Origin of the sequence: Psychromonas saccharinae, from assembly GCF_051201515.1 — a bacterium.
Classification (GTDB): domain Bacteria; phylum Pseudomonadota; class Gammaproteobacteria; order Enterobacterales; family Psychromonadaceae; genus Psychromonas.
On sequence record NZ_CP195153.1, the window covers coordinates 3402617 to 3517959 of the forward strand.

The following is a 115343-nucleotide window of genomic DNA, read 5'->3' on the forward strand; positions in this document are numbered from 1 at the left end:
CCTTGTAATACTTTGTCACCGGTAGTGTGACCATGGGTATCATTAATGGCTTTGAACGAGTCGATATCGGCTAACACCACGGCGTATTGCTGCGGTGCTTCTTCACTTCCAAAGCTTTTGTTAAAGCGTAGATATAATATTCGTCGATTATAACAATTAGTTAATGGATCTCTTGAGGCTAAATAATCCAGTTCGCGATTTCTTGCTCGGGTATTTCTATATTGATAGAGGATATAAAGCGCGAGTATCGAAAATACCGAGAGTACAGTGATGAGTAATAAATTAGCAAAACTATTTTTTTTAATTTCTAAATCAGAAATTTGTTGCAACTGCTTCATAATCGCCAGTTCATTTTGTTGCTTGTTTAATTTTAAGGCATTTAATTCTGCATTTTCGCGTAAGCCCTTCAGCTCACTTTCTAATTTATAAGAAGCTAAAATCACTTGGTTTTTAGTAAAGTCGATATTTTCTCGTTCTTTTTGAATAACCTGTGATAGTTGATATATTTTCTCTGAATATTCAAGCGACTTATCTAAGTTCCCTTTCATTTTTTCACTTTCTTTTAACCAATGATAAGTGTTCATTTCATCGGCTTTAGCATCAACTTCTGAAGAGAGCGTTAACGCACGTTCAAATAATACGATGGCCTGCTCAATATCTTTATCCAACGTGATTTGCCCTAAATAATTAAGGGATTGAATTTGAAACTCAATTTGCTCATATTCAATGGCTAATGCTAAGGACTGATCAAAATAACGAGTCGCCATTATCGGTTTTTCTTGATCTAAATAACTGCGCCCTAACAATAGGTATATTCGAGTCGTTTTTGAAAGCTTATTGATTGACTGATAAATATCCAATGCCGTCGTTAACATATCGATGGATTCTGGTAAATTATTTTGAAGCGAGTTAATCACCCCTAGTTCACGAAATGCCGCTGCACGGGTTTCTGACTTCACCTGTTCAATGGGTAAATCAATGGTTTGCGTATAAAATGATTTTGCATTATTTAATTGTTGCAAATTGGTGTAGATCAAACCAATCTGATTATCGACTTCAGCTAAATGACGCACATCATTTTGTTGCTCATAAATCATTTTTGCCTGTTGAATATAATCTAACGATTTCTCATAATGGCCTATATTTCGATAAATAATCCCCGTGGTTAGTAGTACCTGTGCATAGCGTAATGATGTGCTATCCGACGAGAGTATATCTAAACTTCTCTGTGCATGATCAAGTGCTCTAATATAGTTTTTCTGCTTATTCTCAGCCATCGCAATGTTTTTTAACGCAATAGCGATAGCTAAACTGTCTTTTCTTGTTTGCTGTATTAAGAGTGACTTTTGATAATAATTAATTGACTGGGGTAAATTTTCTAAGTGTTTGTAACATTGAGCTATCTCGTGATAAAGCGAGGCTAATAATTTTTGTGATTTATCATCATCCCCCTCAATAACTGAAATAGCTTTTTCGTATTGTGTAACGGCATCGTTATAATTTTTCTGTTTATAATTTAGCTTTCCAGCCATGGTATAAACATCGATAAGCATGGATGTATTTTGCAGGGCATTCATATCACTCAATAACGCATCCATAATGAGCTCAGCGGCGGCATAGTCTTTTTTCTTTACTAACGCACTTACCTTATCTAATTGAATTTTAATCTGTTTACTAGAAACCAAGGTACCTTCTGACGACAATGCTATTGTGTTATTTTGAGCACGAGTATTTGATGTCATAAAAATAAGTGCAAGCACTAAAAACAACAAACTTATTGTTAGTCGGGTAGAAGCTATACGCGTGTTTCTATCATACATATGAGATATGCCTAAAATAAATTTAATATGGAGCATTAATTATAGTGCCAATTGATACAGATGAAATCTGTAAATGCTTTTAATCTAAATGGCGATCATATTTAACCGTGAATATAAACGATCTTAGTTTAGAAAGAACACGTTATTTCACTGATTCATATAAGAAAGAGTTTATTGTTTACTCAACGCCCCACACAAAACAAACAACAAATTTCCAATAGGAAACTTAAACCCAATAAGCAATCCAGTAATTTATATTGAAAAAAACAGAATTAATTTATAAAATAACTCACAATCACCCGCTATCAAAGCAATCAAAAAAGCCATCTAAAATATAATTAACCACATTACTTACAAACACTTAAAATAAAAAACACAGACAGTGAAATGACAAAATTTAGCTATGAACAAATAAATAGCATTGCATATCTGATAAATTCTCACTGCCTATAACATTGATTTAAAATAAATAAAGTTTACTATAGGAAACATCGTAAAATAATGATTAAAGTCATCGATGCGTAATGTTTTTTTTGCATCGGCCCAATTGCATCAATAGTAAATAATGGAGTGATATATAGATGTCGGAACAACTACTAACTACCCCTTTACATGCGTTACATATCGAAATGGGCGGAAAAATGGTGCCATTCGCAGGTTATGATATGCCAGTACAGTACGCACTCGGTGTACGTAAAGAGCACTTACATTGTCGCGCATCTGCCGGATTATTTGATGTTTCCCATATGGGACAATTACGCCTTATTGGTGAAAATGCAGCACAAGCAATCGAGTCGCTTGTTCCCGTCGATATTATTGATTTACCTGCAGGCAAACAACGTTATGCTTTTTTTACCAATGACCAAGGTGGTATTAGTGATGATTTAATGATCACTAACTTTGGCGATCATCTTTTTGTTGTGGTAAATGCCGCCTGCAAAGCACAAGATATCGCTCACCTTCAAGCCAATTTACCTGCCGATGTAAAAATTGAAATTATTGAAGATCGCGCATTATTAGCACTTCAAGGCCCTAAAGCAGCACAGGTATTAGCGACAATGAATCCAATCGTCAATGATATGGTATTTATGGATGCAGCGATTATCGAGCTTGACGGTATTTCGTGTTATGTCAGCCGTTCTGGTTATACCGGCGAAGATGGTTTTGAAATTTCAGTCCCAGCGTCCGATGCCAGCGCATTTGCAAGTAAGTTACTTGCCTTTGCAGAAGTTGAATGGATTGGTTTAGGCGCACGAGATTCATTACGCCTTGAGTGTGGTTTATGTTTGTACGGACATGATTTAGATCCGACAACCACTCCCGTTGAAGCCAGTTTATTATGGGGGATCAGTAAAGCACGTCGCGCCGATGGACCTCGTCCTGGAGGATTCCCAGGTGCTGATATCATTCTTGAACAAATACAATCTAAAGCAGTTAGTCGTAAACGAATTGGGTTAGTCGGTCAATCTCGAGCCCCTGTTCGTGAAGAAACCAAACTATTTGATAAGAACGATAATGAAATAGGGATAGTTACCAGTGGCACCTTTGGTCCTTCAATCGGGATTCCCGTTGCGATGGCCTATGTTAATAGTGATTTTACTACGATTGGTATGGAAATATTTGCTGAGGTACGAGGTAAAAAGCTGCCTATGACAGTGACTAAAATGCCATTTGTTGCACAAAGTTACCATCGCGGTTAAATAACCACGGTATTCCTAAGTACAAATAAAATACGCCAGTATTACGCTGGCGTAATTAACACTAACAACGCGTGAGTTGCAAGAAATATTTGCTCTCACGCTGATTTTCATCATACTTTCGCATTATTTTACTAAGCTCAATAGCAAGCCTTCAAGATGATTCATCTACCCTACCGAATATATATACCCGTTACCAATCAAGATGCGTTTATCAGTCACTAGCTCGGATACCAAGGCAAGGCGTAACATGGTGACCTTTCGAGCGATTAACTGCGTTAATCCTCTATCGGTAGATGTAAAAACAAGACTTTACATCTTTAATGGCTAGTCCTTATCGAATGTTATAACGCAGTATTGCCATGGTTTATAAGAAACGAGCTAGTGACCCGCAGGGCAAGACGAGAGGCAAACATCTTCGTTGTTATAAAGTCTCGATTTAACCCGTTAGATCTTCACCTTTATGCCTAGAATCTGCTCACCTCTCGTCTTGCTGATTTCTGCATCTTGAATGGTAACGGGTATAAAAAGGTATTTAACTGTCGGCAAAATTCACTAATTGCTGACAAAACACATCGTTTTCAGTCATAAACGGGGCATGGGAGGATTGAGTAAAAATATATTGTTTACTATTCGGTAACGCCTGAGCCAAGTCTTTACTAACCTTAAGAGGCACAAGCCCATCTAACCGCCCATATAAACGCAACATCGGCACGGAGATCTGTGCGAGTTGCTCACGAAGATCAACATCCGACAGCATTTTCAATCCCGCTAATAGTGATTCAGGATTAGGGGTTGGACGTGATAAAACCGCTGCTTTTAATTGTTTTATATCCTCGCGAGCAGTCGGACTGCCCATGACTTGCAATCCCATAAAGCGATCAATTGTCCCCTGAAAATCCTCCATCAATTGCTCGGTAAACGCACCCAATACATGCGGTGCAATACCGCGCCACATTACCGGCTCTTTCACCGCTGAAAATTTAGGAGAACTAGCAACAGTCACCAGCTTATTAACATAACAGGGATAATGTAACGCCATAAAAGTAGCAACTAACCCACCCAGTGACCAACCAACCCAAATCGCATTTTTAGGCGCATCAATCATTAACTGTTCAGCAATTTCATCTAGGTTCGTCGCATTACAATGCGCACTGTGCCCATAACCCGGTAAATCAACGACATGGACACGAAAGTTATGTTCAAGTTGCGCAACCGTCTGTTGCCATACTGCACCGTTCATCCCCCAGCCGTGTATTAATACAAGGTCTTTGCCCTGCCCGCTGACTTGCCAATATAATCCGTGATTCATGGTGCTGTTTAATTTCCTAGGTGATTAACTGTCGCAATAAATGCTTCAACATAAAGTAAACAAAAAAGATAAGCAAGTCTGGTACTTAAACCAGCAATACCTTGATTTACCGATTAACATACACCTTACTCATTTGCTTCTCTCTGTCATTTTACAGCTCTTCCTCTTCCAAATAATTGAAATTAGCTTTATCTTCAATCAATTTCTAAAGTCCAAAAAATGCATTGTAATAGCGTGTTTATAACATCAGAATGGAAGGGATAAAACTAAAATAAAACAATACGTTATACAACTTAATGGAAAACTGCATAAATAGTATTATTGTACTATCGCTAGCCAAGCATAAGTCTTAGTTAGAACCTGAATTGGTATTCATTTACTCAATATAATGAACACTTAATTTTTGTTAGCTTTCAAACAATAATATCCTAAGCGACACAAATCCCCCTTCAATTGTCGTATTCCTTCCAATATCTCATCCAAAATGAACAAATAACAATCAAAATGAAGATAAGCCATTGGTATAAACATTGCTTAATTAAGATATTATAAGCGTGTATTGTATAGCCAACCTATTAATAATAAGAGATTTTATGAAGAAGCTAATCCAAATAGCTTTTAGCATTTCACTAACACTGAGTGCTTTGATTTCATTTCATGTCAGTGCTAAAACATTTACATTTACCGCCATTCCCGACGAGGATGAATCACAATTAAGAAGTCGTTTTGATAAAGTTGCTCTGTATTTGCAGGAGCAATTGGGGGTTGAAGTAAAATATATTCCCGTAAAATCCTATTCTGCTGCAATTACCGCCTTTAAAAATAATCAGGTGCAACTTGCTTGGTTTGGTGGTTTATCCGGTGTTCAAGCGAGAAAACTCGTTCCTGGATCGCAAGCCATTGCTCAGGGGTATGAAGATCAGTTTTTCGTTAGTTATTTTATTGCTCATCAAAGTACAGGCTTAACACTCAGTGAAGATTTTCCTGATATTACAGGAAAAACATTTACTTTCGGTTCAAAGGGATCAACTTCCGGTCGACTTATGCCGCAATTTTTCATTGAGCAACATTTAAACAAAAAAACCAAGGATATTTTTAAGCGAGTTGGTTTTTCTGGCGATCATAGCCGTACCATTGCGCAGGTTCAATCGGGCGCCTATCAGGTTGGCGTTTTGAATTATAAAGTTTGGGAAAATACCTTAGCAAAGGGAAAAATTGATACAAATAAGGTTAATGTAATATGGAAGAGTCCAACTTATCCCGATTATCAATGGACAATTCGAGCGGGTATAGAAAAAGATTTTGGGGATAATTTTGTTGAAAAAGTACGTAGGGCGTTACTTAATATGAATGATCCCGATCTGTTAAAGAGTTTTCCTCGTTCCTCATTTGTTAAAGCAACCAATGCCGATTATCAACCCGTTGAAAAAGTAGCAAAGCAAATCGGGCTTATTGATTAATGCTCACACTTAATAATCTAAATTTATATTATAACAAATCAGCGTCTTCACGAAGTGAACATTCAGAGAACGCAACTCAAGTCATTTATGACTTGAGTTTAACAATTAGTGAAGGTGAAAAAATTGCGATTATTGGCCCCTCCGGAGCGGGTAAATCTAGTTTATTACTGCATCTTTATAAACAGTTACAAACTAAGGCCGCGCTTTGCTCACAAAACCTTGGGCTTGTTGATAATCTCAGTGTTTATCACAATATTTTTATGGGCGCTTTGGCAAGGCATCATTGGCTAGTTAATTTAATTAACTTATTTAAACCTTTTAAACAAGATCTTAATAATATTAATCAGCTCTGCCGTAGTTTAGAGTTGGACGTGCCCTTAAACAAAAAAGTGGATAAATTATCTGGCGGACAACGCCAACGAATTGCATTAGCGCGTTCTCTTTATCAGCAAAAAGAGGTATTTATAGGGGATGAACCGTTTTCTGCATTAGATCCTCTAATGGCATCGAGATTGTTAAAATATATTATTGAGATGCATGGCAGCGTTATTATAGTTATTCATGATAAAGAGTTAGCCATGAGTGCATTTGATCGTGTTATTGCGCTTGAAAATGGTCAATTAGTATTGGACAGTAAAAAAGCCCCCATTCGAAAAGAACAGTTAGCTCAACTCTATCAATCTAGTTCAGTAGCGTAGTGTTATATGCAAAAAAATAATTATTCAAATTTCTCATTAGGTTATTGGCAGACTGTTACCTTTTCTATATTTTTATTATTTTTAATTGTTGTTCCCTTTTCTGATATTGAAATTGTCACGTTTGATCCTCTGATTGAGTTAACGCTTATGGCTAAAGGGTTAATTTCACCGGATTTTTTTGCTACTGAATACTTACTACAGGCAATTGTTCAAACGGTAAACTTCGCTATTATTGGTGTTTTTCTTGGCGTTGTTGTTGGGGCGCCATTCGCTTTAATCTATCAACATCCTGTCGTTTCAAGTTGCTGTTCTTTTTTACGCGCAATTCATGAAATCTTTTGGGCACTGCTATTTCTGCAGATCTTTGGCTTATCTGCGATTACTGGCATTCTCGCGATAGCTATTCCCTTTGCAGCTACTTTTGCACGCGTGTTTAATGATATTATCACGCAATCATCCGATGATGCGTTAATAAGCATGGATAGCCAAGTGGATAGGATTAGCCGGTTTAGCTATGGAAAAATTGCGCAGGTAATGCCGGAATTAATGAGTTATACCCGTTATCGCTTTGAATGCGCGCTGCGTAGTAGTGCTATTCTTGGATTTGTTGGTATGCCAACATTAGGGTTTTATTTGGAAACTGCCTTTAGGCAGGGAAATTATAGTGAGGGCGCGGCTTTATTAATTATTTTTATTACCATGATTGGTACGATTCGTTATTGGTGTCCTTCTAAATTGATTATTTTGTATCTTGCTATTGCCTGTTTTACCTTGCCCGAGATTCCCGCCATAAATGGCCAATTAATCGTAAACTTTATTAGCAAAGATATTTTACCTCCTGCCTTTGTAAATGTAGAACATCTAAGCTCAGTGCCGTGGTCTTCTTTCTATTCCTGGTTTATAGATATTATAACCGAGCAAGCGTTACCGGGTTTACTTAGCACCGTGACATTAGCCATTTTGGCACTAGCAGCAACTTTGCTAATGACTTTGATCGCACATACTTTTGCGAGTAGGCATTTATGGTGTCGACCGATTACTTGGCTTGGTCAATTTTCGCTGCTCATTGGCCGTTCAATGCCTGAATATATTTTAGCATTTATCTTTTTAATTCTTTTTGGACCGTCAATGTTACCGGCGATCATTGCATTAGCAATACATAATGGTTGTATTATTGCCTACTTATCGGTTAAACAAAGTGAGCAATTCAGCGCACAGCAGCTCCCGATGAGTAAATTTGATCAATTTAATTATCATATAATCCCTAATATTTATCCCAATATGATGGTATTGCTTTTCTATCATTTTGAAATTATTGTGCGGGAAACAGCGGTATTTGGTATGTTAGGGATTATGACATTAGGATTTTATATTGATAGTAATTTCAGTGAAATACGCTATAGCAATGCACTGGTCTTGATTGTATTTACCGCTTTGATTAATGTACTTATTGATAAAATATCAAGAGCAGTATTGCAACAACCCCAGACAACTTATGCAAGTTGCTAAATTAGATAATTAGGTATTAATTTTCACTTATGTTCTTTTCTACTTTCATCTTTGTTAATTATAAAAATTAAAAACCTCCCCCCTCTCATTTATGCCTGCATCTTACACGAGAGACACTTTATGACACAAACCGCGATTCCTTGTCCAATATTATAATCAAGCATTTCGGATTATATTTTAGGGATAATGCCCTTACTAACAATTGATCCAATACCTTGCTAATGGATTAGGAAAAATATTACCCATAACTATTTTTTCAAATTCCCCACCATTAGACTCAATGATTTTACGTGATGCCGTATTATTGTCATCGGCAGTGAGTAAAACTTTATAGAGTCCTAACTGTTTTGCTCTTGGAAGTGCTAATCGAAACATCAATTTTCCATAACCTTGGCTACGATGTGATGGCGCGATGTCATACCCTATATGCCCAGCTTCTAGCGATAGAAATTCAGTTTCGATATTATGACGAATGCGGATAGCTCCTAAGATAACGTTATCTGAATTTACGAGCCAGAAATGGCTGCATGGAACATAACCTTCAGGCAAGTTAATCCCATTTTCCTCATCGAGCAAATCCTTAATATATTTTGAAAAATTAGATTTACCTTCAAGGTAGTACTCTGAGTTTTCAACATCATTGAGAAGAAAATCGTTACAGAAATGGGCAAATGCAGATTCGAGCTCTAATGTAGGTGTAACTAATTCCATGCTAACTTCTCCGATAAGGTATAACGCCATTTTGAATTGAAAATTATGATTAATTTTAATCACAAAGCGATGACCAGTCATCGTTTTTCTATAGATACTTATTCCGCGACAAGACAAAAAACTAGATACGTTTTGCCAATTTTTTTACTTTTCTCAACCATTTAACTCTTTGTTCTTCGGTCGAATTTAACACGGGAGCAAAGTATGTTGATGATAAGTTTTTAATACCTGAGAAGCCTAACACTGCATTTTTTAATTGTTTATATATCAAATTTCCCTGTATATATTTATACCAAAATACGGGGGTATCTAAAGTAAAAATCAGATCCGAAGTACGCCCTATTAATAGTTTTTCTAAACCACCCTTTTCGTCTTTATACTTAAATGCGAAACCAGGTAGAAAAGTTCTATCGATAACACCTTTAAATTTTGCAGGTACATTGCCCCACCAAACAGGGCTTATAATAACGAGATGATCACACCATTTTATCTGTTCTTGAAACTTCAATAAATCAGGCTCTAAAGGAAGTACGTTATCGTATCCTTCGTTTAGGTTTAGTTCAAAGTTCATATTCGAAATTGCGATGCTTTGCACTTCATGCCTTACACCTGCAACTTGAACGTAACATTCAGCAATAGATTTGCACATGCTATGTGATTTTGGATTAGCATTGATAATAAGAATTTTTTTCATCATTTACACCATATTAAAAAACGAGAAATATAGTGTAAACTCTCACCTATAGGTTAGAGTCAAGCCCTTTCAAACATCTAATTATTGATTCCTGATATTTCTGTATATTAATCTTTTTATTTTCTAATTCCTGAATATCATGTTCTATCATGGCATATTTCTTATTGAGAAATTCATTCACTAACTCCCAATCAAATTCTTCTTTTGTATTCACTAAATCGACTATTTCAGAAAGATGAATGCCTAATTTTTGTGCTTCTTTAATTATCTTTATGAGTTCGATATTCGTTTTACTGTAAACCCGATACTTTCCTTTTCTTGAAATTTTTAACAAACCAAGTGATTCGTATAATCGTATCGCTCTTTGCGTAGCACCTGATAATTTAGAGGCTTCACCAATTAACATAAAAACTCACTTATTAGATTAAAATGGGCATATATATACCACACTACCTCAAGATGCTTTGTCAGACGAAAGCTGGGATGTCTGAGCAAGAAACATCATGAAGTAATGGTTATTCCCTTTACGATGGAATTAACAACTGCTGTATTTCGTTTAATTTTTTAACTTTGATGACGTCACATGGTAAACCATTATCGGCATGAGATCCCTGTAAATAGCTGTGATTGAAAAATGATGACTAACAATATTCTCAAAGCTGTAAATTAATTCGAAGCAGAAAATAAAAAGGCTATCAAGCAATTAAACTTGATAGCCTCAGATGACTTAACATAGTCAATATAACATGCTCACAATACTGACCATTGACACATAAAGGGACTTACAAATGCCTCTGTGGACTTTTTAAAATCCCTTAAAAATCAATAGTGAGTAATGATCTTAGCAATTACATTCCCATGCCGCCCATTCCACCCATTCCGCCCATATCAGGCATTGCAGCTGGTGCATCAACAGGTAGCTCAGTGATCATACACTCAGTTGTAATCATTAGACCTGCAACAGACGCTGCAAATTGTAATGCACTACGGGTTACTTTAGTTGGATCTAGAATCCCCATTTCAAGCATATCGCCGTATTCGCCGGTTGTCGCATTGTAACCGAAGTTGCCTTCACCCTGTTGAACATTATTTGCAACAACAGATGCTTCTTCACCACAGTTAGATACAATTTGACGAAGTGGAGATTCCATTGCACGTAATGCAACACGAACACCTACATTTTGGTCATCATTATCACCTTTAAGGTCTTTTAATAAACCAGCAACACGTACTAATGCAACACCACCGCCGGCAACAACACCTTCTTCAACCGCAGCACGAGTCGCATGTAATGCATCATCTACACGGTCTTTTTTCTCTTTCATTTCAACTTCAGTCGAAGCACCGACTTTAATCACTGCAACACCGCCAGCTAGTTTCGCAGAACGTTCTTGCAATTTTTCTTTATCGTAATCAGATGAAGACGCTTCAATTTGTTGTTTAATTTGATTTACACGAGCACTGATTGCTTCTTCTTCACCAATACCATCGATAATAGTCGTTTCATCTTTGTTGATAACAACACGTTTAGCTTGACCAAGATCTTCAAGTTGAATTTTTTCAAGGTCCAAACCAATCTCTTCAGAGATAACAGTACCTGCGGTTAAGATTGCGATATCTTGTAGCATTGCTTTACGACGGTCACCAAAACCAGGTGCTTTAACTGCTGCTACTTTCACGATACCACGCATATTATTAACAACTAATGTTGCTAATGCTTCACCTTCTACATCTTCTGCAATGATAAGTAGTGGTTTAGATGCTTTTGCTACAGCTTCTAATGTAGGTAATAATTCGCGAATGTTACCAATTTTCTTATCAACTAACAGAATAAATGGACTTTCAAGTTCAACGGTGCCCGCTTCTTGATTGGTCATAAAGTAAGGAGATAGGTAACCACGGTCAAACTGCATACCTTCTACTACGTCTAGTTCATTTTCTAGGCCTTGACCTTCTTCAACAGTAATAACGCCTTCATTACCTACTTTTTGCATTGCAGCAGCAATAATCTCGCCGATTTCAGTATCAGAGTTAGCAGAAATTGTACCTACTTGCGTAATTGCTTTTGAGTCAGCACAAGGCGTCGATAATTTTTTAAGTTCAGCGACTGCTTCTTTTACCGTTTTATCGATACCGCGTTTAAGGTCCATTGGGTTCATACCCGCAGCAACGGCTTTTAAACCTTCAGCAATAATAGCTTGTGCTAGTACTGTTGCGGTTGTTGTTCCGTCACCCGCTGCATCATTAGTTTGTGATGCAACTTCTTTAACCATTTGTGCGCCCATATTTTCAAACTTATCTTCAAGTTCGATTTCTTTCGCCACAGTTACACCATCTTTAGTGATGTGTGGAGCACCAAAACTTTTATCGATAACAACATTACGGCCTTTAGGACCTAGTGTAATTTTGACGGCATTAGCTAATACATTTACACCATCTAACATTTTAATGCGTGAATCGTTACCAAATTTAACTTCTTTTGCAGACATTTTTATTTTCCTTCAATTCTTTAATGAAAAGTTTTTACTTAGTTTATTAATTATAAACAACCCACTTTATCGAGGTTGTTTGCAATATTAATGGTCGGTTATTCAACAACCGCTAAAATATCGCTTTCACTTAAAATAAGAACTTCTTGGCCTTCTATTTTTTCTGTTTTTAAACCATAGCCTTCACTGAATATAACAATATCTCCCACTTTTACATCAAGTGGTTTAACTTCACCATTATCTAATAGACGACCTTTACCCACAGCAATAATTTCACCGCGTGTAGATTTCTCTGCAGCACTACCAGTTAATACGATACCACCAGCAGATTTAGTTTCTTGCTCTGTACGTTTTAGAATGACACGGTCATGTAATGGACGAATAGTCATGATTTCTCCTTAAAAAAAGTAATAGACATTTGGGTTAAAAACTAGATGGGGGTAAAGAATTAATTATCAAGTGGACAGAGAAATTTTTTTTAAAAACAAAAAAAAGCCTGTAACAAATACAGGCTAAATAATTCGGTTATGGGATGATTATATTGTTAACCTTTTCTGAGACATTTCATTGATGGTTTTATTTATTTCACTCACAACCATCATAATATTTTTTTCATTTTTCTGAAATTGGTAGGCAACAACTTTCCCATCAATAACTCTTAATCGGCCTAAACCAGCAATGAATATACGGCCATTAAAAAAACCTTTTACAAATTTTGCGATCTGACGAGGCTGATATTTCTTAAAACTTCTTAAGGTTATTGAATGCTTAATTTTCATGATCCCTCCTTTAATAGAATACAAATACTATCATTACATTTTTTTATGACAATATAATGACCACCAGACTTAATCACTTATAAATTATATGGATTAGAAACTCAGCTTATATAAAGATTAAATATATTTGTATGACTAACGATCTGTTCTGTGATTAATCTCCGTTATTTATTCTCTTATCGTCTTTTCGTTCAAATTCCCCTTCGATAATATCGCCATCATTAGCATGTCCACCAAAAGGTCCCCCTTTCTGAGAAAAACCTTGCTGACCAGACATAAAAACATTTGACTGAAATTTGGTGTTAGTTAAAAAGAAATGTGCAATCTTTTTTCTTAATGTCGGCTGCAGTAATAATAAGCCAGTAATATCGGTGACAAATCCCGGTGTAACAAGTAATACGCCCGTAATTAAAAGCATAATCCCTTCGATTAATTGCACTCCCGGCATTTCACCAACGGACAGGCGTTGTTGCAACTCATTAATAAGTTGAACACCTTGGCTGCGAACCAATATTGACCCAACCATGGCTGTTAAAATCACTAATAATATAGTTGGCCAGGCTCCTAAAAATCCACCAACCTTAACTAAGACAAATATCTCTAACAATGAAACGCTGGTAAAAATCAAAAATAATCGTGCGAACATTTATACTCCTACTAAATTAAAGTTTTTCCATTTGGAGGGTACTATGTTTACCTCCCTACAAACAAACTACCTGAAGTTATATCAAGCAACAAGTTAGAAAATATATTTATGCGTATATAATCAAACTTCAATGTAAATGAGTTATCAGCGCTCGGGGTTACGCACTTGTACTTTGGTTGATTGTGAATATTTGGCAGTACTTTCAGAAGTAAGTTCACTATTAATTTCAATCTTCACGCTTCGAAAAGTCGCATTAGCATTAGAAACAACGCTCTCGGTGAAACGTAATTCGGTTATCTTAATAAATTCTTTGTCTGACAGTGCCTTCCAATATCCAGAGTCGTAACAATTAGCCGCTAAGGGATCTAGCCCCGTACCAAATTGAATTTCGTGACTAGAAGGCTTTAACCGAATGCCCATTCGATTCGCACTAGTTATTGAGCTTGAATCGTCGTGATTATAATAATAAACAATACAATTCTGACTATCGGTATTAATCGTGTCGACGGTTTTATTCGCCCCGCTACCGACCATAAAAGCCCTGCCACCATAGCCGGCTCGCCTAATATCTGTTTCCATCATATACATGATCGATTGTATATCTGCCCGTAATCTAGAATATTTTAAATTTTTAGTCCCAGTAGCGACACTAATAACATATAAGTTGACCACCATCGCTAACAAAACACCGCCTAGCAATAACGAAATAAGCATTTCAACTAATGAAAAACCGGCATTTATTTTCAACATTTTTTGTACCCCAATTGATCTTTTTCAGGAGCACAAATCCGAAGCCGCATTGTTGACTGAATCACTTTTAATTTTAAGCCATTCGTTCCCGAAAGCGTGATACTACCGGTGTTTATACCAAAGCGCATTGGGCTATAGGATGCTTGTTCGCCACTAAAAGTAATATCAGCAGCAGAAGTCAGTAATGTTTTACCATCGGCGACATCCTCGATAACTTCAATACCATCAAGTTGACACGAGTTAAGAGTAAAACAATCACAACCGGAATTAGCACTCATGGCCATTTTCCAGTTATCTGTTGTGCTTAACTGGCAAAATTGTACATACACTTTATGATTAAATTTAACAGCTTGTGTGTTGGCTAAACGGAGAAAATGATAAATTCGTTCGGTACGATTGATTAACGCTTGTTGAGAAAATAGACCACTATAGGAAGCAATACCGATCGACATTAAAATAGCGAGAACAGCAAGGCTAATCATTAATTCAATTAACGTCAGCCCACCATGTTTACAATAATTACTTATCATCCTTGATCTCCAATGTTATGCATATTTATTACCAATCAAGATGCTTTTTGAATAATAACGCGTATCCCCTAGATCGTACTTTTTACTCTGAACTATGTTTAAATAGCTTTTAATTCTTTTTCAAAAACAGTGTATTTATCTTTAATATCATCATCTCGTGCATCACTTTCAATCACACGAATACACTGCTCTACCAATACCTTCTTAGTTGAAAAACTCTCGGTCGTTGGCCAGCCTTTTACCATTGATTGTGCGAGACAAAAAGATGTTTGAAAATGATTTGGTAGTATTTTATGCGCTTCTAAAAAGAGAGAAGTTGCGGCAGGATATAAACCATTACTATAAAGTTGAAGAGCATGCTCATTAAGTTTGCAAAGCTGAATAATTTTGCTTTTATGTTCACCGTAATCTTTTTTAAATAATAAAAACTCACTCATTTCATCGATATCATTACTTTGAATAGGTAATGGTATTGATGTGAATATTTTATTGTATTTTTCATAATCACCACAATCAAACCAAGCATTTGCAAGTGCAATTCCACTATTACGACCACAATCGATTATCATTTCATGATCGCAGCTATTCAATAATTTAATCGCTTCTTTTAATTCACCTCTAAAAGTAAATATACGTGCTGAAACAACTTTCTCTAACTCAGCACATTTTTTCTTATCAAAAACTTGTGCTGCACTTTTTACAATAGGCAATACTTGAGAAAATATTTTTGCTTGTTGAAGTTGATTTCCATCTTTCGCAGTATCAAGCAAACAATGGATATAAGTAAAATGATGATCGATATTTTCGTGCACAGAAAAACGCGTATTCTCAAGTAAACCTTTAAAACAACGCAGTGCCATTTCATGGTCATGTTCTAGTAAAGAGATATTGGCTAACGCGCGTTGCCTTGGTATATTTTTAGGGGATAACTTAACCGATTCGATTAGTATTTTTTGAGCTTGTGAAAAATTTTTATTTTGAGCATAAATACTCGCTAACCAATTTAGCGCTTCAATTCTAGTTTCCTTTAACTCACAAAGCTGAAGTAATAATACTGAGGACTTTTCATAATCACCAAGATGGTAATATGCAATTGCTTTACCTAATTTAGCCCAAGAAAAATCACGCTTTGCTAAAATAGATTCATATAGTTGGAGTGCTAATCGAGGCTCCTTCAAACGAAGTAGGATCTCTCCTTTAATACGCATAATAACTAATAGATATTGGCTATTATTCTGACTCACGTTCGTACATTCAACTAGCGCTTTTTGATAATTATGTTGTGCAAAAGCATCATAAATATTGCCTAATATCTTACGTTTACTTAATGCTTTCACTAGGCGGTTTTCTAATTTTTTATAAGAAAAGGGTTTTAATAAATAATCGTCAGGTTGTAATTCGACTAAACCATGTATGACTTGTAAAGTCGTTTCTGCGCTTAGCATAATAAAAACAGTATCACTTTTTAATAATCCCTTTAATTTTAATTCCTCAAATAATTGATACCCATCTTTGCCTTTTCCTAAATTAAAATCACAAAGAACAAAATCAAATTTAGTCTTCTGACATAGTTCTAATGCTCTATTACCGTTACCCGCAACTGCAATTTCTTTACAACCCAACATCTGCAACATGCCTTTTACAGCGCTTCGTATCGTATCAATGTCATCAACAACTAAAACAGATTGTGTAGAAAAAAAATTATTCGGCAACGTCATTATTTTTTAATACCTTCGTTCCAGATAAAAGGGTTAATACCAATAGTAATAATTAGTTGATCTATTTTGCTGGTTAAAATAGTTTATTTCTTTGTTGAAAGTTTCGTTAAGGGAACAACTATTTACATCAACTTTTGCCTCAAACTAAACCATTTTTCCAGCGCAAAATTTAGATCACATATTTAATCCAATTGGTATAACAAAGCAGTTCAATAAAAAAGCAGTTCAATAAAAAAGCAGTCTCATTAATTAAAGCACAACTTAACAATTACGCTACATTTCATGAACAAATGTTTATTTTTAATACAAATAAATAACTGGGGAGCGAATAATTATAGCGGGTTAGGGAGTTACGAGGAGCACATTAATATTGCAATTTAAGTAGGTAAATACATAAATTAGCATCACTAAGAATATTGAAATAATTTATTAACGACAAATAAAAACGCACCGATAAACGGTGCGCTTTCAAATCAGACTGATGTTAAATTAATAATTAACATTAGACATGAAATAATGACTCAATTGAAAGCCCTTGTTGCGATAAAACATCTTTTAATGTTTTCAGTGCTTCAACTTGAATTTGTCGTACACGTTCTCGCGTTAACCCTATTTCTTTACCAACATTTTCTAATGTAGCCGCTTCATATCCTAATAAACCAAAGCGCCTTGCAAGGACTTCTCGTTGCTTTGGATTAAGATCTTCTAGCCATCCAACAATACGTAATTTCATATTGTCGTCTTGAAGCTCATGCTCAGGTGAAGCTTCCTTTCGGTCAGGAATAATATCCAGCAATTCTTTATCCGAATTATTACCGATGGGAATATCAACAGAACTAATGCGCTCATTTAATTTTAAGATCTTAGAGACTTCTTTAGGTGAGACGTTTAATGCTGCTGCAATATCTTCTGCAGTTGGTTCGTGGGTTAGTTTATGTGCAATTTCACGTGCAGTTCGTAGATACACATTTAATTTTTTAACAATATGGATGGGTAAACGAATAGTGCGTGTTTGGTTCATGATTGCACGTTCGATTGTTTGTCGGATCCACCACGTTGCATAGGTAGAAAAACGAAACCCTTTCTCAGGATCAAACTTTTCAACGGCTCGAATAAGTCCTAAATTGCCTTCTTCGACGAGGTCGAGTAAAGATAGACCACGGTTATTATAACGTCGTGAAATTTTAACAACTAAACGTAAATTACTTTCAATCATACGCTTACGAGCTACTTCATCACCTCGTAAAGATCGCCGAGCATAATAAACCTCTTCAGGAGCTGTCAATAACGGTGAAAAACCAATCTCACCAAGATAAAGTTGAGTTGCATCCATTACTTTGAAATCATGGCCATCAGCTGCTATATTTTCATCTGATACCGTATGTGTATTCGTATCCTTTGCTACTCTTTCAGCTATTTTTTCCATAGCTCCCCCTATTAATAAGGCTTATACCACTTTTTGAAGTTAACCGTCATTTTATAACAATCTTTAAAATTTAAGAATTCGTTCTATAGTGTATTACTTTTACTTACGAGCTAAATATTTTAATGGATCAACTGACTTCCCTCGATAACGGATCTCAAAGTGTAAATGAACACTATCGGTACCACTATCCCCCATTAACGCTATTTTCTGTCCCTTTTTAATTTGCTCATTCTCGCTTACAAGCAAACTTTCATTATGGGCGTATGCACTCAAGTAATCGTTGCTATGTTTAATTATAATTAAATTTCCATAACCACGTAAGCCATTACCAGCATAAACGACTTGCCCATCACTTGCTGCGTATATAGGCGTGCCGCGTTGATTTTCAATGCCAATCCCCTTCATACCTGCCTGTGAAGCTGAAAAGCTTTCAGTCACTTTTCCCTTGGTAGGCCAAGACCAGTTATTCTTTTTACCTGTATCAGTTACCACTTTTTTAGGTGCTTGTTGCACGGTTTTAGCTGGAACAACTTTCTTAGCAGGTACTGTCTTAACGACTTTTTTCGGTACTACTTTTTTCTTTTCTGGGATTGGTTTTTTCTCAACTGTACTGGAAGAATATCCTTTAACTTTTTCTAACACAACCTCTTTTTTGACTTTTTTTTCACCAACACTGACTAACTGTGACTTTTTAGATATTTTTTGTGAGTTTGGTAGGTTTTTAATTGGTCTTTTTAAATTGAGAACTTGTCCAGTATAAATTGTATAAGGAGGCTTCAAGTTATTATAAGTCGCAAGGCTTTTAACATCGCTAGATGAGTTCCATGCAATAGAATAGAGTGTGTCACCTTTTTTAACTTTGTAAGTATTATAATTCCCATTAAAGTCGATCACTTTAGCGGGCTTGGTAACTGTATTAGATGATTTTTTTGCTGATTGAACTTTGCTATTAGGAACGGTTACATCTGAAACAGGCGCTCTATAACTCGATGATGAACACCCAGTAACGGTCAAACTTATTAATATAATTTGAAAAAAATACTTCACAGGCAATCAATACTTCACAATAATATAAACAACAACAGCAAGTAAAATGGTTATCCACCCTAAGATATCGATATATTTACTCAATTTCTCTTCCATTTTCTCACCACCAAGAACCATTAAGCCTGTTACTAAAAAGAAGCGCAAACCTCTTCCTATTAATGCAACACCAAGGAAAGGTAAAAAGGCCATACTCATTACACCTGCAGTAATGGTAAATACTTTAAATGGAATGGGAGTAAAACTGGCAATAAATATGACCATCATTCCCCATTCAGAAAACCACTCCAATGCTGTCTGCATTTTATGTTGGTACCCCATAAATTCAATAAAGGGCAATACAACAGGATCATACAAAACATGACCAATATAATAGCCAATTGCCCCACCTAATACGGAGAACACCGTTGCACCGATTGCATAACGCCAAGCCAAGTTGCGTTTAGCAAGTGCCATTGGTGCTAACATGATATCAACTGGAATAGGCCAAAAAATAGACTCAATAAACGCAGTCATATAAAGAAAAAAAGGAGCATGCTTATGTTGGGACCAAAGCATTACTTTTTTATATAGCGGAGAAAATATTTTCACTCGTTAATCTCTTCTTATTAATCAATATGAGTCATTTGGTTATTTTAAGCATGAATTAATTCACGCAATACACTCGTTGCATAACATCCAGACGGTAAGTAAAAATTAACTTTAACACTGTTATCGTCCAACCATTCTGTTGAAAATTGTTCTGGAATTAATAATAAAGGACGACGTTCTTGCTTTAATCCATTTTTAGCTAATCCAGCTTGGAGCTCAGAGTAGCATGATAATATTTCTGTTTCATATTTTTTGCTATCCAAATCCGAAGTCAATTCGCCAGCGCCCCACAAAGGAGCCGTTAAACAAACTTCTCTGTTCTCTAAACGTTGTAATGTTTCAGCATTCAAATCCATTAATGGAAAGAAAGAACGGTTACCAACGAATTGCACGCAATCCCCTAATATAGGTTTGTCATAGACTCCATCTTTAATACGCGTTGAAATGACTTGATTAAATAAGTAACTACGTGCAGCGCTTAGGTAAATACCACGTTTAAAACGGTCTTTGATTTTACGTCCTTGAAACATCGTTAATGCAGCATTAACATTATAACCACCAAAACCAAAACGCTGTTCTCCAAAGTAATTCGGCACACCTTGTTGAACTAACTGTAATGCCTTTTCTAAGGCTAATTTATCACTCACTTCACGCAATACAATTGAAAAGAAATTCCCTGCAAGTGCACCTGTTTTTATTTTCTTATGATGGCGAATCACCTTAAGAATAGTGACACCTGGGGATTCAAACAAAGAAAAATCAGGTGTAATTTTCCCTGGAATATGGAGAGAAAACCATTGTTTTGTATCACCTTGGCGATCTTTCAAGCCCGCGTAACTGACATTGCGCGCAGGAATATCTGCAAATTTAGCCAATTGACGTGCTAAATATTGTGTATTTTCACCTATTTTTTGAACCCAAAGACACACATGCTCGCCTTCGCCGGTTAATTCAAAACCAAGATCTTCTTCTACATTAAAATCTTCACAGGACTGTTTAAACAATGCCTTACAGATCGGTTTTCCATATAAATAATTAAAATTTAGGCTAAATGTATTCTCTTCAATAACTTGATTCATTACAGTTTCTTTATTATTTTTTCGTTAATAGAATAACAGCATGGCAGGCAATCCCTTCAGAACGCCCCATGCTTCCAAGTTTTTCAGTCGTGGTTGCCTTAACATTAACATTCTCTACGCTAGTTTCGACTAACGTGGCAATTTGCTCAACCATATCACCAATAAATGGTGACATTTTAGGGGCTTGAGCAATAATTGTTAAATCAATATTACCAATCATATAACCACGTTCATTAACGTTCTTAAATACATCTTTTAATAATTCTCGACTATCAACCCCTGCATACTGAGGATCGTTATCAGGAAAATGGCGGCCAATATCGCCCAACGCTAATGCACCGAGAATAGCATCACAAAGTGCATGCAACGCTACATCACCATCGGAATGTGCTAATAAACCTTGTGTATAAGGAATTTTTATTCCCCCAATAGTAATGGGTCCTTGCCCACCAAATTTATGTACATCAAAGCCATGGCCAATACGGATCATAATTTTTCCTTTGTCTGTGAGCGAGATAAATATAACGCTGCAATTTGCAAATCTTCTTCTCGAGTAACTTTTAAATTATCACTTCGCCCTTCAACTAAATGAACGGGCAAACCACACATTTCAATTGCAGAGGCCTCATCGGTAATTAAATGTGGTTTATTAACAGCTAAAATAGCTTTCTGCAACGTCTTGTTTTCAAACATTTGCGGTGTCAATGCATGCCATAAGTCGTTACGTTCAACGGTTTTTTTAATCTGTCCGTTTGGATAACTCCGTTTCATCGTATCAGTGACTTTTGACGCTAAAATAGCCCCGGCATTGTTAGCACAAACGTAATTGATTAGCTTATCAATATCAAAATGCGTAATACAAGGTCGAGCGGCATCATGAACAAGTACATAGTCATTATCATCAATGACTTTTAATGCAGCAAGTACTGAATCGACGCGCTCATTTCCGCCTTCAACTAATCTTATTTTTGGATTTTTTGCGATATTTAAGGATCTAAACCAACGATCATTTTTAGCTATTGAAACAACCACTTGAACGATATCGGGGTGCTCTACAAAGGGATTTATACTGTGTTCTATAATGGTCTTGTCTAGTAGCTTTAAGTACTGTTTAGGTATATCTGCACCAACACGTTTACCAATTCCTGCCGCAGCGATAACAGCGACTAATTTTCTTTGAGTCATCTTATTAATCTTCTTTCGGAACAATACGAAAAAAGGTTTCCCCTTCTTTAATTAACCCAAGTTCATTCCTCGCTCGCTCTTCTGCAGCTTCTAAACCATCTTTCAAATCATCAATCTCAGAAAACATCATTTGATTACGTTGAATTAACTCTGCATTACTCGCTTCAATAATTTCAACTTCTTTCGTTAAGGCATGTTTATCTTGAAGTCCATTTTTACCAAACCATAAATGATATTGCAAAATACCTAGCAATAAGACAAGCACCAACATGAATAAACGCATATAAGAAAAATCCTGCACGAAGAGGTTACTATTAAAAATTCTATTTTCACATATTGCGCACCAAATTAATATGCACAATAAAACTAAAAATTATCTGCCTTTAATTCTCTACTGAGATTTAAAAGCACTATCACATTGACCAATAAAGAATTCAATGAACTATTGCTTATGTAATCATCATCATTAGCTGATCTATTTTGCGGGTTAAAATAGATCAGCTAATTATTACGATTGGTATTAAATTACGCATGTTTAATAAAAAACAGCCAAAAAAAATCCCCACCGAAGTGAGGATTCATAAATCAAAGTAGTCTATTTATCCTAACCGAAGTTAAGATTAAATATTACTGACCTTTAACTTCTTTAAGACCATTGTAAGGTGCTTTTGAACCTAAAGCTTCTTCAATACGTAGAAGTTGGTTGTATTTAGCTACACGGTCAGAACGGCTTAATGAACCAGTTTTGATTTGGCCAGCAGCAGTACCAACAGCTAGATCAGCAATTGTTGAATCTTCAGTTTCACCAGAACGGTGAGAGATAACAGCAGTGAAACCAGCATCTTTAGCCATTTTAATTGCAGCTAAAGTTTCAGTTAAAGAACCGATTTGGTTGAATTTGATTAAGATTGAGTTAGCAATACCATTATCGATACCACGTTTAAGGATCTTAGTGTTTGTTACGAATAGATCGTCACCAACTAATTGGATTTTGTCACCAAGGAGTTTAGTTTGATGTGCGAAACCATCCCAATCAGACTCGTCAAGACCATCTTCGATAGACACGATTGGGTACTGTTCAGTCAAATCTTTAAGGAAGAAGTTGAATTCTTCAGAAGTGAATTTTTTACCTTCACCTTTAAGGTCGTAGATGTTTGCTTCTTTGTCGTAGAACTCAGATGCAGCACAGTCCATCGCTAATGTGATGTCTTTACCTAGTTCGTAACCAGCGTTTGCAACAGCAACTTTGATTGCAGCAAGCGCAGCTTCATTAGATGCTAGATTAGGTGCGAAACCACCTTCATCACCAACAGCTGTTGAGTGGCCGTCTGCTTTAAGTACTTTAGCAAGGCTATGGAATACTTCAGCACCCATACGTAGACCTTCACGGAAAGTCGCAGCGCCAACTGGTTGGATCATAAATTCTTGGATATCAACAGAGTTATCTGCATGCTCACCACCATTGATGATGTTCATCATTGGAAGAGGCATAGAGTAAACACCAGAAGTACCGTTTAGGTCAGCGATGTGAGCATATAGAGGTACTTTCTTAGAAACTGCAGCAGCTTTAGCAGCAGCAAGAGATACAGCTAGGATAGCGTTTGCGCCAAATTTAGCTTTGTTTTCAGTACCGTCTAAGTCGATCATGATTTGGTCAAGTTCAGCTTGTGCAAGTGCATCTTTACCTACTAGTGCTTCAGCGATAGGACCGTTTACTGCAGCAACTGCTTTAAGAACACCTTTACCTAAGTAACGTGCTTTATCACCGTCACGTAACTCTAATGCTTCACGTGAACCAGTAGAAGCACCTGAAGGCGCAGCAGCCATACCGATTGAACCATCAGCTAAATGAACTTCAGCTTCAACAGTTGGGTTACCACGTGAATCCATGATTTCACGACCAAGTACTTTTACGATGTTAGACATAATTGTTCCTTTATTGTATTTAAAATTAAAATTAAAATTTTAGGTGTAAATTGGTAAAACTTTATTTGCTGATTTTTTAACAAACTAAATCGTTTAGGTCAACTAAAACTATTTAAATTGACCTTGTTGATGATCTATCGCAGATTTTATAAACCCTTTGAATAGAGGATGGCCATCTCGCGGGGTCGAAGTGAACTCCGGATGGAACTGCGCAGCCACAAACCAAGGATGATTTGGATACTCAATTATCTCTACTAATTTTTTGTCTTCCGATAACCCAGTGACCACTAATCCTGCTTTTTCCAAAATAGGCAATAAATTATTATTAACTTCATAACGATGACGATGACGTTCATAAATCTCTGGTTTGCCATACATTGCAAGTACTTTAGAACCCGCTTTTAAATGACAAAGTTGAGCACCAACACGCATTGTACCACCTAGGTCTGAATTTTCTGTACGTTGTTCTACTTCACCGGATTTATCAATCCACTCGGTGATAAGGCCAACAACAGGTTGTTCACATTCTGGTTTAAATTCAGTTGAATGCGCATCTTTAAGTCCAGCAACGTGGCGAGCAAATTCAATTAAGGCTACTTGCATACCTAGGCAAATACCTAAATAAGGTATTTTATTTTCACGCGCATACTGAGCCGCTAAGATTTTACCTTCAATACCACGCTCACCAAATCCACCCGGTACTAAAATAGCATCAACCGTACCAAGCACTTCAGTGCCTTTAACTTCAAGATCCTGTGAATCGATATATTTGATTTTTATGCATGCGGAGTTTTTTAAACCACCGTGTTTTAATGCTTCATTAACAGACTTATATGCATCGGGTAATTCAATATATTTACCCACTAAACCAATAGTGACTTCATTTGATGTATTTGCTTCTTCAGAAACAACTTTTTCCCATTCACTTAAATCTGCTTCAGGGCATTCTAATCCAAAACGATTAACACAAATTTCATCAAGTCCTTGCGCTTTAAGTAACGCAGGAATTTTATAGATAGAATCAACATCTCGCATTGAAATAACCGCTTTTTCCTGAACATTACAGAAAAGTGCAATTTTTGCTTTTTCGTTCGAAGGAATATTATTATCTGAACGACAAATAAGAATATCAGGCTGAATACCAATACTGCGTAATTCTTTTACTGAATGTTGGGTTGGTTTGGTTTTTACTTCGCCAGCAGTCTTGATATAAGGTACCAGTGTTAAATGCATATACATAACATGGTCACGGCCGACTTCAATGCCGAGTTGACGAATTGCTTCAAGGAATGGTTGAGATTCAATATCACCAACTGTTCCACCTAACTCAACAATAGCAACTTGATGGTTTTTGCCACCATTAATAATACGATGTTTAATTTCATTCGTAATATGTGGAATGACCTGGATCGTTGCACCAAGGTAATCGCCGCGACGTTCTTTTGCTAACACATCTGAATAAATACGACCGGTAGTAAAGTTATTACGCTTAGTCATTTTGGTGCGAATAAAACGTTCGTAATGACCTAAATCGAGATCTGTTTCTGCGCCATCATCGGTCACAAAAACTTCACCATGTTGAATAGGACTCATCGTACCTGGGTCAACATTAATATACGGATCAAGTTTTAGGATTGTGACATCAAGGCCACGCGCTTCTAAAATAGCAGCTAGTGAACCTGCTGCAATCCCTTTACCTAGCGATGATACAACACCACCCGTTACGAAAATATATTTTGTTGTCATAGTAACCCTGAGCTTTTAGGACATAATAAATGGTTGTAAGATCATTTAAAAAAATATTACACAAAAAAAAACATCAGCTTATAAAAATAACTGATGATTTAGTAATTAACGATGGTTAATTATTGTATAAAAATTGAAATTTAAATGAATATTTTTGAATCTTTAGATGGGAATGCAGTATAGCAAGTCAGCCCATTTTGAACAATCTTTTCTCGCTATTTCGGTAGATTAATAACGTCCATCTGTTTATCTATAATTTTTTAATCATTTGCCAGATTGCTTCTAGCTCTTCAAGCGAACAATCTTTCATTTTTTTACCTTGCCTTAACACTTCAAGTTCAACTAAATGAAAACGGCGTTCAAATTTATCATTCGCTTGGCGTAACACTTTTTCAGGATTACTACTTAAATGGCGCACAAGATTTACATTCGCAAATAATAAATCCCCTAATTCATCTTCGATACGAGCTTGTTGTTCTGACTCACTCAAATCATTACGCTCAACTTCAACCAGCACTTCTTCTAGCTCTTCCTTAATTTTATCAACAACAGGGGAAAGTGTTTTCCAATCAAAACCAACATTTGCACAGCGATTTTGGATTTTATAAGCACGTGTTAATGCAGGTAACGCTAATGGAATATTATCTAAGACACTCTCGAGTTTATTCTCAGTCTGCGCCTTTAACGCCCGTTCTTTCTCTTTTTCAACTTCCCAATTCTCATTAACAGCTTGCGTATCCGCAAATTTCTTATCTGTAAACACATGAGGATGTCGACGTACTAATTTTTCACTTAAGGTCGCAACAACATCTTGAAATTCGAATAGGCCCTTCTCTTGTGCCAATTGCGCATAGAAAACGACTTGGAACAATAAATCTCCTAGCTCCCCTTTTAATTCATCAAAATCTTTTTTTCGAATCGCCTCTGCCACTTCATATGCTTCCTCAATAGTATGAGGCACAATCGAATCAAAAGTTTGTTTGCAATCCCAAGGACAACCGGTCTCTGGATCACGTAATTGACGCATAATGGTTAATAATTCTTCAATGTGGGATGCTTTCATCTATTTTTTCCTGATTCGGTAATAAAATATAACGGATATACCTAGTGCCATTTAGTATATCAAAATCAGCATACTGGATGGCAATAGGTATGATAACTGACAAAAATTTCAATTACTAAGTTGACCAAACTTCTTTTAAATATTAGAATTTTCTAAATTAGATTAAACAAAAACAACTATTCGCTCGTCAGTGCCTAAGGATTAATTATGTATCAGCAACTACTCAACCAAGCTCATCGCTTGCTCATCGGTTCATTATTATTGCTTTGTTATCCGACAATGGCTGCTGAGCTATTTACAGTTAAGAGCCAGAATGAACCACAATGGGTAAATATCGACGCCACGATTGAAGCGGTTGATCAGGCTACACTCTCGGCACAAACCTCTGGCCGCGTTGTTAAAGTGAACTTTGATACCAACGATTATGTTGAAAAAGGCAATGTATTACTCGAAATAACAAGCAATGAACAAGGTGCACAACTTGCTATTGCAGAAGCTGAAGTATTAAAAGCGCAAGCGCTGTATAACGAATCCTATTTAACCGCACAACGTTATAAAAAATTATTTCCAAAGGGCGCGATTTCACAGGGACAGCTAGATCAAGCAGAAGCAGCAGAAAGCACCAATAAACAATTTGTTCGTGCTGCACAAGCTAGCCTTAAAAAAGCGCAAGAGTCATTAGATTACACCATTATTAAAGCCCCCTATTCAGGGGTCGTCACACAACGCCTTGTTGAAGTGGGTGAAACAATTAATCCAGGACAACCACTATTTTCTGGTATGTCTTTAAATAAATTACGTGCAGTCGCCGAAATCCCGCAACGTTATTTACAAGCAATTAAGGATAACCCCGAAGTAGTGGTTACCCTTAATAACGGCAAACAAATCCTTTCTAAGGACATCACCTTATTCAATTACGCCGATCTACAAACACATGCATTTAAGGTGCGTATTAATTTACCACAAACGGAACAAGTTGTTTTACCCGGCATGTGGGTAAAAGCTAAATTTGTCAGCGGTCAACGAGAAATCATAACAATACCGACAACGGCGGTTTTAACCAATAATGAGTTAACCGCAGTTTATCGTAACGTGAATGAAAAACCAGTGCTAACACAAGTACGCTTAGGCAATGAAGATGATGGCTATATTGAAGTGTTAGCAGGTCTTCAAAATAACGACCAGATATACACGGATGCCTATCAGAAACTACAAATGCTGGAGTCAAAATAATGAACCAACAACTGAATATCTCTGGTCGAATTGCCCATTATTTTTTGCATTCAGCAATAACCCCTTTACTGGCCATTGTTGGATTATTATTAGGTATTTTTGCGATTATAGTTACTCCAAAAGAAGAAGAGCCTCAGATCGATGTGACTTTTGCGGATATTTACATTCCATTTCCAGGCGCATCACCTAAGGAAGTCGAGAATTTAGTAACTATTCCGATGGAGCAAGTTATTTCGGAAATAAATGGGATTGATACTACCTACTCCTATTCGAAACCTGATGGCGCGATGATCATTGTGGTTTTTAAAGTAGGCAAGCAACGCAACGATGCAATCGTTAATCTTTATAATCAAATTTACAGTAATATCGATAAACTTCCACAGTCAGCGGGGATCGGACAGCCATTAATCAAACCGCGTTCTATCGATGATCTTCCCATTTCTTCGATTACACTTTGGTCTAAAGATAAAAATGTCAGTGCACAGGAACTAACTCAAGTTGCCCATGGCCTAGAAAGTGAATTAAAACGTATTGATGGTACCCGTGATATTTTTACCCTTGGCGGGCATGAATTAACCGTTAATATTCGTATTGATCCCAATAAAATGAATAGTTTTGGGGTGAGTTATGATGCGATTAATCAAATACTAGCAAGCAATAATGCCAGCTCGTCTTCAGTATCATTGGTTCAAAATAACCAACAAATTAAAGTCCAAACGGGACAGTTTTTACAAAATATTTCTGAAATTAAGCAGTTAATTGTTTCTGTCAGCAATGGTTCTCCAGTCTATTTACAGGATGTCGCAGAAGTAACACTAGCAGCTGATATACCTCATCAAAATGTTTGGCATGGCAAAGATAATCAACTCTATCCTGCGGTTACGGTTGCGGTTGCCAAACAACCGGGTACAAATGCAGTGGAAGTTACCAAAGCGATAGAACAACGGTTAACAGAAATTCACAATGTCTTAATTCCCGATAATATTCAAACCAGTATTTCCCGTGATTACGGGGCGACAGCAAAGGACAAATCAAATACTCTTATCGGAAAGCTTATTTTTGCCACCAGCGCCGTCATTATTTTAGTCTTACTGACAATGGGATGGCGTGAAGCAATTGTCGTTGGTGTCGCCGTTTCAATCACCTTAACGATCACTTTATTTGCTTCTTGGGCATACGGTTTTACGCTAAATCGCGTCTCGTTATTTGCTTTGATATTTTCCATTGGGATTTTAGTCGATGATGCGATCGTGGTCGTTGAGAATATTCATCGCCATATAAAGATGGGAAAAGCTAAACTGACAGATCTTATTCCTGTCGCCGTAGATGAAGTCGGTGGCCCAACTATTTTAGCAACCTTTACGGTTATCGCAGCATTATTGCCAATGGCATTTGTCAGTGGATTAATGGGCCCCTATATGAGTCCAATCCCAATCAACGCCAGTATGGGAATGCTAATTTCCCTCGCGATTGCATTTATTTTATCGCCTTGGTTAAGTGCTAAATTACTAAAAGATCATCATAAAGGGGATATTACTGAAACAGAAGAAAAAACTAATAATGAGTTTATGGAGCGCGTATTTCATAAAATTATTGGTCCGTTTATTCTCGGTAATAAAGCCAAATTATCTCGTTGGTTGTTGCTTTTAGGTGTACTACTATTGATCGCCTTCTCGCTATTTTTACCACTCAAAGAATTTGTTGTGATGAAAATGCTGCCTTTTGATAATAAATCAGAATTTCAAGTTATTGTTGATTTGCCTGAAGGTGCTCCCGTCGAATTAACCCAACGTGTATTAGTCGACCTCAGTACCGTTATTAAAGAGATTCCGGAACTTAAAGACTTTCAAATATATGCGGGTACCGCAGCACCAATCAATTTTAACGGCCTAATTCGTCACTATGATCTCCGCAGTAGCGAAGAACTAGGTGATATTCAAGTTAATTTGATCGATAAAAAACACCGAGACCGTAGCAGCCATGAAATTGCAACCAGTGTCCGAGCTGAATTGCAAGCGATTGCTAAACCTTATGATGCCAATGTGAAGGTAGTTGAAGTGCCACCAGGTCCACCCGTTTGGTCTCCGATTGTTGCAGAAGTATACGGTCCGAAAAAGGTGTTACGAGAACAAACTGCAGAGCAATTGAAACAACTCTTTAGCCAAAGTGACAATGTGGTGGATATCGATATTATGTCGCCTCAGGATCAACGAAAATGGCAGGTTAATATTGACCGCAGTAAAGCCAGTTTATTAGGTGTGCCCTATCGCAATATTGTTGAAGCAATTACAACATCCGTTGGTGGTAAAGATATAAATATATTGCACAATGATCATCAGAAATATGCGATTCCAATTCGCTTACAATTAAAAGAAGGTGAAAAAGTTAATCTTGAACAGGTTTTAAACCTAAAACTGGCTAATCAATATGGTCAACTTATTTCACTTTCAGAATTAGTGAATATTGATAAAACCAATGTAGCTAAACCCATTATGCATAAAAATATGATTCCCATGATCATGGTGACAGCCGATATGAGTGGCGATTTAAATAGTCCCTTATATGGTATGTTTGATATTGCAGGTAAGTTAGCTGATAGCGATCTCAACATTGAGCAATATTATATTCACCAACCTAGCGGTACTAATCAGTTAGCCATATTATGGGATGGTGAATGGAAAATAACCTATGAAACATTCCGTGACATGGGGATTGCCTATGGTGTTGGGATGATCCTGATTTATCTGTTGGTTGTCGCCCAGTTCCGATCTTATATTGTCCCGTTAATTATTATGGCCCCCATTCCACTCACGATTATTGGAGTCATGCCTGGGCATGCTTTACTCGGTCAACAATTTACTGCGACATCGATGATTGGCATGATCGCATTAGCGGGCATTATTGTTCGTAATTCGATTTTACTTGTCGATTTTATTAACCATCAGACACTCAATGGGTTGCCCTTTAAAGAAGCGGTGATTCACGCAGGAGCAGTACGTGCAAAACCAATTATTTTAACAGGTTTAGCAGCCATGATAGGGGCATTCTTTATTTTGAGTGATCCCATATTCTCTGGTTTAGCGATCAGTTTAATATTTGGTATTCTGATTTCGACCGTACTAACTTTAGTCATTATTCCGGTTTTGTATTATGCCTTTATGCATAAAAAATTTGAAATAGAGGAAATGAATTAGCCAACAACAAATCTAAAAAGTGCAGTTGTAAACTAACAGCAACTGCACTTTGGTCTAAATAATATCAAACTTGGTAAAGTTCTTATCAATATTTTTAGATACATGCCCGCCTCTACAGAAAGGGACTTGCCTTGAGATTTACAAATCGGTACCCTCTTCAGAGATAATAACCATACAAAATACATTAATAAATAAAGAGATATTTTATGAAACGAGAACAATGGGGCTCTCGAGCAGGATTTATTCTTGCCGCAGTCGGATCCGCAATCGGTTTGGGTAATATTTGGCGATTTCCCTATATGGCTTATGAAAACGGTGGTGGTGCTTTTTTCATCCCTTACCTATTCGCGATGCTAACCGCTGGTATTCCATTTATGATTATGGAATTTGGTATGGGCCAAAAATACAAAGGGTCTGCACCGCGCGTATTTGCACGATTAAATAAAAAATACGAATGGCTAGGTTGGTTCCAAATCTCTATTGTTGCGATTATTGGGATCTATTACGTTGCCGTCATTGGATGGGCAATTTCTTACTTTAGTATGTCCTTTAGCCAAACTTGGGGGGCAGATACCAATGCGTATTTCTTTAGTGATTACCTACAACTCGGTGGAGATAACTCCCCAAGTAAACTAGGTTCAATCCAATGGCATATTGCAGTGCCAATCATTATTGCTTGGACAATTACATTTGTGGCTATTTTTACCGGTATTAAAGGCGGTATTGAGCGTGCTACAAAAATAATGATGCCATTGCTCTTCTTAATGGTTATTGCATTAATCGCGCGCATGGTATTCCTACCTGGCGCATTAGATGGATTAAATTACCTTTTCCAACCAGATTTCAGTAAAATTGCTGATCCGAAAGTATGGTCTGCCGCTTACGGACAAATATTCTTTACCTTAAGTGTTGGTTTTTCGATTATGCTGGCTTACTCAAGTTACTTACCGGATGATTCAGATATTAATAATAATGCCTTTATGACGGTGTTAATTAACTGTGGCTTCTCAATTGTTGCGGGTATATTAATTTTCTCAATTCTTGGTTATATGGCTCATGAGCAAGCTAAACCTTTAACGGATGTTGTCTCATCGGGTGTAGGACTTGCTTTTGTTACTATTCCAGCAGCAATTAACCTTTTACCAGCTCCTTATATCCTCGGCCCAATCTTTTTCTTTGCCTTGGTTATCGCCGGCCTAAGTTCTCATTTATCTATCGTTGAAGCAGCAACATCAGCCTTTATTGATAAATTAAACTGGTCACGTAAAAAAGCAGCGTTAATTGTCTGTGGAACAGGCTTAGTCGCATCAATGGCCTTCGCAACAAATGGTGGGTTATTATTACTCGACCTCGTTGATTACTTTATTAACAATATTGCGCTACTTTCAAGCTGTATTATCGAACTTGTTATAATGGGTTGGATTATCAAATTGTCAGATATCCATAAACATGTAAATAACCTTTCTGAATTTACCGTGGGAAACTGGTTTGAAGCTTGTATTCGTTACCTAAGCCCTGCATTCTTAATCGTTATTTTGGGTACAAATATCTACAATACAATTACAGAAGGTTACGGTGGTTATACACATAGTGATCTACTTACATTAGGCTGGGGTGTTATTGCTGCAATGTTAGTACTTGCAATTATTATCAATAAAACCAGTAACAGTGATAATCTAACTAAGGAAGCATAATCATGACAACAAGTGCAATTATAATGATGGTTTTCGGCCTAGGTATCACCTGGGGCGGTGCGGCGCTTTGTATTCGTAAAGCAGCAAAAAGTGAAGCTAAAAATAAATAATAAAAATAAGTGTTAAACTAAAAAGGATCAACTTAGTTGATCCTTTTTTTATGACCAAAATAAACGTTATACCAATTGTATTAAATATGTGATCTAAATTTTGCGCTGTAAAAATGGTTTAGTTTGAGGCGAAAGTTGCCACTACCGAGAGATTAACAAGTGAATCCTCTAACGTGAGAATTAATATAAAGACATTAATTCTTTAATGGTTGTTCCCTTAACGAAACTTTCAACAAAGAAATAAGCTATTTTAACCAGCAAAATAGATCAGCTAATTATTACGATTGGTATTACTGAAGTTGATTGGCTAAATCGGTCGTTAACTGATCTAACCCCGTTGATAACGCATTAATTAATGCATTATAACCTTCCTCTTTTAGCGCGACCTGTCGTTCAAAATGTTTATTGGCTAGCACCTTTCCTTGACCATCAATCAGCATCCATTCGCCCATTAACTCTGCATTTCCGGTATACACGCCATTGAACCGCTGTAGTGAGATTAATAACTGTTTTTGATTATTCAAATCGACCATTGTATGTGCTTCAATAGGCCAATAATGACGTTGTTTAGATTGTAAATCACTTACAATACGTTGAGTGATTTGATCCTGAAGACCTTCAGCCCAAAGACTATGTTTTGCCTCTAAAATTTGAGTATCAGAGGTGCGGTAAACAATGCCTTTATTATTTAAGTACTCAGATAAATCTGTTTTTATGATTAACATTGGCGCATCTAATACAGTGGCATTAGTCACGCCATTATCCGGTAATATATAATAATGATCTTGAATTGCCTGCTCGCTAGCACAACCTACTAATGCCAAAGACATTACACATAATAATTTTCTCATTATTTAGTTCCTTTTACGGGAATCGGATCAGCCACTTTATCTTCACCAAATACCAATGAATTTGGTTTTTCATTGATTTGTTGTAAAACGGGTTTTAACTCAATCATTGCCTGTTTAAATTCTGCTAACGCACCATTAAGATTTTTATAAGCGCTTGAATTAACTTTGAAACCATCCAATGTTTGCTGCATTTTGTCTAAACTTTGTTGGAGCTCAGCAGGAAGAGATTGCGTCTCTTTTTTTGCAACAAATTTATTGATATTGTCCACAGCACTCTGTGCTGAAATAAGTGTTTTTTGTAATCCCCCTAAAGACTTATTAACCGATTCAACGGTATCATTGAGTGGTAAATTCTTAAACTTATCAAGTAAATCCAGTACCTGTTTCTGAACTTGCGCAAAGCCGCCGGTTTTACTGGGAAACACATCATAGCCATTTAACGTCTGATATTTATACTCATCTCCAGATGCATCATAATCAACATCAATATACAGTGCTCCCGTTAAAAGATTTCCACTTTTCAAGGAGCCTTTTAATCCGTGTTTAAACTCGGTCATTAATTTTTGACTAAACTGTTCATTGCTAATTTCTTCCCCTTTTTCAAAAATTCGATTGGGGTCAATTCGAATTAGTACCGCTAATGAATTAGATTGAATCCCCTGATCAAGAGTGGGTTTAAATAACGGGATTTTTTCAACGGAGCCAATACGTAAACCACGGAATTCCACCGGAGCGCCCGGATAAAGCCCACGTAACGATTCATCAAATAATATTGCATAATTCACATGCTGACGATGAAGCCCTTCCTTTACATCAACCTGTGACTTGTATAAGTTAAATTCAGTTAAGGAATCACTAATCATATCCCCAGCTCTTTCTCCTTCGGGAACGCCAAAACTAACCCCACCACCCAATAGGCTTTCTAATGAGTCAAAACGTAGCTTAAACCCTTCTGTATTCAGTTGAAGATCAACCCCCGAATTAAGCCAAAAATAAGTCCCCGTTCGAATCAATTCATCGTAGGGTTCAAAAATAAATAATTGATAGTGTGCTTTTTGTTGTTGTGCATCAAAGGTAATATTTTCTACTCGTCCAGCCGTAAATCCATGGTAAATAACGGGGTCACCAACACTTAATTGTCCTGCCTGTGGATGAGTTAATACAACTCTCAGTCCCTTCGCATCGGGTGGTGCGACGGGAGGTACATCCAATATCGTAAAGTGAGACTGCTTAACCGCTGAATTACCCGGTTGAATTTTAATATACGCTCCCGATAAAATCGTATCTAAACCAGAAACGCCCTCGGTCCCTATACGTGGTTTAACCACCCAAAAAAGAGTATCCTCCTTTAACATATTGGCCGCATACTTATCCATTTGAGCGGTAACTAAAATATGATCATAACCTTCACTTAGTTTCACATCGGATACCACCCCCACTTTTACATTACGAGATTTTATTTCTGTTTTACCGACTTCGATACCCGAAGCGTCCGATATTATTAGCGTGATTTCAGGCCCCGTTTTACTTGCGTATTGATAAATCATCCAGATGCCGATAGCCAATGCAATAATAGGTACTAACCAGATTGCTGATGTTTGCTTCATTTTCGTCACTTGCCCTTGGGCTTCATTACTCATGATCATAGCTTCCATTAATGGGGTTATTTTTTATGTTTTGCCATAAAACTCGAGAATCAAATTTCATCGCAGATAACATGGTAAAGACCACCACGGCCGCAAAAGATGATGCTGCAGGGCCGGGGTAAATTGCCATTAGATTTTGTAATTGCACTAGCGCAACTAAAATGGCAACTACAAAAATATCAATCATCGACCACCTGCCGATAACCTCCGTTAAACGATATACTTTTTGCCATTGCATTGAAGCACCGTTAGGAAATGCTGATGCCCGTTTAGCTGAAATAAATAACCATGATAAGGCAAACATTTTAGCCAGTGGAATAAACACACTTGCAAAGAAAATAATCATGGCAATCGGATACGACCCATGGTGCCACAGTAATATAACACCTTCCATAATTGTCGAAGGACCACGACTCCCAAGACTCACCGTATACATAATGGGATATAAATTCGCTGGGATATAAAAAATTGCAGCACTTATTAATAATGCCCAACTAGTTTGTAAATTATGTTTAAAATTGTCGTGATGTAACTTACTTTTGCACCGCAAACAAACGCTATTCTGTTCACTTATTGGCGGATTTATCTGCTCACAAACATGACAAACACTGTGATTACCCGATAGACACGTATCGCCCGCTTTAACCCCTTCAATTGAGACAGATGGAATAAACTGATTCCATAACCAATTACGATCCACTAAAGACACACATTTTACGAGTAGTACCGTATAAATACAGAATGCCCAAAAAGAATACCCTAACCCGATATCAGCGAGTGCGGAAATCTTAACTAAACTAACCAGTACACCGACTAAAAACACATCAACCATTAGCCAAGGTTTTACGATAAATACGATTTTACATACTCGCCGTATTCGATCAATCTGACGAACTGACAGCTGTGCTACCCGTAAACTTTGAATATAGAGATAAAGCATAAAACAAAGATAAATAGCAGGTAATACAATAACCGTGCAGAGAAGTAATAAAGCTAACGCGGAATTTTGAAATTGATCTAGCATTTTTACTGAATGTAATAACCCTATTTCCTGAGATAACCCTTCGACACTAAATGACATAAAAGGAAAGCATAAACTCAGCATTAACATAATTAAACAAGCAATAATATAGGCTATTGGGCGTTGGTAAGGATGGTGGATAATTTGAGTGAGTGTATGTTTACAACGGGGGCACTGTACTTTTTCCCCTTCGTCAATCAATGGAATAGCGGCAATTAAACCGCATTCTTCACAGGGTATTAAAGACTTATCGGTAATATTAGGCATAGTATTATTAACGCTTATTTATTTTTTAAGCTTTTAAATGAACGAATTAATCGCTGCACTTTATCAACGCTATTGTCATTCAAAACAACACACGCACAATGCGAACTACCATTAATTGTACATTAAATATAATGAGAAACTAAATAAGCAGATCTTCCACATTAAAATATAAGGAAAAAAGTAACCCCCTCCAACTCAATAATACCTACAAACAAAAACAGACGAAATAACCTCGTTAGATCAGTTCACAGTAACGAAGCACAAACTTCGTCACCATAATAGAGTTATTTTTATTAAAGATTATTATTTCGACCTTCAATAATCAACCGCTTCATTTCACTAACAGCAGCAGCAAAACCATCAATAACGGCACGCGCAACAATCGCATGACCAATATTTAATTCAAAAATTTCAGGTAATGCGGCAATCGGTTTAACATTATGATAATTCAAACCGTGCCCTGCATTGACCTTGAGACCTGAATGAGCCGCATAGGTTGCCGCTTTAGCAATTCGAGCTAATTCCTGTTGTTGGGCCTCGTCGGTTAATGAATCGGCATATTTTCCCGTATGTAATTCAATAAAAGGCGCACCGGTTTTAAAAGCAGCATCAATTTGAGTGCTTTCAGGATCAATAAATAAAGAGACTTGAATACCCGCTGCGCTTAAGCGTTTTACAGCAGATTCGACTTTAGCAAATCCACCAACAACATCGAGCCCACCTTCAGTAGTAAGTTCTTCTCTTTTTTCAGGTACTAAACACACAAATGCCGGTTTAGTCTGAAGGGCAATATCAACCATTTCATCGGTCACAGCCATTTCTAAATTCATGCGAGTTTGTAATGTTTTAGCCAAAACCTCAATATCACGGTCATTAATATGACGACGATCTTCGCGTAAATGAGTGGTGATTCCATCTGCACCAGAACATTCTGCAATTGCCGCTAGATGTGCCGGCTCTGGGTAGCAAGTTCCACGTGCATTACGTATTGTTGCGATGTGATCAATATTTACACCCAATAAAATTTTACTCATTGCTAATTTGTCCTTCTATTTCGTCGTAAACAAAGTACGGCTATGTAATGGTTTATTGCCCAATAAATGAGCGAGTGCTTGACGGCAAAAACGTTTTGCCGCTTTTAAAATCTCTGGCGAAGTAAAATCTCTATTTGCTAAAGCAATAATATCTTCGCCGCGATACACGCTTTGTTGATGATGGATGGCCTGTTTGGCAAAAAAACCATCCTGTTGCTTATATTGGTACTCAAACCCAATTTCGATCTCTTCACCGCTATAAATATCATTTTCGAAATTAACGCCATAACCAAGGGTTTCAAGTAATGTTAATTCAAAATTTCGTAAGGCAACTTGAGGATCATCTTGAGCGGCAATAGTTAATAAAGTTTTTTGATAAGACTCAAATAACCCATCACAAGCCGTTTCAGCTTGTAATAAACGATAGAGTAATTCATTAATGTACATGGCAAGATAAAGGCGCTGTCCCGGTAATGGTACGACTTGAGTTTGTGCTTCAATAGACTTAACGGTTTTTAAATTACCTCGTCCAAAATAACTCACTTGTAATAACGTAAAGGGCTGTGCCATCCCTCGTTTCATGCGAGTACTACTTCGACCACCTTTAAAAATAAGGCTAACTTTTCCGACATCTTGACAAAATAAATCCAGTAATTGACTGGTTTCGCCATAGGGGCGGCGGTGTAAAATAAATGCGTTATGGCACTCTAGAGACATGAAATTTTTCCAAGTGACAAGCTACATGCTACGAAATTTGTAGTGTGTAGCTCGACATTTTTTATTTACTATAATCGTCACCATACCCAAGGCTATGCAAAGCCCGAAGATCGTCTGACCAACCGGTTTTCACTTTTACCCACACTTCAAGAAACACTTTCGAATCGAAGAGTTCTTCCATATCAATACGTGATTGCATCGATATTGATTTAAGTTTTTCACCTTTATTACCAATAACCATGCGCTTTTGACCATCTCGTTCCACCAAAATAAGTGCATTAATATGCAGCACACCATTGGCTTGTTGCTTAAATTGTTCAATTTCAACGGTCACTGAATAAGGCAATTCATCACCCAAAAAACGCATCAGTTTTTCACGTACGATTTCCGCCGCCATAAAACGAGATGAACGATCGGTAATATAATCATCGGGGAAATAGTGCTCGGATTCCGGTAAAATTTCCTGCGACCACTTGCGAATTTTTTCAACATTATCACCCGACTTAGCAGACATCGGAATAATATGTTTAAAATTATAACGGCTACCTAACTCCTGAAGATGTGGCAATAATAACTCTTTATCTTCTACGTTATCTATTTTATTAATAGCAAGAATAACCGGACACTTAAGGTGCTCGAATTTACTCAACACCATTTCATCGTCTTCGTTCCAATGGGTCCCTTCAACAACAAAAATAACCATTTCAACATCATTAATCGAACTTGATGCAGCACGATTCATTAAACGGTTAATCGCACGTTTTTCTTCAATATGGAGTCCTGGCGTATCAACAAAAATCGTTTGATAATCACCTTCGGTATCAATCCCTAAAATTCGATGACGAGTCGTCTGCGCTTTACGAGAAGTAATACTTACTTTCTGCCCTAATAACGCATTAATTAAGGTTGATTTACCAACATTTGGACGGCCAACAATAGCCACTAAACCACATTTCTGGGTCATTATTTGTTTCCCATTAATACATCTAACATTTTTTCCGCAGCCACTTGCTCGGCCTTACGACGACTTGTTCCCTGTCCTTGAACAGGTTTTAGTCCTTCAATCTCACAGCTCATGGTAAAACGTTGATTATGCGCTTCACCTTTAATTTCAATCACTTCATAAAGTGGTAAAGGCTGTTTTCGAGATTGTAACCTTTCTTGTAAACGTGTTTTTGGATCTTTCTGACTAATACCAGGCTCAATGCTATTTAAACGACTTTCAAACCATTTAAGTATTAAAGCTTTAACATTATCAATATCAGAATCTAAAAAAACAGCACCAATAATCGCTTCTACGCCATCTGCGATAATAGAATCACGACGAAAACCACCACTTTTTAACTCCCCAGGCCCAAGAATCAAACAATCCCCAAGTTGAAACTCACGTCCTACTTCAGCTAACATTTTGCCACAAACTAATGTTGCACGCATTCGGCTTAAATCACCTTCATCAACCTTAGGAAAGCGAAGATAAAGATCCGTTGAAATAGCAAAACTAAGGATTGAATCCCCAAGAAACTCTAAGCGTTCATTATGTTCACCTAATGCACTTCGGTGTGTTAATGCTTGTTTTAATAAAGCGAAGTTAGTAAATGTATAACCAATACGTTTTTCTAAACGTTTCAATTCAGCATTTTTCATTATTTAATCCCACCAATACGATTAAAACGCACACCACTTGGTACCCAACTTGGTAGGAAATCATCAGCAGTACGATAAAATTCAAAACTAATCCAGATTGCCACCGCCTTGCCGACTAAATTTTGTTCAGGCACAAATCCCCAATAGCGACTATCTAAACTATTATCTCGATTGTCTCCCATCATGAAATAGTGTCCCTCTGGTACAACCCACTCATAACCATAGGTCCCTTCCTGTTGATAATATGAGGAAACTTGCTCCGGTCGATTAGGATTAATTAACACTTTATGTGCGACTTCACCAAGGATCTCAGTATAAACCTGCATGGTAGAACGTTCATCGGCAAAATCTTCGGTACCCAAATAGTTCATATCAAGTGCTTTATATTTTCCACAGGAATCCGTTTCACACTTTGGAATCAAATAGATCTTTTTATCTTTATAAACAATGCGATCTCCAGGTAATCCAACCACACGTTTAATGTAATCGATACGCGGATCTTCGGGATATTTAAATACGGCAACATCCCCTCGTTTCGGCTCTCCGAGCGGAATTAATTTATTTTGCCAAACCGGCTCTTTTACACCATAGGAAAACTTCTCAACTAAAATAAAATCCCCAACTAATAACGTTGGCATCATTGAGCCAGATGGTATTTGGAAAGGTTCATAAATAAACGAACGAAGCACAAATACAATCGCAATAACCGGAAATAATGAACGGGCATTTTCAATAACTACATTTTCAGGATGGATTTTTTCTAACGTCTTTTCATCGAGTGTTGTCTCTGAATGAGCTTGCGCTTCATCACGTGCTGCTTTTCGAGCAGGTCCCCATTTTAATTTATCGATCACCCAAACAATACCGGTTACGATAGTTAAACAAACTAAAATAAGTGCAAACGTATTTGCCATTTTGAATCCTTAAATTTTATCAAATCACATTATTTAAACTGACAGTAATCCAAGTCGCGTATTTATTTGAACGCCTTGGTTGGAAACACCTTTAAATATCCATTTAACTAATATGACTAACGTTTAAAAACAAAATGCGCTGAAGTAAAATCAGCGCATCATTACTGACCTAAAACAAAGTGGTCTCTGCTTCAGCCATGCAGGTTAAGAACCTCAATCCCGTATAAATTTACTTACCCAAGATTGAAATTATTTATCTTTACCTATGTGTAAAACGGCAAGGAATGCTTCCTGTGGGATATCAACATTACCCACTGACTTCATTCGTTTCTTACCTTCTTTCTGTTTCTTCAATAGCTTTTTCTTACGACTAATATCGCCGCCGTAACATTTTGCTAATACATTTTTAGTTAACTGCTTAACCGTTGAACGAGCGATAATTTTACCGCCAATTGCAGCTTGTATTGCGATATTAAACATTTGTCGAGGAATCAAATCTTTCATTTTTTCGACTAAATCGCGCCCGTAACTTTCAGAGTTTGCACGATGTGTAATCAGTGCGAGTGCATCAACCCTGTCACCATTAATTAACACATCAACACGCACCATATCTGCTGCTTGGAATTTATCAAAATTATATTCCAAAGAGGCGTAACCACGGCTAGTCGATTTTAACCGATCGAAGAAATCCATCACCACTTCTCCCATCGGAATAAGATAGGTTAACGCAACCTGCTTGCCGTGATAATCCATCTTAGTTTGTACACCACGCTTATCAATACATAATGTAATCACATTACCGAGATATTCCTGTGGAACTAAAATATTACACTCCGCAATCGGCTCGCGAATTTCAGCAATATCGTTTACTGCGGGTAATTTAGCAGGACTGTCAACATATTGAACCTCACCATTGGTAAGTTCAACTTCATACACAACCGTTGGCGCAGTCGTAATTAAATCAATATCATATTCACGCTCTAAACGTTCCTGAATAATCTCCATGTGGAGTAAACCAAGGAAACCACAACGGAAACCAAACCCAAGAGCCGATGAATTTTCAGGTTCATAGAACAACGAAGCATCATTGATACTTAATTTAGCCAATGCATCACGGAAACTTTCATAGTCATCGGAGCTAACTGGGAAAAGCCCTGCATAAACTTGAGGCTGAACACGTTTAAATCCACCTAAAGCTTCGACGGCTTCATTACCATTAAGTGTTAAAGTATCGCCCACTGGCGCACCTAAAATATCTTTAATACCAGCAATAACATATCCCACTTCACCGGCTCTTAAAATGCCCGTTTCTTTTTGCTTAGGTGTGAAATACCCGACTTTACCGACAAGATGAACCTGCTCCGTCGACATGACTCGCATTTTGTCACCCACTTTAATCTGGCCATGCATAATTCTGACTAATGACACAACCCCTTGATAGTTATCAAACCAAGAATCAATAATTAACGCTTGTAAAGGCGCATCAGGATCACCGACTGGTGGCGGAATACAACGCACAATTTCTTCTAAAACGAGGTCAATCCCCACTCCCGTTTTAGCCGAACATCGAACCGCTTCAGTTGCATCAATCCCAACAATATCTTCAATCTCTTCTGATACACGATCTGGCTCTGCAGCTGGGAGATCGATTTTATTTAAAATCGGCACCACCTCAAGGTCCATCTCCATTGCGGTATAACAGTTAGCAAGTGTTTGTGCTTCAACACCTTGCCCTGCATCCACAACTAATAACGCACCTTCACAGGCTGCTAAAGAACGAGAGACTTCATAGGAGAAATCAACATGCCCAGGCGTATCGATAAAATTTAACTGATACGTTTCGCCGTCTTGTGCTTTATAATCAAGCGTTACACTCTGTGCTTTGATCGTAATACCGCGCTCACGTTCAATATCCATTGAGTCAAGTACTTGAGCTTCCATCTCACGGTCACTTAAACCGCCACATGTACTAATCAAACGATCAGAAAGTGTCGATTTACCGTGGTCGATATGGGCAATAATAGAAAAGTTACGAATATGTTTCATGAAGACTTTAAATACCTGTGTTAATGCATGGTTTATGCAGTGCCATTATGATTTATACAAAACAATGCATTCTAGCGAATTTATCCTTTAATCGCTATCTTTATACTGAGGATACTAATAACAAGTTAGTAACACCGCTCCATCAAAGTACAATCACGTCCTTAAAACAAAAATAATTCGATTTAATTTCTTCAAAAATAATAAATGGCATATAGAAAACAACCACCCATGATAACAACTGAAGATAAAACAAACCATTTTTGCTCAGAAATAAAGCACATTTATTATACAAATTTGATAAAATAACCGACGCATTTAACAATATTTGTTTAATATTGTTAACTTACTCAATTAATTTAGATTACAATATAAGAGCTTTTTTTAGGGAACATTATTGGCAAGGAAGATCCACAGTTTTATTTTCATAAAACTAATTACATCGCCAAACCGCAAAAAAAGAGATGATACCAGTTCGGTTAATCTTACTCGTATTGATTTAATTATCTTTCTACTTAATTATTTTTGAGGTTATTTTATTATGAAATCAAACACATCAGTGTTGCTTTCGATCGCTATTGCGATTTTAGGTTATATTATTATTAGTTCTGCAGACATTACTCTATCAGGCGCTTTATTGTTTGCATTTGGTGCATTAGCAAGTGGCATCGTGAACTTATTCGTTAACAACAAATCTACACCATCTATGACAACAGAAAACCAAGAAAGTGCAGTTGATTTTACAACAACAACACTTTATGTCGGTAATCTACCTTACCGCGCTAACGAAATGGCAATTCGTACGCTTTTTTCTGAACATGGACGAGTACTTTCTGTGCGACTTATGAAAGATAAACATACAGGTAAACGTCGTGGTTTTGGATTTGTTGAAATGCCAGAAAAAGATGCTCAAAACGCAATACAAGCATTAAATGAACAAGAATTTCAGGACCGTTCATTAAAAGTACGAGAAGCAAATGAACGCACCCCACGTACCGCATCGCCTGATAATGCAGACAGGTCTTAAAAGTAGTTTTTAGATAAAACATAAAAAAACGCCTGCGGGCGTTTTTTTATACCCGCTAAAAATCAACTTAATAAGTACATAACAAACTGATTAATAAAAAGTTAAACCGAAATCCAATAATTATTTGTTAGTGTCTTTAATGACAAAATAAATACCCACAAAGTAATAAAACTACCGCTTTAAAAGAAGATAATAGTGATCTATTTATTTTTTACATTACAATGTAATATTTATAATAATAAATATTCAATAAATTGCTGAATATGTTCTACAATAATCAATTATTTATATCTTTTTTTTATAGACTATTTTAGAGAACTTTTTTATGTACGACGATGATCTACTTTTCATAGATAACGAAGTTCCCGATTTCGATGATGAGCAATCCTTACACCTATCCCCATGGAAAGTACTGATTGTTGATGATGATATCGAAGTACATACGGTTACTAAATTAGTCCTTTCGAAATTTGAATGGGATGATACACCTTTACTTTTTCTTAGTGCTTATTCAGGCTATGAAGCCGAGCAGCTATTTTTAGAACACGATGATATTGCTGTTGCCCTAATCGATGTTGTTATGGAAACCGATAGTGCTGGCTTACAATTGATAAAAAATGTCCGTGAGAAGATAAAAAATAAAACCACGCGAATTGTATTAAGAACAGGTCAACCAGGACAAGCGCCAGAAAGAGATATTATTCGGGAATATGATATTTCTGATTATAAAAATAAGACTGAATTAAGTGGGTTAAAGCTAGACACATTAATGTGTAGCGCATTAAGATCCTATCAAAACATTGTCGAACTAAGAAAAAACACCAAAGGCCTTGAACTGGTAATTGAATCGTCTGCAAATCTTTCCTATGCGATTACCTATGAAATGCTTATTTATGAAACGACTAATTATTTATTAAAACTCATTGAACAATGTACATTGACTCGCGCACGTTCATTATCTTCATTGGGCATGTATTGCAACTCAAAAGTCTTCCATTTAATTGAATCTCGCGGGGATTTCTCTGACTTTGATAGCATCGACGATATCGAAAAAATACCCGATAATGTATCAATGATGATTACCAAGAGTATTGTTGAAAAACGTAATATATACACCTCAAACGCACTAGTATTAAATATGCAAAGCAGTTCAGACGGTTGCATTATGTTTTATGTTGAAGGATTTTCAACCATCACTGAACACGATATTGTGTTATTAAACTTATTTGCAAGTAATACAACCACTGTTTTTGACAATGAAGAATTACGCCAAGAAATAGAAGAAGGCCAACGTGAAATTGTTTACCTATTAGGTGAAGCGATTGAGCGAAAATCAAAAGAAACCGGCAACCATATTCGACGTGTTGCTGAAATCACACGCATTCTTGCACTTGAGCTAGGTTTTAGCCTAAAAGAATCTGAAAAAATAAAATCAGCATCACCACTCCATGATCTTGGTAAAATAGGTATCCCTGATAATATCCTGCATAAACCAGGTAAACTGGATCCCGATGAATGGAAAATAATGCAGACGCATGTTGAAATCGGTTATGAATTAGTACGTTATTCATCACAGGATATTTTAAAATATGCAGCAATAATTAGTTATCAACACCATGAGAAATGGGATGGTACGGGTTATCCAAATGGATTAAAAGGCGAAGAAATCAGCTTGGTTGGCCGTATTGCCGCATTAGCTGATGTATTTGATGCGTTATCACATGACCGTTGTTATAAAAAAGCTTGGCCAATTGAAGAAGTACTGCAATTTATTAATGATCAAAACGGATTACATTTTGATCCACGTGTAGTAGCAGCTTTTCATAAACATCAAAAACAGATTATTGCGGTTAATAATCGCTATAAAGATGTTTTCAGCGAGTACTCTCACTAAATATTCCCTAAGGCAGTTAAATCATTAACTGCTCTTTCCCCTTATTTTCCTATTAACTATTCTTATCACAATTGCCATCTTTCGTTTATAATACTTCTTTTATTTATTGTTATTTGGAAATATGCATGACTTTTGAAGCGCTTGAGCTCGACCAACATTTATTAAACGCCGTTGCTAAAATGGGACATAAACGCCCAACAAGTATTCAAACGTTAGCCATTCCTCCTGCAATGGATGAGCAAGATATTATGGCGAGTGCACCTACCGGCACGGGTAAAACATTAGCTTTTCTTTTACCTGCAGTTCAACGTCTGATTGATTTTCCTCGCCGTAAAGGTGGGTCTGCACGCATATTAGTATTAACACCGACGCGTGAACTAGCCGTGCAAATTAGCGAAGTAGCACAGCAATTAGTAGAAGGTACAGATCTTGTTGTTGGCAACATTATCGGTGGCGTTTCTTACCAAGCACAAGAAGATGTGATCATGGATACCGTTGATATCGTTATCGCAACACCAGGCCGATTAATGGAATACATCGATTCAGAAGCCTTCGATTGCCGTGAAATTGAAACACTTGTACTTGATGAAGCAGACCGTATGCTCGATATGGGATTTATTAATGAAATGGATCGCATTGCAGGCGAAGCTCGTTGGCGCAAACATACCTCATTATTTTCTGCAACGCTTGAAGGTAAAGGCTTACGTGAATTTTCTCGTGACGTATTAAATAACCCAGTGCAACTCACCGCAGAAGTAACTCGTAGAGAAAGTGGAAAAATTATCCAATGGGTTCACCTTGCCGATGATCCAGAACACAAACTAAAATTACTGGCTTATATTTTACAACAAGATAAAGAGCAATCTTCAGAGGAATCAACACAAAAAGTTATTGTGTTTGTTAAAACGCGTGACCGGTTAGCGGAACTTGTTGGCCAATTGGCAGAATTACACATCCCATGTACTTATCTAAGGGGGGAAATGGATCAAGAAAAACGCAACCTCGCATTAACCCAATTTAAAGCTGGCCAAATAAATATCCTTATCGCAACAGATGTCGCTGCTCGTGGTATTGATGTACCCGATATTACTCATGTCATTAACTATGATATGCCACGCAGTGCAGATATTTATGTACACCGTATTGGGCGTACTGCACGTGGGGGCAAAAAAGGCATCGCGATTTCATTAATAGAAGCCCATGATATTGATATTTTAGCAAAAGTAGAACGCTACACGGATCAAATATTAAAACGTAGAGTGATTAAATCCTTACGCCCAAAACATAAAGAAGCAAAAATCAGCCAGAAGAAATCCAAAAAACCAATTAATAAAAAAGGTAAAGCGCGAGCTGATGAGTTAAAACAACAGCAACAGGCTCGTCGTCAGAAGAAAAAAGAAGATATGGGCAAACAACGTTTGCGCACTAAAAAAGCGAAGGGAAAACCAAGCTGGGCAGGAAAAGGACCGAAATCAAGCGATCAGTCTTAAGCCGTCAGCGATTAGCAAACCTTCAATTCTAATTAATATCACGAGCTACGATTTCCGTAGCTCGTAGTTAAAGTCTAGTGACTAAACAAACTGATAGCTGAAAGCTAATAACTAACAACAGCCCTTCATCGTTCATCTCGATAAAAAACTAAATCTGTCTCAGTCGATTCTTTTTCAACAAAGTAATAACCTTCCTCTGTAAATGCTTTTAACTGTACCGTTGAGGTTAATTGTTTTTCCATAATATAACGCGCCATCACACCACGTGCTTTTTTCGCATAAAAACTAATTACTTTATATTGACCATTTTTTTGATCTTTAAAAATAGGCGTAACAATGGTGCCTTTTAATTCTTTTTTCTTAACCGATTTAAAGTATTCATTAGAAGCTAAATTAATTAAAACTGGTTCATCTTGTTCTTCTAATGTTTTATTTAATGTATCGGTAATAATACTTCCCCAAAATTGATAAAGATTTGTACCACGTTCATTATCTAAACGTATTCCCATCTCTAATCGATAAGGCTGCATTAAATCAAGTGGTTTCAAAACACCGTATAGACCAGAAAGCATACGCAAATGTTGTTGTGCATAATTTAAAGTTTCAGTACTTAATGTATCAGCTTGTAAACCAGTATAAACGTCACCCTGGAAGGCAAATAAAGCTTGCTTGGCATTATCTAAAGAGAATGGTGTTTTCCACTCGGTAAAACGCGCCACATTTAATCCAGCTATTTTATCGCTTACTTTCATTAACGATGCAATATCTTGCAGTGATAACTTCTGACAGCGCTTTATTAGTATTTGACTTTGTTCAAGTAAATCCGATTGGGAAAATGTTGAAACGGGGGCGGGTGTTTGAAAATCCAATGTTTTAGCAGGGGAAAGTACAACTAGCATAACAGCTCCTGTGGTAATGATATCAAGCAAATATAGCTGCTTATTAATAATAAAAAGGCCAGTGAATAAAACATCACTGGCGTTAACTTGTTAACCTATAGTAATGCCTTCAAGTGCACCTTCATTCGATTCATGATTGACTTCATTTGAATGTAGCTTAATTTTTAGACGGACATCATTCGCTGAATCGGCATTAGCCAGCGCTTCCGTATAGCCAATGATACCCTCGTTATACAATTTAAGTAACGATTGGTCAAAGGTTTGCATACCATATTCAGTCGAATTTTCCATAATCTCTTTAAGGTGATGCATATCGCCACGACGAATCGCATCAGACATAGTTGGTGTATTATATAAGATTTCAAAAACAGCGCGACGCCCATTACCATCAATGGTCGGAATAAGTTGCTGTGCAACAATAGCCCGTAAATTAACAGATAAATCAAATAAAAATTGGCGATGGCTATCCAAGGGCATAAAGTGGAGAATACGATCTAGTGCTTGGTTAGCATTATTTGCATGCAGTGTTGCCATACATAAATGCCCAGTTTCAGCAAAAGTTAACGTAAATTCCATAGTTTCCTTGGTTCGCACCTCTCCAATTAAAATAACATCAGGTGTTTGACGTAATGAATTTTTAAGAGCTTCTTCAAAGGAATCCGTATCAATTCCCACTTCACGTTGAGTGATCATCGAACTGCCATGATCATGGATAAACTCAATCGGATCTTCAATGGTTAGAATATGACCAGATGCGTTTTGATTGCGATATCCAACCATGGCTGCTTGAGTCGTTGATTTACCTGCCCCTGTCGCCCCAACAAATAGAATTAATCCACGTTGAGCCATGCAATAATCTTTCAATTGAACGGGTAAATTAAGCTCTTCAAAGCTAGGTATCTTTGATTCTATTCGACGCAAAACAATGCCTGGCTGCTCTTTTTGCATAAAAGCACTTACCCTAAAACGCCCTGCTACTTTATTACTTAATGCAAAATTAGATTCTTTAGTAAAATGAAACTGTGCTAAACGCTCTTTTCCCAATAAATCCGCCAGTAATAAATCAACACTCTCTCGTGTCAATATTTCTTGATTAATAGACTCTAATCGTCCATTTACCTTAACCGTAGGAGGTAAACCAACGGAGATAAAAAGATCCGACGCTTTTAATTCACCTGTTATTTTCAATAAATTATCTAACATATCCATGTCCATTTTAAAAAGTTTTAGGGTCTGATGCTTTCTGTGCAGCATCAGGATGTGAAACAATACCTTGGCTCACTAAATTACGTAAACACTGATCCAGTGTCTGCATGCCATGCACCATCCCAGTTTGAATAACAGAGTACATTTGTGCGACTTTATCTTCACGAATAAGGTTCCTAATAGCAGGAATACCCATCATGATTTCATGCGCAGCAACACGTCCACCGCCATTCTTTTTCAATAGAGTTTGCGAAATAACTGCGCGTAATGATTCCGATAACATGGAACGGACCATGTCTTTTTCTGCAGCAGGAAATACGTCAATAACACGGTCAATGGTTTTCGCCGCAGAAGTGGTATGCAGAGTACCAAAAACTAAGTGACCTGTTTCCGCAGCGGTTAATGCTAATCGAATAGTTTCAAGGTCACGCATCTCCCCCACCAAAATAACATCTGGATCTTCACGTAATGCACTTCGTAAAGCATTATCAAAACTCAGTGTATCTTTAAAGACCTCACGCTGATTAATAAGGGCCTTTTGTGATTCGTGTACAAACTCGATAGGATCTTCAATGGTAAGAATATGTTCATTTCGAGTACTATTAATGTAATCAATCATCGCAGCAAGGGTCGTTGATTTACCTGAACCAGTTGGCCCTGTAACCAGCACTAATCCACGAGGAAACTCTGAGATTTTTTTGAAAATAGCAGGTGCATTTAATTCATCTAAGGTTAATACTTTACTTGGGATAGTACGGAATACCGCACCAGCGCCTCGTTTTTGATTAAAAGCATTAACACGAAAACGCGCTAAATCAGGAATTTCAAATGAAAAATCGGTCTCTAATTGTTCTTCAAAGTCTTTACGTTGCTTATCATTCATGATGTCATAGATTAAACTATGTACTTCTTTGTGCTCTAACGCGGGAACATTAACCTTGCGAACTTCACCATCTACCCTAATCATTGGAGGAACTCCAGCAGAAAGGTGTAGATCTGAGGCATTATGCTTTACACTAAAGGCCAATAATTCTGTAATATCCATAACTTAAAATCCTATTTATGATGGCTAATTATAATGACTGATATATCTAAACAAATAACAATGGTTCAACAAAAAATAGCGCAAGCTGCTCTACGAGTAAAACGTGATGAACAAGAGATTCAGTTACTCGCCGTAAGTAAAACAAAACCTGTTTCTTTAATTAAACAAGCTTATCAATTTGGTTTACGCCATTTCGGTGAAAACTATGTACAAGAGAGTATCGAAAAAATCCAACAAATTAAAGAAGATAACGACTTTCAAGACCCCATTTTCTGGTATTTTATCGGCCCATTACAGTCGAATAAAACTCGTCCTGTTGCAGAACACTTCGATTGGGTACAGAGTGTTGACCGATTAAAAATCGCCCAGCGCCTCAATGATCAACGTCCAACGGTTCTTTCTCCATTAAATATTTGTCTACAGGTCAATATTAGCGGAGAAGAGAGTAAATCAGGTACTACTTTATCACAGGTTATTGAACTCGCATCACAAGTTAGCAAACTACCTCGTTTAAAACTACGTGGTATTATGGCGATTCCTGAAAAAACGAATGATCTACAGCAACTTGAAAAACAGTTTCAAGCACTCCATAACATTTACAGAGAGCTACAAAATAAATACCCACAGGTTGATACGTTATCAATGGGGATGAGTGGAGACTTAGAAAGTGCTATTGCTTGCGGTAGTACGATGGTCAGAATAGGCACAGATATTTTTGGCGCAAGAAACTAATTTTAAAAGGGATAAAAATGCAACATAAACACATAACGTTCATCGGTGCCGGCAATATGGCTGGCAGTATTATCAGTGGATTAGTAAAAGATGGCTACCCAGCTGATTATATTTGCGCGAGCGCGCCTTCTACCGCAAATACTGAAAAACTCGCTCAACAATTTGCAATCAAAACAAGTCAGAATAATGCGCAAGCAGTAAATACTAGTGATGTTGTTGTACTTGGTGTCAAACCTCAAATGATGGCAGACGTTTGCCAAGCCCTTGCTGATCAAGGTTGTGACTTCAGTAATAAGCTTGTTATATCAATTGCAGCCGGTATATCAGTACAACGGTTACAATCGTTGCTAGGCGAAAATACTGCAATTATTCGCACTATGCCCAATACCCCTTCTCTTTTACAAAAAGGCATGACGGGTTTATTTGCATCACAACAAGTCAATGAAGAAGATAAAAAATTTGCTGGTGAACTCATGACTGCCGTCGGAGAAACCGTGTGGGTAGAAGATGAAGCCATGATCAATGCGGTAATTGCAGCATCGGGATCTGCACCTGCTTACTTCTTTTTGTTTATGGAATCAATGCAAAATAAAGCCATTGAAATGGGGTTTTCTGCAGAACAAGCTCGTTTACTGGTTTTACAATCTGCACTCGGAAGCGCAGAAATGGTTAAGCAAAATCCTGATATTGAACTATCCACGTTACGTAAAAATGTTACATCAAAGGGGGGAACGACAGCAGAAGCAATTAATACATTCCAACAATTAGGATTACCAGCGACCGTTGAAAAAGCGATGCAAGCTGCAGCTGATCGCGGTGCCGACATGGAAAAATTATTTTAATCCCACTATTTTATAGAGAGAAAACGTTATGAATGCCATGAATTTTTTAGTCAATACCGTCTTTGACCTTTACCTGATGGTGGTGTTACTGCGCGTCTGGCTTCAGGTTGCTCGCGCTGATTTTTATAATCCGTTTAGCCAATTTATCGTCAAAGCAACACAGCCTGTTGTTAAACCACTTCGACGCTTTATTCCCAGTTTAGGTGGATGGGATACGGCAACGATTCTTTTTGCATTTTTTGTCGCTTGTTTAAAAATTGTTGTTTTAAGTTTACTGGTCGGCGCTTCATTTAACCCCGTTGTTATCCTTATTTCTGCCGTTATTATTTTAATCAAAGCTGTCTTTAAATTATTATTCTGGGTATTAATTTTACGCGCTATTCTTAGCTGGATTAGCCGAGGACAAAACCCGATTGAAGCAGTCATGATTCAATTAACAGAACCCTTGATGGCACCAGTACGTCGCTTTATTCCACCAATGGGTGGACTAGACCTTTCTATGATTGTCGTCTTAGTTGGATTACAATTTTTAGAACTACTAGTGAATGATTTTTTAAGTAAACTATTTTAATGTCAGTTCCTTATTTAAAAAAAGATGGCGCAGATTTACTGCTGCGCCTAGTACTACAACCCAAAGCCAGTCGCGATAAATTTATCGGGTTACTTGGCGACGAATTGAAAATAAGCATTACAGCCCCACCGGTAGATGGTAAAGCCAACGCACATTTAATTAAGTTTCTCAGTAAACAATTTAAAGTGCCGAAAGGCGCTATTAGCGTTGAAAAAGGCCAGTTGAATCGTCATAAATTAGTCCGTATTCAAAATCCCAAACAACTACCTAAATTTTTTAACGAAAACACAGAAGCGAACAAAATATGAGACAAAAATGGGTATTAGCAACCGGTAACCAAGGTAAAGTCAAAGAGATGAGCGAGCTGTTAAATAGCTTCTCAATTGATGTTTTACCACAAAGTCATTTTGATGTGCAGGATGTCCCAGAAACAGGCACTACATTTGTAGAAAATGCCATTATTAAAGCCCGCCATGCAGCAAAAATTACGGGGCTTCCCGCCATTGCAGACGATTCGGGGTTAGAGGTTGATTTTTTAAATGGCCAACCAGGGATTTACTCGGCACGTTTTGCCGGTGAAGGGGCCACGGATCGCGATAATATCGACCTATTATTAAGCAAGCTTGAAGGTGTCGGTAAAGCTCATCGTACCGCGCGTTTTCAATGTGTATTAGTGTATATGCGTCATGCCCTTGATCCGACACCTATTATTTGCCAAGGCACGTGGGAAGGAGAAATTATTGAAACAATGCAAGGTGAAAATGGTTTTGGTTATGATCCTACATTTTGGGTAGAGAGTGAGCAATGCACCTCTGCACAGTTAAGTAAACAACGTAAAAGTGAATTGAGCCATCGAGGACGTGCGTTAGCAATGCTCGTGGCACAATTACAAGAACAACTCGGTTAAACTGACCTTCTCCCATATTTATATGGGAGCCCTCTTTCAAATAGGTATTATGAATGCTTTCGCTTCCTCCCCTAAGCTTGTATATCCATATCCCTTGGTGTGTTGAAAAATGCCCCTATTGTGATTTTAATTCTCATAAACTACGCGGGGAAATTCCCGAACAAGCTTACCTTCAAGCATTAATAGATGATCTCGATAATGACCTTGTTTATGTGCAAGGACGCCCACTCACCAGTATATTTATTGGTGGTGGAACACCCAGTTTAATTTCTGCACAGGGCATAAACTGGTTACTCACAGAAGTCGAGAAAAAGCTAATATTTAGCGATAATATCGAAATCACACTAGAAGCCAATCCTGGCACCATTGAAAATCAAAAAATAGCCGACTTTAAAACAGCCGGTATTAATCGATTCTCCTTCGGTGTACAAAGCTTTCAGCCACAGAAATTAGAAAAACTCGGCAGAATACATGGTTCAGAAGAAGCAAAAAATGCAGCTCGACAAGCAACCGCAGCCAAAGTAAAAACCTTTAATCTTGATTTAATGCACGGCTTGCCTGAACAAACAATTAATGATGCACTGAGTGATTTACAAACGGCCATAGATTTAAACCCGACTCATTTATCATGGTATCAACTAACAATTGAGCCTAATACCCAGTATTTTTCTCATCCGCCAACCTTACCAGATGAAGATCTGCTCTGGGAAATTCAAGAAGCAGGGTTAAAACTGCTTGCGAAAAATGGGTATCAACAATATGAAATTTCAGGCTACAGTAAAACAGGATTTGAATGTCAGCATAACCTTAACTACTGGTCATTTGGAGACTATATCGGCATCGGTTGTGGTGCCCATGGTAAATTTACCCAACCACTTGAAAACCGTATTATTCGTACAACAAAAATTAAACATCCAAAGGGATATCTGGATCCAAATCGTCCATTTTTAGATCAATTAAATCAAGTGGCACGAGAAGATCTTGCCTTTGAATACATGATGAATAGATTGCGCTTATTTCAAACTATTCCATTTACTGAATTTGAGTCCTATACTGGTTTGAATATCAATGAGATAAAGCAACCCATTGACATTGCATTAAACAAAAAACTGCTAACCAAAGACGCGGTGGGTTGGCAAGTGACAGATTTAGGCCATCGATACCTTAACGAATTATTAGCATTATTTATGGAATAAATGATGCTTATTGATACGACTAAATCCATCGTGAACACGAATTTAACGATGGGTTGATTTTTATACAGGTAAAAAATAAAAGAGGCAGTATTTTTCATATGTTCAAAAAACTCTACTGTTTTATAGTACTGCTTTTTATCAGTCTTCATGTCGTCGCGCTAGACAAAGTTTCACTGCAATTAAGCTGGGAAAATGAATTCCAATTTGCAGGCTATTATGCCGCAAAATGGCAAGGTTTTTATAAAGACCAAGGTCTAGAGGTTGATATACTACCTGGTGTTCGACCTAATCAAATTGTCATTAATCCAAATGATGCAATAAAGAATGGCAGTGTGCAGTTTGCCATTGGTACTTCGGATGTTCTACTGGATAACGACGTTAATCCTATTTTGCTCGCATCAATTTTCCATCGTAATCCCATGGCGATCTTTTCACTTAAAAAGACAGATATCACCACACTAGATAAATTATCCAAGTTACGCATTGCAGGCGTTGATTCTAACTTTGCAAAAATACAACTAATCGCTTTATTTACTTCTCAGGGATTCGATTTATCAAAAATTAAATTTGTTAGGCAACCCGTTTCCATCGATACATTATTAAATAATAAAGCAGATGCGATTATTACCTATCAAATATCCGCAGAATTTGCTGCGCAAGAAAAAAATATTCAGCTCAATCAATTACGCCTCGATAATCAAGGGTTAAAATTTTATAGCGATTCACTGTATACGTCATTCGAATACTCTAGAGAGCACCCTGATATTGTGGAAAAATTTACCAATGCGACTAAAAAAGGTTGGTTATATGCCATCAATAATAAACAAGAAATAGCAAAAAGAATTACCGATGAATTGCCTCGTTATTTAGTCAAATATGACAACCTCTATGAATACAATATGGCCTTTGCAAATAGTATTGAAGAGTTAATGCACTACCCAGAAACCCCCATTGGTGAAATAGACAAAGCGCAATGGATCAATACCAATCAAAAATTGCGTTCAATGGGGCTGATTAAATCGCCCTTAAATGACAGCATGTTTAACTTCAATACTGCAGCGATAAAAAAACAAAATTTTAAACAGTATTATTATCTATTGTTGATGGCGTTTTGCATTCCACTTATTATCTTTTTTTGGTACCGCCAATATAAAAAATGGACCATCGGTACCGTACTCATTGCGATGACCCTTTTTGAAATGCAACTTGAACAAATTTTCACTAATGAAGATACCATCATAGCCAGAGAGAAAGCTGCACAACAACTTAATTCTGTGAGTGCTAAACTGCAAGGGCAGTTACAAAATAACCTCTCCTTACTCTCTGGATTCGCGGCTTATATTTCAGCTCGCCCCAATTTATCTAAACAAGACTTCAATCATTATGCGAGAGCCCTTTTTGCCAAAGACACCATCCTCGTTAATTTTGCCGCAGCAAAGGACCTAACGGTTAATTATATCTACCCTTTAAAGGGCAATGAAACCGTTATTGGTTTAAATTATCGAAAAACACCAGAGCAATTAAAAACCGTCGAGCAAGCAATTAATGCTAATGGTATTTTATTATCTGACCCCATCCAACTTGTGCAAGGTGGCAATGCGTTTATAGGAAGAGCCCCAGTCTTTTTAGAAGATGGCAGTTTATGGGGAGTTATTTCAGCACCTATTAATAGTCAATTACTTTATCAATATTCAGGTCTCGATTCTGATTATCGAGGGTTTAAAATAGCAATAAAAAGTATCGATTATTGGGGACAAGAAAGAAAAACTTTTTTCGGTGATGCTGCTATTTTTGAATCACCTGAATCATTACAATCTATTATTTCAGCAGGAAGTTCTTCATGGAAAATTGCAACGATCCCCTTACAAGGTGACAAACTATCACCTGATATTTTTATCCTTCGTACTTACTTTCTTATTTGTGGCATTATTTTCAGTTTGTTTATTTGGTATAAATTTACCCAAACAGATGAAAGAAAACGACTTCAATTAAAACTTTATGATGATAAACGCTTACTAGATTCCGTTGGTTATGTTGCCAAAATAGGCGGATGGAAAATAGATCCCAATTTAAACTTTTTAGAATGGTCGAAACAAGCATCATTAGCGATTGGCAAGTCGGCCTATTTTAGACCGAGTAATTATGCAGATCTGCAATCTAATCTGTCACTAAATGACTATCAATTATGGCAAGACAAGATAGAAACAGCACTTGATGAATCAACTCCCTTTGATATTAACCTTGAAATAATACTCCAAGGTGAAAAATCACGTTGGTTAAGAATAAAATGCGACGGTAAAAAAGATCATTATGATAATTTTATTATCGGTACAATACAGGACATAACGGAAAAAGTAATAAGTGATAAATTAATCGAATATCAAGCTTCTTACGATAGTTTAACTGACCTACCTAATCGACGTACCTATCAGCTTGAATTAGAAAAATCGATAAAAATTGCACAGCGTACAAACCAACAACTCGCAGTACTATTTATCGATTTGGATCGCTTTAAACCGATTAATGATAATCATGGTCACCATGCTGGCGATCTTGTTCTGATAGAAGCTGCAGCAAGGCTTAAACAACAACTCAGAGAAACAGATACCGTATCACGTTTAAGTGGCGATGAATTCGCGGTTATTTTAAATAATATTCGTCATCCAAATGATGCTTTATTAATTGCCAAGGAAATTTCAAAACAGATGCAATTACCCTATCGCATTAATCAATTTGATGTTCATTTAAGTGTCAGTATTGGTATTGCGCTGTATCCAGAAGATGCGGAAGAAGCTGATTCGCTATTAAAAAAAGCAGATCAGGCAATGTATGAAGTTAAAGCGAATGGGCGTAATGGCTACCAATATTACACTCATGAAATGCAATTAAAATCCGAATATCACCATGATCTACTAAATAAACTGATTGATGCCTTAAATAAGGAAGAGCTTCAGCCCTACTTCCAACCTATTTTTAATTTACAAACACAACAAATAACAAAATGTGAAACACTCGCAAGGTGGCAACAAAAAAATGGTGAATTTGTCTCTCCAATCGAATTTATTAATTTAGCGGAAGAATCAGGACTTATTAATCGTATTGACTTATTTATGTTACATCAATCAAGTAAGCAACTATTGCAAATCAATCCAGAGATAAATTTATCCATTAATGTATCTCCAAGGTTATTCCATACTAAAGACAATGCATTAAAAAAATGGGTAAATTCACTTAAAACAATCTGCCAAACGATTAATATCACCGTCGAGATAACTGAACGGTTATTAACCGATGACTCAGAAAAAGCTTTAACCATTTTAAATCAACTCAAGGCACTTGGTGTTAAAATTGCTATTGATGACTTTGGTACAGGTTATTCCTCCTTGAATTATTTAATTAAATTCCCAGTTGATTTCATTAAAATTGACCAAAGCTTTATTAAAAACATTGGTATCGATAGTTCGTCGGAAGCATTGATTGAAACGATTTTAGCAATGGCACAACGACTTAATATAGAAGTGGTTGCAGAGGGAATTGAAACTCAAGCGCAATTAACTTACCTACAAAAGCATAAATGCAGTTACGGACAGGGATACTTTTTAGGCAAACCAATGTCAGGTAGCGACTTTAATACTGTCGTGAGTAAACAATAAGCATAAAAAAACCCAGCTTATACATATATCATTTTCAAAATATTAAAGTGATATACGCATAAGCTGGGCAAAGCGATAAAATCAAGGAATGTTAACTCTAATTAACGGAGTCTATTTTACTGACTCGACATGACAGTCAACACACAGCAACATGACAATTTTGTCATCTTACTCATTTATCGTTTTTTATTATTGTGCTTTAAATTCAACTGTATATTTGCCGATACCTGCGTATTCGATTTCAGTCGGTTTATCAAATTCGACATTAACAATACCCGCGTAGGATCCAGTTATAATCGCTTGACCTGCTTTAAAACTTGTACCACGTTTTCCCATGTAATTAATTAACCAATAAACTGGATTTTGCGGTAATGGATTAGGGTGTTTGCCTTCAAAAGTTTGTACATTATCTGGCTGTGAAAAAGTAATATCTATTTGACCCGCAGCATAAGCCAATTTGCTATCAATCTTAGGACCGATATACATACCTTGGTTAAGCAGACAGTCTGCTAATCTTTCATTAAACTCAATGCCAGAGTCCTTATCAAAACGATCCTGCATTAATTCTAGGGCCATATAACAACCTTCAATCGCATCATCAATTTGCGCTTCCGTATAATCTTCTTGTTGTGCAGGTAGATCTTTCGATAAAATAAAAGCAATTTCAGGCTCAACACGCGCCATCCCATTATCAGGTAATAATTCACAAACCGGACCACGTTTAATTGTTTTTGCAAAAATAGGCGCCGCAATTATTTTATCCGCCGCTAACGGTACAAGCCCTTTCCACCCACCAATAGAATCAGGATTTTGTTTTATCATTTCGGCTTGAACCAAAAGTGCATCTTCGGTTGTTATTGAACGAAGGGATTCATCTAGTCGAGGTGCTTTTGTACCTGCTACGCGTAAACCTAATAGCTGTGCTGCTGCTTGTGAATATTTATTACTGTTTGTCATATTATTAATCCATCTTGTTAGTTTTGTCTTTTATGATAAATAAAAAGACTTCATTTCATATTGTTTTATTATACTACAAATGATTTGACCTTTCTGCTTCAATTACTTGAGATAGTAAGCAGATCACAATCCAAAAGCTTTCTGTTGAACCATATTCATAGTAATATTTTACCTCATCAATTACTATCTGAGGCAAACAATGAATATAGTCTGGACAACAAGTGAAGCTGCGCCCTATGCGAAAACAGGCGGATTAGCTGATGTATCCTATTCGCTTCCCTACGCGCTAGCAGAAAATGGTCACAATGTTTCAGTGTTTATGCCCTATTATCCACAGGTGATGGCCGATAAATGCGATGATACAGAATGTGTTTATGAACTTTTAGGTGTCCCTTTTGGAGATAACAATGAAGAATGGGCATCTATAAGACGACATAAAATCAGTGCTAATCTCAGCTTCTATTTTATTGAATTCAACCGCTTCTTCGACCGCCCCAAACTATACGACTGGGAAGGTTGTGAATACGCGGATAATGCCGAACGCTTTATCTTTTTAAGTCGCGCAATCATGCAGGCAATACTTGCACTAAAAATTAAAGTAGATGTACTGCATACTAACGATTGGCACACTGCACTGTGTAATGTGTATATCAAATCCGAATTATACAAAAACTATACAAATTTCGACGGAACCAAGTCAGTTATTACTATCCACAATATCGGTTATCAAGGTGTTTTTAATAAAGCGAACCTATATTGGACAGGACTGAGCTGGGATTATTTTAATTTTCATTGTCTCGAGTTCTTTGACCAACTTAACTTCCTGAAAGCCGGCGTATTACTTGCGGATATGGTAACAACCGTTAGTCCAACCTATGCAGAAGAAATTTTATCAGCAGAATATGGATTCGATTTAGAACATTCATTACAACACTGTGCTGCACAGGGCAAATTACGCGGTATTATTAACGGCATTGATACACAAGAGTGGAATCCAGAAATAGATCCATTAATTCCCGCTAATTTTTCGGCCGAATCAATAACAGGCAAAGCATTATGTAAAGCAGATTTACAAAAAGAATTTGGCCTTACCGTGCGCCCTGATGTACCACTTTACGGCGTTGTATCAAGGCTTGCGACACAAAAAGGGCTTGATGTGTTTATTGAGTCGATTGAAGAGATGCTCGAATATGATGATGTCCAGTTTGTGGTTATCGGATCGGGTGATAAATGGCAAGAAAGCGCACTAGCAAACTTTGCTCGCGCCTACCCAAATCGTTTTGGTGCACATATTGGTTATAACAATCGTCTTGCGCATATGGTTGAGGCAGGTGCAGATTTCTTCGTTATGCCATCCCGTTATGAACCCTGTGGTCTCAATCAAATGTACAGTATGAAATACGGTACACTGCCAATTGTTCGTGCAACCGGGGGCTTAGCTGATACCGTCATTAACTATTCGCCAGAAAATATTGAGAATGCAACGGGATTTACATTTTACGATCTCTACCCATCGGCATTACGCGATACGATGCGATGGGCTGCGTCAATTTATCTGACCAATAAAGCAGATATCAATGCAATGATCGAAAACGGAATGACAACTGATTTCTCATGGCACCACACCGCAACGGAATACGAAGCGTTATACCAACAAGCAAATAAATCACCTTTGGTAAAAACCAAAAAAATATAAGATTAAAATTGCAGGGTAACCCGATAACTTGTTTGTCGGATATCCTCACTATATAACCAATGATAACGGTCTGCTAACTTTTTAGTTAATTGCAGACCTAATCCAAATCCGAGGTCAGAGGTATTAATAATACTGTCTTCCGTCGTATTAACGATGGCAACATGGCCACGTTTTTGAGTGATAGCAATTTTGCCTTCGAGGGTATGCTGAAATGCATTACGAATAAGGTTAGCTAATACAATTCGGCACGGAATTTCTGCAGCATCAATAATAAAAGGCTCTGTTTCGACTTCTAACAACACACTTTTATTTTTCAACAAATAATCCATTTCACCAATCAACAATTCAATTAATTGTGAAATATCAACTTTTTTGCTGCCCGGTAAATTATCGTCATCACGACTTAACCACAATAAAGTTTCAGTTAAATTAGTCATGGTTTTTCCAGCCCGATCGATTCGCTCTAGGACTGTTTGCTGCTTTTTAGTACCTTGTTCTTTTTCCTGTAACTTTATCAATAACTCGGTATTTGCTCTCACCACCGCAATCGGCGTCCTTAATTCATGACTTGCATGGGACAAAAACTGCAACTCTCTATTAAGCGACTCCTGAACAGAACTTAAACTTGAATTAATAATAGTTGCAAGTGTATTAAGCTCGCTGTATTGAAAATCGGGAACCGGTTGTTGTAATTTTTCTTTATCTAAAGATTTAGCCCAATCCATCAATAACTCAACGGGTTTAGCGACTTTACGAATAATATAAAACACGCCTAAAAGAAAGAAACCAATAACTGTAACAGCAAAGATAATAATCCAAGCGATATGTGGCACAATATCATGATCTTTGGTTTTAGGCGGCGTTTCAACTTTATTAATGTACTTACCTATGTATCGCATCTCGCCCGCTTTATTAATCACTTTAAGTGCAGCATACATTTCCTTTGGCGGCCCAAATACACTAAAGCCGATAATTTTTTTTTCCAAACGATATTTTTCAGCAGGCGGGGTATTATCAAATGCAGTTTTAATATTATTGGGTAAATCAGCCCAGGAAGCCGCCACATAAAACCCTAAAATCATCTGCGGTTTACCCGGCTCGACACCTTTAACTTCCGCAGATTGACGCATAGCAAAACCAACGCCTCGATCAACTCCTTGAGAAAAATAATTAACCGTCAATGCCGAAAAAGAAATGCTAATCGCTAGGCCAAGTAATAACATAGCAACAATAAAATAAAGTTTAAGGCTCGGTTTTAAGTGCATCAAGCTTTATAATCTCCGTCAATGGAAAAGCCATAACCTGACACCGTATGTAAGATATTTTTATTGCCCGCTAAATCAAGTTGCTTTCTTAAATTAAAGATATGTACTTTCAAACTATCACTTTCAGGTTTATCGTCCCCCCAAATTTGTTGAATAATCTTTTCTCGAGAGACAGGTTTAGGACTTTCCCTTAATAAAATCTCTAATATTCTCAACGCCGTTGGTGATAATTTTAAGGTTTGACTATTTAAAGTGGCGCATTTCTTATCTAAATCTAAACAAATACCGGCCACTTTCAACAAAGTCACCTGCCCACTTCGACGACGAGATAAAGCTTGCACACGCACAATCAACTCTTCCATGGCAAAGGGCTTGATCAAATAATCATCAGCCCCCTGGGAGAAACCATTGAGTTTATCCTGAAGACTATCCATCGCCGTTAACATTAACACCGGTGTATCAATACCCTCATCACGAATGGTTTTACATACACTTAAGCCACTCATTTGTGGTAAGTTAAGATCAAGAATAATCACCTGATAATCATTTTTCTCGATCAAATTCAAACCGACCACCCCATTACCAGCGTGGTCACATTGCATATCCTCAAGTTCGAGATAGTCGATAACAGCGGTTGCTAAATCGAGATCATCTTCAACGAGCAATAAATTTAACACTCAATCACGTCCTCTTTCATAATCCCTATTTTGTTTAGACCTCGACGAGCAAGTACATGCAATTCATGGTTAATTAATAATAACGATGGGATCAGTACTAAAGTAATTAAGGTCGCAAATAAGATACCGTAACCTAAGGATGCTGCAGCAGGGATCAAGAACTGCGCTTGTCTCGAGGTTTCTCCTAGGAGCGGTGCTAAACCTGCAAATGTGGTTACAGAAGTTAATAACACAGCCCTTAAACGACTGGTACAAGAAGTCAAAATAGCCTCTTTAACCGACATTTTTTCTTCATTTCGTAAATCATTATAAGTAGACACTAATAATAAACTGTCATTAACAACCACCCCACTTAATGCCAGTACACCATTTAAAGAAAGAATACTGATAGTTAAGTCATTCACAACATGCCCTAAAATAGCACCAACAATACCAAAGGGAATTGCCATCATAATTAATAGAGGTTGAATATAAGATTTTAATGGAATCGCTAATAACGCATAGATAGCAAACATAGCTAATGTGAACATGGTCCCCATTGAGCTTGTTGTTTCCTCCTGACGCGCCGCTTCACCAGCAAAATCAATTTGTAAATTAGGATATTGTCGCATTAACTCTGGCAATAATTCATTTTTAACTTTTGCCACTAATTCGTTAGATGCAATTTCTTCTTTATCAACACTTGCTGACACATATACCGCACGTAAATTATCAATTCGAGTGATCTCTGACACTTGATATTCAGTAAAGATATTAGCCACTGAACTGACGGGAACAACTGTACCATCGGTTGTTCTAATACGTGTATCCATTACATCGGCAAGTGTTTTACGTTGCTCTGAAGGATAACGAACACGTACTTTTACTTCATCGCTGTCACGTTGAAAGCTTTGTACTGATGAACCTCCAAAAGCACGTAATACTTGCGATGCAAGACTAGAAGTATCAAGCCCTAATGCACGCCCTTGATCGGTTAACTCAAAACGATACTGTGGCTCCCCTGGGCTCATATTGTCATCGACCCCGCTAACACCTTTAATGGTTTGCAATTTCTCTTTCATTGCCTCGCCAGCAGCAAAAACAGTCTCGGTATCCCAGCCTCTAATTTCCGCCTTAAAGTTGTCACCCATGGAACGTTTCGATTGTAGATTAAGTTTTTTAACCCCTTCCGGCATACCCGTTAGACGTGTCCATTCTTTCAGAAAGTCTTTCGCAGAATAAACCGAATTACCAGCAAACTGAATAATTAAACTACCACTGTCATCGGATTCAGCTGTCACCTGTAAATGACTAATTTCGCTGTCAACCACACCAAACTTCTTGATCAGATTTTGATCGGCTTGTATTGCTGTTTTTTCTAATAACAACACGCCATTTCGAGTCTGTCCAAAACTAGCGTCATCGTACATAGATATTTCACCGCGTACGGTATCCCCTGCAATATCTGGGAAAAATGAAATACGCACTTTGCCAGTTAAAGGCATTCCTGCAACAAGCACAAACACAGCAATAAATAAAATCAGTACCGCATAACGATAACTCAATGCTAATTCAATAATTTTGCTGTAAATATTTTTACTAAACCATTGCAAGCCAAAATCAGCACCGTGCTGAATATTTGCCCAAATCCCTTTCCGTGGGCCTTTATGAGTATTTAAATGTGCTAAATGCGAAGGTAAAATAAATTTGGATTCAACCACTGAAAGCAATAAACAAATCATCACCACCGTTGCAAATTGCGCATAAATTTCACCTAAACGCCCTTGCACATTAGACACGGCAACAAAAGCAGCAACGGTTGTTAACACACCAAATATCGTCGGTACTGCGACCTTTAATGTCCCCCTTACCGTACTGTGTAAGGAGTCCCCATATTTACGCCGAGTAGAAAATATACTTTCACCAACAACAACCGCATCATCGACCACAATCCCCAAGGCCATAATAAAACCAAAGGTGGTCATCTGATTTAGTGTTAACCCTGTAAAACTGTCGGTCATAAAAAATAACGTACCGAAGAAAACAAAGGGTAGTCCCATTGCAACCCAGAATGCGACCTGCAAATTTAGAAACAGTGCAAGAATAATAAAAACTAATGCAATCCCAGAAAGCGCATTTTCCAATAATAAATTTAAACGATCTTTAATCACCTCACTAGAATCGTACCAAGTCGTTAGTTTTACATTGCTTGGTAAGTAGTTGCTACTGTTCCATTCATCAACGACGGCATTGGCTTGCTCGGAAATATTCGCGATATCACCACGGTTATCCATTACAATTTCAATTGCCATGCCCGGTTGTCCGTTATAACGAGACAAATTAAATGTCGTATCTTCAAAGGTGTCGGTAACGGTCGCAACATCTCCTAAATAAATTTTACTGCCCGTAGATAGAGTCAGTAATGGAATATGCGCAAATTCCTGTTGCTCATAGGCTTGCTGAGAAACCTTCAAACGAACCGCTTTTTCACTATTACGAATACTGGTTGTATCGGCAGTTGATGACTCTGCATTAATCGCATCGGAGACATCAGAAAGGGTTAATCCATAAGCCTGTAATTTAGATTCATCCAATTCCACAGCAATAACCGGATCTTCTGTCGCATTGATATCAAGAGAACGGATCGCGGGTTTGGCAAGTAAATCCGATTTTAATTTTTCAGCAAGTCGTTGAAAGGTTGCACGGTCAGCATCACCATATAACTGTACCCAAATGGCATGGTCTTCACGCGTCGCTTTGTTAATCACAGGATTATCAGCATCGGAAGGGAAATCACTAATCGCATCAACATCGGTTTTAATATCCGAGAAAAGTGTATCTAAAGGATATCCTTCCTCCTTCTCGACAACAACCGTACTACCACTCGCGTTGGAAGTAGAAGTAATGGTATCAATCCCCGCAACGCCTTCGATAGCTTCTTCGATTTTAATCGCAATACCTTCTTCGGCCTGCGTTGGGTCACCACTATCATAGCTAACATTAATTGTCACTTTATCGGGCGCAAGACTCGGAAAAGTCTCTTTTCTTATATCACTGTAAGAAACTATACCCAGCACAATAACCGTTATTAAGAGTAAATTAGCCGCTACGGAATTACGTGCAAACCAACCAATCACACCTTCATTTCTTTGTGGACTCGAGTTATCCATAACGCCTATCCTTCAATTTTAGGAACAACACGCATTCCGACAATATAACTACTTAAAGGGCGTTTAATAATGCTCGCCGATGGCATATTTTCAATGGGTGTAACATAAACAAATTCGCCTTTTTCAAAGCGTTTATCGGCAACGACTTTATTAAGAATCCCTTCGTCGTCGACATACCAAATTTCCCCCTGTTGGGAAATAGCTGATGCCGGTAATTGCCAAGTATTATCGAGTGTACGGCCTGCAATTTCGGCTTGAACAAAGGTACCTGGATATAACGCAACATGATTATCAAAGGGATGATCAACGGCGACGATAATTGAACGTTGACGGGAAGATGTATCAACATTTTGTTCAATACGAAGGACATATCCATCCCAAATTTTATTGGAATCGGCACTGCTTAGTTTAACTGGGATTTTTGTCGCTGATTTTTGCGCTAGCGCTTCATTGCTTAAGTTAGGCAAATTTCCCCATTGTTTAGCTGATAATGGGATCTCTATTTCAACACGATCGGTACTGTATAACTGAGCAATCGAATCGCCCGTCTGAACATAACTACCCGGTTGAATTTCCTGAGAAACAATCAGCACTTCAAAGGGCGCATTAATTTCAGTTTTAGCTAAATCCTGTTGTGCTTTCTGCAGAGTGTATTTTGCATTTTCAACAACTGCTTTTTGAGCAGCAAGCTGTGGAGCACGTAGCACCAAGGGTGAATTTGGTTCGCCAGTCAGCCCCGAGCGTTCCCATTCTAAACGTGCTTGCTCGCCAGTTCGTTGTTCTTCGAGCAAATCTAATTCAGCAGATGCTAAATCAGACTTAGCTTCCGCCACTGCTTGTTTATAAGCCGTGTTTTCTAGCACTGCCAGTGTTTGCCCTTTTTTTACAATATTACCGGTTTCGAATCTCGCCATTATTTTTTCAACACGTCCACTCACTTCAGCTGAATAGGTAATGGCATAACGAGGAACAGCTTCGCCGTAACCTTTAACGGAAGCTTGATAACTACTCGGTTCAACTTCAACTACAACGGCAGTCGGTGCTAATGTGGCATTTTTTTGTGGTTTTGATTGATTTTTGGCAGCTTCAGCAGCCTTTTCTTTTTTAGCGTCCATTTGTGATGAATTGTAAGCAACTGCACCTGCTAAACAAACAACGGCAACAACGGTGACTAAGATGGGAAAGGAAGATTTAAGTTTCATTGTGATACTCCTAGGCCAAGTGCCAGCCCTAAAACAATTCGATTTACTAAACGGTTATATTGAACTTCAACGAGGTTTTCTTTGTAATTAAAGCTATTCGTTTGTGCTGTGATAAGATCCGATATATCAACTAACCCTTCACTGTATTTTGATTGGTAATTATCAAAACTACGCAAAGAACTCTCATAAGCATCCTGTAAATGTTGCTGTTGCAATGCTAATGATTTTTCTTGGCCCAACGCATTTTCCACTTCATTAACCGCTGTCAATAATGTCTCTTGGTATGTCCAATATGTTTTCTCTGTCGTTAACTCGGCTATTTCAGCCTGTGAACGAAGATAACCACCATCAAACAGTGGCGCGGATAACTGCCCGAGAAGACTCCATAACGGACTGGTTAATAACGCACTACTTGGGGAACTTGCGGTATCAGAAAGTGCAACTTCTAAACTAATTGAAGGCAACAGGGCTTTGTAGGCCGCTTTGGTTCGGTAGGCTTCAGCTTCAATATCAGCATAGGCACTTTGAAGATCAGGCCTACGCGCAAGATCTTGCTCAGGTAAAGAAGCAAGTGGTGTTAAAACGGTTGGAAATTCACTGCTAATATCAACGTTTTGGCTACTGCCAATTTGCCCTAATAATAGAGATAAACTGCGTTTGTTTTGTGCCAAGGTTTCTTTATATTCAACGAGTGTAGAACGGGTTGATGCCGTGGTCGTTTTAGCGGTATCGAGATCTTCAAGATCCCCTAATCCTGAACGGTATTTTTCTAAAATAAAGGTTTCATTATTTTCTAAGGTAGCTAGACGCTGTGATTCAATATCAATTAATTGCTGTTGTAAATTAATCTGCAGCCATGCCTTCATAATATCTGCGGCTAAGGTATCGCGCGCACTTTGTAAGGTGGCCATACTACTAATAATATCTTGGTCAGCAGCATAAGTGCTATCGCCAATTTTATTCCAAAGATCTAATTCCCAACTAATGGTCAGGTCAGTACTATAAGAAGCATCAGAATCTTCTTCTTTATCGCCACTAAAACCTGCTGTTAATTGAGGTATACGATCGCTATTTGTCGCAGTACGATCAGCGTAAATAATTTTCAAAGCCATTAATGTTTGCTGCACACTTGGATTATTTTCCAATGCTTGCGCAATCAATTCATTGAGCTCAGGAATATTCATCAAATCCGTTAACTTAGTTGCATTAACCGCATCAACTTGTTCAACATTCCAATTCACTTCTTGCGAAAGAGACTCTTTAGCACGATCTTGAAAGTTATTTTCTGAAAAAGAACTACAACCACTCACCACTAGGGCTAATACGGTGACTTTAAACTTTCGGCCAAAATCCATTGTCGGTCTCCTATTATGAATGAAAAAAGTATAAAAGAAGAAAGGTTAAGGTAAGGTTAATAAAAGTAACCTAGGCGCTGAATAAGAAAAATAATCATTTAATACAAATTCTATTTAACCTTAGTTCTGGATAATGGAAGCGAAATAAATCTAAGTATCAATCACTTAAAAAATATATCATACCGTGCTGCTAATTTTTCGAAGTTCAAGGCGAATCAACGTAGCAATAACGGGTTATTGGTAAATGATTTAACACAGAAATACGCGTAAATAACATAACTGTATCGTTTAGCTTATTCATCATTGAGGTTATTTAGCTAAACAATCAATATCAGTGGTTACTTTAGCTTTTCTTCCTCCGCCCAATTCAGAATAAAGCATCGCAAAAATAATTAAACCAGCACCAATGCTGCCTTTCATACCTAAATGCTCATCAAGGAAAATAAATGCGGCTAAATGCGCGAAAATAGGTTCTAGGGCAAAAATAAGGGCTATTTTATGAGGTTCAATGATACGTTGACTTGATGTTTGAACCCAAAAAGCAAAGGCACTCGCAAATAGTGCTGAATAAAAAATAGCAGCTAATACGCCACTATGACTCAACTGATCTAAAACCGGTGAGTAATCGTTATTGATATCGGTATTCCATTCATAAATAGAAATGATCCCGCTATAAACTGCTACAGCAGCAAGTTGAATAACACTCAAAGGGATCACAGGCAGATTACGACTTAATCTTGCCATTAAGGTGATATGTAATGCATAACAAAGTGCAGAAAAAGCCACCATCAAATCGCCACTATTTAACTCAAGCTTATCGCCAATGGTTAAAAAATAAAGTCCGATTGTCGCTAAAATAGCACTACACCAAACCTCTATTCCTACTTTTTTTCTAAATAGCACAACGCCCATTATCGGCACAAGCGGAACACTTAAACCGGTAATAAATCCAGTATTAGACACCGAGGTGAATAGCATTCCCTGGGTTTGGAAAGAAAAACCTAGAAATAATAATAGCCCTAATCCACTGCCCACTTTACATAAGGTAGATAGTTTATAATCACGAACTGAATAAGGTGCTTTTTTGCTGAAAACCCAAAGTGGTAATAAGGCTAATGCCGCTATTCCGAAACGAAACGCATTAAACGTATTAACCGGCATGGTATTAATGGCATCATCAACAACAACAAAACCAACACCCCAGATAAAAGTAACCAGAACAAGAGCCCAAAAGGCAATTAAAGGTGTCCGTATCATTAGTTATAAACTCTCTGTATTAACCGTTAAAATAAATAAAATTTATCATATACCCGTTACCAATCAAGATATAAAAATCAGCAAGCTAATAAATCAAAAAGTGATAGGCATAAAGCTAACAACTTAACCCAATAAATCCACTCTTAATTAAAAATAAGAATAGCGCTAAATTTAAAAGAAGATACAGTTTAATATAATTAAAAGTCAACACAACATAAACACCATTTAATAAACAATTCAACCATATTGTGCAATAAAAATCTCAACTATCTGAAATAAAATAGAATTAGTTAAAAACTCATAGGTAACTCACAAATATTAGATTTAGTTAATATATGTTATTCCACTTGTATTTTTATTAACTTTTTTTTGATTTAACCACGGTTCCCTGCCTTTTTTTTATTTTATTCTTATCCCGCTTTTAATGTATTCATTCGATTAAATGTATTTTTAAAACGGAGAAGAAAATGACTGAAAAAAATAAATTAACCAGTGTCAATGGTGCACCGGTTGCTGATAACCAAAATGTTCAAACAGCCGGTCCTCGTGGGCCGATGCTACTACAAGATCCCTGGTTTCTAGAAAAACTGGCACATTTTGACCGTGAAGTCATTCCCGAAAGACGCATGCATGCCAAAGGTTCTGGCGCCTATGGTACATTTACTGTCACCCACGACATTACAAAATACACAAAAGCTAAAATTTTCTCAGAAATTGGCAAAAAAACGGACATGTTTTGGCGTTTTTCAACCGTGGCAGGCGAACGTGGTGCTGCCGATGCTGAGCGAGATATTCGCGGTTTTGCAATGAAGTTTTATACCGAAGAAGGTAACTGGGATTTAGTCGGTAATAACACCCCTGTTTTCTTTCTCCGTGATCCCTTAAAATTCCCAGATTTAAACCATGCAGTGAAACGCGATCCGCGTACCAACTTAAGAAATCCAAATACCAACTGGGATTTCTGGACATTACTACCAGAAGCACTTCATCAAGTCACCATTGTAATGAGTGATCGCGGGATCCCGCGTACATATCGTCATATGCATGGGTTTGGCAGTCATACATTTAGTTTTATTAACGCAGACAATGAACGTTGCTGGGTTAAGTTTCATTTAGAAACTCAGCAAGGTATAGAAAACTTAACTGATCAAGAAGCTGAAGAGCTTGTCGGTAAAAACCGTGAAAGCCATCAACAAGATCTTTACGAGGCTATTGAACGCGGTGATTTTCCACGTTGGAATTTAAAAGTACAAATCATGCCAGAAAAAGATGCAAAAGATTATCGCTTCCATCCATTTGACCTCAGTAAAGTTTGGCCTCACGCTGATTACCCATTAATTGATGTGGGTGTTATGGAACTTAACCGTAACCCAGACAACTATTTTGCTGAAGTTGAACAAGCGGCATTTAATCCCGCAAACATTGTCCCTGGTATTGGTTTTTCTCCAGATAAAATGCTTCAAGGTCGGTTATTCTCCTACGGTGATACACAACGTTACCGTCTCGGTGTAAACCACGGACACATCCCGGTTAATCAACCACGTTGCGTGGTTAACTCATACCATAGAGATGGTGCAATGCGTGTTGATGGTAACTATGGTAGCACCAAAGCCTATGAACCAAATAGCTTAGGACTATGGCAACAACAGCTTGATACAAAAGAACCCCCTCTAGCGCTAGAAGGTGCTGCATATAGCTGGGATTTCAGAGAAGATGATACCGATTACTACACACAACCTCGGAATCTATTCAACCTTATGACACCGGAGCAACAACAAGTGCTATTTGAAAATACCGCTCGCAGTATTGGTGGCGCATCACTGGAAGTTCAAAAACGTCATATTACTAATTGCTATAAAGCAACACCAAGTTATGGAGAAGGCGTTGCTAAAGCACTTGGCCTCTCTTTAGATGATATAGCACTATAAAAAATATGATACAGGTCAGTTGCTTGGCCTGTATCATTACAACAAAATCAAGATAAATACCAATGAAAAAATGGCAAGATTATAAACAAACCTATCGCACTGAATCAGACCTATTTGATTTTGCACGATCGGGCGATTTAAGAGGTTTTGCAACTTATCTCTATCAACACCCTAATGTCGATTTAAACACTGTTAATCAGAAAGGTTATTCGGCGCTTATGCTCGCTGTTTATAACGGACAACGAGATTTCTGTGAAGCATTATTAAGAAGTGGTGCAGATGTACATTCTCGAGACTTTATTGGCAATACCGTTTTAATGGCTTCCGCTTTTAAGGGAAACCTCGAGATAGTTAAGCTTTTATTAGAATTTGACGCCTCCCCCACGGATCTAAATGAAACCAACATGAATGCACGAGATTGGGCACAAATGTTTGGTCGTAAAAACATTATTGATTTTTTTGATGAATATTATCCCAATAATAACAATGGCTCTAAGTTAAATAATTTTCTACGCTTTATAAAACTCAGCTTGGTTATGGTGCTCAAAAAAATCAAAAAGTGAGCCCTCATATTGCTCACTTTTATTGACCGCATTTATTTAACTGTATATTTCAATAACACTTCATTATCGAGCACCACGTTCGTTGACCAAATAAAATCTGCGCCAGCCCCAGTAAACTTTTCTCTAAAGTTCATATAGGCGGGCTTATTATTCACACCTATTTCATTCTCCGAATAGATGGTTGCATAGGGCCAATCATCTGCATTAAAAATACGCTCCATCCAACCTTCTGGCATCTGCCAATGAATCGCATAGGCATTTTTACCGTCTCCGCCACCTTTCGTTAGGCAATGTAGAGAAAGACGCTCCCCATCTTTTTCACTTAAACAATTTAAATCGCTAATAGGTGATGTATAAAATGTTTGAGCTTTCCACTGACTATTTGTTACTGTGCCATCACTAAAGCTCGCAATAAATCCTCCGTCACCAGGATGATATTGATGGCCACGATTACTTTCAGTTCCAACACCTAAATTTTCTTCCCAATCAATCACTTTCACCGCAATCGCATAGGGTTTACTGACTCTAAATTTAACAATACTTGAATTAAAAGGCGTAAAAGGCACCGAATCAACAGCGATCAATTTGCCATTGATATACAATTCAAAGTAATTATCAGCAAAAATATACCCCGTGATAATCGGCACACTCGCTGTATCCACCTCACTTAAACTTGTTGGCATAACACCAGCACATTGCTCATAGAGATCAGTTGCCTTCATCCCACTTTCAAATTGATTCACAGCGGGGACAATCCAAATATTACCATTTTTATCTTTTATTTCGCCAATGCGCGCGATCCGGCTAACGCCATTTTGGCAATAAAATAGGTTTTCTTTGACTGTCTTTGCAACGCCCTGAGTAACAGATCCAGAGCCGCTATATTCACTGACATTATTAGCCGTTGCTGTGACCAGTATCGGTTGAAATAAAAAAACACAACAACCAAGACTGAACATTGCCTTTTCAATTAACTTTTCCATCCAAACTCCAATACACTTCGATGTTTAATTCTTTCATTCATTTCTAGAGGTTAACCAAAGAAATAATTACATACGCATGTCATAATTTTAGGTTATATTAGGGCTGTCCCTATCAATCAAAATGGAATTATTATTAATGCAAACAACAACCCGTACCATGCCAGCGCATAAACACGTTGCACTTGTTGCTCATGATTCATGTAAACCAGAATTATTAAAATGGGTACAAGAAAATAAAGAAAAATTACAACGCCATTTTTTATATGCTACCGGAACGACGGGTAGAATCCTCAGTAATGAAACAGGCCTTGCAATAAAAAGTTTAATTAGTGGACCAATGGGCGGGGATCAACAACTAGGTGCCCTTATTTCAGAAAAAGAAATCGATATTATGATTTTTTTCTGGGATCCATTAGAAGCCGTACCACACGATCCCGATGTAAAAGCATTATTGCGTATTGCGAATGTTTGGAATATTCCAGTGGCGATGAATAAATCTTCTGCCGACTTCTTATTTGCATCGAGCCTACTTGAAAAAGAAGTTGATATTCAAGTACCTGACTATGAAAAATATTTAGAAGATAGAGTTTAAAAAACTAAAAATAAAACTACTTCAAATTCAACGCGCTCCTCCTTGAAGTAGTTTATATCGCTTTAATCGCCAACTGATTCCGCCCATTTTCCTTCGCAAAATATAATGCATTATCCGCTTCTTTAATGCAGCCTGATATGTTGATTTCTTTATTCGGATAAACCGTAACTAATCCAGCACTAGCAGTTAAAACAGGCTTTGTTGGCGAACGTTTATTTTCAATATTAAGGTCAGCAATATCTTTAAGTAATTGGCTAACAAGTGTCTCAGCCTGTTCGAGTGGCATGTTCCCAAAAACAAGTACAAATTCCTCACCACCATATCGAGCACAAATATCACTGGTTCTTTTCGCATAACGTTTTAAGACATTCGCAACTTGTTTTAAACATTCATCACCGCTTTGATGGCCATAATCGTCATTAATATATTTAAAATGATCAAGGTCGACCATCACCAAGGATAACGGTAAATGCAATCGCCTACTTCGCTTCCACTCGCTTTCTATAAATTCATTAAAATAACGACGGTTTGGAATATTTGTCAATCCGTCAAGCCGCGAAAGATTAAACACTTCATTTTCAGCTAATTTTCTTTCGGTTATATTTTGATGTGAAATAACATAAAAAGTATTTTGTTGCACTTCACAGGTGCTAACACGCATCATAAACCAACGCTTTTTCTCTAGGCTGTGGCATGGGTATTCGAGATAAAATTTATCTATTTCACCTTTTATAATTTTCCGAATACCGGCAGCTGCCTTAATACCAAAATCATCTTCAGCCTCGGCCGCTTTATCGCACTCATCCAAGTAATTGAAATCTTGCCAACGATTAACAGGTGAGTTATTTTTTTGCGCAAAAGAAAACCAACCATCATTAACAAATACAATCTGCCCATGGTTATCGATAACGGCAATGTGATCCGAAATCGAATCAAGTACTGATTTTAAAAATTCATATGACTCAACCATATCATTCCTTTATTACTTATTAAGTCGTTTGCACCGGCTTACTCCAATAAAGAATAGGCTAAAAAATGTAATGCTTATTTTTGCAAAAATACGCCCATAAAGCACTTATTACCTCACTTCAATCGTATATTAATTAAAAGTAGCACTTATCTATTCGTGAAAACAACTAAATCAATTGGTTATGATTTTATGCAACCATCTAAAAAATAGAGTAAAAAATTTATTTGTAATACATTTATCCACATTTGTGCATTTTAGGTATATCGTATACCCATTAATAAAAATTTTTATAATTCATAGGAGATAATAATATGGCAATTTCAACGGCAACATTTGCAGGAGGCTGTTTTTGGTGTATCGAAGCGGCATTCAATGCGTTAGATGGTGTTAAAAATGCAGTTTCAGGTTACACAGGAGGAACAACAGAGTCGCCTTCCTATCAAGAAGTCTGTGCGGATAAAACGGGGCACGCAGAAGCTGTTCAAATTCAATTTGATGATCAGCAAATTAGTTACGATACATTATTAATGGCATTTTTTAGTTTACACGATGCCACTCAATTAAATCGCCAAGGTAATGATATTGGTACCCAATACCGCTCCGAGATTTTTTATCACGATCAGCAACAAAAATCTCAAGCTGAAGCATTTATTCAAAAGTTAACCGATGAAAATGCCTATCCCGGAGAAATAAAAACAGTCGTCACTGAATTGACCACTTTTTTCCCGGCAGAAGATTATCATCAGAACTATTACCTCAATAACCCAGAACATAGTTATTGTTCAATGGTGATAACACCTAAATTTACTAAGTTTAAACAACAATACAAAGCACAATTAAAAGCTTAATTTATATACAAAAAAGCCACTGATGAATACAGTGGCTTTTTCTTTATACCAACAATGTAATAACTAACATTATTACGTTAAATCAACCGCCCGATCATTTTTGCGGATCAAATCAATAATATGTTGATATTCCGCACCTTCTTTAAAGGTTTGATAAGGGGCGACTTTCTCACCGCTAACATCTTTCACTAATTGAATTGCCAAGTGTGTCCAACTTCTCTGTGTATCATCTTCAATTTTAGGCAATGCTTCAGCAATTTCTAGAGGCAGTGGAATTTCTGTCCAAGCTTTATTTTCATCCCAAAGGTATAGTGGGCCAGCACCATAATGCCCTTTAATATAAATAGAGCCTTTACTACCGTGGAAAACAAGATGATCTTCATTAAATCGCGGCACTAATCCACCGTGTTTAAATAAAACTGATACCGGATTTTGGGTAGATAATCGACTTTCCACTTGCATCATGACCGTATAAGACCATTCTGCATCACAATCTTTCCATTGTAATTCCGGTGAATTAATATCATCGGGAATAAAGTTCCTTCTCGTCATAAAGTTATGTACACCATCCACAACAGGTGCCTTTGGCATATCATTACGTACTTCACCACACACGGATAATATTTTTTCACCAATAACAGAGGTGACGATAGACAATAAATGAGTGAAATTGTTATTTAAACGACCACCACCAGCTTCAATGCGATGTGACCAACCAAATGGAATATTAGGATCTAAATTAAAATGGGAGATACACTCAACTTCGCGTGGCTCTCCAATTTTACCCGCATCAATAAGTTGCTTCGCCTGCATAATATGTGGCATATAACGGAAACTCGCTGCAAAAGCCGTTTTTACTCCTTTTTCGAGGGCAAGTTGGTAAATCTCTTCACTTGTTTCACCACTTTCAGATAATGGTTTATCACAAAATACATGGCAGCCGACATTAATTGCATCTTTAATCGCTTCAACATGCGCCCCACCGGGTGTTGCAATCGCAACGATATCAGGCTGACATTCAGCAAGTGCAAGCTTCCAATCAGTGCTTGAATAGGGAATCGCTAATTTTTCTGCAACATCTTTAACGACTTCGGCAGTACGGCCGACAATCCCAACCACTTCAGCACCTGCATCACGAAATGCTTCAGTGTGTCCTTGCCCTGCAAATCCAGTCCCAAATACCAATACTTTTTTCTTACTCATTTCTTATATCCTTTTCTCTTTTATTCTATAAACATTAATCACTAGAAAATGACTTAGTCCGTTAAATTACCAATGCCATAACGTCCCATCTTCAAGACGACTAACGGGTAAATAAGAACGTTTATAGGGATACTTCAATGCGGCTGTTTCATCAAATTCGACCCCAAGTCCTGGCGCATTACCAATAGTGATCATCCCATTTTCGAGGATCATATTATGTTTGAAAATTTCTTTAGATTGAGCATTACCAAACCCGACAAACTCTTGAATACCAAAATTATGTGTCGAAATATTTAAATGCATATGTGCTGCAAAGCAAATCGGCGATAAATCAGGCGCCCCGTGAGGTGCCGTTCTAACATTATAAACATCAGCAAAATCAGAGATCTTTTTCACCCCTGTTATTCCACCAGCATGAGTAGCTGCAACACGAATATAATCAATCAGTTGATTTTGGATTAAATCCTTACAGTCCCAAATTGTGTTATAAGTTTCACCTATCGCTAGTGGTGTGGTTGTGTGTTGACGTATTAACTTATAATTTTCTTGATTCTCCGCAATACTTGCATCTTCTAAAAATAACAAATTATATTCTTCTAACATCTTACCTAATTTAGCGGATTCAATTGGCGTTAACCGACTATGAACATCATGAAGAAATTCGACTTCATCACCAAAACGCTCGCGGGCTTTTTTAAATAACTCAGGCACTAATTTAAAATATTTAGCCGTTGACCATTCCTGTTCAGGCGGTAAAGGTCGATTACCTTGTAATTCAAAGTAATCTTTTTTATCACCAAGTACACCATAGGTTTCGGATAATCCTGGAATCGCAGATTGTAAACGAACCGCTTTAAACCCTTGTTGAATACACTCCTCAACTTTGTCTAAGGTGTCATCAATATTTTCACCATTAGCATGTGCATATAACGTAATATTTTGTCGGCATTTACCACCTAGCAATTGATACACCGGCATACCGGCGACTTTACCTTTGATATCCCAAAGCGCCATATCAATCGCAGCAACCGCAGCCATCGTAATTGGACCACGACGCCAATACACCCCTTTGTATAAATATTGCCAGATATCTTCAATCGTATTGGCATCTCGCCCAATCAAACAAGGAATGACATGTTCATCAAGATAAGTCACTACGGCAAGCTCTCGTCCATTCACCGTTGCATCACCTAATCCATAAACACCATCTTCAGTGGTTACCTTAACTGTCACAAAGTTTCTGCCCGGACTACAAACAAATACTTTAATGTCTTTAATCTTCATTTTTATCACTCCAGTGATTGGTTTCACAGACCCACTACTTTTATTTAGCAACGATACAGTTTTACTAAATAGACTTACTTAACAACCTTTACAAGTAAAAGTAAATCGATTTAGTAAACCGGTTTACTTGATTAGAATAATCCATACGTTTAGAATGTCAATTATTCAAATTTGATACACTTAACAAATAATAAGATTAATATGACAAAAGTAAGAATTATTGATGTCGCGGCGCATGCAGGTGTATCGAAAAGTACCATCTCTCAATATCTCAATGGCCGATTTGGTCATATGTCACCGCAAACAAAAGAAAAAATTCGTTCAGCTATCGCAGATTTGAATTATGTCCCGAACCCCATTGCAAGAAGTTTAAAAAGCGATAAGACCAAAACCATTGGTGTTATTGTCCGCGATATTACGGGATTTAATACCGGAAGGATCCTTCGAGGCATTGACGATTTCTGTAAAGAGAATGGTTATAATGTATTGATTTATAATACAGATTTTAATGAAGAAATTGAAAAACGCTCACTATTAACACTTAAGCAATTACGTGTTGATGGCATTATTATTACCGCAACAGGGAAAAACACAGATTTAATCAATGAATATCATCAATCTGGATTTCCGATTGTACAATTTCAGTTAGAATACGCACAAAGCCCAACCAATATTGTATTGTCAGATTACCAGCGAGCTGCTCAGCAAGCGACAGAGTATTTAATTGGTTTAGGCCATAAGCGAATTGCTTTTATGACTCAACCTTTGGAAACAGAACTTTCGCGCTCACAACGTTACCAAGGCTATATCGCCGCATTACAAAAACATGCCATAACTATCGATAAACAACTTATTCAATACTGGGACCGTGATCAAGGCTTTCATCAATATCCACTTGCATTAATTAACAGTCAATTTCCCCCCACCGCTTTGTTTACTCAGCACCTCGCCATTACCACCGAGCTACTCAAATTGCTCAATCATGCTCATATTGATATTCCCAAAACCGTTTCTATTATTGGATTTGATGAAATACCGATGGTAGAGATGTTTAAAGTGCCGATAACGGTTATAAAACAAGATTCCTATAATATTGGAGTAGCCTCAGCAAAAACATTATTAGCGATTTTAACGGGTGATCGAAAAGAAACACAAAAAGTGATTGTTCCTTGCACATTAATTGAAAGAAATTCATGCTCAAACATCAATTAAATATCTTAAATTAAAAAAGTAATATATACCCGTTACCAATCAAGATGCGTTTATCAGTCACTAGCTCGGATACCAAGGCAAGGCGTAACATGAAGACAATGGCTAGTCCTTATCGAATGTTATAACGCAGTATTGGTGTTCGAGCTAGTGACCCGCAGGGCAAGACGAGAGGCAAACATCTTCGTTGTTATAAAGCCTCGATTTAACCCGTTAGATCTTCACCTTTATGCCTAGAATCTGCTTACCTCTCGTCTTGCTGATTTCTGCATCTTGAATGGTAACGGGTATAAATACACTATTTCACGGTTTATCTATCATCATAAAATAATACTAATAGAGTGATCTTGCTCTAAGATTTAATTATCAAAATGAGATCTACATTATACTTCCTAGAAGTCCTTGAATACATAAGTAAAAACCCGTTGAACCTAGATTGCCCTAGGATTATCCTACCCTTCAAGTTTAAATTTATTGTTTAAAAAAACAGCTAAACAGTACAATAAACATACAGAAATTGGCCTGATAATTTCAATTAACTTGATTTTCATGGGTCATTAAATAACACAATTGGAGATCCTAATGAAACAAAGGAAACTAAGGACGTTTTTAGCCACTTCGATCCTCATCGCTTTAGCGGGCTGTGGTACTGAAGAAGTCGTCATGAAGCCAACACCGCCGCCAGTCACATCGGAAGCGAGCGGAAGTGATGGTAACGGCCCAGAACGAACACTTGATGGTGATATCACTACCCGCTGGTCTGCTAGTGGTGACGGTGCTTGGATATCCTACGATTACGGTCAAGAATTGACATTTAATGCGGTTAAAATTGCTTTCCATAAAGGCGATAAACGCGCAAGTGTTTTTGATATTGAAATCAGTAAAGATGGTAAAACATGGACACCAGTACTAAGCAATGTCATTAGCTCAGGAAATACATTAGACCTACAACAATTTGATTTTGATGAAGTAAGTGGCCAGTACATTAAATTAATCGGTCATGGTAATACGTCAAATAAATGGAATAGTGTCACAGAATTCGTTGCCGCAAACTGTAATGTAGACGAATGTGCAGAACCAACTACTGTTCGTTCTCCTGCGCTTATTCCTGTCGCTGTTAGTGGTAGTTTAGATGATGGTAATGGACCTGAACGTTTAATTGATGGAGATCTTAAAACACGCTGGTCTTCAAAAGAAAAAGATGCATGGGCAATACTTGATTACGGTAAAGTTGCTGAATTTGATGCTGTTCGTTTAGCCTTTAATAAAGGTGATGAACGCAACACAATTTTTGGTATTGCCGTCAGTACGGATGGTAAAACGTGGACTGAAGTGATTAATAAAACACAAAGTTCAGGTGAATTAAATACCTATGAACGTTTCGAATTTGAACCTGTAAAAGCGCAATATATTAAATATATTGGCTATGGAAATAGTAAAAGTAATTGGAATAGTGTCACTGAATTTTCAGCACTTAACTGTTCAATTAACGACTGTCCTGTAAATGAAATTATCACACCGGAAGTTATTGCAGCAGCGAAAGCCGCAGCAGCAGAAAAAGCAAAAATAAAAAATGATGGTCCGGCATCAACACTCGCAAACTGGAAACTCACCGTACCAGAAACGAATGCGGGCTTTTATGGCGCAAGCGTTGAAAAACAAGACTCCGTAGCAGAAATTCTGCCAGGTAATTGTAGCGCAGATAAATCATCACTTGATGAAAAAACCAATAACACCTACTTTTCTGCAGATAAAAATGGATGGCATTTCCGTGTTCCTTTAGAAGGCGGCAAAACTACACCAAACTCAACGTATATCCGTAGTGAATTACGTGAGTTAGCAAATGATTGGCAACCCTGTGACGATTCCGGTGCAGCAAACTGGTCTTATGGTGGTACTCATACATTAATTTCAACATTAACATTAGATGAAATTCCTGCTAACCCACTTAAAAAAGATGGAAAAACACCGGATGCGCCAAAGGTTGTGTTAGGTCAAATTCATGCTAAAGACGTACACGCGGCAACCGTTAAATTATTGTGGGAAGGTGCTGAAAAACCTGTCCGCGTAATCCTAAACAAAAGCACAGAGAAAAGCGCATTCTCGGTTAAGTTAGGTAAAGTTGCAGATCCAAGTAAACCTTGGACCTACATGATCAAAATGACACCTGATGGTATCGAACTTGCTGCTGGTGGCGTAACCAAAAAACTTAAATTTGGTAAAGAGTTAGATAATGCTTGGAAACAAGAAAAATTCTACTTTAAAGCCGGTTTATACCCACAGGTTTATAAAGAATCTGGTGGTGCGTTTGCTGCAACATTCTCTAAAATCAGCTTAAAACATACTGCACGTGATGGTGATTTTGGAACACATGTTCCATTGGAATGTGATGCTGCTGTGAATGATTGTAGTAAAGCTGTTTGGTGGGATGTACCACTAAAAGCGCCTACTATTCCAGCTAAACCATTACCAGGTAACAAACCAAGCCAAAACTTTGATTTAACAACTTGGTATTTATCTCAACCATTTGACCATGACGCAAACGGAAAACCCGATGATGTAATGGAGCAATATTTAGCACAGGGTTATGAACAACCAGAACACTTTTATACTGCAGCCGATGGTGGCTTAGTATTCAAATCGTTCATCAAAGGTGTTCGTACCTCTAACAATACGCATTATGTTCGTACTGAAATGCGTGAAATGCTACGTGCTGGTGATGATTCCATTCCATTGAAAGGTGTCACTAAAAATAACTGGGTATTTAGTTCTGCGCCAATTGAAGATCAAATGGCTGCGGGTGCAATTGACGGTGTAATGGAAAATACATTGAAAATTGATCACACCACTACAACGGGTGAAGCTAACCAAGTCGGTCGCTTTATTATCGGTCAGATTCACGATAAAGATGACGAGCCAATTCGTTTGTACTACCGTAAATTACCAAACGAAGAAACTGGTAGCCTTTATTTTGCACATGAAAACAGCAAAGAAGGTTCTGATAACTACTATAACCTAGTTGGTGATATTAGTGGTAAAGCAGGTCCTGACGGTATCAAACTCGGTGAAGTCTTTACTTATCGTATTGAAGTAGTGGGCAACACTATGACGGTAACGCTTAAACGTGACGGCAAACCTGATGTAGAGCAAGTTGTTGATATGAGCAAAAGTGGTTACGATGTTGGTGGTCGATACATGTACTTTAAAGTCGGTGTTTACAACCAAAATAACACTGGTGATCCAGAAGATTATGTACAAGCAACCTTCTACAAAATCACTAAATCACATAGTCAATACCAAAAATAAACGCCATTTAATTGCGTGATTACTGAAGCCAGCTTAATGCTGGCTTTTTTATATCTAGCGCCTTTAAAAAATATAAAGTAACCCGTTATTGGCGAACATAATTAACCATGCCCTTAGGAAACATTAGACTTGGTACAGCCATGAAAGAGCCCCTTGCTTTATAGTACATCCCAACTAAAGCCGATGCGCTAAAAAGCGTAATATACAAAACACTGTAATAATTTAAATAGAGTAGGAATTTCTCAATATTTACGATTTATCCGATTGGCATTTCCAACAAATATCAAAGGAAGGATCATTACCTTCACCGCAATGTTTACATAACCAATCTGCATCGTTAGCTTTACTTTCTAATAACTTGACTATATTTGTAGCGCGTTCAAAATCGGCATCATCGTAAACCCACACCTCCGGCCAAGCATCAAATACGGAAATATCCCCTGCCGCCCCCTGTGCAAATTCATTTTTAATAAAGGTATTAATTTGTTCTGCTTCAATCAAGTTTTGTATATTACTCACCAGAAAATGATTTTCATTAGTGTAAACCAGCTTCATCATTGCTACCTCTGTAGTTAATATTTACCCTTAAATTAACAGATTTTTTTCAATTACTCAGCATATTATTTTATGGCATCACACTTGCTATCACATGTTATATGAGAGATCAAAAAAGCAGTAAAGTGAGAAATAGATGCATATATCGCCAGAAATTGAACAAAAATCATCTGAACTTGAATCGTTATTATCGGGGTTTCGCAAACGCACCCTCCCCCCTAATACCCTATTAAGTTATCCGCAAGATGCCGATAATCGCGTGTTTTATTTAAGCGCTGGTCGGCTTCGGGTTTTCCTAAGTTACGGCGAAAAAGTATTTACGCTTGCGCTGCTCAACCCCGGTGACATTTACTGTACACACACCCGAGCCTACGTCGAAGCAATTGAAGAAAGCCATGTACATGTCTGTGACTTGAAAAATTTTTCTAATAGAATTCAACAACATCCAAAGCTCACAGGGATTATTACTCGCGTATTATCAACCACTTTATCGGGGTGTATTGATACCATTGAAAACTTGGCATTTAGAGATGTTCGCTCACGATTTGCTTGCTTTTTATTGAGTCAAATTAATAATGAAAGACAAAATACGCCGCTTATTATCAACCTTCCCTTTAGTGTTGAATTACTGGCTCAATCAATCGGCACTTCACGACAAACGTTATCAACCTTAATTTCAGATATGCAAAAATGTGGGATTCTAGAAAGAAAAGAAAAGGGAACATTGTTAGTGCTCGATGTAGCGCATTTGAAACAATCTGCCAATTTGTAAGATCCTGTCAGCTAGCTGACAGACGGAATTTGCATCCTTAGATAGACTGAATTCAATAACTAACCTCAATTCAAAATACGCTAATCGATATAAAGGAGCATCAAATGAACACGACTATTGTGAACCAACAAAATAACGCAGCTAAAACGCCGATAGAGAATAACGAACAGCAAAATGACCGCTATGTCAGTTTCTGTGGTCTTGACTGTGATTTAAAGGCAGATGAATTACTAGCGATGCTTGATCAACATCTAAGCGATGGTAATGGCGATCCTAAATGGCAAACTTATTTTACCCAAAAAAGAGAAGTTCAGAAAAAACTTAACCATGACAACCTAAATTTTGTCGGCCATCAAACCAATACATTGTATGAATATTTCGATATCTGCGAAGACCAACAAGCAAAGGAATTACTCTATCAAATTGAACAAAATTGCTGTTAATTTATCACCGCTATTTTTTGTTTAATATGCAAAAAATAGCGATAAATCCCCCCCATGATTACTCAGAAATAGCTTCTAAGGTATCATTAGGTTAATAGCTATTTTAAAGCCCCAGGCATTATCTGCTTAGGTAGCCACAACGCAATCTCTGGAAATAGAATAATTAACAGAAGAATAAATAACATCGGCAATAGAATAATAAAAACTTCTTTTAACACTTTAACGACGTTCATATTACCAATGGACGCCGAAATAAGCAGGCATAACCCATAGGGTGGCGTTACCAACCCGAAGGCGAGTGAAATAATACCAATTATAGCAAAGACAACGGGTGAAATATTGGCTTGTTCTGCAACTGGCAATAACACTGTACCTAGAATAATAATCGTCGGTATTGCATCAATAAATAAACCAAAGAATAAAAATAAAAATGCGATTACCAATGAAGTCCCAAAGGTGCCAAGATGTAAATCAGTTAACAATTCTATAATCAATCGCGGCACATTATAATAAGCTAATAGCCAACCAAATACAGATGCGGTACCTATTGCAAACAATGAAATAGACGCAAATCGTCCCGTATCATAGAGAATAGTTCCGACTTCTTTTGGAGAAACGGTACGGTATACCACCATCCCTAAAAATAAGGAATAACCCGCTGCAATAATCGCGCTTTCAGTCGGCGTTACAATCCCAGCAACGATGCCATAAATAACAAAAATAGGCGTTAACATCGCCAGAAAAGAACCTTTAAATGCTTTAAACGCACTACGCCATGTTGGCTTCATCGTAATCGGGTAATTATAGACTTTTGCATACCCATAAACGGTCGCCATTAATGAAAAGCCAATAAGAAATCCAGGTACTGCACCGGCTAAAAATAAAGCACCAACGGAAACTTGCATCACGCCTCCCCACACAATCATTAAAATACTTGGTGGAATAATAACGCCCATTACCGATGAGCAGGCAGTAATTGCAATCGCAAAGCGCCTATCGTAGCCTTCCTTTATCATGGCGGGTATTAATATTTTTCCGCAGCCTGCAGCGTCGGCAGTCGATGAACCAGATATACCAGCAAATAACATGGAAACGGCAACATTGACATGCCCTAAACCACCAGGCATCCAACCGGTTAGTACCCTTGCTAAATCAATTAACTTATCGGTTATCTTTCCTGAGTTCATCAAATTAGCGGCCAGCAAGAAAAAAGGCACCGCTAATAAAATAAAAGAATTATAGGACTGAAACATACGGTCAATAATAATAAAAGGGTTCAATCTCAGCTCAAGCGTTACAACTGGAATAGTCGCAATACCCAATGCAAATGCCACCGGCACCCGCAAAATAACTAAAATGAGAAAGCAACCAACTAATAAAGCACATGCTATTCCGGTAGATAGAATCATTAAATTGCCCTTCTATGTGATAAATACTGTTTAATTGCTTCAACTAAATGAAAAATTGAAAAAACGCCCCACAATAATCCAGCAAAGGGAACGGTTATATGCGTAATAAGAAGGTTTGCATTCATCATGACAGAGTGCTGAATAGCACCAAATTTTGCGTAATCTAACCCATACCACGCAAACAACAGTCCAAAGGTACCAACAAGGATATGTACAATAGATTTTTGAATTAAGAAGATAAGCGGATTATCGCTATCAGACATAACTTGAACATCAAAGTGAGAACCTTCCCAAACCGCAATTACAGAGCCTATCATGACCACCCAAACAAAAATAAATGTGGCGAGCTCTTCGGTCCAAAGATAGACAGGAATTAAACCGGTATAACGTGCAATAACCTGCATTGCAACGGGGATAATTAAGGATCCGACTAGTATGGCTAAAATCACTTTTAGCGCAGAGCAAAACATCTCTAAGCTATATTTAATCATGATAATCCCGACAAGCATTAGAATGGTAGAGTCAATCTCTGAGTCTAGAAAAGACCACAGAGATTGGTTGATTTTATGTTTTATACGTCGTTATTACTGTTTACGAATCGCTTCAAGTAATTCCGTTGCATTAATGCTTGCAGCAAACTTATCTTGAACCGGTTTAACAATCTCTAACAACTTGTCACGCCCAGCAAATTCAAGTAGGTTGATTTGTTTCGCATCGGCCATTTGTTTAAGTTTCATATTATCTTCACGAGACTCTAATTCTCGGCCAAAATCGCCGGCTTCTTTACCTGCTTTTTTTATCGCAGCTTGAAGATCCGCTGGTAATTTTCGGAAACTTTTACCACTAAACACAATGGGACGTACCGTGATCGTATGTTTCGTTAACGTGACATAAGGAGCAACTTCATAGAACTTAAGGTTTTGAATACTAGCCGCTTCATTTTCAAGCCCATCCACCACACCGGTTTGAATCGCATTGTAAACTTCGTTATATGAAATAGCAGAAGGTGCTGCACCAATTGCCGCAAAGATTTGAGCCTGAATAGGCGCCCCCATTACACGCATTTTATGACCAGCAAGTTCATCGCTGTTAGCAATATGCTCACTAGACACAAGGTTACGTGTACCACCACCAGAATATCCGACAATAACAATGTCAGCTTTATCAGATAATTCTTTTTCTAAGGGGACAAGCGTGTCACTTGAAAGTACTTTGTTCCAATGATCTAAGTCACGGAATAAAAATGGCATATCCATTAATGGAATTGAAGGCGCGAATCGAGCCATATTGGAAGGCGCTAAAATAGTATAATCAATCGCAATACCTTGATTCAAAAATGTAACATAATCTTTTTCAACGCCTAACTCACCATTTAGCCGCAAATCAAAGGTCACATCACCATCGTAATATTGATCAACCAATTCACCAAATTTAACTAATGTTTTGGTAAATGCATGTTCGCCATCAAACATACTGGCACCACGAAATGTAACAGCATTAACAGATGTTGCTAACGTAGCAAGCGTGATACATGCAACTGTAGTCTTAACCACTTTTTTGACTTTTTGAGCAAATAACATATTCATTCCTTATTTTTCAGTCCTATTGTTTGCGTAATTTAGCCATATAAAGTAGTGACTTAAGTACACACAATAACGATGGTAAATATTCGTAAGCCTAGTTTGACTAATAGGCCGATAGCGTTATTCGAGTTGATTAATAGCTTTACTTTGATAAAAATTAAGCTGTGGCGTGATTGCAAATCAATATTTGTTAACAATTAATTTACAAAACAGCATTAGTATAGGTGGAATTTTGGTCAGGCCAAGAGATCTAAATCACGATTAATTGGTCAGACCAAAAAACAAGGTGGATCTGCGATATTGATCCATATTTGAGCAATTAATAATCAAACTAAAAGATTTTAAGTACTACTATTAAGCGCGAAAATAAATTAATTTAACACCACAATTACGCTTTTTAGCATCCTTTTCCTTGATAATTTTCAAGGACTAAAATCAAAGTTTGAATTTGAGTAAGATGAAATAAATTAACTTTATTTCCTAGTCGAGACATAAAAAATAATTTATTGTAATGAACTAAGTGGTTAACCAACTTATTCACCCAAATATTTACACGTATCAAAACTGACAATAAAAGGATTCTGATCCCAATGAGTTCACCAACGCGTCTTTACCAAAAAATTGGTCTTTCATTAAAAAATCGTATTGCTAATGGTGAGTTTTTGGTGGGTGAGAAATTACCCCCTGAACGGGAACTTGCAGAAACGATGAACGTAAGCCGCTCGGTCATTCGAGAAGCATTAATCATGTTAGAATTAAATAATATTGTTAATGTCCGTAAAGGATCTGGTGTTTATGTGTTACAAATCCCAACCAAGATCGCCACTCCTCAGGAAACAACCTCAGTTAATCTTGACAAAAACAAGTCTGACTCAGGCCCCTTTGAGTTACTCCAAGCTAGGCAGTTTCTTGAAAGTCACATTGCTGAATTTGCAGCAACACAAATAACCAAAAAAGATATTTCAAAGCTACGTCGAGCTCTCGAAATCGAACAACTTGATTTAGAAGGTGCTGGAGATAACTATCGCGGTGATGAGATGTTTCATATTGCAATTGCTGAAGCGACCCAAAATAGTGTACTTGCTGATATGGTACGTAACCTTTGGATAAACCGAAAAAGTAGTCCTATGTGGCGGCAATTACATTTGCACATTAACGAACAAAATTACCGGCAGCAATGGTTAGAAGATCATCATCATATTTTGGCTTGTTTATTAAGACGAGATCCACTCGGCTCACGTCAAGCCATGTGGCAACATCTCGATAATGTAAAACAAACATTGTTTAGTCTGTCGGATATAGATGATCCACAATTTGATGGCTATTTATTTAATAAAAATCCCATCGCAAGTTAACAACACATCGACCATAATATAAATTTGCATAGCAACTTGCCCCATCTTAAATGCTATGCAGCTACATCCCTTATTAATCACAATGCATTATTTATTGCGTACCTAAAATGCCAGTCATGTGATGCATAAGCATTATCTATATTGCTTATTGCAGCAGTAGCACTAGCTTGCACTTACTTTTCAGCTTTAGTGACCAGGGATAAAAAATAAAAGAATAAATATCGATTAATAATTAGCGTCTATTTTTACTTCAATTCGCCCATTATTTTTTACTTTAATTAATTCGGCAACGATAAAGCACAGATAAAATTTACAATAAGGCTAGATTTTAGTGCAAAACTCCTCAACGCTTACTTTATGATATGGAAGAAGACCTTAACAATTTATCATAATTTTGTTATCTTATAACGATAATCAAACTCAAATGGCAGGTAATATTTTTAATTACTTACAAACGAGTACAACTCTTCAATCACTGTAAATAAAATAACTTACAAATGGAGGAAACGCCATAAACAGTCGTTTCCAGCTTAATAAGCAACCACTCGTTTATCTCTATTCGCATTAATATGCATTGTGAGTAAGGCCATTTACAACACAATTTTTTGTGTGAACGCGACAACTTTAAATTTATTCCGATTTATTCATCACCATTACCACTCGCGTTTTCTGATTTAAAAGCACTCATTCAATCTATGGTAAATAACTTATATGATTCAAAAAAATACAGAACAAATGAGCGACTTAATTTCTTTCTTAGAAAAAGAACAATCGATTCAGGTCGTCATTGTTATAAAACAACATCATCCAGCTGAACTAGGTAGACTTGTTGAAGCCTTACCTAATAAATACCGACGTACATTTTGGGATTTAGTCCCCATCAACGATAAGGGCGAAGTGTTATTAGCAGTCCACCGAGACCTTCGTCTTTCCCTCATCAAATTAACCGATGAAGATACATTGCTCAGATGTTTATCTAACTTGCAAATGGATGAACTCGCCGATATTGATGCCGATTTACCGTTAAATGTTGTCTCTGCAATGGTAGAGGCGATGGATAGCCAACGTAAAGAACGTTATCACACGGTAAAAGATTTTCCAGATAATACCGCTGGTGGACTAATGGATGTCGATGCAACAGCAGTAAGAAAAGATGTCAGTTTAAAGGCCGTATACCGTTACCTGTGTAAACTGCGTAAAAAAGAAGGCATGCTGCCAGAACAATTAGATCATCTTGTCGTTATCGATCGGGAAAACCGTGTTCAAGGTACACTTCACCTTAGCGATCTTGTTTCTTGGGATAATAGTTTATCTGTCAGCGATGTTATGAAGCACGATGTCCCTTTTATTGACTCCTTACAATCAGCAAGCCAAGTTGCACAAATATTTGAGGATCAAGATTTAACCTCGGCCCCCGTTGTCGATGAAAATAAAAAACTACTTGGACGGATCACGGTCGATGATGTTATCGATGTATTGAAAAAGAATGCTGAAGAAAAATTATTAGCACAGGCCGGTTTAAAAAATGAACTAGATATGTTTGCCCCCATTTCTCATATCTCATTTAATCGAGCGATTTGGTTAGGCACTAATTTAATCACTGCATTTTTAGCTGCATGGGTGATTGGATTATTTGAAGCATCTATTCAACAAATTGTTGCATTAGCCGTATTAATGCCTGTTGTTGCAAGTATGGGAGGGATTACGGGTAGCCAAACATTAACGGTGGTTACTCGAGGAATAGCGCGGGATCTGGTAAGTCGAGCCAATATTTTTGCACTAACATTTCATGAATTAAAAGTCTCTTTTATTAATGGGTCCCTATGGGCTGCAGTGGTATTTTTAATTTCTTATCTATGGTTTGGCGATTTAAAATTAGGGGGTGTTTTCGCACTAGCCCTTTTTGTCGTTAGTTTAGTGGGAACCTTATCAGGTGCGATTATCCCCTACCTACTTAAAAGAATGGGAATCGATCCAGCAATTGCTGGTGGGGTTATTCTCACAACGATTACCGATGCCGTTGGTTTTTTAATCTTTCTCGGTTCGGCAACGCTAATTCTTATTTAATACAACAAGAAAGATTCCTTCAAGTTGACTGTCATAAAGTCGATAACTGTAGTATTTGAATAACTATTACGCATCCATTAATTGGCGCTTATATAGACTCCGATCGTATAAGCGCCTAGAAATAATAATATTATTCTATTTCCTGTTTCATCTCTTTCTTATGTTTATACATCGCATTATCAGCACGATCAATCAATGAGTCAGCATCATCCTCTTTATCCAATAACGCCGTACAACCAAAGCTCAATGTCCACTTTTGACCGACGATTCGTCCAAGTGCATTATAGCTATCTTGAATACGATTCATCGTCATATCCGCATTGTCTTTATCGCAATCAATAAAGACAATAAGGAACTCATCCCCACCTAAACGAGCGGCATAGTCTGAATTTCGGATAGAAGTATTAATTGCACTTGCAGCACCTTTAATTAAAGCATCTCCCGCTTCATGACCATATCCATCATTCATTTTCTTAAGATCATTAATATCAATAAAAGCGATAGATAATGGGGATTTTCGACGACGACTAAGGTGTATATTTTTTTCTAGATATCCCACTATTGCCTGACGATTATATAATCCGGTCAACGCATCATGACGCGCTTCAAAATTAAGTTTTTTAAATAACCAGTCTTGCTCTACCTGTGAGTAGGCTAATTTATAAGCTAAGAAAAACAGCATCGGGGCAATCAGCACAAATCCCATCACCAACGCTTGAATTAAACTTTGTAACTCTGCACGAATAACGCTTTTAGGAACATGCATTACCAAAAAAACATCTTCTGAATTAACAACATTACCCAACAATGCAGGTGAAAGAGGAAAATATCGAGTATAAAACTCCCCAGACTCATTAATAATTTTTTGATCTTTATGCTTTAGCATTGACTCCCATACATCGGGATATTCTGTGGAAAAACGGAAATGCTCTTTTTCCGGAAACATAAACCCCCACTCTTTTGCTGCACTATCGGCCTTTAAGTAATAACCATCATGGTTGATTAAATAAACCGATTCACCTTTATGAATATTAAGTTCATTTATAATTTTTAATATTTTTTTACCATTATAATTAATAATACCAACACCAATATTTTCGCCTTTTTTAGAGAAAACCGGCGTTAAAAAACGAATCATGGGCTTGATGGGAAATTCAACTTTACCGAGCTCTTTATTCAAATCGAACTTGGAGATATAAATTTCCCCTTCAGCAAGCTTTTTAGATTGTTGATAGTAATAACGTTCTTTTTTATTCTGGTGCTTATCCTGTGAAATTTGTAACAAAGAAAAATCGGGCATCTGATCAATACGAATAACTTCATCCCCCTCGGTATTAAACAGCCTGATTTGATCATAACGTTTATGTAGATCACTAATATTGAACATTAAAGATGATAAATACTGCTTCGCATATTGGTCATTATCTTCGAGGGTGGCAATAGCAAGATCACTGTGTGCATAATAAATAAGATCAACAACGGCTGCATTTAATTCGTCATTAATTTGAATATACATTTCATTCATTTCTTCATATTGTTCGATTTCTCTGATTTTAATAATATTCCTTTCCGCCATCGTATAAATAATAATTAAGACGATGGAAAGAAATATAAATAAAAGAAACATATAAAGAAAACTACGTTTACGTTTTGCACTTACTAATGTTGCCTGTGTTTCAAATGAAGTAATCATTATATTTTTGAAGATCCTATGCCCTATAAACGCGAATAATTGATTAATAGAGCTTATTTAATGAAGGATTAAATCCATGCTAATGCTGATGATAATAATATAGGTAATGTAATAATACTGAAAAAGTTACTAAATAATACCATCGAAGCAACTTTATCAGGTTCAACATTAAAGCGTTCTGCAAACATATAATTCATAACCGCTGGCGGTAACATGGTAAATAACAACATCATCTGCATATTTATTGTAGGCAACGGAATAAAAAGATAAATAATCGTAAATGCGATCGCACCAGTAAATAATGACAGTAACGTAGACAGTATCCCAATTTTTAATCCCTCAATACGAATATTACACATTTGAGCGCCTAATGATAACAACATCACCGGAATAGCAGCAGCTCCTAGCAATTCAGCCGCATCAAAGAGTGGATTCCAAACACCAATACCACTTATATTTAAAATTAAAGCTAAAACAGCGGCTAAAAAGATAGGCATTTTTACGACTTGCTTTAATGGATTTCCATCACTGAGTAAACTTAAACCAATACTAATATGCGCACATGAAGAGATAACAAACAACAAAACGGCGGGCGCCAAGGCAGTGTCACCGTAGGTATAAGTAAATAAAGGGATAGCTAAATTACCACTATTACGGAACATTTGTGGCGGCGTCCAAACCTTATAGTTCATTTTAAAAAACAGCGTAATAGGGATCATGATCAGCCCAGGAACAAGTACCGCAATAAAAGAAGCACTGACTAAAGGTATTTGACTCATCTCAATGGGCATATTGACTAGCGAGGAAAACACTAAGGCGGGCACAAAAGCGTCCATATTAATACGATTAATCGGTTTAAAATCAGGTTGTAACCAACGCCCAACTAAATAACCAACTAGCACCAATACAAAAACAGGAAAAAGAATACCAACAACCTGAGAAAACATATTTATCCTTAAAGCAATTTAAATGCTAACGGTTATTTTTAGATAAAAAATGGGAAATAATTAAACAATGGCAGTGACCATACAGGCCAATTAAGCTACTAATACCAATAGTAATAATTAGCAGATCTATTTTACTGGTTAAAATTGTTTGTGTCTTTTTTAAACTTTTCGCAAAGGGAAATAGGCATGAACATGCTCTAAGGGTTAAGTAACCTGATTCACTTTACTCATAATAAACTCAATCAGGTGGGTCGTCAGCTTAAAGGATACTGCCTAAAAATTTCTGTAGACGAGGATTACTTGGTGTTTTAAAAATATTATCAGGAATATCGTCAACCAATAATTTACCATCTTCCATAAATAAAACACGATCAGCAACTTCATTAGCAAACCCCATTTCGTGGGTCACTACAATCATCGTCATGCCTTCAGCGGCAAGCGATTTCATCACATCTAGTACTTCCCCAACCATTTCAGGATCAAGCGCCGATGTAGGCTCATCAAACAACATCATGTCAGGTTTCATCGCTAATGCACGAGCAATAGCAACACGTTGTTGTTGGCCACCAGAAAGCTGACTAGGATAAACATCCATTTTATCTGCTAACCCAACGCGTTTTAGTAATAACTCAGCTTCTGTTTGTACCTTTTGCTTATCACGTTTAGATACTTTCAAGGGGGCTAACATCACATTTTCTTTTACACTTAAATGCGGGAACAAATTAAAAGATTGGAATACCATGCCAATATTTTCTCGTAAGGCATTAATGTCAGTACGACTATCGTACATATTAATACCATCAATAATAATATCGCCATCGGTAATTGTTTCTAATTGATTAAGCGTACGCAAAAACGTTGACTTACCAGAGCCTGAAGGCCCAATAATAACCACGACTTCTCCACGCTTAACCGTTGTGGTCACTTTCTTAAGTGCATGACAATTATTTGCGTAGATTTTATCGACACTGGCAGTAACAATCATATCATTACCTTTGTATTTTTTATTAACCATTACTTGCTAACCTTTTCTCAATGCGTTGAACACCCCATGACAACGTCGAAGTGAGGAGTAAATATAATGCAGCAACCGTAAACCACACTTCAAAGGTAGCAAAACTACCACTCACCACTTCTCGGCCAGCTTTAGTTAAATCCGTGATAGAAATAACAGAAACCAAAGAAGAATCTTTAATTAAATTAATTAATTGTCCTGCCATCGGCGGTAATGTACGCTTGAATGCCTGTGGTAAAATCACATAAATCATGGCTTTGGGATAGGACATCCCTAATGAGCGCGCGGCCTCCATTTGCCCAGGAGGAATAGACTGAATACCCGATCGTAGGATCTCTGCAATATAAGCGCCACAGAAAATGGATAATGCAGTAACACCCGAGGTGAATCTATCCAAATCAAAAACGGTACCCAAGAAAAAATACACAATAAATATCTGCACCAATAATGGTGTACCACGAATTATTTCAACGTAAAGCAGTGAAAAATTCTTATTAAATGGATTTGTTGAAATACGCATTAAAGCAGCAACAAGGCCAATAACAATGGCAAAGAACAGTGAAATAACTGAAATTTGTAGGGTCATCAACAGCCCTTTCACTAACACCCCAGTTCTTACATTGTCTTTACGTGCTAACACATCACCTTGAAAAACAATATCACCGTCATAAACCAATACTTCTTGCGCTCCCGTTATAATTTCCGGTGTATCAGAGCCATCGAGGATAACATTAATAGTGCCATCACTTTGCACTTCAACCGTACCATCACCTTGCGCAATTATATCGATAGGAGTTGTATCAACAATGTAAGGCAAAACACGAGACCATTGCCAGTTGTAGTTTATTGTTTGTGAAGCAGAATAGATGGCCGCGATCATGGCAAAGAGGGTAATAAAAAATAGCATATGCCATTTAAGACGATGGGGTTGATCTTTCATATATTTACCTAAAAAAAGAGGCCAAAACAATCAGTGTTTGGCCTATAAAAATTTATTTAATTTGACTTAACCAAGTATCACTTTTAAACCACTTATCATAAATTCGGTCATAGCTACCATCGCCACGTGACTGTCTTAAGAAATTATTAAGGAAGTTTAAGAAATCAGGATCACCTTGCTTCACAGCCCAACCAAGTGGCTCGTAAGTGAAAGGTTCAATAATTGAAGAAACTTTATCTTTTTCCTGTGCTGCATAAATAGAGATAAACGGCATATCATAAATCATTGCATCTGCCTTACCATTAGCAACTTCTAAAGCGGCATCGGTTTCTGTTTCAAAGGCAAAATATTTCGCTTTGCTTAGCAGTTTTTTAACAGACTGTTCACCTGAGGTACCTAATTTACTTACCACAGTATAATCTGCGCTATTTAAATCTTTATAACTTGATACTTTTCCTTCTAGCTTAGGATTTAAAAGAATCGACTGACCAACAACAATGTAAGGGTCTGCAAAGTTAACACGCATATTACGTTGCGCATTAATCGTCATACCGGCCATGATAATGTCGCATTTACCAGTTAATAAAGCAGGAATAATACCATCCCAAGCAGTATTTACGGGTACATATTTAACACCCATTTCCTTCGCCATCAACTTACCAAGGTCTAAATCAAACCCAATATAATTACCATTTTTAGCTTTCATTTCGAATGGCATATAGCCAGCATCAAAACATGCACGTAATTCGCCAGACTTGGTGATATCATCTAATGTTCCCGCATTAACCATGCCCGAAGACAAAGCCAACAATGAGGCAGATGAAACCAATGTTAGTAATTTATTTTTCATGAAGAGAAGTCCTTTTATAGGTAAATGAAATAAAGTAATTCAGATATAGCGAAGGCATAAATTTCGTATTTTCTGTTACTAGTAACCACTCAGAAAAGCAAAAATAATGCCAATAAGAATTAGTTCACTCATACAAGCCGATAAATGAGTCAATGCGCTTTCTAAATAATAATTATATTGCGATAAAAGATGCCCTTCAGAACAAACCGAAAGCCCAGTAAGATCATTGTTATAACGCTTTAATACCTATTTGGGCCTTTAGTCTTAGACTCAATCTCTTGCTTATTAAGTGCTACATGTAAAAGAGTAAAGAAACTAAACAATAAAAATACATTAAAAAATCCTTACAACGTATCCCCTCCCCTAAAACAACAGCATCAATTTAACGCACTAACACGATGCGTATTTTTTATGTCGCACCAATATGGCGCAATCATACAAAATGATAATGCACTATGAATAAAGAAAAAATCTGAACGAAAAAATAGCATCAGGCATAGCGAAGCTTTCTGAGCAAAGTGACTTTCAAAGAATCAATTCAAGCAATTTATCGATAAAACTAATTCAATTATAAAAACAATTACTTAAGGACAATAATAACCACTATCAACTGGCGCTTTTTATGAAAAAAAACACACTAAATAAAGTACTTTTTTATCTATTTAAGCTCAAGCTCTCATAAAATTTGCCGATAATAATAGGTAGATTCTTTCAAAAACTTAATATTAACCCATACTAATATGCAGTAACGGATTTCGATTTAGCACTGTATCGTTCACTGTTAATAGCATCTAACGAGGAAAAGTAATAATGAATAAATTTAAATTAAAAATATCGGGCACGATAAGTGCCCTCATTCTAATCATCATTACCGTATTAATCTCCATTAGCTTTAATTCTTTCAAAACCGAAAGTGTGGCTTTAAATAAACAAATCCTAAAAGAAAAAAATGCAACCGTAGAAGCAGGAATTGTTGAAAAATTTAATGGATTCAAAAAAATTCTATCGGGCATTAAAGCATCACGAGATGACACAGAAGAAGCGATGCTATCGCATAATGCAACGCTCCAACTAGCAGCGGTTGCGCGAATGCTTGGAAACGTCAGCGAGGGTGTTTATATTATTGATCGTCAAGGTGATATTTTTAATGCAAAAGGCCAAAAACTTGATTTTAATGTAAAAGAGTTAAATCGCTCTTATTACGATGATATGTTTAATAAAGGTGAAACCTTTACGATTTCAGAACCTTTTAAATCAGCCGTCAGCGGTAAAGAAATTGTGACCTTTACCCATAAAATAGATAATGAAACTGCTGCGCTGACCTCTGTTTACTTACAGGATGTATTGTCGTCCGTTTCACATCGTAAAGATATGTTTATCTATGACGATGACGGCACAATTTTGGTTGCCCCTTATGATTCTTATTTAGGTAAAGATATATTTACTGAGCGCCCTCTCTATAAAAGTTTTAATAAAAATACTCCAGAGCTCAGCTACAGCGCAGATCTTGATGGCGTAAAAGGTGATTTCACCGCATTCTGGGGACAAATGGAGATTACCGGGTGGAGCTATGTCACCTTTGTGAATGATGACCTTATTGAAGATGCTTCACATGATCAACTTATCTCCACAATCATATTTGGCTTTATTAGTTTAATTGTTGCCCTTGGTATCGTTATATATACGATGGAAAAGTTAGTGCTAAAACCTGTTGGCGGTGTACCCGATGAAATTGCTGCATTAATGGAAAAAATGGCGGCTGGTAATCTGACAACAGAGTTACAACAAACAGGCAAAGAAACGGGAATATACCTATCACTGGTTAATTTATCGCGTCAGTTAACGGAATTAATCAAAAATTCACACGGCATCTCCGAAAGTGTTTCTTCTGCATCACTGCAATTAAACACCATTATGGATAGCACAAAATCAAACTCTCAAGATGAAATGGCACAGGTCGAGCAAATATCGACTGCCATTAATGAATTATCTTCTACATCTCAGGAAGTAAGCAGTAAAGCTGTAATGGCTGAAGATGAGGCAAGAAAAGCCAATGAAAATGTCGCTAACGGTAAATTAACCCTTGAGAAAAATATCCTATTAACGAGTGATATTAATACTTCAGTTACCGATACCGCAATCATTGTTAAAGAGCTAAAAGATTTCTCCGATGAAATTGGCTCTGTGACGGAAGTCATTAAAACGATTTCTGAACAAACTAACCTATTGGCACTTAATGCAGCTATTGAAGCCGCACGTGCAGGTGAATATGGTCGTGGATTTGCCGTCGTCGCCGATGAAGTACGTAATCTTGCGTCTAAAACACAAGAGTCGACGGTCAGTATTCAAGCTATTATTGAAAAATTACAAACACAATCGGAAAGAGCGAACAGCAATATGACTCAAAATGTCGAATTGATTGAAGAATCGGTATTACTTGCAGATCAAGTCAAAGCATCATTTGAAGATATTTCACATGCTGTTGAATCGATTTCAGACATTAATACGTTGGTCGCAACAGCATCACAACAACAATTCTGTGTCACTGAAGATATTTCGAAAAATGTGACCCAGGCTTTTGATTTAGTTCAGCAAAATGTGGCAGCTGTTGATGAAACGTTACAAGCATCGGCAGAGCTTGCACAAATGGCAGAGGAACAGAAAAAAGAATTGGCCTTTTTTAGAGTCTAATAACGATATTATTAGACCGGCCAACGTTAATTAACGTTGGCCTTTTTTATCCTCTCCCATTATCAATCGATACAATTAACCACTGCTTCGTAACCATTCCCATCCGAAGCTGCCACAAATGTCAGATAATTATGAATACTGTCCAAACTATCTTCATGGTAATGCGATACATATAACAATTGACTCAAGTTTTCTCGCGCGATCAACTCCAATGAATTTTTGACTAGGCGTCGACCTAGGTAATCCAAACCTTGATAAGGTTCATCAACAATCAATAAACTGGGGTGTTTTACAATCGCTCTCGCTATCAATAATAACCGTTGTTGGCCATAGGCAAGTTGTTTAAACGTTGTTCTTGCAAATTGGCTCATATGCAAAATACCTAACCATTCCTGTGCAATACTTTTTTCTTGCGGTGTAGGTTGTTGGTAAAGACCGATAGAATCATAAAATCCCGATAAAATAACATCTAATGCACTGCAATTAACCCGATATTGCAAATGTAATGCCGATGACACCATGCCGATATTTTTCTTAATATCCCAAATCGTTTCACCGGTTCCGCGTTGTCTGCCAAATATCTGAATATCATTACTATAACATTGTGGATGATCGCCAAAGATCAGACCGAGTAAGGTACTTTTCCCACAACCATTGGGCCCTTTAACTTGCCAATGTTCACCTTTATTTATACGCCAATTGACCCCAGAAAAAATAGTTTGATCGCCATAGGCGACACGGCCATCTGTTAATTCAAAAATAGGATTATTAAATGGAGATGAATGATGATGCTTTTGAATTAATGCAATCATCTGATCACTTTGCTCGACTGACTGTGCTTTAATTTGCGCAATAATAGGATGATTATCCCATGCAACCTTGTCCATTTGACTTACTAATTGACCCTGTGTAAATAAAGCCACTTTTTCGACCCATTCAGGCATTTCAGTTTCGCGGGAAACAATCACTAACATTTGTACTTGCTTCGATAACGTTTGTAAATAAACAGCTAGCGATTGTCTATGTTCAACATCTAACCCAGCATAAGGTTCATCTAACACTAAAAAGTCAGGTTTTATTGCCAATGCGCGTGCTAACATTAAACGTCGTGTTTCACCCGTTGACAACATACGAAAACCACTATTTTTCAATCCAATAAGATCTAACTCTTCAAGCAGTCTTTCGGTCAATGCTGGATCTTCACATTGCTGATAAATAAGTGAATAAACGCTGCTGCCATGGTCAATTTTATCCATAAAGTCGGTATCATTTTTAGCAAGTTCTTGATCCAATAAGCGTTGTTGTTCACCTAATGATACCTGTGCAATACTACCAGCAGTTTTAACGACTTTTCCCGTATCGGTTTCAAATTCACCAGAAAGTAAATCCGCAATTAATGAACCGATATCTCCTTCTGTTGAAAAAACGCCCCAGGGCTGCGCGTCTTCAATAATCCAATTTTCAATATTAAGAGTAAAAGCAGACTGCTCCGCTTGTAATGTTGTAAATTTAATTTCCATAGTGGCTTACCTAATAAATAACGAATATTACTGCTGATGATGAACGGGCCAAAAATGCACCGCATAGCGAAAGGCGACATACGCAACGATGCAAGTGGCAATCACTAATTCAAATACGGCTAAATACGATGTCAATGACACTAACTGCGGCGACGCCCCTTGGTGTAATAAAAACGCACTGGCTTTAAATAGCGCAATAGCACTAATAACAACGGGGAATGTAAAAGCTGAAAATGCGGGAATAAACGCCAATTTAACTAACTTTATTAACCTTAAATACACAAAAAGAGTCATTAAAATAGCTAACATCAGGAGTCCCCACACCATTAAATAATTTGCTTGCTCGACCCAATATAAATAGCTAATCAATAATAAACTCGGTGGCGCAGCAAGGATCGCAAATAAAGGTTTTTCACCATTAGCCAGTGCCCCCATAAAAAATAATCGATATAACACCAGAGGTAATAAAATCGCGTAGGCAATAAAAGCAAAATAGATTAATAACGAGGAGAAACTAGGTGGCAATCCTCCAGGATGTGTAATAACGGCTAGCACAAGCCCAATCGGCGGAATAAACCAACTGGGAAGCACATCAACAAGCCTAAAGTCTTTGATACGATAAAAGATGAAACACACAAAAAAATAGACGTGTAATAAAATAGCGAAATAACAGATTGTTTCCCCCACTTTAAAAGCATAAAGGGATATATTGTCTCCGATAAGCATCATAGCCATGGTATAAGTTGGGGCAACACTACCTGCAATAACATGGGCTAAATCTCGTTTTAATAACGCCAAATTCAGTATAAATTTAACCAGTAGTAGTATTAGCAGAACACTTGCGATCACCGTTCCAATGAATTGCACGCCCCCACCAGCGCCAATAAACACATCCCATGCGCCAGCTAAACTAACGATAGCGAGAGCTAATCCGGATAATGCAATAGGTAGGCGACATAGATAATTATTTATCGATTTAAAGGTATTAATCACAACAATCTCTTCATTACTTTTATTAAGGTCGTTATTATATAAAACACTATACATCAGCTGATAAGAGATATTAATGAATATCACCTTAAAACAATTACAGGTTTTTATTTGTATTACTCAGGAAAAAACCATCACAGCTGCCGCTAAAAAACTATTTATGAGCAAACCAGCCGTCAGCATGGCACTGGCAGAACTTGAAAAACAATTAAATTACAAACTATTCGAACGTAAACACAGTCGTTTAATTCTCAATGAATGGGGAAAACAATTATTACCACTGGCCGATGAACAGTTAGAACACAGTAAAAATATTAGCCGTCTTTTTGAGCAACAAACCACGAGCGATGTCACCCTGAGAATTGGCTCAAGCAATACGATTGGTAATCACATCACCCCTTTTCTAATTGCCGACTTTAGAAAAAAAACTCAGCTGGTTAATCAATCTCTCCAAATCGATAACAGCAGTACGATCTGCGAACACATTAAAGAATATGAAATCGATATCGCATTAATCGAAGGTTATAACTTTGATAATCAACTGATGCTAACCCGTTGGTTACAGGACGAAATGCTCGTACTTTGTAACAGTGACCATCCTCTTACCCAGAAAGAAAACATTAACTGGCAAGATTTAGAAAATCAAGAGTGGATATTACGAGAATCTGGTTCAGGAACGCGTGAATTTTTCCTAAAAAACATTGGGGAAAAACTAACAAATTACCATATCACCCTAGAGCTTAATACCACGGAAGCGATTATTAACTCAACCACCGCAGGGTTAGGTATTACCTGTATTTCCAAATTAGCCGCACGTCACGCATTAAAAGACCAACGGTTAATGCAACTTAACCTTGCTCCAGAAATGCAGCTCGATATGTCTCGCAACTATTGGTTAGTATGCCATAAAGACAGATATCAAGGATTATTACTGCAACAGTTCATTCAGTTTACCCTTAACTGGCACCTCCCTTTTTAAGCAAAAAAATACCCACTAGCGCGACACTAATGGGTATTATCTATCAGCAAGACGCCATCGTTTTTATTTTAAAAACGGGGTATTCGTTGTGACATTTAAGTTCTGCGCACGATTTCGTAATAGATGATCTAACAATGTAATTGCCATTTGTGCTTCAGCAATCGGCACGGCACGAATACCGACACAGGGATCATGACGTCCTTTTGTGATCATTTCCGTTGCTTCACCATCGGTCGTAATTGTTTTTCCCGGGATAGTTAAACTAGAAGTCGGTTTTAATGCAATATGAGCAATAATATCCTGACCCGTTGAAATGCCACCAAGGATCCCTCCCGCATGATTAGATAAAAAGCCATCCGGTGTCATCTCATCGCGGTGTTCAGTTCCTTTTTGATTCGCAACCGCAAAACCATCACCAATTTCAACGCCCTTCACCGCATTAATACTCATTAAAGAATGCGCAAGCTCGGCATCTAAGCGATCAAAAACAGGCTCACCTAAACCAACGGGTACACCTGAAGCCACAACAGAAACCTTAGCGCCAACTGAATTACCTTCCTTAATTAAAGCTTTCATATAGGCTTCAAGATCCGCTAACTTAGTTGCATCGGGGAAGAAAAATGGATTATTTTCCACTTCATCCCAGTCAATTGACTCCGGCGTAATATCGCCAAGCTGACTTAAATAACCATGAATTTCAATACCGTATTGTTCTTTCAAATACTTTTTAGCAATCGCCCCTGCAGCAACTCGCATTGCGGTTTCACGAGCAGAAGAACGGCCACCACCACGATAATCACGGTGTCCATATTTCTGATGGTAGGTGTAATCAGCATGCCCCGGGCGGAACAGATCTTTAATTGCTGAGTAATCCTTTGAACGTTGGTCTGTATTCTCGATTAATAAACCGATACTGCACCCCGTTGTTTTTCCTTCAAATACACCCGAGAGAATTTTTACTTGATCACCTTCTTGGCGCATCGTCGTATAACGAGATTGTCCTGGACGACGTCGGTCTAAATCAGCTTGAAGATCTGCTTCGCAAATTGCTAAGTTAGGTGGAATACCATCAACAATGCAACCTAATGCTGCACCGTGACTTTCTCCAAATGTAGTCACTTTAAAAAGTTGACCAATACTGCTTCCCGCCATAATTATTTCCCGTCTATTACTCTATAACTAAAATTTATACTTTAATCTCATCAAGCTGTGCTTTGGTTAACACAAACACACCGTGCCCACCCTGTGCAAATTCAATCCATTCAAATGGAATATGCGGATAAGCTGCCTGCAGATGAACCTGAGAATTACCTACTTCAACAAATAATAACCCATTTTCATTCAAACGGTCACCCGCCTGCTTCAACATTTTTCGTACTAGATCTAAACCATCAAATCCCGATGCCAATCCTAACTCTGGCTCATGTCTAAATTCATCGGGTAAATTATCCATATCTTCCTGATCCACATAGGGTGGATTAGACACGATCAAATCATATTTTTGATCTGCCACTCCCGAGAAAAGATCCGAATAAATTGGTGTTACCTGTTGTTCGACACCATGGCCTTGAATATTAATTTCTGCCACTTCTAAGGCATCATCGGAAATATCAACGGCATCAACTTCCGCTTCTGGAAAGGCATAGGCACAGGCAATCGCAATACAACCACTGCCCGTACAAAGATCTAAAATTCTTAATGGTGATGTTTGTAACCAAGGTTCGAAACTTGCGTTGATAAGCTCTGCAAAAGGAGAACGAGGCACCAAAGTACGTTCATCAACATAAAATTCCAGCCCAGCAAACCAAGCAGTATTAGTGATATAAGCAACGGGAATACGTAACTCAATACGTTTAACAATTAATTCCACCAGCATTTCGCGTTCACGTCGAGTTAAGCGCGTATTATAAATTTCACTATCGCAACTCAATGGTAAATTAAGCGATGGCATAATCAAACGCAACGCATCATCAATCGCATTATCAGCACCGTGCCCATAAAATAAACCAGCTCGATTAAACTCCGTTGTCGCCCAACGTATCATATCTTGGATGGTACGCAGCTCGTTTACAGCTTCATCACTAAAAATCGTATCCAACTTATTCTCCAATTAAGGTAAACTGCACCTATTTCACATTTATAAAACGACTCGGCTTGCAGTATTGCTTCAAATCGATTGCAACTATTTAGGAAAAACCATGACCGATAAAAACCAAGATGATGATTTTTCTCTCTTTAGTGCAGAATTTTCAGGTATCAAAAAAATAAAGCAGGATACCATAAAATTGCCCACGAAAAACATCAAGAAGAAGCAGTTCACCAAGCAAGTCATAGAAACAGGATTTGAAACCGATCATTTCTCCGATGGCTTTGAACCACACCTTGCTGAAGAAGGGCCCGTTCGATACATTCGCCAAGACGCACAAAAGTACCTGATCAAACAACTCCGTCGCGGTGACTTTGCCCCTGAAATCATTTTAGATCTGCATGGTTTAACCCAAGAAGAAGCCAAACGAGAACTCGGCGCTTTAATCGCCTGTTGTAAAAAAGAAGGATTATATTGCTGTAGTGTTATGCACGGTGTCGGCAAACATGTCCTCAAGAAACAAGTGCCTTTATGGTTAGCTCAACATCCTGATATTTTAGCCTTTCACCAAGCCCCTTTAGAATTTGGCGGTCACGGTGCATTATTAGTATTAGTTGAGCTCGAAGATTGGCAAATGAAGCGCGAGTACGAAAAATAATATAGTGGAGCTCTTCATCGATAGCCACTATATCTAAACTCCGGATGCGGCTACTGACAAATATAGCCGCATTGCTATTATTTTATTTTCGAGGCCCAGTCGGTGCCTCTTCAAGGGAAATATAACCATCATTATTCTTATCAAGATAGTTAAATTGTGCTTTATTGCCTTTAAACTCAGTGCTTGATACTTTCCCATCCCCGTTTTTATCTAATCGATTCATAAAACGATTGTTCATGGTTGAATTCTCGCGCTTTTTAACGGGCTCATTAGCAATTTTATTATGCGTTATCACACCATTGCTTTTAGCTTCGGTAAAGGTTGTTGCGACTTTTGACTTTGTTGCTGAATCACTATCTCCGCCTCTGACACTTCGGACATAATTAGTCACTCGGATCATATCACCTTGAGGGCCACGAGACATAGCTTCACCTGTTTTAGGATCGCTACGTTGGGCTCCTGCACCATGAACATCCATGATCATGTCATTCATTTTTCCTAGGGCTTTACCAAAAGCAACATAGACAGCACTACTTTCGGGTGTTGGGCCATCAAGATGCGTTGTTGAACTCCAAAAGTAAGGGTAATCTGTTTCCCCACCTTCATTAATAATCGATGAGATTTCAAAAATAGGATTAATCGCAGCTGAATGAGAGGTTTCAGGTGAACGAGTATAATCAACAATGCTTTGTAACTCTTTAGCATTCGGTAAGCGCCAATCATCATAACCACCTAATGTAAGATTCTCAGCATATTGCAATGCCTCTTCCCAATTCAATCCTTGTTGACTATCTGCCATTTGCCAAGTCAGCCCCGTCGCTTGATCGGTAATCGTTCCATCATGATTATCGACAAAATTATTTTTCCCGTAGTCCTTATTATCTCTGACAAATCGGAAATACATTTTATTGGCTTCATGAGTACGAGGATCGTATTTGGGATAACCTTTAATGCGTCCATCGACAAAATTAACACCGAATACCGTGTCATCATTTTTCATTGTTTTACCAACATACTCAGTACTACTCCAAACCTGCGCATCAATTTCACGCTCACCTTGACTGGCATCACCTAAGGGTTGTTCAAAATAGTTGGTATCAATAAAAGGCGTAATGGCTTTTTCACCTTTTACGGAGCCTGTGAATTGAATTAAAGAGTAAAGCTCTTTTATCGTCGCGATCCGCCAATCCGTATGACCAGCTAAATTAAAACTTTTTACTTTTTGTAATGCTTCATCATAACTTAATTTTTCCGTTAACCCCTGCTGCCATATCAAACCAGTCACATTATCGGTAATGGTCCCATCATGATTATCGGTATAAGAAGGTTGGTTAATATTATAGCTAGCGTCTTGGCCAAAAAAATCATCGCCGTCAACCGGTGTCGATATCACCGCATCATTACTATAGGAAATCGTTTGGCCAGTATCGACAATCGAATAATTATTTTTTGGGGTTGTTGATGTTGTTACAGCGTCGCTATTAGCATTGTTAATCACCATTAAATCTTCGCCAAAAATCACATTGCCCTGATAATTTTCACGAATAATTTTTAAACTAGCAGCTTGATCGATATCACCAGGAAGAAAGTGCGTGTAAACAAGATTAGTAACATTAGCTAAAGCGGCCATTTTACCCGAATCATCAAGGTCTAAATGGGCACGAACATGAGTATTTTTAGTACTCTTCGCATTACTTGACTTCACCTCTGATTTTTTATTTTTACGTTTATTATTCTGTCCATTGGCCATCACCATACCGCCAGAATCGATAATCATATAATCAGCATTTTTGGCCAATGCAGGTAAGTCATTTGAATAGGTTAAATCACCCGTTACGACAATAGATTGACCGTTATAATCAAAACGATAAGCAATGGTATAAATAGTATGAGGAACTTCAATGGTTGAGATTTTAATATCACCCACGCTGAAAGTATCGCCGCCTTTTATATCGGTCACCGTAAATGCTTTTTTTCGTTCATCAAGCGTACGATTGCTTTTACTTAAACGATAAACAATATCTTCTTTATATAAATCTAAATTTCCCTCGGCCAATTTACGAGTATTAGCAGGACCAAAAATAGTGAAATCATTATTTCCCATCAGACAGCCAATAAAAACAGGCACAAATTCTTCATTATGATCTAAATGATGATGGGTAAATAATAGGCTTGATAAGTTGCGAACATTAAACCCAAGCTTATGTAAATTTGCCTGTGTTCCGTTCCCCATATCCACCAAGATATTAGTGTCGCCATTAGAGATAAGCACACTCGCACTCGCCCTATTTTCATTATAAACCGGCGAACCCGATCCAATAATCGTCGCGGTTAATTGTTGTTCTGCATAAGCCGCACGCGTAAATATAGCGCTGACTATAAAAAGTTTAATTAGCATATTTTTTATCATGATCTCTGCCTATTCTATTTTTCATGAACTATTTATCACATAGAAAATACTAAGTAATAAACCTGAAGATGAATCAATACTTCATCGATAGCCAAAATTTACAGTTTTAATTTAGCGTAATCGCACAAACCGCGCATCACGGACAATAAGAGAGTCCGAATTATGCGGCTAAATAAAATAACCATATAAAACAGCACGTTAAAAACCAGGTTAGGACTTACTTTTTTTGTATTGGGTTGGTGTTAAGTCTGTTATTTTTTTAAACATGGCATTAAATGTTGATTTTGAATTGAAACCACACTCATACGCGATAGCTAATAAGGTCATCTCTTTAGCAGCTGGATCGGTCAATAACTGCTTCACCCGATTAATGCGATACTCATTAATATATAAATAAAAATTTTTATTAAGCTGTTCACTAAAAATTTGAGTTAGATAATGGCGAGGAATATGTAATTGACTAGCCAATTTATCGACGGTTAAATTAGCATCTAAATAAGGCTTTTCAGTTTGAGTATAATCTTCAAGACGTTTGAGATATTGTATTGCGCGCTCTTCCGTCAGCCCCGACCGTTCATACTTTTCTTTTTTCTCCTTCTTAATCGGTTCATCAATAGCTACTGATTCAAGTTTCTTTTCTTGTTCTTTTTCCTGTTTAAATAATTGAGTTTGCTTTAATCCGAAAAAACTCAATATAAAAATAAATCCGGTAAATGCATAACCATGTGATTGTAAAATAATCGGAAATGAAGCAAAACGCGCTAAAAAAGGGAAGGTATAGGCAACTACAAATCCATAGGTTAGCCAAATTAACCAACGTAGGGTGATTTGTGTTGTTAAGGCAGAAAATCGATTAAGTATCTCTTTGCGATGTTTCTTTAAACGCCACACCACAACACCGGAATAACAAAATAAAGAAGCCATGTTAATCAACCAAATAACCTTATTAAATGGGTTACCAACTCGACTCAATTCTGCATGCATCGGTGAGGGTTGAAATGAAATTTGAAAAAGTGTCGCCAATATAAATGGCATAAAGTGCAAGAGATAGATCGGTTTAAATTTTTTAATATCGCCCGTAACGCATTTAACGTAAAGCCACAAAAAAGGACCTAAACAAAGTTGATAGGCAAGTTTTTTATCTATGATAGGAACGGGAATATCCAACAACGCAGGGCTTAATGCTCTCGTGAGTAAAGGCATGGCAAGCATAATAATCCAAGCAATAAGAACGTAATCGCTGATTATCTTTTTTTCTTTCGAGGCAACAAAAATGATAGTAAATATAGCATGGGCTATACCGATAAATATAAACGCACTCATGAACACTCACTTACCTAATAATGTTATTAACACTCTTATTACTTTTTATTATACCTTTTGTCGCTTAATCTCATGCTTAAAAAATAGTTTGAACTCATTATTGCGAAATATTTTCTTAATTTCAGATAATTCAGCCCAAACTTACCGACAATGAAAAGATAAATATCGAGTCAATGTATCAATTATCAACCTGTTTTCTATTTATCAGGATTTAAACAACCATTAAAAATGTTGAAATATGGCTAGCAAACCCCATTAAAAAAGAAAATATTGGCACGCCGACCATACTTAATGCAATACACCCAAACATAATCATCGAGCCATATTGCGCATTCCATTGAACATATTTATAGGCATGATTTTTAGTTAAAAAGTAAGGCAGAATATAATGCCCATCGAGAGGACCAATAGGAATTAAATTAAATAACATTAAGATAATATTAATAAAAGCCAAATATTGCAGGAAAAACTGAGCACCTGCACCAGACAACCCGCCGATTTGAAATTCTAATGCAGCCACTTGTAGATTAATACATACAAATGCCAAGACCAAGTTCATCCCAGGTCCTGCAGCAGAAATCCAAAGTGATGCCTGTTTAGAATTAAAATTTCTTGGGTTAGTCGGAACGGGTTTAGCATAACCAAAACCGATCAAGGCAACCATTAATAATCCCATTGGATCAATGTGTGCAACGGGATTAATTGTTAATCGCCCCATTCGTTCTGCAGTATTATCCCCAAACATTTTAGCCGTCCAAGCATGACCAAATTCATGAAACGACAATGAAATAACAATCGCGATCAGGAGCATAATAAAAAGATCATAACGGCCTTGCATAAGTAATGAAATCATATAAACCTATTGTGTATTTTAGAAAAACGAAATATTTGTATTATGACACAAGAAACAAATACTTAATGGCTATTATGCCCCTCTATGCTGTAACAGCCAATCAAATTGTAGATTCATACTTTATATACCCGTTACCAATCAAGAAGCGTTTATCAGTCACTAGCTCGGATACCAAGGCAAGGCGTAACATGATGACCTTTCGAGCGATTAACTGCGTTAATCCTCTATCGGTAGATGTAAAAACAAGACTTTACATCTTTAATGGCTAGTCCTTATCGAATGTTATAACGCAGGATTACCATGGTTTATAAGAAACGAGCTAGTGACCCGCAGGGCAAGACGAGAGGCAAACATCTTCGTTGTTATAAAGTCTCGATTTAACCCATTAGATCTTCACCTTTATGCCTAGAATCTGCTCACCCCTCGTCTTGCTGATTTCTGCATCTTGAATGGTAACGGGTATAGACTAATTTCCAGCTTACTGTTAGCCATGCAGGTTGCGATTGGAAAGGCAAAATCAATACCGTAGTAAAGGTCTGTTGAATGAAAATGGGATATGTATTTTAAAATATATAAGGTAGTAAAGGCATATATAAGATAGTATTGAAATTAATGGAGAACTCGCCTAGTTTTTATATTAAGCGAATTGCGACATTCAGCGTTATCCCGATTTGGGGATCACTCATTAAATAATAAGGAACCAAATAAATATGTCAGGTTTAAACAACCAAGAAAACAATCCGAACAGTGAACAAAACCAGCTTAAAGCTTTACTTGAGCAACCTATTGAAGATTTACCGTTAATTTCTTTGTATCGAATTCGTTACCTAGCAACGGAGCTTTCAATGGACCCAATCGTAACACAAGTCCAAAAAATTATTGATAAACGCCAACAAGCAATGTCATAACAATTAACTCCGCCTCAATAGGGAGTTGATTAACAAAATAATCTGTAATGCGCTAGAGGCAGATTATAAACCAATATTGCTTAGGTTAATTTGTGATCCATAACGCCTCCCCTCTCTAGCGCTTGTTTATACCTCACAATGTAATACCAATCGTAATAATTATCTGATCTATTTTACTGGTTAATATTGTTTATTTCTTTGCTAAACGTTTTGTAAATAGAACGATTATTTACATCAACTTTCGTCTCGAACCAAACCATTTTCCAATACAAAATTTAGATCCTATATTTAATACAATTGGTATATTAAGCGCTTACTGCTACATACTTTAAATATTAACTCTTTTATTTTTGGCAATCTAATTAACCGGTGTTGAATCCCCAAGCACTAATTTAGAAAACGCAACGCTAGCATAATCGCCATTTTTTTTGTCTATTGCCCAATCACCGGTTCCAGAACAAGCAGTTTGAACAAAACTAGGACCATCATTCGTATTACATTCGTTATAAGCCCCAGCTTTCAGGAAGAACCAATCACCTGAATATCCCTTCGGGTTATCAAGCTCATCGACCTTACCGTAAGGGTCTACATTATTTGATAAATCAACTGAATACTTAACTTCTGGATGGCCTTCGGATTGGAAGGTTAAATACATGGTATTTTCATGAATGTTCACTTCATAGCTAAACTGTTCGCCAAGCGCAATGCCTTGTTCACCGGGATCTGCTGGGTTTTCCCAAGTGTTCCCCCAAACTGGATAAGAAATATCAATGCGATTTGGATCATTTCTCGCTAAATTACGCTCATAATTCCAAAAAACCGAACCTTTAGCTTGGTCCGGAAATTTTTTGTAATAAATTTTAAGCGGTTGATTACTCCAACCAAAGCCTTCAGGATGATCTGCAATTTTCCCCGAATGAAACTCTGCAACAACAACGGTATAGGCAGGTTGTTTTTCAGGGTAGCCCGCACTTAAAGAAACGGCATTAACTCTTAATGTTGCACTAAGCTTTCCACCAATAGCACCAAACTGGTCTGCATTTTTATTGGCAGCAAGGGCAACATTATTAGCAGGGTCATGTGTACCAATGTCAGTATTTATACCACGATTCATTTCTCGCAATTCCGAACGAGCACTGGCTAAACTACTTGTTGTGGCACCTTTATTAGGGACTGTAAAAACTAATTCGCCATTTCCATTAATATAGAAAAAATCGGGGTCTGAAAATGTTTGAAGTTCTTTTACTTTAATTTCGTCAGCTTTCCCATTTTTATCTAAATCGTAGGGCATCGTGACCTTCCAACGACTTAAATCGAAATGCTCACCTGGTATTTGTAATTCAGCACTGCTTACATTACAGCTGTAGGCAGTTAATATTCCCGTTAACCCTATCAATGAAATCAAAGATTTATTCTGTAAAATATCCTGGGTATTCATAAATATTCCTTTTAATATAAAAATTAAGTTTGAGTAAATATGCCAACCTTCACCCTTCAGTAAATTTTCAGGCGATTCCCTTACTCTATTAAATTAGAAACACCCAAAGTTACGGGTAACAACATACAATGATTAAGACTCCTTTTGGTAAACCAATTAAAGAAATTATCAACCGCTCGACCACCATCACAAATAAATATCAAACACATAAATAAATTACATGAAGCAACTCACTGAAATATATTTACAACGACATTCTGCACTATTACGCTAATGTGAATATGACAGGTCGTAATTGCATCCTTATATACCCGTTACCATTCAAGATGCAGAAATCAGCATCTTGATTGGTAACGGGTATAAATAAATAACGTTAGTTTGAAATTGTCTGTATCATCTTTCAATATAGGTAAATTCAACGAGGAATTAAGATGGGATTTTGGTATTTATCAATTGCTATTTGTGCAGAAGTAATTGGAACGATGGCTTTAAAAGCTTCCGATCAATTTACAAGTATTATCCCTAGTATGCTTTGTATTATCAGTTATATAGTCACCTTCTATTTCTTTTCTCTCGTCTTAAAAACAGTGCCAATTGGCATTGCTTATGCTATTTGGGCTGGACTCGGGATCGTGTTAATCGCGGTTATGAGCGCTGTACTTTATCGTCAAATGCCAGATTTACCGGCGATATTAGGCATGGTGTTAATTGTTTCTGGTGTTGTCGTCATTAATCTATTTTCTAAAACAGTAAATCATTAAAGCGGAGTTTTTATGAAAGTAAGATTAATGACCCAATCAGACCTAAGCGCCGCAGCTGATATTCATCGATTAACATTTATTAGGCAGGAACAATCACTGCAGTGGTTACAGTGTAATCTTAACGCTTTTCCTCGATTTTTATGTTTTGTCGCCGAAGATAAAAAATGCATAGTTGGCTATATTATTTGGTCACAAAAAAGTGGCTTTAGACCAAAAGCGATACTTGAGCTCGAACAACTAGCCGTTTCACCTAACCATCGTAATAAAGGCATCGGACGAGCTTTAATTACCCATTCACTGCCCTTAATCAAAACGCAATTAGCGTTAAATAATGCCACTATAAAACATATTTTGGTAACCACTCGTGCCGATAATTTTGCGCAATCATTATATCAATCGACATTAGGAGCAGAAATTGAAGCAACCATTTCAAACCTATATTCGTCCGATGAAGTGCTCATGATTGCACGAGATCTTGACTTATAGTCATGATCCTCCGTCATCATAGAAAAAAATATGTATACGATAGTGACTCACTATATCCGTTACCATTCAAGATGCAGAAATCAGATGCAAATGAGTTAGCCGAATTAAAATGCAAATTTGTATAAATATACAGTATCGTTTAATCATTATTCGCATTAAAATGTATGACTAATTCAAGTACCTCCCATCTACCGATTTAGACAAGGATCCATCATGAGTTTTTCGACTACTTGTTCAAGTAATGTCGTCGTTGTAAGTAACACTTCAGACAACCCATTCGCAATCGATATCGCCTACGCAATGGGCCAACATGAAGATATTGCTGATTTAATCAGTATGAAAACCTTCATGAACACTGAATTTTGTCCCCGTTTTATTTCCGATGAGTTTGATATGGATTCAATAGGGCAAACATTAAACGGCAAAACAGTCGTGATTGTCAGCACCAGTAGTCATACAAAATCTCGTCAAGAATTAGCCATGTCTAATTTGGTAATTGCCCGAACCGCTAAGGAAAATGGTGCAAAACGTGTTGTGTTGGTTGAACCTGATTTATTCTATAGTGCTCAGGATAGAGGCGCACATGCAAATTTAGGCGAAACGCATTTTAAACGTGATGTTAAGGACATTAAGAAATTTGATGGCCAAGCATTTACTGCAAAACTCTATGCTGAACTATTAAAACTTTCAGGAGTTGATACGGTATTAACTATCCATAATCATTCCCATTCTGTTCAACGTATTTTTTCTGATATTTTTGAAAATGATTTTCATAACCTGATCCCTTATCAAATTTACGCGCATTATTTATTAAACAGTGATATTTTGAATTACGGCCCCGATGGTGAAGGCTTAGTATTATGTGCACCGGACAAAGGCGCGCGTGATTTTGTCAAAGAGATGTTCAATACCCTTGGACTTTCCAAAGCAAAATTTATTATGCTTGATAAAGAACGTACGAACGAACGTAAAGTCGAAATCACATTACATAATGAAAGTGAACACACCTTTGAAGGTCTAGACGGTTGTAGTATTGTTTTGTTCGATGATATGGTCCGCACGGGTGGTACCGTAGTTAAATCTTGTCAGTTCCTACAAAAAATTAAACCTGGGCGTATGGTATTTGCCGTGTCGCATTTCTATGCAAGTGATGAAGGTCGTGAACGTATGGCGCACCCCGCTATCGGCGAGATTCTAACACTGAATACTTTACCGACTATTCTAAATCGCGATGAGCAAGGTCGTTTACGTAAAAAACTGGTCGTTCTTAAAGTTGAAAAATGGTTAGCACGAAAACTATCTCATATTCTTGAGTTGCCAACACATCCAGAAGAAAACCCGTATAAAATTGATATGTCTTCAAAAAATCCACGTTTTAAACGTAAAATTTGGAATAGCGAAGAGTTACAGGATCTAAAAAAATCTAGATAACCCAGTCTTATCAAATAAGCTCGGTAACCTCCG

General features: G+C 37.3%; 98 protein-coding genes (1 of these 98 cut by a window edge). 36 read left to right on the forward strand and 62 right to left on the reverse strand.

Going from position 1 to position 115343, the window contains the following annotated elements; genetic code table 11:
* Positions 1-1820 carry the 5' portion of a tetratricopeptide repeat-containing diguanylate cyclase gene (locus tag ACR30L_RS15255; RefSeq protein WP_435235103.1) on the reverse strand. Its footprint begins 319 nt before the window's first position, so only the first 1820 of its 2139 coding nucleotides appear in the window; its start codon is at positions 1818-1820; its stop codon lies off the left edge, out of view.
* 581 nt (positions 1821-2401) lie between these two features.
* Here ACR30L_RS15255 and gcvT point away from each other — a divergent pair.
* Entirely contained in the window at positions 2402-3520 is a 1119-nt protein-coding gene (gene gcvT / locus ACR30L_RS15260; protein WP_435235104.1) for a glycine cleavage system aminomethyltransferase GcvT, read from the forward strand.
* Between the two features lie 532 nt (positions 3521-4052).
* Here gcvT and bioH read toward each other — a convergent pair.
* Positions 4053-4829: a pimeloyl-ACP methyl ester esterase BioH gene (gene bioH / locus ACR30L_RS15265; RefSeq protein ID WP_435235105.1), complete on the reverse strand. Its 777-nt coding sequence runs from the start codon at positions 4827-4829 to the stop codon at positions 4053-4055.
* Between the two features lie 593 nt (positions 4830-5422).
* Between bioH and ACR30L_RS15270 the strand changes: the two genes are divergently transcribed.
* From ACR30L_RS15270 to ACR30L_RS15280, 3 genes are read left to right on the forward strand one after another with little or no spacing between them, the layout of a single operon-like run.
* Entirely contained in the window at positions 5423-6289 is an 867-nt protein-coding gene (locus tag ACR30L_RS15270) for a putative selenate ABC transporter substrate-binding protein (RefSeq protein ID WP_435235106.1), read from the forward strand.
* Positions 6289-6987 carry an ATP-binding cassette domain-containing protein gene (locus ACR30L_RS15275; RefSeq protein WP_435235107.1) on the forward strand — a complete coding sequence of 233 codons (699 nt, stop codon included), beginning with the start codon at positions 6289-6291 and terminating at the stop codon, positions 6985-6987. Before ACR30L_RS15270 ends, ACR30L_RS15275 begins: the two co-directional genes overlap by 1 nt.
* 6 nt (positions 6988-6993) lie before the next feature.
* Positions 6994-8496, forward strand: coding sequence for a PhnE/PtxC family ABC transporter permease (locus tag ACR30L_RS15280; RefSeq protein WP_435235108.1), 1503 nt, complete (start codon positions 6994-6996; stop codon positions 8494-8496).
* A 195-nt stretch (positions 8497-8691) separates the two neighbouring features.
* On the opposite strand, the gene ACR30L_RS15285 is transcribed toward ACR30L_RS15280, so the two are convergent.
* The 20 genes from ACR30L_RS15285 to mazG form a co-directional block, all read right to left on the reverse strand.
* Positions 8692-9207, reverse strand: coding sequence for a GNAT family N-acetyltransferase (locus ACR30L_RS15285; RefSeq protein WP_435235109.1), 516 nt, complete (start codon positions 9205-9207; stop codon positions 8692-8694).
* Positions 9208-9328: 121 nt separating this feature from the next.
* Positions 9329-9901 (reverse strand): NAD(P)H-dependent oxidoreductase, encoded by a 573-nt coding sequence (locus tag ACR30L_RS15290; RefSeq protein WP_435235110.1) that lies wholly within the window; start codon positions 9899-9901, stop codon positions 9329-9331.
* A gap of 46 nt (positions 9902-9947) precedes the next feature.
* Complete coding sequence (locus ACR30L_RS15295) at positions 9948-10307, reverse strand: MerR family transcriptional regulator (protein WP_435235111.1); 360 nt, start codon at positions 10305-10307, stop codon at positions 9948-9950.
* Between the two features lie 442 nt (positions 10308-10749).
* A complete protein-coding gene (gene groL / locus ACR30L_RS15300) occupies positions 10750-12390 on the reverse strand; it encodes a chaperonin GroEL (protein WP_435235112.1) in 1641 nt (546 codons plus the stop codon).
* 98 nt (positions 12391-12488) lie between these two features.
* Positions 12489-12779 carry a co-chaperone GroES gene (locus tag ACR30L_RS15305; protein WP_435235113.1) on the reverse strand — a complete coding sequence of 97 codons (291 nt, stop codon included), beginning with the start codon at positions 12777-12779 and terminating at the stop codon, positions 12489-12491.
* Positions 12780-12926: 147 nt separating this feature from the next.
* The gene (locus ACR30L_RS15310; protein WP_435235114.1) at positions 12927-13169 is read right to left on the reverse strand and encodes a DUF1107 family protein; all 243 of its coding nucleotides are present in this window, start codon (positions 13167-13169) and stop codon (positions 12927-12929) included.
* Between the two features lie 154 nt (positions 13170-13323).
* Positions 13324-13815, reverse strand: coding sequence for an FxsA family protein (locus ACR30L_RS15315; RefSeq protein WP_435235115.1), 492 nt, complete (start codon positions 13813-13815; stop codon positions 13324-13326).
* A 144-nt stretch (positions 13816-13959) separates the two neighbouring features.
* Complete coding sequence (locus ACR30L_RS15320; RefSeq protein WP_435235116.1) at positions 13960-14565, reverse strand: PilW family protein; 606 nt, start codon at positions 14563-14565, stop codon at positions 13960-13962.
* Positions 14559-15095 (reverse strand): GspH/FimT family pseudopilin, encoded by a 537-nt coding sequence (locus tag ACR30L_RS15325; protein ID WP_435235117.1) that lies wholly within the window; start codon positions 15093-15095, stop codon positions 14559-14561. The genes ACR30L_RS15320 and ACR30L_RS15325 overlap by 7 nt, the downstream gene beginning before the upstream one ends.
* A 98-nt stretch (positions 15096-15193) precedes the next feature.
* The gene (locus ACR30L_RS15330) at positions 15194-16813 is read right to left on the reverse strand and encodes a response regulator (protein ID WP_435235118.1); all 1620 of its coding nucleotides are present in this window, start codon (positions 16811-16813) and stop codon (positions 15194-15196) included.
* Positions 16814-17315: 502 nt separating this feature from the next.
* The gene (rpoS, locus tag ACR30L_RS15335) at positions 17316-18239 is read right to left on the reverse strand and encodes an RNA polymerase sigma factor RpoS (protein ID WP_435235119.1); all 924 of its coding nucleotides are present in this window, start codon (positions 18237-18239) and stop codon (positions 17316-17318) included.
* 99 nt (positions 18240-18338) lie between these two features.
* Positions 18339-19286, reverse strand: a complete 948-nt coding sequence (locus ACR30L_RS15340; protein ID WP_435235120.1) for a peptidoglycan DD-metalloendopeptidase family protein — start codon at positions 19284-19286, stop codon at positions 18339-18341.
* Between the two features lie 6 nt (positions 19287-19292).
* Positions 19293-19874 (reverse strand): YqaA family protein, encoded by a 582-nt coding sequence (locus ACR30L_RS15345; protein ID WP_435235121.1) that lies wholly within the window; start codon positions 19872-19874, stop codon positions 19293-19295.
* 44 nt (positions 19875-19918) lie between these two features.
* A complete protein-coding gene (gene truD, locus ACR30L_RS15350; RefSeq protein ID WP_435235122.1) occupies positions 19919-20953 on the reverse strand; it encodes a tRNA pseudouridine(13) synthase TruD in 1035 nt (344 codons plus the stop codon).
* Positions 20954-20966: 13 nt separating this feature from the next.
* Entirely contained in the window at positions 20967-21443 is a 477-nt protein-coding gene (gene ispF, locus ACR30L_RS15355; RefSeq protein WP_435235123.1) for a 2-C-methyl-D-erythritol 2,4-cyclodiphosphate synthase, read from the reverse strand.
* Positions 21440-22138: a 2-C-methyl-D-erythritol 4-phosphate cytidylyltransferase gene (gene ispD, locus ACR30L_RS15360; protein WP_435235124.1), complete on the reverse strand. Its 699-nt coding sequence runs from the start codon at positions 22136-22138 to the stop codon at positions 21440-21442. Before ispD ends, ispF begins: the two co-directional genes overlap by 4 nt.
* A gap of 4 nt (positions 22139-22142) precedes the next feature.
* Positions 22143-22421, reverse strand: coding sequence for a cell division protein FtsB (gene ftsB, locus ACR30L_RS15365; protein WP_435235125.1), 279 nt, complete (start codon positions 22419-22421; stop codon positions 22143-22145).
* Between the two features lie 344 nt (positions 22422-22765).
* Positions 22766-24064, reverse strand: coding sequence for a phosphopyruvate hydratase (gene eno, locus ACR30L_RS15370; protein ID WP_435235126.1), 1299 nt, complete (start codon positions 24062-24064; stop codon positions 22766-22768).
* Positions 24065-24172: 108 nt separating this feature from the next.
* Positions 24173-25810 (reverse strand): CTP synthase, encoded by a 1638-nt coding sequence (locus tag ACR30L_RS15375; RefSeq protein ID WP_435235127.1) that lies wholly within the window; start codon positions 25808-25810, stop codon positions 24173-24175.
* Positions 25811-26060: 250 nt separating this feature from the next.
* On the reverse strand, positions 26061-26873 hold the full coding sequence (gene mazG, locus ACR30L_RS15380) for a nucleoside triphosphate pyrophosphohydrolase (protein WP_435235128.1): 813 nt from the start codon (positions 26871-26873) through the stop codon (positions 26061-26063).
* Positions 26874-27080: 207 nt separating this feature from the next.
* Here mazG and ACR30L_RS15385 point away from each other — a divergent pair, with 207 nt between their 5' ends.
* The 4 genes from ACR30L_RS15385 to ACR30L_RS15400 all read left to right on the forward strand — a co-directional run bounded on the left by ACR30L_RS15385 (position 27081) and on the right by ACR30L_RS15400 (position 33104).
* The gene (locus tag ACR30L_RS15385) at positions 27081-28106 is read left to right on the forward strand and encodes an efflux RND transporter periplasmic adaptor subunit (RefSeq protein ID WP_435235129.1); all 1026 of its coding nucleotides are present in this window, start codon (positions 27081-27083) and stop codon (positions 28104-28106) included.
* Positions 28106-31300, forward strand: a complete 3195-nt coding sequence (locus ACR30L_RS15390; RefSeq protein WP_435235130.1) for an efflux RND transporter permease subunit — start codon at positions 28106-28108, stop codon at positions 31298-31300. Before ACR30L_RS15385 ends, ACR30L_RS15390 begins: the two co-directional genes overlap by 1 nt.
* Positions 31301-31506: 206 nt before the next feature.
* Positions 31507-32994, forward strand: coding sequence for a sodium-dependent transporter (locus ACR30L_RS15395; RefSeq protein ID WP_435235131.1), 1488 nt, complete (start codon positions 31507-31509; stop codon positions 32992-32994).
* A 2-nt stretch (positions 32995-32996) separates the two neighbouring features.
* The gene (locus tag ACR30L_RS15400; RefSeq protein WP_435235132.1) at positions 32997-33104 is read left to right on the forward strand and encodes a MetS family NSS transporter small subunit; all 108 of its coding nucleotides are present in this window, start codon (positions 32997-32999) and stop codon (positions 33102-33104) included.
* A gap of 290 nt (positions 33105-33394) precedes the next feature.
* On the opposite strand, the gene ACR30L_RS15405 is transcribed toward ACR30L_RS15400, so the two are convergent.
* The 9 genes from ACR30L_RS15405 to lepA all read right to left on the reverse strand — a co-directional run bounded on the left by ACR30L_RS15405 (position 33395) and on the right by lepA (position 43244).
* On the reverse strand, positions 33395-33955 hold the full coding sequence (locus tag ACR30L_RS15405; RefSeq protein ID WP_435235133.1) for a PqiC family protein: 561 nt from the start codon (positions 33953-33955) through the stop codon (positions 33395-33397).
* Positions 33955-35595: an intermembrane transport protein PqiB gene (gene pqiB / locus ACR30L_RS15410; RefSeq protein WP_435235134.1), complete on the reverse strand. Its 1641-nt coding sequence runs from the start codon at positions 35593-35595 to the stop codon at positions 33955-33957. Before pqiB ends, ACR30L_RS15405 begins: the two co-directional genes overlap by 1 nt.
* Entirely contained in the window at positions 35588-36889 is a 1302-nt protein-coding gene (locus tag ACR30L_RS15415; RefSeq protein WP_435235135.1) for a PqiA/YebS family transporter subunit, read from the reverse strand. Before ACR30L_RS15415 ends, pqiB begins: the two co-directional genes overlap by 8 nt.
* Before the next feature lie 293 nt (positions 36890-37182).
* Positions 37183-37923: a pyridoxine 5'-phosphate synthase gene (gene pdxJ, locus ACR30L_RS15420; RefSeq protein ID WP_435235136.1), complete on the reverse strand. Its 741-nt coding sequence runs from the start codon at positions 37921-37923 to the stop codon at positions 37183-37185.
* A 15-nt stretch (positions 37924-37938) separates the two neighbouring features.
* Positions 37939-38640 (reverse strand): DNA repair protein RecO, encoded by a 702-nt coding sequence (recO, locus tag ACR30L_RS15425; RefSeq protein WP_435235137.1) that lies wholly within the window; start codon positions 38638-38640, stop codon positions 37939-37941.
* Between the two features lie 61 nt (positions 38641-38701).
* Positions 38702-39604, reverse strand: coding sequence for a GTPase Era (gene era / locus ACR30L_RS15430; RefSeq protein ID WP_435235138.1), 903 nt, complete (start codon positions 39602-39604; stop codon positions 38702-38704).
* Complete coding sequence (gene rnc / locus ACR30L_RS15435; RefSeq protein ID WP_435235139.1) at positions 39604-40284, reverse strand: ribonuclease III; 681 nt, start codon at positions 40282-40284, stop codon at positions 39604-39606. Before rnc ends, era begins: the two co-directional genes overlap by 1 nt.
* Complete coding sequence (gene lepB, locus ACR30L_RS15440; RefSeq protein ID WP_435235140.1) at positions 40284-41198, reverse strand: signal peptidase I; 915 nt, start codon at positions 41196-41198, stop codon at positions 40284-40286. The genes rnc and lepB overlap by 1 nt, the downstream gene beginning before the upstream one ends.
* Before the next feature lie 249 nt (positions 41199-41447).
* Complete coding sequence (lepA, locus tag ACR30L_RS15445) at positions 41448-43244, reverse strand: translation elongation factor 4 (protein ID WP_435235141.1); 1797 nt, start codon at positions 43242-43244, stop codon at positions 41448-41450.
* 538 nt (positions 43245-43782) lie between these two features.
* Between lepA and ACR30L_RS15450 the strand changes: the two genes are divergently transcribed.
* From ACR30L_RS15450 to srmB, 3 genes are all read left to right on the forward strand, one after another.
* Positions 43783-44268 (forward strand): RNA recognition motif domain-containing protein, encoded by a 486-nt coding sequence (locus tag ACR30L_RS15450; protein ID WP_435235142.1) that lies wholly within the window; start codon positions 43783-43785, stop codon positions 44266-44268.
* Between the two features lie 325 nt (positions 44269-44593).
* Complete coding sequence (locus tag ACR30L_RS15455; RefSeq protein ID WP_435235143.1) at positions 44594-46162, forward strand: HD domain-containing phosphohydrolase; 1569 nt, start codon at positions 44594-44596, stop codon at positions 46160-46162.
* Between the two features lie 125 nt (positions 46163-46287).
* Entirely contained in the window at positions 46288-47652 is a 1365-nt protein-coding gene (gene srmB, locus ACR30L_RS15460; protein ID WP_435235144.1) for an ATP-dependent RNA helicase SrmB, read from the forward strand.
* Positions 47653-47777: 125 nt separating this feature from the next.
* Here the strand turns inward: srmB and yaaA are convergent, their stop codons facing one another.
* The 3 genes from yaaA to ACR30L_RS15475 all read right to left on the reverse strand — a co-directional run bounded on the left by yaaA (position 47778) and on the right by ACR30L_RS15475 (position 50802).
* Positions 47778-48551 (reverse strand): peroxide stress protein YaaA, encoded by a 774-nt coding sequence (gene yaaA / locus ACR30L_RS15465; protein WP_435235145.1) that lies wholly within the window; start codon positions 48549-48551, stop codon positions 47778-47780.
* A 90-nt stretch (positions 48552-48641) separates the two neighbouring features.
* A complete protein-coding gene (locus ACR30L_RS15470; protein ID WP_435235146.1) occupies positions 48642-49754 on the reverse strand; it encodes a PilT/PilU family type 4a pilus ATPase in 1113 nt (370 codons plus the stop codon).
* A gap of 13 nt (positions 49755-49767) precedes the next feature.
* A complete protein-coding gene (locus ACR30L_RS15475) occupies positions 49768-50802 on the reverse strand; it encodes a type IV pilus twitching motility protein PilT (protein ID WP_435235147.1) in 1035 nt (344 codons plus the stop codon).
* A gap of 33 nt (positions 50803-50835) precedes the next feature.
* Between ACR30L_RS15475 and ACR30L_RS15480 the strand changes: the two genes are divergently transcribed.
* From ACR30L_RS15480 to ACR30L_RS15510, 7 genes are all read left to right on the forward strand, one after another.
* The gene (locus tag ACR30L_RS15480) at positions 50836-51534 is read left to right on the forward strand and encodes a YggS family pyridoxal phosphate-dependent enzyme (RefSeq protein ID WP_435235148.1); all 699 of its coding nucleotides are present in this window, start codon (positions 50836-50838) and stop codon (positions 51532-51534) included.
* 17 nt (positions 51535-51551) lie between these two features.
* Positions 51552-52376 (forward strand): pyrroline-5-carboxylate reductase, encoded by an 825-nt coding sequence (gene proC, locus ACR30L_RS15485; protein WP_435235149.1) that lies wholly within the window; start codon positions 51552-51554, stop codon positions 52374-52376.
* Between the two features lie 28 nt (positions 52377-52404).
* A complete protein-coding gene (locus tag ACR30L_RS15490; protein ID WP_435235150.1) occupies positions 52405-52947 on the forward strand; it encodes a YggT family protein in 543 nt (180 codons plus the stop codon).
* Positions 52947-53255 carry a DUF167 family protein YggU gene (yggU, locus tag ACR30L_RS15495; protein ID WP_435235151.1) on the forward strand — a complete coding sequence of 103 codons (309 nt, stop codon included), beginning with the start codon at positions 52947-52949 and terminating at the stop codon, positions 53253-53255. The genes ACR30L_RS15490 and yggU overlap by 1 nt, the downstream gene beginning before the upstream one ends.
* Positions 53252-53854: an XTP/dITP diphosphatase gene (locus ACR30L_RS15500; RefSeq protein WP_435235152.1), complete on the forward strand. Its 603-nt coding sequence runs from the start codon at positions 53252-53254 to the stop codon at positions 53852-53854. Before yggU ends, ACR30L_RS15500 begins: the two co-directional genes overlap by 4 nt.
* 53 nt (positions 53855-53907) lie before the next feature.
* The gene (gene hemW, locus ACR30L_RS15505) at positions 53908-55050 is read left to right on the forward strand and encodes a radical SAM family heme chaperone HemW (RefSeq protein ID WP_435235153.1); all 1143 of its coding nucleotides are present in this window, start codon (positions 53908-53910) and stop codon (positions 55048-55050) included.
* A 98-nt stretch (positions 55051-55148) separates the two neighbouring features.
* Entirely contained in the window at positions 55149-58703 is a 3555-nt protein-coding gene (locus tag ACR30L_RS15510) for an EAL domain-containing protein (protein ID WP_435235154.1), read from the forward strand.
* Positions 58704-58892: 189 nt separating this feature from the next.
* Here the strand turns inward: ACR30L_RS15510 and ACR30L_RS15515 are convergent, their stop codons facing one another.
* Positions 58893-59660, reverse strand: coding sequence for a hydratase (locus ACR30L_RS15515; protein ID WP_435235155.1), 768 nt, complete (start codon positions 59658-59660; stop codon positions 58893-58895).
* A 199-nt stretch (positions 59661-59859) separates the two neighbouring features.
* Here ACR30L_RS15515 and glgA point away from each other — a divergent pair, with 199 nt between their 5' ends.
* Positions 59860-61356 carry a glycogen synthase GlgA gene (gene glgA, locus ACR30L_RS15520; RefSeq protein ID WP_435235156.1) on the forward strand — a complete coding sequence of 499 codons (1497 nt, stop codon included), beginning with the start codon at positions 59860-59862 and terminating at the stop codon, positions 61354-61356.
* Between the two features lie 2 nt (positions 61357-61358).
* On the opposite strand, the gene ACR30L_RS15525 is transcribed toward glgA, so the two are convergent.
* From ACR30L_RS15525 to ACR30L_RS15550, 6 genes are all read right to left on the reverse strand, one after another.
* A complete protein-coding gene (locus ACR30L_RS15525; RefSeq protein ID WP_435237920.1) occupies positions 61359-62621 on the reverse strand; it encodes a sensor histidine kinase in 1263 nt (420 codons plus the stop codon).
* A complete protein-coding gene (locus tag ACR30L_RS15530; RefSeq protein ID WP_435235157.1) occupies positions 62621-63298 on the reverse strand; it encodes a response regulator transcription factor in 678 nt (225 codons plus the stop codon). The genes ACR30L_RS15525 and ACR30L_RS15530 overlap by 1 nt, the downstream gene beginning before the upstream one ends.
* Positions 63292-66447 carry an efflux RND transporter permease subunit gene (locus ACR30L_RS15535; RefSeq protein WP_435235158.1) on the reverse strand — a complete coding sequence of 1052 codons (3156 nt, stop codon included), beginning with the start codon at positions 66445-66447 and terminating at the stop codon, positions 63292-63294. The genes ACR30L_RS15530 and ACR30L_RS15535 overlap by 7 nt, the downstream gene beginning before the upstream one ends.
* Before the next feature lie 5 nt (positions 66448-66452).
* The gene (locus ACR30L_RS15540) at positions 66453-67649 is read right to left on the reverse strand and encodes an efflux RND transporter periplasmic adaptor subunit (RefSeq protein ID WP_435235159.1); all 1197 of its coding nucleotides are present in this window, start codon (positions 67647-67649) and stop codon (positions 66453-66455) included.
* Entirely contained in the window at positions 67646-69004 is a 1359-nt protein-coding gene (locus ACR30L_RS15545; RefSeq protein WP_435235160.1) for a TolC family protein, read from the reverse strand. Before ACR30L_RS15545 ends, ACR30L_RS15540 begins: the two co-directional genes overlap by 4 nt.
* Before the next feature lie 309 nt (positions 69005-69313).
* The gene (locus ACR30L_RS15550; RefSeq protein WP_435235161.1) at positions 69314-70261 is read right to left on the reverse strand and encodes a DMT family transporter; all 948 of its coding nucleotides are present in this window, start codon (positions 70259-70261) and stop codon (positions 69314-69316) included.
* A 467-nt stretch (positions 70262-70728) separates the two neighbouring features.
* Here ACR30L_RS15550 and ACR30L_RS15555 point away from each other — a divergent pair, with 467 nt between their 5' ends.
* Together ACR30L_RS15555 and ACR30L_RS15560 are read left to right on the forward strand one after the other, a co-directional pair.
* Positions 70729-72189, forward strand: a complete 1461-nt coding sequence (locus ACR30L_RS15555; RefSeq protein WP_435235162.1) for a catalase — start codon at positions 70729-70731, stop codon at positions 72187-72189.
* Positions 72190-72251: 62 nt separating this feature from the next.
* The gene (locus tag ACR30L_RS15560) at positions 72252-72752 is read left to right on the forward strand and encodes an ankyrin repeat domain-containing protein (RefSeq protein WP_435235163.1); all 501 of its coding nucleotides are present in this window, start codon (positions 72252-72254) and stop codon (positions 72750-72752) included.
* 32 nt (positions 72753-72784) lie between these two features.
* On the opposite strand, the gene ACR30L_RS15565 is transcribed toward ACR30L_RS15560, so the two are convergent.
* Entirely contained in the window at positions 72785-73735 is a 951-nt protein-coding gene (locus ACR30L_RS15565) for a hypothetical protein (protein ID WP_435235164.1), read from the reverse strand.
* Between the two features lie 136 nt (positions 73736-73871).
* Here ACR30L_RS15565 and ACR30L_RS15570 point away from each other — a divergent pair, with 136 nt between their 5' ends.
* A complete protein-coding gene (locus ACR30L_RS15570) occupies positions 73872-74327 on the forward strand; it encodes a methylglyoxal synthase (protein WP_435235165.1) in 456 nt (151 codons plus the stop codon).
* Between the two features lie 52 nt (positions 74328-74379).
* Here ACR30L_RS15570 and ACR30L_RS15575 read toward each other — a convergent pair whose 3' ends face one another.
* Positions 74380-75297 carry a diguanylate cyclase gene (locus ACR30L_RS15575; RefSeq protein WP_435235166.1) on the reverse strand — a complete coding sequence of 306 codons (918 nt, stop codon included), beginning with the start codon at positions 75295-75297 and terminating at the stop codon, positions 74380-74382.
* A gap of 311 nt (positions 75298-75608) precedes the next feature.
* On the opposite strand from ACR30L_RS15575, the gene msrA reads away from it, so the two are divergent.
* Entirely contained in the window at positions 75609-76145 is a 537-nt protein-coding gene (gene msrA, locus ACR30L_RS15580; RefSeq protein WP_435235167.1) for a peptide-methionine (S)-S-oxide reductase MsrA, read from the forward strand.
* Positions 76146-76217: 72 nt separating this feature from the next.
* Here msrA and ACR30L_RS15585 read toward each other — a convergent pair whose 3' ends face one another.
* Positions 76218-77348, reverse strand: coding sequence for a Gfo/Idh/MocA family protein (locus ACR30L_RS15585; protein ID WP_435235168.1), 1131 nt, complete (start codon positions 77346-77348; stop codon positions 76218-76220).
* Between the two features lie 66 nt (positions 77349-77414).
* A complete protein-coding gene (gene manD, locus ACR30L_RS15590) occupies positions 77415-78632 on the reverse strand; it encodes a D-mannonate dehydratase ManD (RefSeq protein ID WP_435235169.1) in 1218 nt (405 codons plus the stop codon).
* Between the two features lie 201 nt (positions 78633-78833).
* Here manD and ACR30L_RS15595 point away from each other — a divergent pair, with 201 nt between their 5' ends.
* Both ACR30L_RS15595 and ACR30L_RS15600 read left to right on the forward strand, forming a co-directional pair.
* Positions 78834-79844: a LacI family DNA-binding transcriptional regulator gene (locus tag ACR30L_RS15595; RefSeq protein WP_435235170.1), complete on the forward strand. Its 1011-nt coding sequence runs from the start codon at positions 78834-78836 to the stop codon at positions 79842-79844.
* Positions 79845-80423: 579 nt separating this feature from the next.
* Positions 80424-83147, forward strand: coding sequence for a polysaccharide lyase family 7 protein (locus ACR30L_RS15600; protein WP_435235171.1), 2724 nt, complete (start codon positions 80424-80426; stop codon positions 83145-83147).
* A gap of 249 nt (positions 83148-83396) precedes the next feature.
* Here ACR30L_RS15600 and ACR30L_RS15605 read toward each other — a convergent pair whose 3' ends face one another.
* On the reverse strand, positions 83397-83705 hold the full coding sequence (locus ACR30L_RS15605; protein WP_435235172.1) for a DUF2007 domain-containing protein: 309 nt from the start codon (positions 83703-83705) through the stop codon (positions 83397-83399).
* A gap of 133 nt (positions 83706-83838) precedes the next feature.
* On the opposite strand from ACR30L_RS15605, the gene ACR30L_RS15610 reads away from it, so the two are divergent.
* Positions 83839-84474, forward strand: coding sequence for a Crp/Fnr family transcriptional regulator (locus ACR30L_RS15610; RefSeq protein WP_435235173.1), 636 nt, complete (start codon positions 83839-83841; stop codon positions 84472-84474).
* A gap of 104 nt (positions 84475-84578) precedes the next feature.
* Positions 84579-84917: a N(2)-fixation sustaining protein CowN gene (gene cowN, locus ACR30L_RS15615; protein ID WP_435235174.1), complete on the forward strand. Its 339-nt coding sequence runs from the start codon at positions 84579-84581 to the stop codon at positions 84915-84917.
* 98 nt (positions 84918-85015) lie between these two features.
* On the opposite strand, the gene ACR30L_RS15620 is transcribed toward cowN, so the two are convergent.
* From ACR30L_RS15620 to ACR30L_RS15630, 3 genes are all read right to left on the reverse strand, one after another.
* Positions 85016-86326 carry a TRAP transporter large permease gene (locus ACR30L_RS15620; RefSeq protein WP_435235175.1) on the reverse strand — a complete coding sequence of 437 codons (1311 nt, stop codon included), beginning with the start codon at positions 86324-86326 and terminating at the stop codon, positions 85016-85018.
* Positions 86326-86817 (reverse strand): TRAP transporter small permease, encoded by a 492-nt coding sequence (locus ACR30L_RS15625; protein WP_435235176.1) that lies wholly within the window; start codon positions 86815-86817, stop codon positions 86326-86328. The genes ACR30L_RS15620 and ACR30L_RS15625 overlap by 1 nt, the downstream gene beginning before the upstream one ends.
* A gap of 93 nt (positions 86818-86910) precedes the next feature.
* The gene (locus ACR30L_RS15630; protein WP_435235177.1) at positions 86911-87906 is read right to left on the reverse strand and encodes a TRAP transporter substrate-binding protein; all 996 of its coding nucleotides are present in this window, start codon (positions 87904-87906) and stop codon (positions 86911-86913) included.
* Positions 87907-88499: 593 nt separating this feature from the next.
* On the opposite strand from ACR30L_RS15630, the gene ACR30L_RS15635 reads away from it, so the two are divergent.
* Positions 88500-89264 (forward strand): FCD domain-containing protein, encoded by a 765-nt coding sequence (locus ACR30L_RS15635; RefSeq protein ID WP_435235178.1) that lies wholly within the window; start codon positions 88500-88502, stop codon positions 89262-89264.
* 711 nt (positions 89265-89975) lie between these two features.
* Positions 89976-91331: a magnesium transporter gene (gene mgtE, locus ACR30L_RS15640; RefSeq protein WP_435235179.1), complete on the forward strand. Its 1356-nt coding sequence runs from the start codon at positions 89976-89978 to the stop codon at positions 91329-91331.
* Positions 91332-91461: 130 nt separating this feature from the next.
* Here the strand turns inward: mgtE and ACR30L_RS15645 are convergent, their stop codons facing one another.
* The 5 genes from ACR30L_RS15645 to ACR30L_RS15665 all read right to left on the reverse strand — a co-directional run bounded on the left by ACR30L_RS15645 (position 91462) and on the right by ACR30L_RS15665 (position 96776).
* Complete coding sequence (locus tag ACR30L_RS15645) at positions 91462-93024, reverse strand: sensor domain-containing diguanylate cyclase (protein WP_435235180.1); 1563 nt, start codon at positions 93022-93024, stop codon at positions 91462-91464.
* Between the two features lie 68 nt (positions 93025-93092).
* Complete coding sequence (locus ACR30L_RS15650; protein ID WP_435235181.1) at positions 93093-93971, reverse strand: AEC family transporter; 879 nt, start codon at positions 93969-93971, stop codon at positions 93093-93095.
* Positions 93972-94230: 259 nt separating this feature from the next.
* Positions 94231-94956, reverse strand: coding sequence for an amino acid ABC transporter ATP-binding protein (locus ACR30L_RS15655; RefSeq protein WP_435237921.1), 726 nt, complete (start codon positions 94954-94956; stop codon positions 94231-94233).
* A gap of 22 nt (positions 94957-94978) precedes the next feature.
* A complete protein-coding gene (locus ACR30L_RS15660) occupies positions 94979-95926 on the reverse strand; it encodes an amino acid ABC transporter permease (RefSeq protein ID WP_435235182.1) in 948 nt (315 codons plus the stop codon).
* Between the two features lie 52 nt (positions 95927-95978).
* Positions 95979-96776, reverse strand: a complete 798-nt coding sequence (locus ACR30L_RS15665) for a transporter substrate-binding domain-containing protein (RefSeq protein WP_435235183.1) — start codon at positions 96774-96776, stop codon at positions 95979-95981.
* An 810-nt stretch (positions 96777-97586) separates the two neighbouring features.
* Here ACR30L_RS15665 and ACR30L_RS15670 point away from each other — a divergent pair.
* On the forward strand, positions 97587-99467 hold the full coding sequence (locus tag ACR30L_RS15670; protein ID WP_435235184.1) for a methyl-accepting chemotaxis protein: 1881 nt from the start codon (positions 97587-97589) through the stop codon (positions 99465-99467).
* 62 nt (positions 99468-99529) lie between these two features.
* Here ACR30L_RS15670 and modF read toward each other — a convergent pair whose 3' ends face one another.
* On the reverse strand, positions 99530-100987 hold the full coding sequence (modF, locus tag ACR30L_RS15675) for a molybdate ABC transporter ATP-binding protein ModF (RefSeq protein ID WP_435235185.1): 1458 nt from the start codon (positions 100985-100987) through the stop codon (positions 99530-99532).
* Between the two features lie 27 nt (positions 100988-101014).
* On the reverse strand, positions 101015-101980 hold the full coding sequence (locus ACR30L_RS15680; protein ID WP_435235186.1) for a TDT family transporter: 966 nt from the start codon (positions 101978-101980) through the stop codon (positions 101015-101017).
* A gap of 73 nt (positions 101981-102053) precedes the next feature.
* On the opposite strand from ACR30L_RS15680, the gene ACR30L_RS15685 reads away from it, so the two are divergent.
* Positions 102054-102956, forward strand: coding sequence for a LysR family transcriptional regulator (locus ACR30L_RS15685; RefSeq protein ID WP_435235187.1), 903 nt, complete (start codon positions 102054-102056; stop codon positions 102954-102956).
* A gap of 63 nt (positions 102957-103019) precedes the next feature.
* Here the strand turns inward: ACR30L_RS15685 and aroC are convergent, their stop codons facing one another.
* Complete coding sequence (aroC, locus tag ACR30L_RS15690; protein WP_435235188.1) at positions 103020-104108, reverse strand: chorismate synthase; 1089 nt, start codon at positions 104106-104108, stop codon at positions 103020-103022.
* Positions 104109-104142: 34 nt separating this feature from the next.
* The gene (prmB, locus tag ACR30L_RS15695; protein WP_435235189.1) at positions 104143-105054 is read right to left on the reverse strand and encodes a 50S ribosomal protein L3 N(5)-glutamine methyltransferase; all 912 of its coding nucleotides are present in this window, start codon (positions 105052-105054) and stop codon (positions 104143-104145) included.
* A gap of 100 nt (positions 105055-105154) precedes the next feature.
* Here prmB and smrB point away from each other — a divergent pair, with 100 nt between their 5' ends.
* A complete protein-coding gene (smrB, locus tag ACR30L_RS15700) occupies positions 105155-105700 on the forward strand; it encodes an endonuclease SmrB (protein WP_435235190.1) in 546 nt (181 codons plus the stop codon).
* Positions 105701-105782: 82 nt separating this feature from the next.
* On the opposite strand, the gene ACR30L_RS15705 is transcribed toward smrB, so the two are convergent.
* The 3 genes from ACR30L_RS15705 to ACR30L_RS15715 form a co-directional block, all read right to left on the reverse strand.
* Positions 105783-108110, reverse strand: a complete 2328-nt coding sequence (locus ACR30L_RS15705) for an Lcl domain-containing protein (protein WP_435235191.1) — start codon at positions 108108-108110, stop codon at positions 105783-105785.
* 210 nt (positions 108111-108320) lie between these two features.
* Positions 108321-109433 carry a helix-turn-helix domain-containing protein gene (locus ACR30L_RS15710; RefSeq protein ID WP_435235192.1) on the reverse strand — a complete coding sequence of 371 codons (1113 nt, stop codon included), beginning with the start codon at positions 109431-109433 and terminating at the stop codon, positions 108321-108323.
* Positions 109434-109644: 211 nt separating this feature from the next.
* A complete protein-coding gene (locus ACR30L_RS15715) occupies positions 109645-110286 on the reverse strand; it encodes a site-2 protease family protein (protein WP_435235193.1) in 642 nt (213 codons plus the stop codon).
* 710 nt (positions 110287-110996) lie between these two features.
* On the opposite strand from ACR30L_RS15715, the gene ACR30L_RS15720 reads away from it, so the two are divergent.
* Complete coding sequence (locus ACR30L_RS15720) at positions 110997-111194, forward strand: hypothetical protein (protein ID WP_435235194.1); 198 nt, start codon at positions 110997-110999, stop codon at positions 111192-111194.
* Positions 111195-111552: 358 nt separating this feature from the next.
* On the opposite strand, the gene ACR30L_RS15725 is transcribed toward ACR30L_RS15720, so the two are convergent.
* Positions 111553-112632 (reverse strand): polysaccharide lyase family 7 protein, encoded by a 1080-nt coding sequence (locus tag ACR30L_RS15725; RefSeq protein WP_435235195.1) that lies wholly within the window; start codon positions 112630-112632, stop codon positions 111553-111555.
* A 431-nt stretch (positions 112633-113063) separates the two neighbouring features.
* Between ACR30L_RS15725 and ACR30L_RS15730 the strand changes: the two genes are divergently transcribed.
* From ACR30L_RS15730 to ACR30L_RS15740, 3 genes are all read left to right on the forward strand, one after another.
* The gene (locus tag ACR30L_RS15730) at positions 113064-113393 is read left to right on the forward strand and encodes a DMT family transporter (protein ID WP_435235196.1); all 330 of its coding nucleotides are present in this window, start codon (positions 113064-113066) and stop codon (positions 113391-113393) included.
* Between the two features lie 12 nt (positions 113394-113405).
* Positions 113406-113879, forward strand: coding sequence for a GNAT family N-acetyltransferase (locus ACR30L_RS15735; protein WP_435235197.1), 474 nt, complete (start codon positions 113406-113408; stop codon positions 113877-113879).
* Positions 113880-114092: 213 nt separating this feature from the next.
* Positions 114093-115310, forward strand: coding sequence for a ribose-phosphate diphosphokinase (locus ACR30L_RS15740; RefSeq protein ID WP_435235198.1), 1218 nt, complete (start codon positions 114093-114095; stop codon positions 115308-115310).
* The last annotated feature ends 33 nt before the right edge of the window (positions 115311-115343 follow it).

Coding starts and splice junctions, on each gene's coding strand:
- gcvT (WP_435235104.1), top strand. CDS start 2,402: ATGTCGGAACAACTACTAACTACCCCTTTACATGCGTTACATATCGAA.
- bioH (WP_435235105.1), bottom strand. CDS start 4,829: ATGAATCACGGATTATATTGGCAAGTCAGCGGGCAGGGCAAAGACCTT.
- ACR30L_RS15270 (WP_435235106.1), top strand. CDS start 5,423: ATGAAGAAGCTAATCCAAATAGCTTTTAGCATTTCACTAACACTGAGT.
- ACR30L_RS15275 (WP_435235107.1), top strand. CDS start 6,289: ATGCTCACACTTAATAATCTAAATTTATATTATAACAAATCAGCGTCT.
- ACR30L_RS15280 (WP_435235108.1), top strand. CDS start 6,994: ATGCAAAAAAATAATTATTCAAATTTCTCATTAGGTTATTGGCAGACT.
- ACR30L_RS15285 (WP_435235109.1), bottom strand. CDS start 9,207: ATGGAATTAGTTACACCTACATTAGAGCTCGAATCTGCATTTGCCCAT.
- ACR30L_RS15290 (WP_435235110.1), bottom strand. CDS start 9,901: ATGAAAAAAATTCTTATTATCAATGCTAATCCAAAATCACATAGCATG.
- ACR30L_RS15295 (WP_435235111.1), bottom strand. CDS start 10,307: ATGTTAATTGGTGAAGCCTCTAAATTATCAGGTGCTACGCAAAGAGCG.
- groL (WP_435235112.1), bottom strand. CDS start 12,390: ATGTCTGCAAAAGAAGTTAAATTTGGTAACGATTCACGCATTAAAATG.
- ACR30L_RS15305 (WP_435235113.1), bottom strand. CDS start 12,779: ATGACTATTCGTCCATTACATGACCGTGTCATTCTAAAACGTACAGAG.
- ACR30L_RS15310 (WP_435235114.1), bottom strand. CDS start 13,169: ATGAAAATTAAGCATTCAATAACCTTAAGAAGTTTTAAGAAATATCAG.
- ACR30L_RS15315 (WP_435235115.1), bottom strand. CDS start 13,815: ATGTTCGCACGATTATTTTTGATTTTTACCAGCGTTTCATTGTTAGAG.
- ACR30L_RS15320 (WP_435235116.1), bottom strand. CDS start 14,565: ATGTTGAAAATAAATGCCGGTTTTTCATTAGTTGAAATGCTTATTTCG.
- ACR30L_RS15325 (WP_435235117.1), bottom strand. CDS start 15,095: ATGATAAGTAATTATTGTAAACATGGTGGGCTGACGTTAATTGAATTA.
- ACR30L_RS15330 (WP_435235118.1), bottom strand. CDS start 16,813: ATGACGTTGCCGAATAATTTTTTTTCTACACAATCTGTTTTAGTTGTT.
- rpoS (WP_435235119.1), bottom strand. CDS start 18,239: ATGGAAAAAATAGCTGAAAGAGTAGCAAAGGATACGAATACACATACG.
- truD (WP_435235122.1), bottom strand. CDS start 20,953: ATGAATCAAGTTATTGAAGAGAATACATTTAGCCTAAATTTTAATTAT.
- ispF (WP_435235123.1), bottom strand. CDS start 21,443: ATGATCCGTATTGGCCATGGCTTTGATGTACATAAATTTGGTGGGCAA.
- ispD (WP_435235124.1), bottom strand. CDS start 22,138: ATGACTCAAAGAAAATTAGTCGCTGTTATCGCTGCGGCAGGAATTGGT.
- ftsB (WP_435235125.1), bottom strand. CDS start 22,421: ATGCGTTTATTCATGTTGGTGCTTGTCTTATTGCTAGGTATTTTGCAA.
- eno (WP_435235126.1), bottom strand. CDS start 24,064: ATGTCTAACATCGTAAAAGTACTTGGTCGTGAAATCATGGATTCACGT.
- ACR30L_RS15375 (WP_435235127.1), bottom strand. CDS start 25,810: ATGACAACAAAATATATTTTCGTAACGGGTGGTGTTGTATCATCGCTA.
- mazG (WP_435235128.1), bottom strand. CDS start 26,873: ATGAAAGCATCCCACATTGAAGAATTATTAACCATTATGCGTCAATTA.
- ACR30L_RS15385 (WP_435235129.1), top strand. CDS start 27,081: ATGTATCAGCAACTACTCAACCAAGCTCATCGCTTGCTCATCGGTTCA.
- ACR30L_RS15390 (WP_435235130.1), top strand. CDS start 28,106: ATGAACCAACAACTGAATATCTCTGGTCGAATTGCCCATTATTTTTTG.
- ACR30L_RS15395 (WP_435235131.1), top strand. CDS start 31,507: ATGAAACGAGAACAATGGGGCTCTCGAGCAGGATTTATTCTTGCCGCA.
- ACR30L_RS15400 (WP_435235132.1), top strand. CDS start 32,997: ATGACAACAAGTGCAATTATAATGATGGTTTTCGGCCTAGGTATCACC.
- ACR30L_RS15405 (WP_435235133.1), bottom strand. CDS start 33,955: ATGAGAAAATTATTATGTGTAATGTCTTTGGCATTAGTAGGTTGTGCT.
- pqiB (WP_435235134.1), bottom strand. CDS start 35,595: ATGAGTAATGAAGCCCAAGGGCAAGTGACGAAAATGAAGCAAACATCA.
- ACR30L_RS15415 (WP_435235135.1), bottom strand. CDS start 36,889: ATGCCTAATATTACCGATAAGTCTTTAATACCCTGTGAAGAATGCGGT.
- pdxJ (WP_435235136.1), bottom strand. CDS start 37,923: ATGAGTAAAATTTTATTGGGTGTAAATATTGATCACATCGCAACAATA.
- recO (WP_435235137.1), bottom strand. CDS start 38,640: ATGTCTCTAGAGTGCCATAACGCATTTATTTTACACCGCCGCCCCTAT.
- era (WP_435235138.1), bottom strand. CDS start 39,604: ATGACCCAGAAATGTGGTTTAGTGGCTATTGTTGGCCGTCCAAATGTT.
- rnc (WP_435235139.1), bottom strand. CDS start 40,284: ATGAAAAATGCTGAATTGAAACGTTTAGAAAAACGTATTGGTTATACA.
- lepB (WP_435235140.1), bottom strand. CDS start 41,198: ATGGCAAATACGTTTGCACTTATTTTAGTTTGTTTAACTATCGTAACC.
- lepA (WP_435235141.1), bottom strand. CDS start 43,244: ATGAAACATATTCGTAACTTTTCTATTATTGCCCATATCGACCACGGT.
- ACR30L_RS15450 (WP_435235142.1), top strand. CDS start 43,783: ATGAAATCAAACACATCAGTGTTGCTTTCGATCGCTATTGCGATTTTA.
- ACR30L_RS15455 (WP_435235143.1), top strand. CDS start 44,594: ATGTACGACGATGATCTACTTTTCATAGATAACGAAGTTCCCGATTTC.
- srmB (WP_435235144.1), top strand. CDS start 46,288: ATGACTTTTGAAGCGCTTGAGCTCGACCAACATTTATTAAACGCCGTT.
- yaaA (WP_435235145.1), bottom strand. CDS start 48,551: ATGCTAGTTGTACTTTCCCCTGCTAAAACATTGGATTTTCAAACACCC.
- ACR30L_RS15470 (WP_435235146.1), bottom strand. CDS start 49,754: ATGTTAGATAATTTATTGAAAATAACAGGTGAATTAAAAGCGTCGGAT.
- ACR30L_RS15475 (WP_435235147.1), bottom strand. CDS start 50,802: ATGGATATTACAGAATTATTGGCCTTTAGTGTAAAGCATAATGCCTCA.
- ACR30L_RS15480 (WP_435235148.1), top strand. CDS start 50,836: ATGACTGATATATCTAAACAAATAACAATGGTTCAACAAAAAATAGCG.
- proC (WP_435235149.1), top strand. CDS start 51,552: ATGCAACATAAACACATAACGTTCATCGGTGCCGGCAATATGGCTGGC.
- ACR30L_RS15490 (WP_435235150.1), top strand. CDS start 52,405: ATGAATGCCATGAATTTTTTAGTCAATACCGTCTTTGACCTTTACCTG.
- yggU (WP_435235151.1), top strand. CDS start 52,947: ATGTCAGTTCCTTATTTAAAAAAAGATGGCGCAGATTTACTGCTGCGC.
- ACR30L_RS15500 (WP_435235152.1), top strand. CDS start 53,252: ATGAGACAAAAATGGGTATTAGCAACCGGTAACCAAGGTAAAGTCAAA.
- hemW (WP_435235153.1), top strand. CDS start 53,908: ATGCTTTCGCTTCCTCCCCTAAGCTTGTATATCCATATCCCTTGGTGT.
- ACR30L_RS15510 (WP_435235154.1), top strand. CDS start 55,149: ATGTTCAAAAAACTCTACTGTTTTATAGTACTGCTTTTTATCAGTCTT.
- ACR30L_RS15515 (WP_435235155.1), bottom strand. CDS start 59,660: ATGACAAACAGTAATAAATATTCACAAGCAGCAGCACAGCTATTAGGT.
- glgA (WP_435235156.1), top strand. CDS start 59,860: ATGAATATAGTCTGGACAACAAGTGAAGCTGCGCCCTATGCGAAAACA.
- ACR30L_RS15525 (WP_435237920.1), bottom strand. CDS start 62,621: ATGCACTTAAAACCGAGCCTTAAACTTTATTTTATTGTTGCTATGTTA.
- ACR30L_RS15535 (WP_435235158.1), bottom strand. CDS start 66,447: ATGGATAACTCGAGTCCACAAAGAAATGAAGGTGTGATTGGTTGGTTT.
- ACR30L_RS15540 (WP_435235159.1), bottom strand. CDS start 67,649: ATGAAACTTAAATCTTCCTTTCCCATCTTAGTCACCGTTGTTGCCGTT.
- ACR30L_RS15545 (WP_435235160.1), bottom strand. CDS start 69,004: ATGGATTTTGGCCGAAAGTTTAAAGTCACCGTATTAGCCCTAGTGGTG.
- ACR30L_RS15550 (WP_435235161.1), bottom strand. CDS start 70,261: ATGATACGGACACCTTTAATTGCCTTTTGGGCTCTTGTTCTGGTTACT.
- ACR30L_RS15555 (WP_435235162.1), top strand. CDS start 70,729: ATGACTGAAAAAAATAAATTAACCAGTGTCAATGGTGCACCGGTTGCT.
- ACR30L_RS15560 (WP_435235163.1), top strand. CDS start 72,252: ATGAAAAAATGGCAAGATTATAAACAAACCTATCGCACTGAATCAGAC.
- ACR30L_RS15565 (WP_435235164.1), bottom strand. CDS start 73,735: ATGGAAAAGTTAATTGAAAAGGCAATGTTCAGTCTTGGTTGTTGTGTT.
- ACR30L_RS15570 (WP_435235165.1), top strand. CDS start 73,872: ATGCAAACAACAACCCGTACCATGCCAGCGCATAAACACGTTGCACTT.
- ACR30L_RS15575 (WP_435235166.1), bottom strand. CDS start 75,297: ATGGTTGAGTCATATGAATTTTTAAAATCAGTACTTGATTCGATTTCG.
- msrA (WP_435235167.1), top strand. CDS start 75,609: ATGGCAATTTCAACGGCAACATTTGCAGGAGGCTGTTTTTGGTGTATC.
- ACR30L_RS15585 (WP_435235168.1), bottom strand. CDS start 77,348: ATGAGTAAGAAAAAAGTATTGGTATTTGGGACTGGATTTGCAGGGCAA.
- manD (WP_435235169.1), bottom strand. CDS start 78,632: ATGAAGATTAAAGACATTAAAGTATTTGTTTGTAGTCCGGGCAGAAAC.
- ACR30L_RS15595 (WP_435235170.1), top strand. CDS start 78,834: ATGACAAAAGTAAGAATTATTGATGTCGCGGCGCATGCAGGTGTATCG.
- ACR30L_RS15600 (WP_435235171.1), top strand. CDS start 80,424: ATGAAACAAAGGAAACTAAGGACGTTTTTAGCCACTTCGATCCTCATC.
- ACR30L_RS15605 (WP_435235172.1), bottom strand. CDS start 83,705: ATGATGAAGCTGGTTTACACTAATGAAAATCATTTTCTGGTGAGTAAT.
- ACR30L_RS15610 (WP_435235173.1), top strand. CDS start 83,839: ATGCATATATCGCCAGAAATTGAACAAAAATCATCTGAACTTGAATCG.
- cowN (WP_435235174.1), top strand. CDS start 84,579: ATGAACACGACTATTGTGAACCAACAAAATAACGCAGCTAAAACGCCG.
- ACR30L_RS15620 (WP_435235175.1), bottom strand. CDS start 86,326: ATGATTCTATCTACCGGAATAGCATGTGCTTTATTAGTTGGTTGCTTT.
- ACR30L_RS15625 (WP_435235176.1), bottom strand. CDS start 86,817: ATGATTAAATATAGCTTAGAGATGTTTTGCTCTGCGCTAAAAGTGATT.
- ACR30L_RS15630 (WP_435235177.1), bottom strand. CDS start 87,906: ATGTTATTTGCTCAAAAAGTCAAAAAAGTGGTTAAGACTACAGTTGCA.
- ACR30L_RS15635 (WP_435235178.1), top strand. CDS start 88,500: ATGAGTTCACCAACGCGTCTTTACCAAAAAATTGGTCTTTCATTAAAA.
- mgtE (WP_435235179.1), top strand. CDS start 89,976: ATGATTCAAAAAAATACAGAACAAATGAGCGACTTAATTTCTTTCTTA.
- ACR30L_RS15645 (WP_435235180.1), bottom strand. CDS start 93,024: ATGATTACTTCATTTGAAACACAGGCAACATTAGTAAGTGCAAAACGT.
- ACR30L_RS15650 (WP_435235181.1), bottom strand. CDS start 93,971: ATGTTTTCTCAGGTTGTTGGTATTCTTTTTCCTGTTTTTGTATTGGTG.
- ACR30L_RS15655 (WP_435237921.1), bottom strand. CDS start 94,956: ATGATTGTTACTGCCAGTGTCGATAAAATCTACGCAAATAATTGTCAT.
- ACR30L_RS15660 (WP_435235182.1), bottom strand. CDS start 95,926: ATGAAAGATCAACCCCATCGTCTTAAATGGCATATGCTATTTTTTATT.
- ACR30L_RS15665 (WP_435235183.1), bottom strand. CDS start 96,776: ATGAAAAATAAATTACTAACATTGGTTTCATCTGCCTCATTGTTGGCT.
- ACR30L_RS15670 (WP_435235184.1), top strand. CDS start 97,587: ATGAATAAATTTAAATTAAAAATATCGGGCACGATAAGTGCCCTCATT.
- modF (WP_435235185.1), bottom strand. CDS start 100,987: ATGGAAATTAAATTTACAACATTACAAGCGGAGCAGTCTGCTTTTACT.
- ACR30L_RS15685 (WP_435235187.1), top strand. CDS start 102,054: ATGAATATCACCTTAAAACAATTACAGGTTTTTATTTGTATTACTCAG.
- aroC (WP_435235188.1), bottom strand. CDS start 104,108: ATGGCGGGAAGCAGTATTGGTCAACTTTTTAAAGTGACTACATTTGGA.
- smrB (WP_435235190.1), top strand. CDS start 105,155: ATGACCGATAAAAACCAAGATGATGATTTTTCTCTCTTTAGTGCAGAA.
- ACR30L_RS15705 (WP_435235191.1), bottom strand. CDS start 108,110: ATGATAAAAAATATGCTAATTAAACTTTTTATAGTCAGCGCTATATTT.
- ACR30L_RS15710 (WP_435235192.1), bottom strand. CDS start 109,433: ATGAGTGCGTTTATATTTATCGGTATAGCCCATGCTATATTTACTATC.
- ACR30L_RS15715 (WP_435235193.1), bottom strand. CDS start 110,286: ATGATTTCATTACTTATGCAAGGCCGTTATGATCTTTTTATTATGCTC.
- ACR30L_RS15720 (WP_435235194.1), top strand. CDS start 110,997: ATGTCAGGTTTAAACAACCAAGAAAACAATCCGAACAGTGAACAAAAC.
- ACR30L_RS15725 (WP_435235195.1), bottom strand. CDS start 112,632: ATGAATACCCAGGATATTTTACAGAATAAATCTTTGATTTCATTGATA.
- ACR30L_RS15730 (WP_435235196.1), top strand. CDS start 113,064: ATGGGATTTTGGTATTTATCAATTGCTATTTGTGCAGAAGTAATTGGA.
- ACR30L_RS15735 (WP_435235197.1), top strand. CDS start 113,406: ATGAAAGTAAGATTAATGACCCAATCAGACCTAAGCGCCGCAGCTGAT.
- ACR30L_RS15740 (WP_435235198.1), top strand. CDS start 114,093: ATGAGTTTTTCGACTACTTGTTCAAGTAATGTCGTCGTTGTAAGTAAC.